Source organism: Chryseobacterium aahli (assembly GCF_022699665.1).
GTDB lineage: Bacteria > Bacteroidota > Bacteroidia > Flavobacteriales > Weeksellaceae > Chryseobacterium > Chryseobacterium aahli.
Genome location: NZ_JALDNB010000002.1, coordinates 633,419 through 748,761, shown reverse-complemented (window position 1 = coordinate 748,761; position 115,343 = coordinate 633,419). Strand labels below are relative to the sequence as shown.

100 protein-coding genes (2 of these 100 running past the window's edge) are annotated in these 115,343 nt (G+C 34.7%); 53 read left to right on the top strand and 47 right to left on the bottom strand.

Translation table 11 applies throughout. The annotated features are described in order from the left end of the window. From MQX03_RS05555 to MQX03_RS05535, 5 genes are all read right to left on the bottom strand, one after another. Positions 1–142, bottom strand: partial view of a hypothetical protein gene (locus MQX03_RS05555; protein WP_242802010.1) — the start only. Its footprint begins 218 nt before the window's first position; only the first 142 of its 360 coding nucleotides appear in the window; the start codon lies at positions 140–142; the stop codon falls past the left edge of the window. Beyond that, positions 135–539: a very short patch repair endonuclease gene (locus MQX03_RS05550; protein ID WP_242802009.1), complete on the bottom strand. Its 405-nt coding sequence runs from the start codon at positions 537–539 to the stop codon at positions 135–137. Before MQX03_RS05550 ends, MQX03_RS05555 begins: the two co-directional genes overlap by 8 nt. 28 nt (positions 540–567) lie before the next feature. Beyond that, positions 568–2,022 (bottom strand): sigma 54-interacting transcriptional regulator, encoded by a 1,455-nt coding sequence (locus MQX03_RS05545; RefSeq protein ID WP_242802008.1) that lies wholly within the window; start codon positions 2,020–2,022, stop codon positions 568–570. 150 nt (positions 2,023–2,172) lie between these two features. Next, positions 2,173–3,315 (bottom strand): vWA domain-containing protein, encoded by a 1,143-nt coding sequence (locus MQX03_RS05540; RefSeq protein WP_242802007.1) that lies wholly within the window; start codon positions 3,313–3,315, stop codon positions 2,173–2,175. 104 nt (positions 3,316–3,419) lie between these two features. Next, positions 3,420–4,181 (bottom strand): hypothetical protein, encoded by a 762-nt coding sequence (locus MQX03_RS05535; RefSeq protein WP_242802006.1) that lies wholly within the window; start codon positions 4,179–4,181, stop codon positions 3,420–3,422. 161 nt (positions 4,182–4,342) lie between these two features. On the opposite strand from MQX03_RS05535, the gene MQX03_RS05530 reads away from it, so the two are divergent. Further along, positions 4,343–5,047: a class I SAM-dependent methyltransferase gene (locus MQX03_RS05530; RefSeq protein WP_242802005.1), complete on the top strand. Its 705-nt coding sequence runs from the start codon at positions 4,343–4,345 to the stop codon at positions 5,045–5,047. Positions 5,048–5,275: 228 nt separating this feature from the next. Here the strand turns inward: MQX03_RS05530 and metG are convergent, their stop codons facing one another. Further along, complete coding sequence (metG, locus tag MQX03_RS05525) at positions 5,276–7,309, bottom strand: methionine--tRNA ligase (protein ID WP_242802004.1); 2,034 nt, start codon at positions 7,307–7,309, stop codon at positions 5,276–5,278. 538 nt (positions 7,310–7,847) lie between these two features. On the opposite strand from metG, the gene MQX03_RS05520 reads away from it, so the two are divergent. The 17 genes from MQX03_RS05520 to MQX03_RS05440 all read left to right on the top strand — a co-directional run bounded on the left by MQX03_RS05520 (position 7,848) and on the right by MQX03_RS05440 (position 27,672). Next, a complete protein-coding gene (locus MQX03_RS05520; RefSeq protein WP_242802003.1) occupies positions 7,848–10,001 on the top strand; it encodes a glycoside hydrolase family 97 protein in 2,154 nt (717 codons plus the stop codon). Between the two features lie 7 nt (positions 10,002–10,008). Continuing rightward, entirely contained in the window at positions 10,009–10,542 is a 534-nt protein-coding gene (locus MQX03_RS05515) for a nuclear transport factor 2 family protein (RefSeq protein WP_242802002.1), read from the top strand. Between the two features lie 225 nt (positions 10,543–10,767). Then, entirely contained in the window at positions 10,768–11,496 is a 729-nt protein-coding gene (locus MQX03_RS05510; protein WP_242802001.1) for a pirin family protein, read from the top strand. A gap of 243 nt (positions 11,497–11,739) precedes the next feature. Then, positions 11,740–12,291: an NADPH-dependent FMN reductase gene (locus MQX03_RS05505; RefSeq protein ID WP_242802000.1), complete on the top strand. Its 552-nt coding sequence runs from the start codon at positions 11,740–11,742 to the stop codon at positions 12,289–12,291. Positions 12,292–12,549: 258 nt separating this feature from the next. Beyond that, positions 12,550–13,542: a phosphoribosylformylglycinamidine cyclo-ligase gene (purM, locus tag MQX03_RS05500; protein WP_242801999.1), complete on the top strand. Its 993-nt coding sequence runs from the start codon at positions 12,550–12,552 to the stop codon at positions 13,540–13,542. Between the two features lie 135 nt (positions 13,543–13,677). Then, complete coding sequence (purN, locus tag MQX03_RS05495) at positions 13,678–14,244, top strand: phosphoribosylglycinamide formyltransferase (protein WP_242801998.1); 567 nt, start codon at positions 13,678–13,680, stop codon at positions 14,242–14,244. Between the two features lie 331 nt (positions 14,245–14,575). Further along, complete coding sequence (purH, locus tag MQX03_RS05490) at positions 14,576–16,090, top strand: bifunctional phosphoribosylaminoimidazolecarboxamide formyltransferase/IMP cyclohydrolase (RefSeq protein ID WP_242802119.1); 1,515 nt, start codon at positions 14,576–14,578, stop codon at positions 16,088–16,090. 84 nt (positions 16,091–16,174) lie between these two features. Continuing rightward, positions 16,175–17,413: a phosphoribosylamine--glycine ligase gene (gene purD / locus MQX03_RS05485; RefSeq protein ID WP_242801997.1), complete on the top strand. Its 1,239-nt coding sequence runs from the start codon at positions 16,175–16,177 to the stop codon at positions 17,411–17,413. Positions 17,414–17,672: 259 nt separating this feature from the next. Next, positions 17,673–19,202 (top strand): glutamine-hydrolyzing GMP synthase, encoded by a 1,530-nt coding sequence (guaA, locus tag MQX03_RS05480; protein ID WP_242801996.1) that lies wholly within the window; start codon positions 17,673–17,675, stop codon positions 19,200–19,202. Between the two features lie 232 nt (positions 19,203–19,434). Then, positions 19,435–20,400 (top strand): retropepsin-like domain-containing protein, encoded by a 966-nt coding sequence (locus MQX03_RS05475; RefSeq protein ID WP_242801995.1) that lies wholly within the window; start codon positions 19,435–19,437, stop codon positions 20,398–20,400. A gap of 99 nt (positions 20,401–20,499) precedes the next feature. Beyond that, positions 20,500–21,018 carry a hypothetical protein gene (locus tag MQX03_RS05470; RefSeq protein ID WP_242801994.1) on the top strand — a complete coding sequence of 173 codons (519 nt, stop codon included), beginning with the start codon at positions 20,500–20,502 and terminating at the stop codon, positions 21,016–21,018. 195 nt (positions 21,019–21,213) lie between these two features. Continuing rightward, on the top strand, positions 21,214–22,074 hold the full coding sequence (locus MQX03_RS05465; RefSeq protein ID WP_242801993.1) for a hypothetical protein: 861 nt from the start codon (positions 21,214–21,216) through the stop codon (positions 22,072–22,074). Further along, the gene (locus MQX03_RS05460; RefSeq protein ID WP_242801992.1) at positions 22,061–22,696 is read left to right on the top strand and encodes an ABC transporter ATP-binding protein; all 636 of its coding nucleotides are present in this window, start codon (positions 22,061–22,063) and stop codon (positions 22,694–22,696) included. The genes MQX03_RS05465 and MQX03_RS05460 overlap by 14 nt, the downstream gene beginning before the upstream one ends. A 70-nt stretch (positions 22,697–22,766) precedes the next feature. Next, positions 22,767–23,603 carry a prephenate dehydratase gene (gene pheA / locus MQX03_RS05455; protein ID WP_242801991.1) on the top strand — a complete coding sequence of 279 codons (837 nt, stop codon included), beginning with the start codon at positions 22,767–22,769 and terminating at the stop codon, positions 23,601–23,603. Between the two features lie 65 nt (positions 23,604–23,668). After that, a complete protein-coding gene (locus tag MQX03_RS05450) occupies positions 23,669–24,370 on the top strand; it encodes a hypothetical protein (RefSeq protein WP_242801990.1) in 702 nt (233 codons plus the stop codon). A gap of 81 nt (positions 24,371–24,451) precedes the next feature. Beyond that, complete coding sequence (locus tag MQX03_RS05445) at positions 24,452–26,095, top strand: ABC1 kinase family protein (RefSeq protein ID WP_242801989.1); 1,644 nt, start codon at positions 24,452–24,454, stop codon at positions 26,093–26,095. A gap of 224 nt (positions 26,096–26,319) precedes the next feature. Next, positions 26,320–27,672, top strand: coding sequence for a DEAD/DEAH box helicase (locus MQX03_RS05440; RefSeq protein ID WP_242801988.1), 1,353 nt, complete (start codon positions 26,320–26,322; stop codon positions 27,670–27,672). A gap of 77 nt (positions 27,673–27,749) precedes the next feature. Here MQX03_RS05440 and MQX03_RS05435 read toward each other — a convergent pair whose 3' ends face one another. The 5 genes from MQX03_RS05435 to MQX03_RS05415 all read right to left on the bottom strand — a co-directional run bounded on the left by MQX03_RS05435 (position 27,750) and on the right by MQX03_RS05415 (position 31,369). Then, entirely contained in the window at positions 27,750–28,406 is a 657-nt protein-coding gene (locus tag MQX03_RS05435; RefSeq protein WP_242801987.1) for a GDSL-type esterase/lipase family protein, read from the bottom strand. Between the two features lie 67 nt (positions 28,407–28,473). Then, positions 28,474–28,932: a lipocalin-like domain-containing protein gene (locus tag MQX03_RS05430; RefSeq protein ID WP_242801986.1), complete on the bottom strand. Its 459-nt coding sequence runs from the start codon at positions 28,930–28,932 to the stop codon at positions 28,474–28,476. A gap of 201 nt (positions 28,933–29,133) precedes the next feature. Further along, entirely contained in the window at positions 29,134–30,297 is a 1,164-nt protein-coding gene (locus tag MQX03_RS05425) for an iron-containing alcohol dehydrogenase (protein ID WP_242801985.1), read from the bottom strand. A gap of 189 nt (positions 30,298–30,486) precedes the next feature. After that, positions 30,487–30,951, bottom strand: coding sequence for a hypothetical protein (locus MQX03_RS05420; protein ID WP_242801984.1), 465 nt, complete (start codon positions 30,949–30,951; stop codon positions 30,487–30,489). A gap of 160 nt (positions 30,952–31,111) precedes the next feature. Further along, positions 31,112–31,369, bottom strand: a complete 258-nt coding sequence (locus tag MQX03_RS05415; RefSeq protein ID WP_242801983.1) for a hypothetical protein — start codon at positions 31,367–31,369, stop codon at positions 31,112–31,114. Positions 31,370–31,964: 595 nt separating this feature from the next. On the opposite strand from MQX03_RS05415, the gene MQX03_RS05410 reads away from it, so the two are divergent. Beyond that, positions 31,965–34,499, top strand: a complete 2,535-nt coding sequence (locus tag MQX03_RS05410; RefSeq protein ID WP_242801982.1) for a phosphoenolpyruvate carboxylase — start codon at positions 31,965–31,967, stop codon at positions 34,497–34,499. A gap of 53 nt (positions 34,500–34,552) precedes the next feature. Here MQX03_RS05410 and MQX03_RS05405 read toward each other — a convergent pair whose 3' ends face one another. Together MQX03_RS05405 and MQX03_RS05400 are read right to left on the bottom strand one after the other, a co-directional pair. Then, entirely contained in the window at positions 34,553–35,452 is a 900-nt protein-coding gene (locus tag MQX03_RS05405; RefSeq protein WP_242801981.1) for a pentapeptide repeat-containing protein, read from the bottom strand. Between the two features lie 209 nt (positions 35,453–35,661). Then, on the bottom strand, positions 35,662–37,266 hold the full coding sequence (locus MQX03_RS05400; protein WP_242801980.1) for a S8/S53 family peptidase: 1,605 nt from the start codon (positions 37,264–37,266) through the stop codon (positions 35,662–35,664). Between the two features lie 168 nt (positions 37,267–37,434). On the opposite strand from MQX03_RS05400, the gene MQX03_RS05395 reads away from it, so the two are divergent. From MQX03_RS05395 to MQX03_RS05380, 4 genes are all read left to right on the top strand, one after another. Beyond that, positions 37,435–38,559 (top strand): DegT/DnrJ/EryC1/StrS family aminotransferase, encoded by a 1,125-nt coding sequence (locus tag MQX03_RS05395; protein ID WP_242801979.1) that lies wholly within the window; start codon positions 37,435–37,437, stop codon positions 38,557–38,559. Between the two features lie 69 nt (positions 38,560–38,628). Then, positions 38,629–39,009 carry a hypothetical protein gene (locus MQX03_RS05390; protein ID WP_242801978.1) on the top strand — a complete coding sequence of 127 codons (381 nt, stop codon included), beginning with the start codon at positions 38,629–38,631 and terminating at the stop codon, positions 39,007–39,009. A 38-nt stretch (positions 39,010–39,047) separates the two neighbouring features. Continuing rightward, positions 39,048–40,070, top strand: coding sequence for a UDP-glucose 4-epimerase GalE (gene galE, locus MQX03_RS05385; RefSeq protein WP_242801977.1), 1,023 nt, complete (start codon positions 39,048–39,050; stop codon positions 40,068–40,070). Positions 40,071–40,101: 31 nt separating this feature from the next. Beyond that, complete coding sequence (locus MQX03_RS05380; RefSeq protein ID WP_242801976.1) at positions 40,102–40,539, top strand: adenylyltransferase/cytidyltransferase family protein; 438 nt, start codon at positions 40,102–40,104, stop codon at positions 40,537–40,539. Between the two features lie 52 nt (positions 40,540–40,591). On the opposite strand, the gene MQX03_RS05375 is transcribed toward MQX03_RS05380, so the two are convergent. From MQX03_RS05375 to pnuC, 5 genes are all read right to left on the bottom strand, one after another. Continuing rightward, complete coding sequence (locus MQX03_RS05375) at positions 40,592–43,153, bottom strand: TonB-dependent receptor domain-containing protein (protein WP_242802118.1); 2,562 nt, start codon at positions 43,151–43,153, stop codon at positions 40,592–40,594. Positions 43,154–43,320: 167 nt separating this feature from the next. Beyond that, complete coding sequence (gene mltG / locus MQX03_RS05370; RefSeq protein WP_242801975.1) at positions 43,321–44,346, bottom strand: endolytic transglycosylase MltG; 1,026 nt, start codon at positions 44,344–44,346, stop codon at positions 43,321–43,323. A 32-nt stretch (positions 44,347–44,378) separates the two neighbouring features. Continuing rightward, positions 44,379–45,149: a diaminopimelate epimerase gene (gene dapF, locus MQX03_RS05365; RefSeq protein ID WP_242801974.1), complete on the bottom strand. Its 771-nt coding sequence runs from the start codon at positions 45,147–45,149 to the stop codon at positions 44,379–44,381. Positions 45,150–45,241: 92 nt separating this feature from the next. Continuing rightward, positions 45,242–45,832 (bottom strand): hypothetical protein, encoded by a 591-nt coding sequence (locus MQX03_RS05360; RefSeq protein WP_242801973.1) that lies wholly within the window; start codon positions 45,830–45,832, stop codon positions 45,242–45,244. A gap of 5 nt (positions 45,833–45,837) precedes the next feature. Then, on the bottom strand, positions 45,838–46,506 hold the full coding sequence (gene pnuC / locus MQX03_RS05355; RefSeq protein WP_242801972.1) for a nicotinamide riboside transporter PnuC: 669 nt from the start codon (positions 46,504–46,506) through the stop codon (positions 45,838–45,840). A 163-nt stretch (positions 46,507–46,669) separates the two neighbouring features. Here pnuC and MQX03_RS05350 point away from each other — a divergent pair, with 163 nt between their 5' ends. The 4 genes from MQX03_RS05350 to MQX03_RS05335 all read left to right on the top strand — a co-directional run bounded on the left by MQX03_RS05350 (position 46,670) and on the right by MQX03_RS05335 (position 52,393). After that, positions 46,670–48,313 carry an APC family permease gene (locus MQX03_RS05350; RefSeq protein WP_129534043.1) on the top strand — a complete coding sequence of 548 codons (1,644 nt, stop codon included), beginning with the start codon at positions 46,670–46,672 and terminating at the stop codon, positions 48,311–48,313. Between the two features lie 50 nt (positions 48,314–48,363). Next, positions 48,364–49,377 carry a beta propeller repeat protein gene (locus MQX03_RS05345; protein WP_242801971.1) on the top strand — a complete coding sequence of 338 codons (1,014 nt, stop codon included), beginning with the start codon at positions 48,364–48,366 and terminating at the stop codon, positions 49,375–49,377. A gap of 210 nt (positions 49,378–49,587) precedes the next feature. Continuing rightward, positions 49,588–49,878 (top strand): hypothetical protein, encoded by a 291-nt coding sequence (locus MQX03_RS05340; RefSeq protein ID WP_242801970.1) that lies wholly within the window; start codon positions 49,588–49,590, stop codon positions 49,876–49,878. 1 nt (position 49,879) lies between these two features. Further along, positions 49,880–52,393, top strand: coding sequence for an Hsp70 family protein (locus tag MQX03_RS05335; protein ID WP_242801969.1), 2,514 nt, complete (start codon positions 49,880–49,882; stop codon positions 52,391–52,393). Between the two features lie 69 nt (positions 52,394–52,462). Here MQX03_RS05335 and MQX03_RS05330 read toward each other — a convergent pair whose 3' ends face one another. Both MQX03_RS05330 and MQX03_RS05325 read right to left on the bottom strand, forming a co-directional pair. After that, entirely contained in the window at positions 52,463–53,644 is a 1,182-nt protein-coding gene (locus tag MQX03_RS05330; protein WP_242801968.1) for a hypothetical protein, read from the bottom strand. Between the two features lie 2 nt (positions 53,645–53,646). Beyond that, complete coding sequence (locus MQX03_RS05325) at positions 53,647–54,828, bottom strand: hypothetical protein (protein WP_242801967.1); 1,182 nt, start codon at positions 54,826–54,828, stop codon at positions 53,647–53,649. A gap of 330 nt (positions 54,829–55,158) precedes the next feature. On the opposite strand from MQX03_RS05325, the gene MQX03_RS05320 reads away from it, so the two are divergent. Continuing rightward, positions 55,159–56,055: a sialate O-acetylesterase gene (locus MQX03_RS05320; protein WP_242801966.1), complete on the top strand. Its 897-nt coding sequence runs from the start codon at positions 55,159–55,161 to the stop codon at positions 56,053–56,055. Between the two features lie 96 nt (positions 56,056–56,151). Continuing rightward, positions 56,152–57,510, top strand: a complete 1,359-nt coding sequence (gene hemN, locus MQX03_RS05315) for an oxygen-independent coproporphyrinogen III oxidase (RefSeq protein WP_242801965.1) — start codon at positions 56,152–56,154, stop codon at positions 57,508–57,510. Positions 57,511–57,617: 107 nt separating this feature from the next. Here the strand turns inward: hemN and MQX03_RS05310 are convergent, their stop codons facing one another. Beyond that, complete coding sequence (locus tag MQX03_RS05310; RefSeq protein ID WP_242801964.1) at positions 57,618–58,988, bottom strand: PQQ-dependent sugar dehydrogenase; 1,371 nt, start codon at positions 58,986–58,988, stop codon at positions 57,618–57,620. Positions 58,989–59,203: 215 nt separating this feature from the next. Between MQX03_RS05310 and secD the strand changes: the two genes are divergently transcribed. The 7 genes from secD (at position 59,204) to MQX03_RS05275 (ending at position 66,909) form a co-directional block, all read left to right on the top strand. Further along, positions 59,204–62,116: a protein translocase subunit SecD gene (gene secD / locus MQX03_RS05305; protein WP_242801963.1), complete on the top strand. Its 2,913-nt coding sequence runs from the start codon at positions 59,204–59,206 to the stop codon at positions 62,114–62,116. Positions 62,117–62,445: 329 nt separating this feature from the next. After that, entirely contained in the window at positions 62,446–63,663 is a 1,218-nt protein-coding gene (locus MQX03_RS05300) for a TCR/Tet family MFS transporter (RefSeq protein WP_242801962.1), read from the top strand. A 61-nt stretch (positions 63,664–63,724) separates the two neighbouring features. Continuing rightward, entirely contained in the window at positions 63,725–64,057 is a 333-nt protein-coding gene (locus tag MQX03_RS05295; protein ID WP_242801961.1) for a Sec-independent protein translocase subunit TatA/TatB, read from the top strand. A 2-nt stretch (positions 64,058–64,059) separates the two neighbouring features. After that, positions 64,060–64,620: a phosphatase PAP2 family protein gene (locus MQX03_RS05290; RefSeq protein ID WP_242801960.1), complete on the top strand. Its 561-nt coding sequence runs from the start codon at positions 64,060–64,062 to the stop codon at positions 64,618–64,620. A gap of 1 nt (position 64,621) precedes the next feature. Continuing rightward, complete coding sequence (locus MQX03_RS05285; RefSeq protein WP_242801959.1) at positions 64,622–65,437, top strand: tetratricopeptide repeat protein; 816 nt, start codon at positions 64,622–64,624, stop codon at positions 65,435–65,437. A gap of 16 nt (positions 65,438–65,453) precedes the next feature. Further along, positions 65,454–66,440, top strand: coding sequence for a hypothetical protein (locus MQX03_RS05280; protein ID WP_242801958.1), 987 nt, complete (start codon positions 65,454–65,456; stop codon positions 66,438–66,440). Positions 66,441–66,450: 10 nt separating this feature from the next. After that, positions 66,451–66,909 carry a tRNA (cytidine(34)-2'-O)-methyltransferase gene (locus MQX03_RS05275; RefSeq protein ID WP_242801957.1) on the top strand — a complete coding sequence of 153 codons (459 nt, stop codon included), beginning with the start codon at positions 66,451–66,453 and terminating at the stop codon, positions 66,907–66,909. A 12-nt stretch (positions 66,910–66,921) separates the two neighbouring features. Here the strand turns inward: MQX03_RS05275 and MQX03_RS05270 are convergent, their stop codons facing one another. Further along, entirely contained in the window at positions 66,922–67,395 is a 474-nt protein-coding gene (locus MQX03_RS05270; protein ID WP_242801956.1) for a 23S rRNA (pseudouridine(1915)-N(3))-methyltransferase RlmH, read from the bottom strand. Positions 67,396–67,446: 51 nt separating this feature from the next. Between MQX03_RS05270 and MQX03_RS05265 the strand changes: the two genes are divergently transcribed. Genes MQX03_RS05265 through MQX03_RS05255 form a run of 3 tightly spaced genes read left to right on the top strand, consistent with a single transcriptional unit; the run spans position 67,447 to position 69,928 of the window. Then, positions 67,447–68,529: a DUF4421 family protein gene (locus MQX03_RS05265; RefSeq protein ID WP_242801955.1), complete on the top strand. Its 1,083-nt coding sequence runs from the start codon at positions 67,447–67,449 to the stop codon at positions 68,527–68,529. A 3-nt stretch (positions 68,530–68,532) separates the two neighbouring features. Further along, positions 68,533–69,570, top strand: a complete 1,038-nt coding sequence (locus tag MQX03_RS05260) for a YihY/virulence factor BrkB family protein (protein ID WP_242801954.1) — start codon at positions 68,533–68,535, stop codon at positions 69,568–69,570. Beyond that, complete coding sequence (locus MQX03_RS05255; RefSeq protein ID WP_242801953.1) at positions 69,551–69,928, top strand: hypothetical protein; 378 nt, start codon at positions 69,551–69,553, stop codon at positions 69,926–69,928. The genes MQX03_RS05260 and MQX03_RS05255 overlap by 20 nt, the downstream gene beginning before the upstream one ends. On the opposite strand, the gene nhaA is transcribed toward MQX03_RS05255, so the two are convergent. The 15 genes from nhaA to MQX03_RS05185 form a co-directional block, all read right to left on the bottom strand. Beyond that, positions 69,925–71,103, bottom strand: a complete 1,179-nt coding sequence (gene nhaA, locus MQX03_RS05250; protein WP_242801952.1) for a Na+/H+ antiporter NhaA — start codon at positions 71,101–71,103, stop codon at positions 69,925–69,927. The two genes, MQX03_RS05255 and nhaA, sit on opposite strands and share 4 nt — an antisense overlap. A 2-nt stretch (positions 71,104–71,105) precedes the next feature. Next, positions 71,106–73,310, bottom strand: coding sequence for a RelA/SpoT family protein (locus MQX03_RS05245; protein WP_242801951.1), 2,205 nt, complete (start codon positions 73,308–73,310; stop codon positions 71,106–71,108). 119 nt (positions 73,311–73,429) lie between these two features. Further along, positions 73,430–73,795, bottom strand: a complete 366-nt coding sequence (locus MQX03_RS05240; protein ID WP_242801950.1) for a hypothetical protein — start codon at positions 73,793–73,795, stop codon at positions 73,430–73,432. Between the two features lie 140 nt (positions 73,796–73,935). Next, positions 73,936–74,061 (bottom strand): hypothetical protein, encoded by a 126-nt coding sequence (locus tag MQX03_RS20615; protein ID WP_449508577.1) that lies wholly within the window; start codon positions 74,059–74,061, stop codon positions 73,936–73,938. A 53-nt stretch (positions 74,062–74,114) separates the two neighbouring features. Then, the gene (locus MQX03_RS05235) at positions 74,115–74,861 is read right to left on the bottom strand and encodes a hypothetical protein (protein ID WP_242801949.1); all 747 of its coding nucleotides are present in this window, start codon (positions 74,859–74,861) and stop codon (positions 74,115–74,117) included. Between the two features lie 68 nt (positions 74,862–74,929). After that, complete coding sequence (gene acs, locus MQX03_RS05230; protein WP_242801948.1) at positions 74,930–76,837, bottom strand: acetate--CoA ligase; 1,908 nt, start codon at positions 76,835–76,837, stop codon at positions 74,930–74,932. Positions 76,838–77,028: 191 nt separating this feature from the next. Further along, positions 77,029–77,481: a GNAT family N-acetyltransferase gene (locus MQX03_RS05225; protein ID WP_242801947.1), complete on the bottom strand. Its 453-nt coding sequence runs from the start codon at positions 77,479–77,481 to the stop codon at positions 77,029–77,031. Between the two features lie 10 nt (positions 77,482–77,491). After that, positions 77,492–79,381: an AMP-binding protein gene (locus MQX03_RS05220; RefSeq protein ID WP_242801946.1), complete on the bottom strand. Its 1,890-nt coding sequence runs from the start codon at positions 79,379–79,381 to the stop codon at positions 77,492–77,494. A 103-nt stretch (positions 79,382–79,484) separates the two neighbouring features. Beyond that, entirely contained in the window at positions 79,485–79,850 is a 366-nt protein-coding gene (locus MQX03_RS05215; protein ID WP_242801945.1) for a response regulator transcription factor, read from the bottom strand. Positions 79,851–79,862: 12 nt separating this feature from the next. Beyond that, positions 79,863–82,556 carry an ATP-binding protein gene (locus MQX03_RS05210; protein ID WP_242802117.1) on the bottom strand — a complete coding sequence of 898 codons (2,694 nt, stop codon included), beginning with the start codon at positions 82,554–82,556 and terminating at the stop codon, positions 79,863–79,865. Then, positions 82,549–82,743, bottom strand: a complete 195-nt coding sequence (locus MQX03_RS05205; protein WP_242801944.1) for a hypothetical protein — start codon at positions 82,741–82,743, stop codon at positions 82,549–82,551. Before MQX03_RS05205 ends, MQX03_RS05210 begins: the two co-directional genes overlap by 8 nt. A gap of 73 nt (positions 82,744–82,816) precedes the next feature. Then, positions 82,817–83,041 (bottom strand): DUF6814 family protein, encoded by a 225-nt coding sequence (locus tag MQX03_RS05200; protein WP_129534017.1) that lies wholly within the window; start codon positions 83,039–83,041, stop codon positions 82,817–82,819. Between the two features lie 43 nt (positions 83,042–83,084). Continuing rightward, positions 83,085–84,665: an MFS transporter gene (locus MQX03_RS05195; protein WP_242801943.1), complete on the bottom strand. Its 1,581-nt coding sequence runs from the start codon at positions 84,663–84,665 to the stop codon at positions 83,085–83,087. A 47-nt stretch (positions 84,666–84,712) separates the two neighbouring features. Next, positions 84,713–86,092 (bottom strand): porin, encoded by a 1,380-nt coding sequence (locus MQX03_RS05190; RefSeq protein ID WP_242801942.1) that lies wholly within the window; start codon positions 86,090–86,092, stop codon positions 84,713–84,715. A 248-nt stretch (positions 86,093–86,340) separates the two neighbouring features. Beyond that, positions 86,341–86,757 carry a transposase-like zinc-binding domain-containing protein gene (locus tag MQX03_RS05185; RefSeq protein ID WP_242801941.1) on the bottom strand — a complete coding sequence of 139 codons (417 nt, stop codon included), beginning with the start codon at positions 86,755–86,757 and terminating at the stop codon, positions 86,341–86,343. A 158-nt stretch (positions 86,758–86,915) separates the two neighbouring features. Between MQX03_RS05185 and MQX03_RS05180 the strand changes: the two genes are divergently transcribed. The 8 genes from MQX03_RS05180 to argH all read left to right on the top strand — a co-directional run bounded on the left by MQX03_RS05180 (position 86,916) and on the right by argH (position 95,676). Then, positions 86,916–87,515, top strand: coding sequence for a GNAT family N-acetyltransferase (locus MQX03_RS05180; RefSeq protein ID WP_242801940.1), 600 nt, complete (start codon positions 86,916–86,918; stop codon positions 87,513–87,515). Further along, positions 87,487–88,674, top strand: a complete 1,188-nt coding sequence (gene argG / locus MQX03_RS05175) for an argininosuccinate synthase (protein WP_242801939.1) — start codon at positions 87,487–87,489, stop codon at positions 88,672–88,674. Before MQX03_RS05180 ends, argG begins: the two co-directional genes overlap by 29 nt. A gap of 165 nt (positions 88,675–88,839) precedes the next feature. Next, positions 88,840–89,805 (top strand): N-acetyl-gamma-glutamyl-phosphate reductase, encoded by a 966-nt coding sequence (gene argC / locus MQX03_RS05170; protein ID WP_242801938.1) that lies wholly within the window; start codon positions 88,840–88,842, stop codon positions 89,803–89,805. Between the two features lie 271 nt (positions 89,806–90,076). Then, complete coding sequence (locus MQX03_RS05165; RefSeq protein ID WP_242801937.1) at positions 90,077–91,216, top strand: aspartate aminotransferase family protein; 1,140 nt, start codon at positions 90,077–90,079, stop codon at positions 91,214–91,216. Positions 91,217–91,450: 234 nt separating this feature from the next. After that, a complete protein-coding gene (locus MQX03_RS05160) occupies positions 91,451–92,428 on the top strand; it encodes an N-acetylornithine carbamoyltransferase (RefSeq protein WP_242801936.1) in 978 nt (325 codons plus the stop codon). A gap of 7 nt (positions 92,429–92,435) precedes the next feature. Then, positions 92,436–93,230, top strand: coding sequence for an acetylglutamate kinase (gene argB / locus MQX03_RS05155; RefSeq protein ID WP_242801935.1), 795 nt, complete (start codon positions 92,436–92,438; stop codon positions 93,228–93,230). Further along, a complete protein-coding gene (locus MQX03_RS05150) occupies positions 93,205–94,287 on the top strand; it encodes a M20 family metallo-hydrolase (protein WP_242801934.1) in 1,083 nt (360 codons plus the stop codon). The genes argB and MQX03_RS05150 overlap by 26 nt, the downstream gene beginning before the upstream one ends. Before the next feature lie 84 nt (positions 94,288–94,371). Continuing rightward, positions 94,372–95,676, top strand: a complete 1,305-nt coding sequence (argH, locus tag MQX03_RS05145) for an argininosuccinate lyase (protein ID WP_242801933.1) — start codon at positions 94,372–94,374, stop codon at positions 95,674–95,676. An 11-nt stretch (positions 95,677–95,687) separates the two neighbouring features. Here the strand turns inward: argH and MQX03_RS05140 are convergent, their stop codons facing one another. After that, a complete protein-coding gene (locus MQX03_RS05140) occupies positions 95,688–97,133 on the bottom strand; it encodes a hypothetical protein (protein ID WP_242801932.1) in 1,446 nt (481 codons plus the stop codon). Positions 97,134–97,143: 10 nt separating this feature from the next. Then, entirely contained in the window at positions 97,144–97,605 is a 462-nt protein-coding gene (locus tag MQX03_RS05135) for an Lrp/AsnC family transcriptional regulator (protein WP_242801931.1), read from the bottom strand. A 242-nt stretch (positions 97,606–97,847) separates the two neighbouring features. Here MQX03_RS05135 and MQX03_RS05130 point away from each other — a divergent pair, with 242 nt between their 5' ends. From MQX03_RS05130 to MQX03_RS05105, 6 genes are all read left to right on the top strand, one after another. After that, on the top strand, positions 97,848–98,738 hold the full coding sequence (locus MQX03_RS05130; RefSeq protein WP_242801930.1) for an aspartate carbamoyltransferase catalytic subunit: 891 nt from the start codon (positions 97,848–97,850) through the stop codon (positions 98,736–98,738). Positions 98,739–98,893: 155 nt separating this feature from the next. Next, positions 98,894–99,967 carry a carbamoyl phosphate synthase small subunit gene (locus tag MQX03_RS05125; protein ID WP_242801929.1) on the top strand — a complete coding sequence of 358 codons (1,074 nt, stop codon included), beginning with the start codon at positions 98,894–98,896 and terminating at the stop codon, positions 99,965–99,967. Between the two features lie 41 nt (positions 99,968–100,008). Further along, positions 100,009–100,362: a four helix bundle protein gene (locus tag MQX03_RS05120; RefSeq protein WP_242801928.1), complete on the top strand. Its 354-nt coding sequence runs from the start codon at positions 100,009–100,011 to the stop codon at positions 100,360–100,362. A gap of 51 nt (positions 100,363–100,413) precedes the next feature. Next, positions 100,414–103,596, top strand: coding sequence for a carbamoyl-phosphate synthase large subunit (gene carB / locus MQX03_RS05115; protein WP_242801927.1), 3,183 nt, complete (start codon positions 100,414–100,416; stop codon positions 103,594–103,596). A gap of 339 nt (positions 103,597–103,935) precedes the next feature. After that, complete coding sequence (locus MQX03_RS05110) at positions 103,936–106,683, top strand: S8 family serine peptidase (RefSeq protein ID WP_242801926.1); 2,748 nt, start codon at positions 103,936–103,938, stop codon at positions 106,681–106,683. 15 nt (positions 106,684–106,698) lie between these two features. Continuing rightward, on the top strand, positions 106,699–108,345 hold the full coding sequence (locus MQX03_RS05105; RefSeq protein WP_242801925.1) for an amidohydrolase family protein: 1,647 nt from the start codon (positions 106,699–106,701) through the stop codon (positions 108,343–108,345). A 242-nt stretch (positions 108,346–108,587) separates the two neighbouring features. Here the strand turns inward: MQX03_RS05105 and MQX03_RS05100 are convergent, their stop codons facing one another. From MQX03_RS05100 to fucP, 8 genes are all read right to left on the bottom strand, one after another. Continuing rightward, complete coding sequence (locus MQX03_RS05100) at positions 108,588–109,052, bottom strand: hypothetical protein (RefSeq protein WP_242801924.1); 465 nt, start codon at positions 109,050–109,052, stop codon at positions 108,588–108,590. Positions 109,053–109,184: 132 nt separating this feature from the next. After that, on the bottom strand, positions 109,185–109,967 hold the full coding sequence (locus MQX03_RS05095; protein ID WP_242801923.1) for an L-fucose dehydrogenase: 783 nt from the start codon (positions 109,965–109,967) through the stop codon (positions 109,185–109,187). 203 nt (positions 109,968–110,170) lie between these two features. Further along, positions 110,171–110,995 carry an amidohydrolase family protein gene (locus tag MQX03_RS05090; protein ID WP_242801922.1) on the bottom strand — a complete coding sequence of 275 codons (825 nt, stop codon included), beginning with the start codon at positions 110,993–110,995 and terminating at the stop codon, positions 110,171–110,173. Positions 110,996–111,023: 28 nt separating this feature from the next. Further along, positions 111,024–111,353, bottom strand: coding sequence for an L-rhamnose mutarotase (locus MQX03_RS05085; protein ID WP_242801921.1), 330 nt, complete (start codon positions 111,351–111,353; stop codon positions 111,024–111,026). Beyond that, entirely contained in the window at positions 111,350–112,201 is an 852-nt protein-coding gene (locus MQX03_RS05080) for a fumarylacetoacetate hydrolase family protein (protein ID WP_242801920.1), read from the bottom strand. The genes MQX03_RS05085 and MQX03_RS05080 overlap by 4 nt, the downstream gene beginning before the upstream one ends. A 207-nt stretch (positions 112,202–112,408) precedes the next feature. After that, positions 112,409–113,173 carry an SDR family NAD(P)-dependent oxidoreductase gene (locus MQX03_RS05075; RefSeq protein WP_242801919.1) on the bottom strand — a complete coding sequence of 255 codons (765 nt, stop codon included), beginning with the start codon at positions 113,171–113,173 and terminating at the stop codon, positions 112,409–112,411. Between the two features lie 253 nt (positions 113,174–113,426). Next, positions 113,427–115,067 (bottom strand): UxaA family hydrolase, encoded by a 1,641-nt coding sequence (locus MQX03_RS05070; protein WP_242801918.1) that lies wholly within the window; start codon positions 115,065–115,067, stop codon positions 113,427–113,429. A gap of 18 nt (positions 115,068–115,085) precedes the next feature. Further along, positions 115,086–115,343 carry the final stretch of an L-fucose:H+ symporter permease gene (gene fucP, locus MQX03_RS05065; RefSeq protein ID WP_242801917.1) on the bottom strand. Its footprint extends 1,020 nt past the window's final position, so 258 of the gene's 1,278 nt are visible here — the last part of the coding sequence; the start codon falls outside the window, past its right edge — the gene reads right to left on this strand; it ends in the stop codon at positions 115,086–115,088.

Sequence of the window (115,343 nt, the reverse complement as noted above, 5' to 3'; positions counted from 1 at the left end):
CCTTTTCATCAGATTGATAATGTTTTAAAAATTGAACTAAAAAATTCTCTAAATCTCCTTTAGGATTTGGTAGTTCAATTACATCAGTATTTCTTAGAAAATCGCCAGGATGCTCATTAAATTTAAAATAGATTTTAGTCATGTTGAAGAATTTGAGTGAAGCAATTTAGCAAATCTTTCTCGATTTCTTTCCCCCAAAATCTCAAAATTGTCCATCCTTGTTTTGTGAGTTCTTCATTTACTTCTTTGTCACGTTCAATATTTCTTTCTATCTTTTTACTCCAGAATTCGATATTGGTTTTATGATCTTTCTTTCGTACATCCCAGTCTTTTCCGTACCAAAATTCTCCATCTACAAATATCGCAAGTTTTATTTTTTTGAAAGTTAGATCAGGTTTTCCGAAAACTGTTTTATTGTTTTTCCTGTAACGATGACCTCTCGAAAAAAGCATTTTAGTCAACAAAAGCTCAGGCTTAGTACCCGAGGATTTGTTGGCTTGCATATTTTTTATTCTTTGCTCTTTGGTCAACTTGTCCACATGCAAAATTTTATAGTAAGAAATTTATCTAATTTCTCAAATACTGCCCGATATCTGCAGAATCAAAAGTATAGGCATTAGAATTTTCAGATTTGTCTAGTTTTTTACTAATCGTCAATGCCCATAAAACCAATTCTTTGCAGAAGTTTTTGTCTTCTGTACTTAATTCAGAAACGTTTTCTTCTATAACAGTTGTCAATGGAGCAATGCTGTTGAGCTTGCTGTAGAATTCTTCGTCGGTGTCGGTATAATTAAGCTCTAAATGATTTTTATTAAACCATTTAATTAAATCTGTGTAAGGTGTTTTGATGCCTTCTTTTTCCAGTTTTGAAATGCGTGGGAAAATACTTTCAAACTGTACCATCACCGCTTTGTCAATTAGTATTTTCGCCACATAATCTGCGCCTTCCTGTTCGCCTTCATACACCAATTCAATTTTCCCAGTTATTGACGGAATAATCGACATGAAATCTAACAAACGAACGGTGGTTTTTGAAGCATCAGTTTCTATCAGACGTAATTTTGCGGCAGCTACTAAGTTTTCCATTGCGCTAATGGTTAGTCTTGCACTTACGCCACTTTTTGCATCTACATATTCACTGTCACGGGCTGCAAAAGCTACTTCTTCCAATAGGTTTTTTGCCAAATCAGGAATTTGAATTTGGGCTCTATCTTCCGCTGAAACTTGTGCCTCCTGTTCGGTAATATGTTTTGCCAATTCGATTGTTTTCGGATAATGCGTGAAAATCTGTGACCCGATTCTATCTTTCAGAGGAGTCACGATGCTACCACGGTTGGTATAATCTTCCGGGTTTGCGGTAAACACAAACTGAATATCCAAAGGCATTCTCAACTGAAATCCACGAATCTGAATATCACCTTCCTGTAAAATATTAAACAGAGAAACCTGAATTCTCGCCTGCAAATCGGGCAATTCATTCAATACAAAAATCGAACGGTTCGCTCTCGGAATCATTCCATAATGCAAAACGCGCTCGTCAGAGTAGGGAAGTTTCAAAGTGGCTGCTTTTATCGGGTCGATGTCGCCAATTAAATCGGCAACATTTACATCAGGAGTCGCCAGTTTTTCAAAGAAGCGGTTCGAACGGTGAACCCAAGAAATTGGAGTTTCGTCGCCCAATTCTGCAATCAGATCTCTCGCAAATTTCGAAATCGGCTGAAACGGACTGTCATTGATTTCCGAACCTTTTACAATCGGCATGAATTCATCCAAAAGATTGACCATACTTCTTGCGATTCTGGTTTTTGCCTGTCCGCGCAAACCTAATAAATTGATATGATGCCCCGCTAAAATCGCCTTTTTCAATTGCGGAACCACAGAATCTTCATAACCCCAAAGTCCTTCAAATACAGGTTCTTTCGCTTTAATTTTCGCAATTAAATTTGCCTGAATCTCCTGATTGATGGTTTTATCGGTATATCCTGATTTTTTTAATTCTTTAAATGTTGTATCGTTTTTCATTTTAAATTTTTATTATTTAATTGGCTGGGTGATGGATGTCTGAAGCTTGAAGTTAATGTGTTCAAAAAAATCAAACGATGACATCATTAGAAAGTTATGAAAGGCAATGATTTGCTGACATATCGATCATCCATCTTCCATCATCCAACTTTATATTCTCTTAATCCTATTCTTCTCGTAATCCTCAAAGATCATCTGTCCCAAACCTGAAAGTCCAGTCAGAAAAGCTTTTCCTTTATTTTGTGCAGTAAAAGCATTCACAAACTGACGAAGATAAGGATCCTGGGCAATCATAAAAGTGGTAATCGGAATTTTCAGTTTTCTTGCCTGTGCAGCTTTATTTAAACATTCAGTTACAATTCTCTGATCAAGTCCGACACTGTTCATGTAATACTCGCCATTGGGTAGCTTCAAACAGCTTGGTTTTCCGTCGGTGATCATGAAAATCTGCTTGTTGGTATTTCTTTTTCTGCGGAGAATATCCATTGCCAATTCCAGTCCTGCAACGGTATTTGTGTGATACGGACCGACCTGCAAATAGGGAAGGTCTTTGATTTTAATTGGCCACGCTTCGTTTCCGAAAACGATGATATCAATGGAATCTTTTGGATATTTTCTTTTGATAAGTTCCACCAAAGCCATGGCTACTTTTTTGGCAGGAGTAATTCTATCTTCGCCGTACAAAATCATTGAGTGGCTGATGTCGATCATCAACACCGTGCTCATCTGAGCTTTGTGCTTGGTTTCTTCTACGATGAGGTCGTCTTCGGTCATTCGAAGATCTGCAATTCCGTTGTTGATTTGAGCGTTTTTTAGACTTTCGGTCATATTTACTGTCGATAAATCATCGCCGTATTGGAAGTCTCTGTTTTCGCCATCACGCTCGTCGCCGACTCCGGATTTATTGGTTCGGTGATTTCCGATGCCGCTTTTTTTAAGTTTACCGAAAATCTGGTCTAAAGCATATTCACGCAAAGCTGCTTCCAGTTTGGCGGTCAGAATATTTTTGCCTTTTCCGCTTCCTGTATTTCCGTCTTCGGAATCGTCTTCTTTTTTGATGTAGCCTCGCTTTTTGAGGTCTTCTTCAAAATCTGCAAGCGTATATTCGTCGGTGAAAATATCATATTCTTTATCGAGCATATCGAGCCACTCAAAAGCTTCCTCAATATCGCCGGAAGTGTGGGTCAGCAAATCTTTGAACACATCAAAAACCCGATCAAAATGCGATATTTCTTCCGGAACGTGTTTGCTGAATGTAAAACCCTGTTGAAAATTAAATTGTTTATCTGTCATGAGAAGAATCTCGTTTTTAGAAAAGACAAGTTAGGGAAATTTCGTAGGAATGGCGTGGGTTTAAAAATAGAAAATGTGGATGATAGTTATTTATAATTATTGATTTATGATTTTTTAAAAGGAGAAAATACTTTTGTTTTAATATTATAGATATTATAAGCAACTAAAGCTTTGTTTCTTGTTCTTTTATCATTTGATATAAATGCTTCACAAAAACTTGCGAAATACGCGTGATTTGAATCCCATAAACGAGCGTAATTAGATTTCTCATTAAATTTGTCTTTCCAATAACCAATCATATCTAATAATTCAAAAACACCACCAAACCTATTATGCATTCCAAATGATTTTCCATCAGGATGTAATTCTACACTTTTTTCAATAATTTCTAAAAATGAAAAACCTTGTAATACGTCTAATTTTTTGTTTATATGTTGTATGACATCACTTGGTTGATAATTATTAATTTCCATTAAATTAATTCCAATGTACTCTCTAAAGATTTCTTTTTGATTTTCACTTACGGTATTTATCATTGATTTCATTGAATCTCTCGCAAAAGGAATTTGATTAATTGTTTCATATACAACTTTAGGAGATTCTAACTGTTCATAAACTATGTTGCTTGGAAGTTCATGAAATAAATATTTATTTTTCGTTATTTCCTCAATTGTTTGAAATCTTTTTGTTAGACGATTTGTTAATTCTTCTTTATTATCGGCCGTAATTTCATTAAGTTCATGGATATGAGCAGCAGAATAATAAATATCAGTAATTTCTTCTCCTAAATTTTGACTTAATTCATAAATGTCAATTTTTTCCTGTTCAATATCGATTATTACGTTATTGTCTAAATAAACTTTCATATGTTATATTTTTTTCAAAGCTAAATAACTTTTCAGTATTTGCATATAAAATTATATAGTGATTATGTTTCATAAGCTCCTTTTTAATACTGGTAATTAGACATTTCAAATAATAAATTATACTTTCTAAACCCTTATCTTTGCCCTCAATAAAATTCAGCATGAAAGACTTAATGGGACGCGCAATCTGGGATTATTTTCACAAAGAAAATCCTGAAGATCTGCAGACTGAAACTTCAATTTCCGAACTCGATGAACTTCCGGTAGACTATCTTTTCAGAGATTTTGAAGAGATGAACAAGATCGAACAAAAAGCTTTGAAATTAGCTCAAGGAAAAGTTCTCGATATCGGGGCAGGAGCGGGTTCGCATTCACTCTATCTTCAGAATGAAAGGAACTTAGATATTACCGCTTTAGATATTTCGCCAAAGGCAATTGAAGTTTGCCAGTTGAGAGGAATTCAGAAAGCAGTTGCTCAGAATATGCTTGAATTTTCTGGAGAAACCTTCGATACGATTCTTCTTTTAATGAACGGAACAGGGATTTTCCAAAGTCTGAATGTGATTGATATTTACCTTCAAAAACTTCATTCTTTATTAAACAAAAACGGACAAATTCTTATTGACAGCACCGATATTTTGTATATGTTCGACACCGATGAAGATGGCGGAGTTTTGATTCCCGCAAATGGATATTATGGTGAATTAGATTATGTGGTTCACTATAAAAACGAGTCTGAAGACCCTATCAAATGGTTGTATCTTGATTTTAATACTTTGCAAAATGCGGCGGCAAATAATGGTTTCAAAATTGAAATGATTTTACAGGATGAGGATTCTTATCTGGCAAAACTGACTAAAAAATAAAACCCTTGCCATTGTAAGCATAGCGAACAAACTCATCTCAAATATTTTACATTTAGTTTGTCATTCCGTAGGAATCTAAATAAGGATTATACATTCCAATTTCTACAAAATAAGTCTAGATTCTTACAGAATGACAAGCTTGGTGGAAATGAAAATTTCAAAAAATAGAATAGAAAGCAAAAAAGACGCATAAGTTATGCGTCTTTTTTTATCTAAAATAATGAAATTTTATCCTATTTCAATACCATTTTCTACCGTTTCATCAGGCGTCACAAAGGATAATTTTCCATCAGCTTTTGTTGTCAATAACAACATTCCCTGAGATTCAATTCCTCTGATTTTTCTTGGAGCAAGATTCAATAAAATCATTACTTGCTTTCCAATTACTTCTTCGGCCGTAAAGCTTTCTGCAATCCCTGAAACAACGGTTCTTACATCAACGCCTGTGTCAACAGTCAGCTTTAATAATTTATCTGCTTTTTCCACTTTTTCAGCTTCAAGAATAGTTGCTGTTCTCAAGTCGATTTTCGTGAAATCATCAAACTGTATTTCGTCTTTCATTGGGGTGGCGTTAGGGTTTGTTTTTTTATTGCTTTGTTTTGTATTTTCTAATTTCTGGATTTGAAAATCAATCACATCATCTTCAATTTTTGAGAAAAGAAGAGACGATTCGTTGATCTGATGTCTAGTTTTAATTAAGATTTTTTCATTTTTAATGTCGCTCCAATTTAATTGTGAAACATTAAACATCTTCTGTAATTTTTCTGCACTGAAAGGTAAAAACGGTTCACAAATTTGTGCTAAACCAACTGCAATTTGTGCAGCGATGAAAAGTGAATTTGCCGCCTTCTCAGGATTGTCTTTAATGGTTTTCCAAGGTTCTTCAATTTGTAAATATTGATTTCCGAATCTTGCCAAATTCATCATTGAAGTCAAAGCATTTCTGAATTCGTAGTTTTCTAAAAAGGTTTCAACTTCTGTTGCTGCCTTTGTAATTTCGTTGAGTTCATCAGCATTTTCATTTCCTGCAGGAATAATTCCATCATAATATTTATGAATTAAAACCGCAACTCTGTTGATAAAGTTTCCGAAAATTCCAACCAATTCAGAATTGTTTTTCGTTTGGAAATCTTTCCATGTAAAGTTATTATCCTTTGTTTCCGGAGCTGAAGAAAGCAATGCGTAACGCAAAACATCCTGCTGTCCCGGAAATTCTTCTACATATTCGTGTGCCCAAACTGCCCAGTTTCTTGAAGTTGAAATTTTATCGTTTTCAAGATTCAAAAATTCAAAAGCGGGAACATTTTTCGGCATTTTGAAATCTCCGTGAGCCTTCATCATTGCAGGGAAAATAATACAGTGGAATACAATATTGTCTTTTCCGATAAAATGAACCAAATCAGATTCTTCGCTTTGCCAGTAATCTTTCCAGTCTTTTCCGTTTTTCTCAGCCCATTCTTTGGTGAAAGAAATATATCCAATTGGTGCATCAAACCAAACATACAACACCTTTCCTTCAGCATTTGGAAGAGGAACAGGAACGCCCCAATTCAGATCTCTGGTCATGGCACGAGGTTTCAATCCATCGGTTAACCACGATTTCACTTGTCCGTAAACGTTGGGTTTCCAGTCGTCTTTGTGACCTTCAATAATCCATTCATTTAAGAAATCTTCATATTCATTTAAAGGTAAATACCAGTTTTTTGTATCTTTTTTAATAGGAACATTTCCGCTTAGCATTGATTTTGGATTAATCAATTCTGATGGTGAAAGGGTAGAACCACATCTTTCACACTGATCTCCATAAGCGTTTTCGTTGCCACAGTTCGGGCAGGTTCCAACGATATAACGGTCGGCTAAAAATTCATTTGCCTGTTCGTCAAAATACTGTTCAGACATTTCTTCTGTGAACTTTCCTTTTTCGTAAAGCACTTTAAAGAAATCCTGACTTGTTTCTCGGTGATTAGCCGATGTCGTTCTCGAATATTCATCAAATGAAATTCCTAAATCTGAAAAAGATTTTTTGATGATTTCGTGATATTTGTTGACGATATCCTGTGGGGTAACTCCTTCTTTTTTAGCTCTTATGGTAATAGGAATTCCGTGCTCATCCGATCCACAGATAAAAGCAACATCTTTTCCCGATCTTCTCTGAAATCTAGCGTAAACATCTGCAGGAATATAAACTCCCGCCAAATGCCCAATATGAACCGGTCCGTTTGCGTAAGGCAAAGCCGCCGTAATCATCTTTCTGTTTGACATTTATAGTATAGTTTTAAGTCTGCAAAGATAAAGATAATCTGCCAAAATTCCTGAATTAGCTTAGTATAATGTATGTAATATATTTTCGCAAAGCTTTATTAGTAACTATTGTATTTCTTCATTAAACGAAGTGGCTTTGTTTAGCATAAAAAAAAAATAATTATTTTTAGAAAAAGACTTTGTCTAACCTTGCGATAATTTTAAAAACAAGGCAAAACAAAGAGAAATAAATGCAGTGAAAAATTTGGGATAAACAAAGCCGTTTCACTTATTTTCGGAATACTCGTTGTACATTTTAAAGTACTTTCGTCACTTCGAGTAGATTTTTGAAAAAAAATAGTATCGAGAAGTTTGTAATTTTGAAGATAAAACTATTCTCGATACATTTTTTCTCCACTTTGTTACGAAAAAACACTCGAATTGACGAATCCAATATTGCAATTTTTCAAAATGCACAACGGTTAGGAATCTTTATTTGATTTATTACTAATTGTTGATGCTAATTTTTTTATTTTTAAACTTTATAAAATTCAATAAGATGAAAATTACAATTGGAGCAATTTTACTTACCATGATGTTTGCGGGTGCAAATGCGCAGTCGTTGAAATCTCCCGATGGAAAATTTGAAATGAATTTCCAGCTGAAAAACGGAGTTCCTTTTTACAATTTAAAATATAATGGAGCTGCTGTTGTTGAAGATTCCAAGTTAGGATTAAGACTTTTTAAAGATACTTCGGTGACATTTGCTTCTGAAATTGCTAAAACTGAAGATGCGAAATTTGATTTGAATAATGATTTCGTTAAAACTTCTGAGAAAAGAGATTCAAAAAATGAAACATGGCAACCGGTTTTAGGCGAAAAGAAAAATTATATCAACCATTATAATGAATTGGCGGTTACGCTGAATCAAAATTCGACTGACAGAAGTATTGTGGTGAAATTTCGTTTGTTTAATGATGGTTTAGGCTTCAGATATGAATTTCCGCAACAGAAAAACCTGAATTATTTTGTGATCAGAGAAGAAGATACAGAGTTTGATTTTCCGACGGATATGAAAGCCTGGTGGATGGTCGCTGACTACGATTCTCAGGAATACAAATATCAGGAAACCAATATCTCTGAAATTCCACAAAAATGGGATAAAGCTTTTGATTCTAATGCTTCTCAGAAATTAATTAAAAATGCGGTTCAGTCTCCGTTAATGTTAAAAAAGAACGGAAAAGAACCTTTGTACATCAATATTGCAGAAGCGGCGGTTCTTAATTATGCAGCTTCACATCTTGAAGTTGATGCTCAGAATTTTAAATTTAAAACCCATCTTACGGCAGATCGACAAGGCGCAAAAGGGTATATTCAGACTCCTTCTGTGACGCCTTGGAGAACGATTATTGTTTCACCAAAAGCAGAAGAATTGATGGATTCTAAAATGCTTTTCAATCTAAATGAACCTACTAAATATACCGACACGTCTTACATAAAACCCACAAAATACATGGGGGTCTGGTGGGAAATGATCATCGGGAAATCGCAGTGGGCGTATTCTACAGCGGATAATGTGCATCTTGGAACAACCGATTTTTCTAAATTAACACCCAACGGAAAACATGGAGCCAATAATACAAAAGTTAAAGAATATATTGATTTTGCCGCTGAAAATGGTTTCCAAGGACTTTTAATTGAAGGCTGGAATGTCGGCTGGGAAGATTGGTTCGGCCATTCCAAAGAATTTGTTTTTGATTTTCTGACGCCATATCCAGATTTTGATATTAAAATGTTGAATGAATATGCTCAATCTAAAGGTTTGAAATTAATCATGCATCATGAAACTTCAGGTTCGGCAACGAATTATGAAAGATGGGCAGATCAGGCTTTTCAGTTGATGAATAAATATGGCTACACGTCTGTAAAAACAGGTTATGTAGGTGATATTATTCCGAGAGGAGAGCATCATTATTCGCAGTGGACGATCAATCATTATTACAGAATTGTAGAAAAAGCCAATGACTATAAAATCATGGTCAATTCCCACGAATCGGTTCGTCCGGGAGGAGAAAGTAGAACTTATCCGAATTATATTTCAGCAGAAGCAGCAAGAGGAACAGAATACGAAGCATTTGCTGGAAATAATCCAGACCATCAAACGATTCTTCCGTTTACACGATGGATGGGCGGTTCGATGGATTATACTCCTGGGATTTTCCAGACCAAATTAGATTATTATTTTCCGGGAGATCAACGTTTTGTGAAAACCACTTTGGCAAAACAATTGGCGTTGTATGTGACGATGTATATGCCTTTGCAGATGGCTGCAGATTTACCTGAAAACTACAAAAAACACATGGATGCTTTCCAGTTCATCAAAGATGTGGCTGCAGATTGGGATGATACCAAAATTTTATCGGCAGAACCCGGAGATTACGTGATTACGGCAAGAAAAGCGAAAGGAACCGAAAACTGGTTCGTAGGTGGAATTACCGATGAAAACAAAAGGGAATACATCATAGATTTTTCATTTTTAGATAAAGAGAAAAAATATGAAGCAACCATTTATGAAGATGGAAAAGATGCAGATTATATTGACAATCCTCAGAGTTATAACATTTATAAAAAACAGATTACAAGCAAATCCAAAATCAATTTTAAAATGGCTCGAAGCGGAGGTTTTGCTATCTCAATTAAACCTGTGAAATAATTTAAATATGAAAAAAACTACAATAATTTTTACAGTAATACTTTATGTATTCGGTTTTGCCGCATTATCAGCTCAGGCAAAATTTGAAAAAGAAAAAATAGAAATTTCAAAAATGCTTAATGATTTTAATGTGGCAGCAGCAAATGCTGAATTCGAAAAATATTTCGACTTCTACACTGATGAATCAACATTTATTGGAACTGATGCAACCGAAATTTGGAACAAACAGGAATTTAAAGTTTGGGCAAAACCTCATTTCGATAAGAAAAAAACATGGAATTTTACGTCCTTGAAAAGAAATATCTATTTCAGCAAAGACGGAAAGCTGGCTTGGTTTGACGAATTATTAGATACTCAAATGAAAATCTGCCGTGGCTCAGGAGTTTTAGAAAAAATAAACGGAAGATGGAAAGTGAAACAATATGTTCTCTCAATGACGGTTCCAAATGATGTTGTAGATAAAGTGGTTTCAGAAAAATCTGCTTTAGAAGATGTTTTGTTGCAGGAATTAAAGTCTTCTAAAAAAATAAAACAGCATTAAAAAAATAGTAAAATCATCAATAGAAGCGGGCATTAGTCCGCTTTTTTATTTTAAAGAGATTAACGGCTTTAGCCAAAACCTAAATATAAGATCTAAAAATTCACTTCGAAGAAAATTGAGCATTCCCAATTCACCTTTAAATCACTTCTTACCTTACATCAACATTTTCTGACAAAGCTCGCTGTACATTTGTACTATAAATAATCAAAAAAAAATATCTACAATATGAAAACAGTATATCACAAAGCAGATTCTAGAGGTCACGCAGATCACGGTTGGTTAAATTCATACCACACCTTCAGTTTTGCAGGCTATCAAAACAGAGAAAGATCAAACTTCGGAGTGTTGAGAGTTTTGAATGACGACACCGTTTCACAAGGAATGGGTTTTGGAACACACCCGCACAAAAATATGGAAATCATATCAATTCCGTTGGAAGGAAATTTAGAACATAAAGATTCTATGGGAACGACTGCGGTTATCAGAAAAGGAGAAATTCAGGTAATGAGCGCCGGAACCGGTGTAATGCACAGCGAATACAACCAAAATAAAGATGAAGCTGTAAAATTCTTACAAATCTGGGTTTTCCCGAGAGAAGAAAATGTAGAACCAAGATATGACCAGAAAAGCATTAAAGAAGGAGAAAAAATCAACGGATTCCAGCAGATTTTATCTCCAAATAAAAACGATGACGGAGTTTGGATTCATCAGGATGCATGGTTTAATTTAGCCAATTTTACCAAAGGAAATGGTAAAAACTACACCATCAACAAAAAAGGAAACGGAGTTTATGCATTTGTCTTAAAAGGCAGTGCAAAAGTGGGAGACAGAATTTTAAACGAAAAAGATGGTTTAGGAATCTGGGACACCCAAAGTTTCAATATTGAAGCGGTAGAAGACACCGAAATCCTATTGATGGAAGTTCCTATGGATTTACCATCATATTTAAAATAAAAAATAATATTTTCGCACCACAAAAATTCCCTCCTCAATTCCCCTCCTTTGGAGGGGTGGCGAAAATTCAGAATGAATTTTTGACGGGGTGGTTAAAAAAAGACAACAACAACAACAACAACAACAACAACAACAACAACAACAACAACAACAACAACAACAACAACAACAAGCCCCAAAGGGGCGACATAACAAAGCATGAGGCAAAGCCCTATGAAATAAAAAAAAGACAACAATTATACAATGAAAATCCTAGCCATAGCAGGAAGCAATTCCGACACATCAATCAATAGACAACTCGTAACTTACGCCACAACATTATTCGAAAATGCAGAAATAGAAATCGTAGACATGAACGATTTTGAAATGCCCATCTTCAAACACCAAAGAGAAGTAGAAAACGGAGTTCCTCAACAGGCAATTGATTTCGCTTCAAAAATTGACGGCGCAGACGTTCTTTTGGTTTCTTTATCAGAGCACAACGGAACATACTCAACAGCATTCAAAAACGTTTTCGATTGGACATCAAGAATCAAACAAAGAGCAGTCTGGAACGAAAGACCAATGTTACTAATGGCGACCGCACCAGGTGGAAGAGGAGGTTTAGGCGTTTTAGAAGCTGCCGAAAAGCGTTTTCCTTTGCATGGCGGAAATATTGTAGACACTTTCACGCTTCCTTTCTTTAATGATAACTTTGATAGAGAAAATCAAAAGATTTCTAATACAGAGAAAGACAGTGAGTTAAAAGAAAAAATAGCAAAGATTTCTGCTGTTGAAATAATCTTAGAAAAATAGCATTTGAATATTAACTTAAAATTAATATCTTTGCAAAAAGAAAAAAGAATGAAGATTCAGTCCACTTTCAAAGAATGTTTTTCAATTAATGGAAAAACTGTGGACTCTGAAACTCTCAGATAAAACATCAGCCGATAATCTACCAAGATTGTCGGCTTTTTTATTTAGATAATTAAAAATAAATTGTACCAATTTACCATCATTACAAGTGAAAACATTGTTAGATTGCTAAACTGATACATTGTTACATTACATACTATGAGCAATACTTACAAATCTGCAGGTGTAGACAAAGAAGAAGGTTACAAAACCGTTGATAAAATCAAAAAAGCGGTGGGCGAAACGCACAACTCCAATGTATTGAATCATTTGGGAAGCTTCGGTGCTTTTTACGAAATCGGTGGTTACAAAAACCCGGTTTTGGTTTCAGGAACTGACGGAGTAGGAACGAAACTGAAAGTTGCTTTAGACTCTAAGAGATACGATTCTATCGGTGTAGATTGTTTCGCAATGTGTGCCAATGACATTCTTTGTCATGGTGCAAAGCCTTTATTTTTCCTTGATTATTTAGCTTGCGGAAAACTGGATTCTGAAATCGCTGCAGAAATCGTTTTAGGAATGGTAAAAGCTTGTAAAGACAACAACTGCGCATTGATTGGTGGTGAAACTGCCGAAATGCCGGGAATGTATCAGCCTGGAGATTACGATGTTGCAGGATTCTGTGTAGGAATTGTTGAAAAAGACCAGATTATTGACGGTTCTAAAATCAAAACTGGAGATAAAATCATCGCTTTACCAAGTTCAGGATTCCACTCAAACGGATTTTCTTTGGTAAGAAAAATATTCCCGAATTTCGAAGAAGAATTTGAAGGAAAACCTTTGTACGAGACACTTTTGGTTCCTACAAGATTATATTTTAAAGATATTCACAGCGTAATCGAAGAAGTAGAAGTTTCAGGAATTGCCCACATTACAGGTGGTGGTTTATACGAAAATATCCCAAGAATTATTGGTGACGGATTGTGTGCTTCAATCGATGCCTCAAAAATCCAGATTCCTAGCGTAATGTTGGAGTTGGAAAAAAGAGGAAACATCGCTCGTGAAGAAATGTTCGGAACTTTCAATATGGGTGTAGGGATGATCGTAGTTGTTGATCCTGAGCACGCTGAAAAAGTGCTTCACCTTTTAGACGACGCTTACGAAATCGGAGAAATCACTGAAGGAGCTGAAAAGATCGATTTAAAATTTTAGGAGCTTAATCCCGCTTTCCGCTATATCTTTTGTTCCGCTTCGCTACACAAAAGGATGCCGCTTCAATCGGGGCTAGTTAATAACAGTCAAAGCCTTGTCAAGGTTTTAAACCTTGACAAGGCTCACAAAATAAAAATGAAAAACTTAGTTATACTCGTTTCAGGTTCAGGAACCAATCTTCAGAGAATTATTGATACCATTGACAGCGGAGAAATCCAGAATGCAAAAGTATCTTTAGTTGTTGCTGACAGAGAATGTTACGGACTCGAAAGAGCGAAAAATCACAACATAGAAACTGTGTTGATTCCGAGAGGGAAAAACTTCAGCAGTGACTTGGGTAAAATCATTCCCGAAAATACAGATTTAATCGTATTGGCAGGATTTTTATCCATCCTCAAACCTGAGTTCGTGGAAAGTTGGGAAAACAAAATTATCAACATTCACCCAGCCTTACTTCCAAAATACGGCGGAAAAGGAATGTGGGGACATCATGTACACAATGCCGTAATTGAAGCTAAAGAAAAAGAAAGCGGAGCAACAGTACATTTTGTAACCGTAGGAATCGACGAAGGAGAAGCAATTCTTCAAAAATCATTCGAAGTCACAGAAAATGACACTCCGGAAACGTTAGCAGAAAAAGTTCACAAAATTGAATATGAAATTTTTCCAATAGCTATTAATAAAGTATTAGGAAATAATTAGAAACTAATTATTAGAGATATAAAAATTCCCCTCCCTTGGAGGGGTGGCAAAAATTCAAAGAATTTTTGACGGGGTGGTTTAGACATCCAAAATTTAAAAACAAAAGGCGAAACTTAACTCAGCCTGAAAGAAAAAAGACACACTTAGATAAAAAAAGAATATTTCGAAAAAGTAAAAAATCTAAGTAAAAGTAAGATCGGAGGTGAAAGAACCGGTCTACAGTTTGAAATAACTGTAAAAAGTAAAAGTTGAAAAAGTCCTGAAAGGGACAAAAGTAAAAATGAGTGAAAATCGCAATCCTGCGATTTTCGCTTCAAAAAATGAAAAATCTATGAGCAAGAGAGTTTTGATCAGTGTTTCTGACAAAAGCGGATTAACAGAATTCGCACAGTTTTTAGAATCTCAAAATTATGAATTGATCTCTACAGGAGGTACATTCAAACATTTGAAAGACGCTGGTTTAAATCCGATTCAGATCGATGAGGTGACCGATTTTCCTGAAATGCTAGACGGAAGAGTAAAAACTTTACACCCGAAAGTTCACGGTGGTTTGTTGGCTGTTCGTTCAAATGAAGAGCATATGAAAACCGTTCAGGAGCACAATATCGGTTTGATCGACATGGTGATTGTGAATTTATATCCGTTTTTTGAAAATGTTAACAAAAACATTTCATTACACGAAAAAGTAGAATTCATCGACATCGGAGGTCCTTCAATGCTTCGTTCGGCTGCAAAAAATTTCGATTCTGTAACGGTAATTACTGACGTTGAAGATTACGAAAAAGTAAAAATCGAAATGGAGCAAAACGGTGATACCTTCATCGAAACTCGTAAAAGGTTAGCCGGAAAAGTATTTAACTTGACTTCAGCTTATGATGCGGCGATCTCAAGAATGCTTTTAGAAGAAGATTATCCGACTTATTTGAGTGCTTCTTACAAGAAAGTTTCAGACTTAAGATACGGAGAAAACCCACACCAGACTGCAGCGTACTACGTTTCAACTTTTGAAAACGGTGCGATGAAAGATTTCGAACAATTAGGAGGTAAAGAATTATCATTCAACAACCTTCGTGATATGGATCTTTGCTGGAAAGTGGTTACTGAATTTAAAGACGAAATGGCTTGTTGTGCCGTAAAACATTCTACACCTTGTGGAGTGGCGATCGGAACTTCAGCTTTAGAAACATACAAAAAGACTTTCGAATGTGATCCTGTTTCTATTTTTGGTGGAATTGTAGCCGCAAACTTCAAAATTGACGCTGCAACGGCTGAAGAATTAAACAAAACTTTCCTTGAAATCGTAATGGCTCCTGATTTTGATGAGGATGCTTTGGAAGTTTTAAGAAAAAAGAAAAATTTAAGAATTATAAAAATCGTTAATCCGGTTTCAGACAAGCAAACTTGGGTAAAAGTTGATGGTGGAATCTTGGTTCAGGATAACGACAGTATTTTCTCTGATGATATTAAAGTAGTGACTGAAACTCAACCAACAGAAGAGCAGAAAAAAGCACTATTGTTCTCTCAGAGAGTGGTAAAATACGTGAAATCAAACGCAATCGTTGTTTCAAACGGTATTCAGGCTTTCGGAATCGGAGGTGGTCAGGTAAACAGAATCTGGGCGACTCAACAAGCTATCGAAAGAGCAAAAGAAAAATTCACAGGAGAATTAGTTTTAGCTTCTGATGCATTTTTCCCTTTCCGTGATGTGGTTGATTTCTGCGCTCAGGAAGGTATTACAGCAATTATCCAACCTGGAGGAAGCGTGAAAGATCAGGAAAGTATTGACGCTGCCAACGAACACAAAATCCCAATGATGTTCACAGGTGTAAGACATTTCTTTCATTAAAATTGAATTAAAATAGTAATTTGAGATTGTATTTATAGCATTCAAAATTATATATTTGTAAACTAGATTAGAAATAAATAAAGTATGAGAATATTAATCATAGGTGAAGGTGGAAGAGAGTCTGCACTGGCAGCCAAACTTCAAAAGGACAGCAGAGTTACTAAAATGTTTTTTGCCAACGGAAATGCGTCTACAGATGCAATCGGGCAAAATGTTCATATGTCAGACATCAAAGAATTGAGAGATTTTGCGATAAAAGAAAAAGTAGATCTTACGATTGTAGGTCCTGAAGCTCCTTTGGTAGCTGGTTTGAAGGATGAATTTAAGAAACATGATCTTAAAGTTTTCGGTCCAAACCAGAAAGTGGCAAGCCTTGAAGGAAGTAAGGCTTTCTCTAAGAAATTTATGCAGACCTATGATATCAAAACAGCAAAAGCTGTGGTATTTGATTCATATAACGAAGCTAAAGAATACGTACAGACTCAGGAATATCCTTTAGTTATCAAGGCGAGTGGTTTAGCTGGTGGAAAAGGTGTTGTTATTTGCGACACACTTGAAGAAGCTGAAGCAACGATTCACGATTTCATGATCAGAAGAATCTATGGTGATGCGGGTATCCGTTTGGTTATCGAAGAATATTTACAAGGTTTTGAGGCATCAATTATTGCATTCTCAAATGGTGAAAAAATATTCCCTTGCATCGCTGCAAAAGATTATAAAAAAGCTGGAAACGGCGATAAAGGTCCGAACACAGGTGGTATGGGTTCTGTAGCGCCAAGTCCGGAATTTACGGCAGAACATACTGCAGATTTTGAAAAAAATATTTTAGAGCCAACTTTGAAAGGTCTAAAAGCGGAAGGTTTCAGTTTCAAAGGAATCATTTTCTTCGGATTGATGGTGACTAAAAACGGAACATACTTGCTAGAATACAACATGAGATTTGGAGATCCTGAAACTCAGGTGTTGATGGCGTTGATGGAAAACAATTTGTTAGACGTAATCAACGACTGTATGAACGGAAAAGATTTAGATCTTAAATTCAAAGACGAAAAAGCAGTTTGCTTAGTAATGTGTTCAGGTGGTTACCCTGGAAACATCGAAACTGGTTTTGAAATCACAGGAATAGAAAAAGCAAAACACAGCCAGGTATTGTGTGCAGGAGCTGTTAAGAAAGGTGATAAAATAGTTTCTAATGGTGGTAGAGTGATGAACGTAGTTGCTACGGGAGCTACTTACGACGAAGCCAGAAAGAAAGTATATGAAGACGCACTTCACGTTCACTTCGATTACAGTTTCTACAGAGAAGACATCGGTAAATTTTAATATAATGCCCTGATTTTTTCGGGGCTTTTTTTATTAGAAGCCGGGAACCTGCTGGAAGTTTATCCTGAGCGTAGCCGAAGGGCTGTATCTTTTTTGTCATTGCGAACAACTTGAATTAATTTGTTGAACTATTTCTCAATCGCAATAACAAAAAAGGATGCCGCTTCCATCAGGGCTAGGGTTTTCGTCTTTTTAAAAAATTAGGTAAATCAACATCATTTGTTTTATCATTTATAAATTATCAATCATCAATTATACAATGAACAACGGTATTATCATATTAGATTTCGGATCTCAGTACAACCAGCTTATCGGAAGAAGAATCCGTGAGATGGGTGTGTATTCTGAAATTTTACCATTCAATACACCATTAGCAACAATTTTAGAAAAACAGCCAAAAGGAATCATCCTTTCTGGTGGGCCGAGTTCGGTAAATGCAGAAAATGCTCATTTGGTTGAAAAAGAATTGTACGAACAGGGAATTCCCGTTTTAGGAATTTGCTACGGAATGCAGCTTACCGCACATCTTTTAGGAGGAACAGTACACAAAGGTGTAAAAGGCGAGTACGGTAAAGCACATTTGGATATTGTAAAAGAATCTTCTTTATTGAAAGGGGTTACTCAGAATTCAGTAGTCTGGATGAGCCACTTTGACGAGGTTGGAATGTTGCCTGCAGGATTTGAATTAAATGCAAAATCGGGTGTAATCGCTTCGATTGCTAACGAAGAAAAGAAAATCTACTGCGTACAGTTTCACCCAGAAGTTTCTCATACTGAAGAAGGCGGTAAAATGTTAGAAAACTTCGTTTTTGCAATCTGTAATTCAGAGAAAAACTGGAAACTGACGAACTATATTGACAAAACAGTTGAAGAAATCAAAGAAAGAGTAGGAGATAACAAAGTGATCCTTGGTCTTTCAGGAGGTGTAGATTCTTCTGTGGCCGCCGTTTTGATTCACAAAGCAATTGGCGATCAGCTTCATTGTATATTTGTAGACACCGGACTTCTGCGTAAAGACGAAGACGTAAAAGTGATGAAAAATTACGGCGAGAGTTTTAATATGAACATCAAATTGGTTGACGCTTCAGAAAGATTCTTATCAAAATTAGCAGGAATTGATGATCCGGAACAGAAAAGAAAAATCATTGGAAACGAATTTATTCATGTTTTCGACGAAGAATCTCATAAAATTGAAGGAGCGAAATTCTTAGCTCAGGGAACAATTTACCCAGACGTGATTGAAAGTCAGTCGGTAAATGGACCTTCAGCAGTAATCAAATCTCACCACAATGTGGGTGGACTTCCCGAAGAAATGGAGTTTGAATTGCTGGAGCCTTTAAGAGAATTGTTTAAAGACGAAGTAAGAAAAGTGGGTGAAGAATTAGGAATTCCTCATCATTTGGTACATAGACATCCTTTCCCAGGTCCAGGTTTGGGAATCAGAATTTTGGGTGCTGTAGATGCTGAAAAAGTGAAAATTTTACAAGAAGCTGATGATATTTTCATCGAAGAATTATACAAAAATGATTTGTATGAGAAAGTTTCTCAGGCATTCGTAGTTCTTCTTCCTGTAAAATCAGTGGGAGTTATGGGTGACGAAAGAACGTATGAATACACCGCAGTAGTTCGTTCGGCAAACACCATCGACTTTATGACAGCAACGTGGAGCAGACTTCCTTATGAGTTTTTAGATACCGTGTCAAGCAGAATCATCAACGAAGTAAGAGGAATCAACAGAGTTGCCTACGATATTTCAAGCAAACCGCCTGCAACGATTGAGTGGGAGTAATCCTATACGAACTATTTAAATAAAAAAAAGCCTGGTTATATCTTTATAGCAGGCTTTTTTGTTATTATCAAAAAGCTTTTTTATGTCTCAATTAAAGATATTTTCGTTACTCTGAGACCTTTATTTTTTATTTTTAAATAGAAAAATAAATTGACCCTTGTTTTGTAGAATTATTATACATTTAGCACCAGCAATTCTTTACAATTCAACTCTCAGGCTAATAATCCGAAAAATGAAAATAAAACATCTGATTACAATAATCGTACTTGGCTCAATACTGACCAGTTGTATGGCTTCCGGTAAAAATAATTCACCTTCTGAAAACTATCCATGGTTTCCGTTTTCATGGTATGCCGCAAAGATTTCAGGAAAGAATTTTGATAAAGTAGCCATGCTTGTTCCTGTTAAAGTTAATGATTTAAATGCAAATTTCACCCTTCAGTTCGATTTGGGTAGCGATGCAACACTTGTCTACGGAAATACAATAAACAGTTACTATAAAGAAAGTGAAGTGAAAAACTTCCTCATAGAAAGCTCTAAGTCTACGGATAATGGAGGGAAAACAGTGTATAAGACAAAAGGGCTGGTCTATCATTTAGGAAAACTGTCTAAAGATAATTTGGTGTATAAAGAAAACTACGGAGATAAAATTCCTACAGATTCATTATTTAACAAAAAACCTAAGCACATCGGAACTTTAGGTGCAGATATGTTTAATAATAAAATACTTATCATTGATTATCCTAATAAAAGAATGTGTGTCCTTGATTCATTAGACAGCCATTTAAAGAAAATGACGACATTTGTAGATGCAAAATCCAATAATGGCAGACTGAATATTCCTCTTACTATTGCAGGCAAAACCCATTGGTTTATGTTTGATACAGGTGCTAGCTTATTTCCCATTAATACCGATAAAGAACTGTGGACTTCATTGGTAGACCAAACTGCCAAAACAGATACGATAATTGCGAATTCATGGGGTGAAAAAGTTAAATTTTATGGACGACCAATTAAAGAAAAAGTATATCTGGGAAAAAGAAAGCTAGAAAATGATTATGCCTGGTATAATGATAACAAAAGACTTCAGGAATTCAATAAAACCGAGAACATTGACGGTCTGACAGGAAATGCGTTTTTTGTTAATAACATTATTGTACTGGATTTTAAAAATAATAAATTCGGGGTAGTAAACTAAATCCAAAAACGCATAGTGCAATTGAATAAAATAATCCTGCCTTTTTTCTGGTGGGATTTTTATATTATTTTTGAAATCTCTTTCTTAAAAATTAAGTGTATGAAAAATATTTTAATCGCAAGCATTTTAATAATTTTACTCGGATGTAATAGAAACCCAGAAATTACTGAGGTTATTAACAATCAAAAAATAATTTCTGAAATTGATAAATTTATTACATATTCTAATAATAAGAAGAAAGTGAAATTTATTGTTGTTTCGGGAATTGATGATAGTAATAAGAATGTCACTGAGCTATTATTTGCCAATCAAAAACCTACAATCATTAATGAAAATTCTAAGAGAATTAATGATGAAGTAAAAAATGAAAAATATGGATATTTTAAATATAAGGATTATGAGTTTTTAATTTCAGAAAGGCTGGATAAAACTTTTAAATTAAAATATGAGAATTTTGATAAAATGAAAGACCATTTTATTATAAAAGACCATTATCCTGAAAAGGTAGAAGTAGCAAAAGAGAAATGGAGAACCATGTATTTAAAATACAATAAAGAAAAAGATTCAGTTGAATTCAGTAACATTTCTGAAATACCAATGTCAGATTACGCACATTAACAAATACCAGCTTTTCGAGGCTGGTTTTTTTATTTAAGATAATAAAATCACTATTACGTGACTCAAGTCTTCAACTCATCTGAAATTTTCCATATATTTGAAAGTTCAGAAAAATCAATCGTAAAAAACCTTTAAAATCAGGTGTTGAGAAAGTTTTATACCCATTTCAAATTCAGAATCAATCAAAGTTTGCGGATGTTTAATTTAAATCCGAAAATCAGTCTTCCTGCATTTTTAATTTTTGGGTGTCTGATGGTGGTGAAATTTCCTCTAGCAATTTTATATCCTTCACTATTTTTTCTATTGACATTTGTTTTTCACATCAACAGAAAAGATATTCCGTTTCTGCAAAAAGTCTTCGTAAGAGAATGGAGGTTAGTGGTTTTTCTTGAATCGGTAATTATTTACAGCATATTTCTGCTAGCAAACATCAATTATAAAATTGATCAATATGCACTTCTGTTTTTTGCTGCTGTGATTTCCTTCGCTTTTTTCTATCCCAAAAAACAAATTCGCTTCGGGCTTCAATGGAATTTTATTCCGACTTTTCTTTTTGAATGGAAAAGTTATTTTAGGAAAAATACGATTTTGGTGATTTTGGTTTATCTAATTCTAGTGATGTCGTCTTATTATCCGGCAAGTTTTATTTTATGCGGAATTTTCACATTTGATTTTATAGGCGCTATTTTTGAGCCCAATGAAAGTAAAGAAATGTTGGAAATGTATTTTAAAAAGTATGACTTTACATTTAAACTGCGAAATAATCTCGCTTTTTTCAACCTTGTTTTGCTGCCAACTTATATTGGTTTCTTGGTTTTTAATTACGCTGAAGGCTTTTATCTTCTGTATTATATGGTATTTATGAATCTGTATTTCCTTTTGATACTCACCAGAAAATACAAAATGTACAACTTTAAAGAAAGAGGAAATTACTACGGAATGATTGTCTTTTTAGAATTTTTTGTCTGCAGTATATTGATTATTCCTGCAATTTTCGTGATCAAACAAAATATCAAAGAGGCAAAACAAAACATCAGAATTTATGTTGGAAATTAAAGATTTATCGGTCAGTTTTAAAGATAAAAATGTCTTAAAAGGCTTGAATCTAAATTTAGAAGAAGGTTCTATCATTGGTTTGCTTGGAAAAAATGGAGCAGGAAAAACTACACTATTTGAATCTCTGTATCAGAATCAAAAATATGCTGGCGAAATTCTTTGGAATAACGAAAAACTCAAAAGAAAGAGCATTTCTTATCTCGAAACTGAAAACTATTTCTACCCATACATCACCGGAAAAGAGTATTTAGAATATTTCTCAGAAAACGAGCAGCAATCTGTAAGCGAACTTACCGGAAAATTTAAGTTGCCACTCAATAAATTTGTTCAAGATTATTCCAGCGGAATGAAAAAGAAAATTGCGTTGATGGGAATGCTGATGCTCGATAAACCCATCAACATTCTTGACGAACCTTTTAATGGAGTAGACTTTGAAGGCGTTCATATTTTATACGAAATCATCCGTGAACTGAAAGATAAAAACAAAATTGTGGTGATTAGCTCGCATATTATTGAGACTCTATTTCATACCTGTGACAAAATTGCAATTTTGGAAGAAGGAGTTATTAAAGATATATTTGACCGCTCAGATTTTGATCAACTGAGTAATTTTAAATTTTAAAAATAAATTGGTTCATCGTTTTACAGCTTCATCCGAACATTTTTTATGATTAATTTTTTACATTTGTTCAATGAAGATAGCATACCTTGGTCCACAGGCGAGTTTTACGCAGTTGGCAGCCACACAGATTTTTCCGAATGAAGAATTGGTTCCACAGTCGAGCATTTTAGACTGTTTCAATGCCGTTAAAAATAATGAAGTTGATAAAGCGGTCGTTCCTTTAGAAAATTCTATTGAAGGTACGGTTTCAATGACATTGGATTATCTCTATGATTTCGAAGTATTTATTGAAACTGAATTGGTGATGCCGATCGCGCATCATCTGATGATTCATCCTGATAACGAGACTTTTGATAAAATCATTTCGCATCCTCAAGCCTTGGCGCAGACTTTTCACTTTAGACATGATTATTATAAAGATATTCAGTCGCAGGATTATAGTTCAACAGCCGCAGCCGCAAAATTGGTTTCTGAAAATCAAAACGAGAAATGGGCAGCAGTTGCCAATCGATATTCCGCAAAACTGTATGGTTTAAAAATTATACATGAAAATATTCAGGATTTTGAACAGAATCATACCAAGTTTATCGTAATCTCAAAAAAGAAAGAAAGTTTAAAATTGGATTTACCGCAAACTTCTGAGAAAACATCACTTATCATCACACTTCCCGAAGATCACGCGGGAGGTCTTCATCAGGTACTTTCCGCTTTTGCATGGCGAAAAATGAACCTTTCAAAAATTGAAAGCCGAACTTTGAAAACGGGTTTGGGAAATTACTTTTTCTTCATCAATGTTGCCAGTGAATGGCACAATGTTTTGTCTCAAAACGTCATCGATGAGATTATTTCTTTAGGTTCTAATGTGAAATTTTTAGGACATTACAATGAATATGTTTTTACAGAATAATTTCAGTTAAATATTGTTTTCATGTGTTCAATTCTTCGTATTTTTAAGATGTAAAATTCACACACATGATGATTAAAGAAAAACAGAAGGGTTTCATTAACGAAGATTTCAAATATTTTGCAAAGCTTTTTGGAAGGTCAACTCTGAGCTTTTTGAAAATAAATTTGATAGGTCAATTCTCCATTGCAATTCTCTGCATTACGACAATAATGATAATCATCCGACAAACATATTCAAATGGCGGCGGTCCAGTTCATACAAATGGTGATGCTGCCATTGTTGTGCTTTTTATGCAACGGCCTATTGCGTTTGGTTTGACGTTGCTAAGTATGATAGGCAGTCCGTTTTTATTATTCTCAATGGGAAATAAATATGTTATGTTCAAAACAATCAACCGACTGATTGCTGATAAAGGCGAAAAATTATTGTTCCCGATTATAGATAAAATTCTTTTAAAAGTAAAAGAACATCAACCAGAATTATTCAAGCAAGGCGTTGACAAAACTAAGTTGCAGCTGAGAATTTTACAGGAAATCAGAGATTCAAAACAAAACAAATGGCTAAAGAAAATTATCACGTTTGGTTTTAAAAAAGTAAACTTGAATGAAATTGATTTCAAAGACGAGAATGTAAGTTTCTCAGAAATTATTAAAGTGAAAATCATCGATCAGCTAAAAAGTATTTCCGAACCAAGTAGACTTTTCTTTTGGGTGATTTTGGGGATTAATCTTTTAATATTGATTTTGACGGGATTTAAAGTGATTTAAAATTATCTTGATAATTCTCAGTTAATTTCCAATCGGAATAATTTTTGAAGTTACTTTGCAATTCAATTCATCCTCAAAATTATGTTTGACAAACAACAGCGAAAGCTGAAAAGATCCGCACGCTTAATTTCCGTTTTAAGTAAATACGGCTTCAAAGATATGATTGCCAGAATGGGCAAAAGACCGGAAGAGAGTTCTGCGTCGTCTGACGAAATTATTTCCAAAGGAACCGTTTACGAAAGAATACGATTGGTTTTAGAAGAATTGGGTCCTACTTTTGTGAAGCTCGGACAGACATTTAGCAACCGTGAAGATTTGCTTCCACCAGAATTGATTCAGGAATTGCAGAAACTTCAGGATCGGGTAGAAGTAGTTGAAATGAATGTCGAAGAAATTCTGGAAAATGAATTTAATATCGTTGTCAATGAGCATTTCTCAGAAATTATCACAAAACCTTTAGCAACAGCTTCTATAGCTCAGGTTTACAGAGCGACTCTAATGACTGGAGAAGAAGTCATTTTAAAAATCAAAAAACCTGATGTTCTCAGTGTCATTGAAGATGATTTACTGCTTATTAAAGATTTAGTTAAGCTTATTTCGACTTATTCTGAGATTGGTTCCAAGCTTAATTTGAAACAAGCCATTGCAACCTTTGAAAAGTCTTTATTGGAAGAAGTTTCTCTCGTTAATGAAAGGAATAATATCAAACAGTTTGCTTTAAATTTTAAAAACAATAAAGAAACATACGTTCCGATTGTCTATGATGAATTTTCAAACAATAATGTCCTTTGTATGGAATTTATTGACGGAATTAAAGTAACAGACAAAGAAGAATTAGTAAAACATCAAATTGATCCCGTTGTCATTTCTGAAGTTGGTTTGAGACTTTTTGTTTCGCAGATTTTAGATTACGGCTTTTTTCATGCTGATCCGCACGCCGGAAATATTTTGGTAAAAAGAGATGGAAAAGTTGTGTTCATTGATTTTGGAGCAGTAGGAAAAATTCAACCGAATGATAAAGAAATTCTCGAAAGTCTGATTGTCGCTTTTGTGGCTAAAAATTCTAACAAAATTGTTCGTTATCTCAAAAAAATGGCGGTCAGCTATGAAATTCCGGATGAAAGAAGATTTGAAAATGATGTAGAGGAAGTTTTGAATTTCGTTCACAGCACTTCACTAAAAGATATTGATCCGCATATTATCATCAACAAAATGAAAGATGTTTTGAAGGATAATCAGTTATATATGCCAGATTACTTCTATCTTTTATTCAAGGGAATTGGGTTGATAGAAGGTGTCGGAAGAACCATTAATCCTGATCTGGATATTGTAAAAAGTCTTCATCCGTACACCAAAAAAATACTGACAAGAAAGATCAGTCCCAAAAAGCTTTTCAAATCCGGAATGGATAAAATGATGAATTTCACCGATAATGTAGATGAAATTCCAAAAGAGTTGCGTTCTGTTCTGCAGAAATTGGATGATAATAAATTCACCATTTCTAGTGAGATTAAAAATATAGAAAAGACCAATCAGCTGATAAAATCAAGCATTATCAATTTAATTTTAGCGATGGTTTTGGGAGCGAATATTATTGCCACAGCCATTGTTTTTGTTTCAGAATCAGGACCAAGAATTGGGGAGATGTCTTTGGTTGCTGTTTTAGGATTTATATTTTCGGTCTTATTGGTTGTGATTCTGTTGCTGAGAATTACGAGAAAGTAGAATATAAGATAAGTGAATTTACAGTTAGAAAATCAACGGTTAGTTTGTCATTCCGGAGGAATCCCAACACAGAAAAGTTTTTAGTTGCTTAGATTCCTACGGAATGACAAACGTTATGCTAAGTTTTCAAACAAAAATTAGACATTAAACTTACCATAATTCATCTTGTATCCTACAAATTTTTACAATAATACACAACCAAATTAATTGCCTATCTTTGCAAAATGGAAAAACTCACTTTTGCAGACTTTGACCTTCCGGTTAGAGTTCTTGATGTTTTAGCAGATTTAAATTTATTTGAGCCTACTCCAATTCAGGAGAAGAGTATCGGACCGATCCTTTCTGGAAGAGATGTGATGGGAATTGCACAGACGGGAACAGGGAAAACTTTGGCTTATCTTCTTCCGGTTTTGAAGACCTGGAAATACAATAAAACGGGAAATCCTACAGTTGTTATTTTAGTTCCTACAAGAGAATTAGTCGTTCAGGTATCAGAAATCGTTGAAAAACTGACAGAGAATATTACTGCAAGAGTAATCGGAATTTACGGTGGAAAAAACATCAATACGCAAAAGCTTTTATTCAACGACGGTTGCGATATTTTAGTCGGAACACCCGGTCGAATTATGGATTTGGCGATTGATAATGCAATTTCATTAAGAGAAGTGCAAAAACTGATTATTGATGAATTTGATGAAATGTTGAATTTAGGTTTCAGACCGCAGTTGACACATATTTTCGAAATGATGAGAGAAAAAAGACAGAATATTCTTTTCTCTGCAACCATGACAGAAGCTGTTGACGAAATGCTTGAACAGTATTTTGCAGGCCCTATTGAAATTTCATTGGCAAAATCAGGAACTCCGCTTGAGAAAATTGAGCAGACCGCTTATAAAGTTGAAAACTTCAATACAAAAATCAATTTGCTTGAGCATTTGTTGAAGAACAATGAAGATATGTCTAAAGTCTTGATTTTCGCTAATAACAAAAAACACGCAGACTTATTATTTGTAAAAATAAATGAGCTTTTCCCGGAAGAATTTGATGTGATTCACTCAAATAAATCACAGAACTACAGATTGAAAGCGATGAAAAGCTTTGAAAAAGAGGAAATCAGAGGTTTGATTACGACGGATGTTATGGCGAGAGGTCTGGATATTTCAAATATTACCCACGTTATCAATTTCGAAACTCCGGAAGTTCAGGAGCAGTATATTCACAGAATTGGTAGAACTGGTAGAGCTGATAAAGACGGTAAAGCCATCACTTTTGTGACTAAAAAAGAAGAAACTTTAGTACTTGACATCGAATTATTGATGGATAAAGAATTAAGGTATATCGACTTCCCATCTGAAGTGAAAATAAATCCTAAAAAGATTGCTTCAGAAGAAGATGTTATCTTGATGAAAAATCCTGCGCAAGGGAAATTGTATGAAGGTGGCGGGGCTTTCCATGAGAAGAAAGATAAAAATAAGAAGGAAAACTGGGGCGGACCATCAAAAAGGAAAGAGCCTAAGAAATTCGGAGCCAACCGAGCACAACAGAAAGCAATCTCAAAATCGAAGAGAAAGAAATAAACATAAAAAAACGATTCCAATTTTTGGAATCGTTTTTTGTTTAGATGAATTAAATATTCAATGCTATTACTAAGAATTTACTTCATATAAGGTTTCATCACTTTAGTCCAAAGCTGATAACCTTCTGGGGTCATGTGAAGCATATCTTCCACAAAAAGGTCTTTTCTGATATTTCCATTAGCATCATTCATAACCTTTGTAATGTCTATGAAATCTGCATTTTTTTCTTTCTTCATGAATTTAGCAATCTTCTTATTGGCTTCTTTCATTTGAGGCCAAAGATGCTCCCGGCTTGGAGAATATTTAATTGAAATATAATCGACCTGAATGTTTGGAAATTTTTCACGAATTTTTCTGTAAAAAGTTTTGTATCTATCGACTACTACTTTTGATTTTAACTTGGCATCATCTGCAAAATCATTTTCACCACAGTAGATGATAATTTGCTTGGGCTGATAAGAGTTTAATAAATCTTCAGAATAATAATTGAGATCTGTCAACCTTGAACCTCCAAAACCTCTATTAATAATCACTTTTTCGGGAAAATAATCTGAAACATCCTGCCATTTGGTAAAAGATGAACTCCCAATTAAAAGAATAGCGTCTTTGGGTGGAGCAGATTCTGAGTCTGTTTTTTTGAAATTTTGAATGTCCTGCCAGTACATTGGCTGTTTGTCCTGCGAAAAAATAAGGGCAAAGGTCAGCAATAGAAATGCTGCGAAAATCTTCTTCATTGTTTTCTAATTTTGTAGGAAATAAATATAATAAAAAACTCCCGAAAATATCGGGAGTTTAGTTATTTTATCTCACATAGCTGATCTGTGTGAAGTCGATGACTTTATCGCCATTTTGGTCAATATTGCCGACCATCGTCATTAATTTCATTTCCGTACTGCTTAGAATCAGTACTTTATAAACGCTTGGAAGGTCATTATCATATTGGATGGTAAGTAGTTTCTCTTCTGCATCATAAGAATATTTACCTTCTGTTTTACTGCTTGTACATGTTGCTCCAACTCCGGTTACTGCTGTGTACGCTGCATAATAATCAATTCTGAATTCTGCTGTACTTTTTGCACTACATCCGGTAGGTGTATCGGTTGAAATTACAGTTTTAAGATCTTTTCCAGAAACAACTTCTGATTTTGTTGCCTTCCATTCACCTTTTAGCATATCCAATTCATAGTTTTGAATATCATCATCTTCACAAGAACTAAGCGCTAAGGCTGAAAAGGCAAATAAAAGTAAGTATTTTTTCATTTTCACAAATTTAAGAATATGCTAAAATATAAATAAATTTGAAATATTTATAATGAAATTCAGGTTTTTTAAACTAATGTTTGTAAAAAATGTAATATTTGTTCTCAGAGAGTAGAGTCAGAAGATTGAAATTTAAAAATATTGAATTTTATAATTACAATCCGCAAGATTTTAACCACGATCTTCTGACTTCCCGACTTCCTAATAACTCATTTCTACAATTTTATAAGCATCTTGTGGTGTCAGATTTTTATTTTCTCCCAGACCAAGCCAGTTTCTTTCTGTAAAAGCTTTTTCTACACGCTCTGCCGTGTTATGATAATCTTCGGTGTAATCTGAAAGTTGGGTTTGAATGTCGAGACTGTGGAAAAACGCTTCCATTTTTTTGATGGCTGCTTCGGCTTTTTCTTCTACACTTCCTTCAGTTATTTTCCATACTCTTTCTGCGTATTGAGCTAATTTTTCTTTTTTGGTTTCAAAATTATATCGGTAGTGAGAAGGCGCGATTACAGCGAGTGTTCTTGCGTGGTCAATACCATAATAAGCGGTAAGCTCATGTCCCATTGCATGAACTGCCCAATCGGTAATTACTCCCTTTTGAATAAGTCCATTTAAAGCCATTGTACAACACCACATAAAGTTACCTGCCGCATCGTAATCAAAATCTTCCGCCATCACTTTTGGTGCAGTTTCTTGTAAAGAGATTAGAATACTTTCGGCAATTCTTTCCTGAAGATCAGCCGAAGATGGTGACGTCATATATTGTTCTAAAACATGTGTATAAGCATCGGCAATACCGTTGGCAATTTGTTTTTTTGGAATAGATTTGATTACTTCAGGATCTAAAACTGAAAATTGAGGAAATAATCCTGGCCCGCCGGATGATAGCTTTTCATTGGTTTCTCTTCTTGAAATGACATATCCGGAATTCATTTCAGAACCTGTCGCGGGTAACGTTAGGATAGTACCAAAGGGCATTCCTTCGCCTTCGAAGGTTCTCACTGGTTTTTTCAAGATTTCCCAAGGTTCGCCGTCATAGTTTGCTGCTGCTGAAAGAAATTTTACACCGTCAATTACAGATCCGCCTCCTACAGCGAGTAAATAAGTGATATTATTTTCTTTGATGAACTGTAAAGCTTTTACTAAAACTTCATACTCAGGATTCGCAGGAACACCACCAAACTCCTGAACGTCATGGTTCTTCAAAGCATCTTTTACCTGATCGTAAACACCATTGCTTTTGATGCTTCCGCCACCGTAAATCATTAAGACTTTGGCATCTTGTGGAATTTCTTTTGAAATTTTAGCGATTTCTCCCTTCCCGAAAAGTATTTTTGTTGGATTTTTTAACTCGAAATTAAGCATTGTTCTAAATTTATTTTAGATCAAATTTACGCATTGAGTAGCGAAATTTCAGTTAATAAAAGTGTAAAGTTTGTATGATTGAATTTTATTAAAACTATGGAAATTTACACGATTTTGTAATTAAAGATGTTGCAATTTTAATTTCTCGTCATTAAATCTTGTCCGGAAAATTTTAAGATATTGGTTTAATTAATAGTCAGTAATATCTAGTTCATCAATTGCTATCTCAATTCTTTCATTTTTATAATAAAATAATAAATAATTGACTTTACTGCTATTGTCATGTTTTGATTCTTTGACAGTATAAAATCTTGAGATGATTTTTTCATTTTCTATATCATACCAATTCATGAATGGCTTTTTCACTATTTGTATTCCTTTCCTATTTATTGTAATGATGGTAGAATTCATTTTTTTTATTTCCTTATAAATCATGATTACAGAGAATATCATAACAGAAATTGGCATTATTGCAACAAGGCTAAAAAAAATATCTATTCCCTTTTTTAAGACAAGATATAGAAAGAATGTACTCATTATTATAAATATTGAATACGTTAAAATAATAATGGCATTAATGGATTTAGAAGTTTTTATGTGTATTTCATTTACATTAGAATGGATTTTTGAGTTCTCCTTAAGTAATGTTTCCATTTTATTTTCTCTGAATGCAAAGAATATGTTTGCAATTGTTGACAAAAAGAAAATAAAAGAAAGTAATGGAATGTTTTTAAGAAACAAAATCCCAAAGATACATGTGATTATTGCAATTATAATATGAAAATATATGCGGGCTTGATGCATAACAATAATGCTACTTAATATACTTAGATTCTCTCGATTTTATTTCAGTATTAATGTGTTTCAAACCGATGACGCTAGGAAGTAGAGTGATAAAACATCCTATAGGTATAGGTAAAAGCGCATAGTTTTTATTAACAATTGCAAGATAAAAGAGAAATGAACAGGCAATAATCATAACGATTCCCAATCCTATCAATGCACCTTTAAGTGTTTTCTTTTTTGCTTCTAACTGTTCCGTGGTAAGGTCTGCTAATTTATTATTTTTCATAACAACTGTATTTTATTACTCTAAAACTGTGATGATAGAAAATGATAAATTTTTTTCTTAAACATCCATATTTCTTTTTGAATTTGGCAGAGCGAAAATACAAAAAAATATACTTAGAAAACTTAATAAATTCCCTTGTTGTTGAAAAATAATTACTTGATTAACCTCTTAAATGCAATATTCTGGACTTGATTTCTTCTCTGATTTTTTTCAATCTAAAATGAGAAGATATAATAGAATAACTGAAGAATATTGGGAAGAAAGTGTAAAAGCCGAATCCTTTTTCAGAGGTTACAAAAATTGAAATTGCTATGATGAAAAGGAAAAGAATGATATTATAAATGAAGCTTTTTTTTGCCTTGTTTTCGTTCTGATAAAGCTCGTCAATTGTTTGGTGAGATAATGGTTTTTCAGTCATAATAAATGATTGTAAACAAATTTGAATATAAATATAGGGTTAATTTTTCTAAACAATTGCTGATTCTTGTCTTTTATTATTCTTTTAACCTATCTGAAAATTAAAAATAAATTAAATTTCACACTTTTTTAAACTCAATCGCTCGCAATTAAATGTAAAATCTACTACATTTGTTGTATGAGACATGACCAGCGCGCAGAAAAATTCAGGCAGATTGTAGAAAATAAATTCCAAATCTACAATTCATTATTTATGAGCCTGCCTTATGATAAAATGACCAACATCGGGATGCTTCTCCCTTTTCTTTATGAAGAAAGCAAAGAAGGTTACCAGTCCGGAAAAACTCCTGAGCAGATTGTAGAAGAATTCTTTGCTAATCATACCGATTTACAGACAGAGGAACAAAAACTCGAATTGTTGTTTAAAATCATTCAGTATATTGAGAGACAAGTTGTTTTGTTTGATAGTATTGAAGATGCAGCGTTCCCAAATTTACATTCTGAAAGTGATAGCGGAACGGTAACCAATCTTTTTGAGCGCTCATTACAAGATCATAAATTGGAGAAAGTGCGTGAAAAGTTGCGAGATTTTACGGTGAAAGTAGTTTTTACAGCTCACCCGACTCAGTTTTACCCTAGCTCTGTACAGAGAATTTTGCATGATTTAAGAAAATCGATCACAGACGATTCTATTACCAATATTGACATGCTTTTGCAGCAATTAGGGAAAACTCCATTCGTGAATAAAGAAAAGCCAACTCCGATTGATGAGGCTTTGAGCATCATTCATTATCTGAGGTATGTTTATTACGATACGATTGGCGAATTATTTACCAAAATCAAAACGACTTTTGGCAATGGGCATTTTCATTTGCATGAAGATCTCATTCAGCTTGGTTTCTGGCCAGGTGGTGACAGAGACGGAAATCCTTTTGTGACAGCAGATGTTACGAAAAGAGTTTCTGAAGAACTGCGTTCAGCCATTTTAAAATCATATTATGGAAATTTAAAAGATGTAAGAAGAAGATTAAGCTTCAGAGGAGTTTCAGAAGTTCTTGGACAACTGAGTGCTGAATTGTACACTGCGATTTTCAGAAATGAAAGAATCACGGCAGAAGATATTCTTAAAAGATTAAATGAAGCCGAAAAAATATTGGTAGAACAACATAATTCTCTTTTCATCGATCAGCTTGAAAATTTCAAAGACCGTGTGAAGATCTTCGGAACTCACTTTGCAACTTTGGATATCAGACAAGACAGCAGAATCCACCAACAGGTGATTGATGATGTTTATAAAGCTAAATTTGGTGAATCTGAGGTTAGCAACGATGAGAAATTTAATCAGTTAATTCAGGTTTCAGAGAAAATAGATGCTGATGGTTTCGAAGATATTGTAAAAGATACTTTGATTAATGTCGCTCAGGTAAAAGATATTCAGTTTGCCAACGGAAACCGTGGAATGAACCGATACATTATTTCTAACTCTGATGCGGTGAAAGATGTGATGAATGTATATGCATTTTTCAAGATTACTGGTTACAAAGACGAAGAAATCAATATGGATATTGTTCCGCTTTTTGAAACGATGGAAGGTCTAGATAATGCCGAAAGTGTAATGACTGAATTATATCAAAATCCGATTTATCAGAAGCATTTGGCAAGAAGAGGGAATCAGCAGACGATTATGCTTGGGTTCTCAGACGGAACTAAAGATGGTGGTTATCTGAAAGCCAACTGGGAAATTTATAAAGCGAAAGAAGTTTTGACTAAACTGTCAGAAGAGAATGGTATTAAAGTAGTCTTTTTCGACGGTAGAGGTGGCCCACCGGCAAGAGGTGGCGGAAAAACACACGATTTTTATGCTTCTCAGGGAAAAACAATTGCGAATAATAAAATTGAATTAACGATTCAGGGACAAACCATCACAAGTATTTTCGGAAATAAAGAACAGGCGAAATATAATTTTGAACAGCTGCTAACTGCGGGAGTAGAAAATGATGTGTTTAAAAACTCTAAAAAGGATTTAACTGAAAAAGAAAGAGCGCTAATTCTTGAATTGGCGAATATCAGTTATAAAAAATATTCAGATTTAAAGGCGCATCCGATGTTTGTCCCTTATCTTCAGGAGATGAGTACGCTTGAATATTACGGAAAAACCAATATCGGAAGTCGACCATCAAAACGAGGTGGTGGAAACGAGTTGAAATTTGAAGATTTAAGAGCGATTCCTTTTGTAGGATCATGGTCGCAATTGAAACAAAATGTTCCCGGATTCTTCGGTTTCGGTTTTGCAATGCAGCAGTTGAAAGAAGAGGGAAGGTTTGATGAAGTAAGGGAATTGTATAAAGGTTCGGACTTCTTTAAAACTTTAGTGTTAAACTCGATGATGAGTATGAACAAATCTTATTTCCCATTGACGTACTATATTAAAGATAATCCTAAATTCGGTGAATTCTGGAATGTGCTTTTCAGTGAATACAATCTTTCAAAAGATATTATGCTGGAATTGACTGGGTTTAAAATGCTTCAGGAAGAAGATCCATTGTCAAGAAAGTCGGTGAAAATTCGTGAGAAAATTGTGCTTCCGTTGTTAAGCATTCAGCAATACGCTTTAATGAAAATTCAGAAAGGTGAAGGGAATAAAGAAGCATATGAAAAGCTGGTGACGAGATCGTTGTTCGGGAATATTAATGCGAGTAGGAATTCGGCTTAAATAAAAAAATAGACTGTTCAAAAACGAAACAGTCTATTTTTTTTAATATTATTTTATTGAGTTAATAAAGTGATGCCGCTAATATCTGCTCTCCCACTTTTTAGGAATTCATAAGTTATTCTATCTGCCTGACAATCGATGAACTGTACTCTTTTTAGATTATTGTTTTTAAAAAAAATGTTATTGAGTACCGAATGTTGAAATGTCACTTTGGTAAATTTACAATTTTCAAAATAGCAATCATCCAACTTACCTTCAAAAACAACGTCAGCAATATGTGTATTAATGAAAGAAGTGCGGTTCCAGATAGATTCGGCAATGATATTTTTCTCGAAACCGCCATCTTTTAAAATTACTCCTGTAAAATCGGTGTCCGTGAAATCGCAGCCTGAGATGTAGCTTTTAGAAAATTCCGTTTCATTCAGGGAACCATTCTTAAATGTATTGTTAGATAAATTAGAATTCTGAATGCGGCTGTTGCGAATCTCAGATTTTGAAAAATCACAAAGATCAACATTATTATTTTTTAGAATAAGATGGGAAAGATCTGAACCAACAAATTTACAACGTTGCATATTTGAGGAGCCAAACTTTTCATCAAGATTTTTCAATCCGGAAAAGTCGGCATCAATCCAATTTCCGAGTGACATATTCCATTTAGGCTTTTGTTCCTGCTTTTCGGATGGGAGTTCAATAGTTTGCTTTTCCGGAAGCTCATCAGATGTTGTTTCGCTTGTTGGAGACTGAAAGTTTTCTGAAAAATAATTAAGATCAACCCCTAAAATTTCCGCAAGACGATTGAATGTGATAAGATCAGGAATTGATTCTCCGCGTTCCCATTTTCCTATTGCCTGAGGACTGATAAATAAGAGTTCTGCAAGTTGTGCCTGAGACATATTGGTCTCTTTTCGTGCCTTGACAATTTTATTGCCAATGATTTTAGTGTTTAACATAGTGTAATTTTTTCTTTGTTTTAATAAAGCAAAGATATTTACATCAGTACCAAAAGCTGTGAAGAAAACAGAATCGAATAGTTGTAATTACTCTACTTTTAGTTGTTATATCACAACTGTAAGTTGTTTTCTGTTTAAAATTCAAAATAACAAATTTTTTTAGCTGAAAACGTTTTATTAAACCTTTTTTATATTGTAAAACTAAGACATTATTCTTTTATAAATTTCTCATAATAAACCTTATCCTTAACCTGAATTTTCAAGTAATAAGTTCCTTTCGCAAAATCCTGCACATTGATAGATTTTTGATTTGTTGATTTAAAAATAAACCTACTAAGATTATCATACACTTCAAGAGACGAAACATCGCCCTCAGTTGCAATATTTAAAATAGACTTTACCGGATTTGGGAAGATGACCAATTTTTCTTTCTTCACCAATTCGGAAGTGTTTAAAACAGAATTATATAAACTTCCAAAATTTAAAATTCCATATCCCATTTGATCAGTATGGCTCGGAAACAGTGATGCAGTTTGTCTTAATTGAGCTCTCATCGTATTTCTGTTCATTGCAGGAAATGCTTGTATCAGACATGCAACTCCGCCTGCTGCAATAGGTGTTGCAATAGAAGTTCCTGTAACAGAGATTGTAGAATTATTATTCACCGTTGTAGCTGCTGATCCTCTCGCACTTGCATCAGGTTTTACAGCTCCAGTAGAATTCGGTCCGTATGAAGAAAAAGCAGAAGATAATCCCGCAGAATCTACAGAACCGATACTGAAAACTTGTGCATTATCCGCAGGTGTCATGATATAATGCCAAGGCTGTTCTCCCGAATTTCCGGCTGCAATTAAAACAAAAATTCCTTTATTCACCGCAATTTGGCTTGCTCTGGCTATGAAAGAAGTAGTTCCGTTCATTTGAGCATAAGTATAACTGTATTTTGGGTCGTCAAAAACATTGTAACCTAAAGAAGTCGTTATAACGTCAACACCTTTTCTATCGGCTTCTTCAGCAGCTTCAATCCAATATAATTCTTCTTCGGGAACTTCGACTGTAGCATTTTCGCTTCGATATAAATAAAAATCTGCATCTGGAGCAGAACCCACAAAACTATCCTGAATATATCCACCGATAGCTCCTAAAACCACCGTTCCATGGTTATTTAATGTGCCTTCGTAGATATTTGTAGTTTTTGTGACAAAATCGTAGCCGCCTTTAATCTTATTATTTGTCCATAATCTTGAGAAGGCAGTACCGGTATTGACTGTAGGAAAACCTGTGTCAATCACCGCAATTGTAACTCCTGTTCCTGTATATCCGGCAAGATGTAATGGTCGCAGATTGATTTGGTCAATCTGAGCAGAACCGGATCCGTAATCAAAAGTTGTTAAAGTTTTTTGATTTTGTTCAAAACTTTCCCATTTATTAAAGTGTTGAGCCTTTAAAATCAAAGAAGAGTTTTTAGCAAAACTTTCTACCGATTGTACAAAAGACTGTGCTTTAATCAAATTAACCTGAGCTTGGTTTACAGTTACAGCAACTCCGTTCAGCCATTTAGAATAATCTGTGATGGTAAATCCTAAATTCTGAAGATTTTGAATGTATGATTGTTCGATAGGTGCATCCTGATCATTGAGAGCAATTCCCAAAGCAGTTCTTCTATTCAATGCTTTTTGAGTGAGCTCTGACAAAGGATTCGCATAAAATGCTGCCTTATTTGGTTTGTCATTAAAATAAACAAAAACAAGTTCGGTTTGTGCATTACTCAATCCATAACCCGTTAGAAAACAAAATAATAAAAGTTTTTTCATCTCTTTATTTTGTATAAAGATAAAACAAATTCAATAAAATTTTTGATAGGATTTTAAATTCCTTATTTTTACGAAAATATTTGTTTGTGAAATCGCTGCGCAAGATTTGTGTAAAAAAATAATAATAGTAAAGCGGTTACATTTAACTTAGAAAAAATAAATTTACGTATGAAAAAAATACAGATGGTTGACTTGCAAAGTCAGTATTACAAAATAAAAAATGATGTAGATAATGCGGTTCTTAATGTGATGGATTCTGCTGCGTTCATCAACGGTCCTGAAGTAAAATCTTTCCAAAACGAATTGGAGACTTATCTTGATGTAAAGCACGTAATTCCTTGTGCAAATGGAACTGATGCATTACAAATTGCTTTAATGGCACTCGATTTACAAGAAGGCGATGAAATAATTACAGCTGATTTTACTTTTGCAGCAACCGTAGAGGTGATTCATTTGCTTAAATTAAAATCTGTTTTGGTAGATGTAGATTATGATACTTTTACGATTTCTACAGAACAAATCAGAAAAGCAATTACCCCAAAAACTAAAGCGATTATTCCTGTTCATATTTTCGGACAATGTGCGAATATGGAGGAAATTTTGAAAATTGCTGAAGAACATAATTTATTTGTTGTCGAAGATAATGCGCAGGCAATCGGCTCTCAGTTTACATTTTCAGACGGAACTGTAAGAGATGCAGGAACGATGTCTACTGTAGGAACGACTTCTTTTTTTCCATCTAAAAACTTAGGTTGTTATGGTGATGGTGGTGCGATTTTTACCAATAATGATGAATTGGCGCACCGTTTAAGAGGCATCGTTAACCACGGAATGTACGAAAGATATTATCATGATGAGGTGGGTGTCAATTCTAGATTAGATAGCCTCCAGGCAGCAATTTTAAGAAAAAAACTTCCCAATCTTGATTCTTACAACGATGCAAGAAGAAAAGCCGCGGATTATTACGACGAAGCCTTTGCTGGTAACGAAAATATTTTAACTCCGAAAAGAGCCGAATATTCAACACACGTATTTCATCAATATACTTTAAGAATTTTAAATGGAAAACGTAACGAATTGCAGAAATTTTTAACTGAAAAAGAAGTTCCTGCAATGATTTATTATCCGGTAGCTTTAAGAAAGCAAAAAGCTTATTTTCAGGAAAGTAATGATGCGGATTTTGTGAATACAGACAAACTTTTGGATCAGGTAATTTCTCTTCCGATGCATACAGAATTAGACGAAGAGCAGTTGAAGTATATTACGGATGCTGTGTTGGAGTTTATGAGATAAAAGATGAAAAGGAAAGTTTTTAAGTATAAATGGGTGTATTGGGTTGCTATAATGGTAAATCTAATAGTCATGATTTTATACTGGAATTATTCTTATTCTATATTTCTAAATTCAACATTCGAAACCAAAGATTTATTTTCTATCAGCTTAATATTTTTAACAGCATTATATTCAGTTTTGACAATATTTTTTTTAATCATCAAGCATAGAATAGCGGTATTATTATATTCAATCTTTTTGATTCTAATTTTTATAATGTTTTTAAAAACGATAATCGAAGCGCTAGATGATGAGAAAAACTTAACTAAAGGAGTTGAACCGATGGATTACATAATTTCCTCTATTGTGTATTCATTATTCTTTGGGGTAGTTTTTTTTATAGTTCAAAAACATAAGTTCAAAAATATTTCTAATGATTTAGAAATCGACGAAATAGGAAAACCAAATTAACATTATTCATTACCAATCACACATTACTTATAAAAACAATGGCAATACTTGTAACAGGCGGACTTGGATACATCGGTTCCCACACCGTGGTAGAACTGATCAATAATAACTTTGAAGTGGTTATTGTTGATGATTTATCCAATTCGGAAAAATTTATTTTAAATAATATTGAGGAAATTACAGGTAAACGACCTTTATTTTATCCTTTCGATTTGAAGAGAAAAGAACTTTTGCATCAGGTTTTTGACGCACACAATATCGAAGGTTGTATCAACTTTGCAGCTTTCAAAGCAGTAGGAGAGAGCCAGCAAAAGCCCATTGATTATTATGAAAATAATTTGTTTTCTTTAATCAATGTTCTTCAGGAATTTAAAGAAAGAAAAATCTCAAACTTTATTTTCAGTTCATCTTGTACAGTTTACGGACAGGCTGATGAAATGCCAATCGACGAAAATACTCCGTTGAAAATGCCTGAAAGCGTTTATGGAAAAACAAAACAGATGGGCGAAGAAATCTTAAAAGATTTTGCTACGGCTTATAAAAGTAAAATTTCTTTGTTGAGATATTTTAATCCAATAGGAGCGCATCCTTCATCATTGTTGGGCGAATTACCAATTGGTGTTCCGAATAATCTTGTGCCTTACGTGATGCAGACTGCTGCAGGAATTCGTGAGAAACTAAGCGTCTGGGGAAATGATTATCCTACAGAAGATGGAACGGCAGTTCGTGATTATATTTATGTTGTAGATTTGGCGAAAGCGCACGTTGCAGCTTTGAAAAGTTTAATGAATAATAATTCAGAAGAAACTGTAATTGATATCTATAATCTGGGAACAGGGAAAGGTTCTTCAGTTTTGGAAGTCGTACAGGCTTTTGAATCTGCAAATGAAGTTTCTGTACCTTATCAGATTTGCGATAGGAGAGAAGGTGACATCACTATTGCTTATGCTAATGCTGATAAAGCCGAAAAAGAACTCAACTGGAAATCTGAAACTTCTTTGGAAGAAGCGTTAAAAACGGTATGGGATTGGCAGAAGTATTTAGAGTCTAGAAAAAATTAATTTATAACAAAATAATACACCAAGAATTTATATGAAGACCGAAAGAATAGGAATTACATTTTCCTCATTTGATTTATTACACGCAGGGCACATCAAAATGTTGGAGGAGGCAAAAACAGTTTGTGATTATCTGATTGTAGGACTGCAGATTGATCCTTCTCACGACAGACCAACAAAAAATAAGCCCACTCAGACGATTGTTGAAAGATATATTCAGTTAAAAGCTGTCAATGCTGTGGACGAAATAATTCCTTACTATACAGAAGAAGATTTGGAAGATATTTTGAAGTCTTTTGTAATCGACGTGAGAATTATTGGAGATGATTATATGGACAGAGATTTCACCGGAAAAAAATACTGCGAAGAAAAAGGTATTGAGATTTTTTATAATAAAAGAGATCACCGCTTTTCATCAAGCGATTTAAGAAAAAGAATCTACGAAGCCGAAATGTCAAAACTATCAAAATAAAAAAAGTCCCGAAATTTAAATTTCGGGACTTTTTATGTTCATTAAACCCTGATTACATCGGACCTTGTTGTTCGTCTCCTGTAGCATTAGAATTCACATCTTTCTTTCTTTTCGGCTGCTCTATTTTTTCACCTTGTTTGAATCTGTACGTCAGTGAAAGCGCAAACTGTCTTGGCTGCCATTGCATGTAAGATTCTCTCGTAAAGTTCTCACCATAAGTGGTAGATCTCATTGCTCTAGTATTGAAAATATCTTGCACATTGAATGATAATGTTCCGTTACCATTCCAAATCGTTTTTGAAGCTCCTAAACTCAACGCATACATATCTTTTCTATCCTGGTAAGCAGTTTTCTGTGCTCCTCTGTAAAAACCTTGTAATTGGAAGCTGAATGTTTTGTCAATTTTAAATGTTGAAGTCAATCTCGCTCTTGTAGAAAAACCGTTACCATTAAAGTCTGCCGTTGCTACAATTGGGTTTCCTTTGCTATCTAATGTGTTGTAAAGTACGCTGCCTTTTGTTTTGTACCCAAATAAATCAACGTTACCTAAAAACTTCAACCAGCTTGTTGCGTCCCAGTTAAAGTTTAAATCTAAACCAAAACGATCATCAGATCCTAAGTTAATAGGTTGCGTATGGAAAACAATTCTGTCTTCCGGCTGACCAAGACTATTGATAAATGTTTCCTTTTCGTTATATACCAACATTTTTGTATCGTCAGTCTGATGTCTGTAGTAAAGCGTTGGGTTAATAGTAAATTTCTTTTTAGAAATACTATAACCAAATTCGTATGAATCAACATAAGAAGGATTTAGATCAATATTTCCGTCGAAGATATTTTGGTTATCGTTGTAGTTAGGATTAGGTATCAAAAAGAAAGATCTTGGTCTATCTATTCTTCTTGTATAGTTTAATAAAAACTGGCTGTCTTTAGCTAATTCATAGCTAAGATAAACACTTGGGAAAAGATTATTATAACTTTTTCTGCTTCTGATGTCTTCATCTGCCGGATTCAAGTTGGTATAATCGATATCTACATTAGAATATTCATTTCTTACCCCCAACTGATAACTTAACTTGCCGACTTTACTTTTGAATTGTAAGTATCCTGCATTAAACATCTCTTTGTATCTAGCTTCGTAAGTGTATGTTCCTAAGAAATTCAATGCTGGTGCATTTGCAGTGCTTTCTCTTACATCATTATCATAATCATTTTGATTAATGTCAATTCTGTATCCTGCTTCAATCTTAGAATTTTCTCCAATTGGAAGCTCATAATCTACCTTACCAATTAATGTTTTGTTCTTTGTGGTTTGATTAATGATGTTTTGCAATTCAAAATTGCCATTATTCGTTTCATCAATATTGGTATCATTATAAGATCTGTTGCTCTGTAAACTCAGTGATAGAGCAATGTTCTGACCCTTATCATCAAACTTGTGATCTAACCCTATATCACCCTGAAATGCAAGGTTGTTATTAAAACTGTTAGTTTTTCTATTTCTAAAAGTATTGGCAGCGTTAAATAGTTGGTTGTTGTACGTTACGTTACCTGTATTTTCGCTGTCAAATGTTCTTACAGTTCCTGATAAGTTGATTGAAGTTTTATCAGACACATCGTAAACAATTCCTGTGGAGGCATTATAATTGTTATTTTGGCTGTCGCTGATGTTCTCCTGATTACTTTGTAAAGTACCACCGATGTTGGTTACATTAGTAAAATAGTTATCAGTTTTATTCGTGTTCTTAGATTCACGATAACCACCGCCGCCATTCAAAAACCACGTAAGGCTTCCTTTTCTCCAGCTTAAATTGGTATTTAAATTCGTTTGAGGCAAATAACCTAAAGTTCCGATCACACTCCCATTAAAACCAGTTTTCTTAGATTTTTTTAATATAATATTTAAAATACCAGCCGTTCCGCTTGCTTCAAATTTTGAAGAAGGGTTGGTGATTACCTCAATTCTCTCAATCTGATCTGCAGGAATACTTTGCAAAGCATTGGCACCATCGTCAATTCCAAGAAGAGCTGAAGGTTTTCCGTTGATTAAGAATCTTACGTTTGAACTTCCTCTCATCGATACCGTTCCGTCTGTATCCACAGAAACTGAAGGTACATTCGATAAAACATCCTGAAGGTTACCTCCTTTACTTACGATATCCTGAGATGGGTCGTATGTTCTTTTATCTAATTCTACTTTATAAGGCTTTGTAGCAACAGTGATTGTTACGCCTTGAATGTCCTGAGTTTTAAGATTGGTAGCAGATCCTTCAGCTTCAATTGATAAAGCACCGATGTTTCCGGCTGCTGCAATCTGCTTATTGATAACACTTTTCTTGAAATCGATTGCCTCAACAGAAATATCATAATTTCCGGGAGTTAATTCAAGTTTGTATTGACCTTTTTCGTCAGTCAGTGTAGCATCACTGAAAAGTTTATTCGCTTTATTGCTAAATGTAACTGATGCATAAGGCACCGGCTGATTGCTTTTGTCTACAATAGTCCCCGTTACACCTACTTTTTCCTGTCCGAAGGCAAAAGCCGCTGCAGATAATACAAAAGTCAACCCCAAGGTTTTCTTCGTAATCATGCTGATTATTTCCGTCTGATTCATAAGAGATTCTTTAAGTGAAATCATGAAAAACACATTTAATATTATGAAATTATTAAATAATTAATTTTTCAGTTTCTCACAATTCGTTTATTGTTCTTAATAGATAGGTCGCCTTTTATTGCGATTTGTTAATTGCTAAATTGTTAAAATTTAGTTAAATATGTTTACTATTTGATATTTTTTGAATTGAGCCAATCCTGATACGCTTTAGCATTGATGACATGCTCTTCTGCACTGGCTGTAAATTTGTGGTAACCCATTCTCGCCGGGTCTGCACACATAAAAATATAAGAGTTGTTTTCTGCATCCAAAACGGCATCCACAGAATTTTTATCAACAACACAAATCGGTCCCGGAGGAATTCCTGCATTAGCATACGTATTGTATGGCGATGGAGTCGTTAAATGTTTATATAAAACTCTTTTGATAGGCTCTTTAAAATTGGTTTGCTTATTGATGGCATAAATTACCGTAGGATCAGACTGTAGTTTCATCCCTTTTCTGAAACGGTTTAAATATAATCCTGCAATTGTTTTCATTTCGTCAGGTTTCCCACCAGATTCTTTATAAACAATAGATGCCAACGAATAAATCTGTTCTCTGGATAAACCTGATTTCTGTTCTTTAGCTTTTCGATCGGCAGTCCAGAATTCATTGTACTGATCTTCAAATTTTTTGAAAAACTCTTGTGGTGTTACCGTCCAGAAGAAATTATAAGTGTCAATGAAAAAATATTTTTTAAGATCTTCAGCATTATTGTATTCTTTTTCAGAAGCAATTTTATTTAAATCATTGACGAATCTTAATGAATCAAGCTCTGTTTTTTTAGAAACTTTACCAACCATCTGATAAATATCTCCGAAATCTCCAATTCTGAAAGAATTTGCAGTCTGATTTCCTGCTTTAATCATATTGACAAGAACCGTATTGCTGGCTCCTTTTTGGAAATGATAACGTCCAGGTTTGAAATACTGATCCATTGATTTATCTTTCGCGACATCAATGAATGCTTCTTTATTATCAATATAAGGAGTGATTGAATCTAAGATCTGCTTAAATTCTGCCCCATGCGGAATCAAAACGTACCCATCTTTCTGTACGTTGCTTCCGTAATATTTTTTGTAAAATTTAAAACCAAAAAATCCTGCCACAGCAAGAATAAGGAGTACGATAATGAGAATAGCTTTTTTCATTATAGATAATTGATTAAAAGTTTTTGTTTTATTTAAATAAGATCAACCTTACCACTGAAAACCTGTTTTGCCGGACCTTCTAGCCAAATTTCCTGGAAAGAACTTCCATTTTTTTCAGCATACACTTTAAGATCACCGCCCAACGTTTTAACTTTTATGGAGGTTAGATTGCTTTTTTGAAGAAAAGTTAAAGCAGAAGCAGTAACTCCGGTTCCACAACTGTAAGTTTCATCCTCAACACCTCGTTCATAGGTTCTTACGAAAATTTCATCATCAGAAATATTTTCAACAAAATTCACATTGATGCCTTTTTCCTGATAATTTGCAGAATTTCTGATGCTATTTCCTTCAGCAAAAACATTGAAATTCGAAATGTCTTCTACATATTTTACATAATGCGGTGAACCTGTATCTAAAACTGAATCATCACCATCAGAATTGATGGTCTCAACGTCACCCATTTTCAGTTTTACAATATCTTCATTGATTTCAGCTTCGTGAAGTCCGTCAATTGCTGTAAATACTGTTTTGTTATTTTTAAAAATAGAAAGGAAATGGGCAAAGGCAACCGAACAACGAGCTCCGTTACCGCAGAAACTTTTTGAACCGTCAGAATTGTAATAATCAACCTCAAAATCTACACCTTCTGCTTCATTTATTTTGATCAATCCATCTGCTCCAATTCCAAAACGGCGGTCACACAATTTTTGGATATGCTTAATAGAAAGATTATCCCACTTTCCGGAACGGTTGTCTAACATTACAAAGTCGTTTCCTGTTCCCTGATATTTATAAAATTCCATATTTTATTTTGTCTAAAAACTAACGTGCAAAATTACTATAATTAAAACGAAAAACGAACAGCGATGGCTGTCCGTTTACTTATTTAGAATGATTATCTTCTGAATCCTCCGCCGGATCTTGGTGAGTTGTTTTGCGGTGTAGCTGGTGTGGTATTTTGTGTGTTCGGGGTACTGTTTGTACTGTTTCTGAAACCACTGTTGCTGTTTGATCTCGGGGTACTTTGTTGCTGAGGCCTTTGTCCGTTATTGTTGGTATTTCCCTGATTTCTAAATCCGCTGTTCCCTCTTGGGTTGTTTGTATTTCCTCTTGGATTGGTTGTATTCCCGTTATTATTGTTTCTCGGATTGGTATAATTGCCATTATTGTTATTATTTGGCGTATTGCTGAATCCGTTTGCAGGTCTTTGAGAGGTACTTCTTTTCTCTACATAAACTTTCGTTCTGTTATTACCATAGTAATAAGGAACACCGTTGTCATATTTGTACTGCATATTATTTCTGTAATAATATCCATCATTACCATAATATCCTCCTGTGTTATAATAACCTTGGGGAGCATAATAATATCCATCATTATAATAAGGATCTCCGTATGTGTCAGCGTATGCATTATTGTAAGACATACATGAAGACAAGCTTAATGTAATGCATATTGCGAATGCTATTTTTATTAAATTTTTCATCTTTATTAAATATTGTTTTGTTTAAAATGTTTCTTCCATTGAATATAGCCAATGGTAGCCATCACAGTAAAAACCAAATACTGTACCGAAGTAATTCCGTAGCCTTTATAAATGTACATTGGGATGGAAATAAGATCACCTAAAATCCAGAAAATCCAGTTCTCAATGCGTCTTTTTGCCATCAGCCACATTCCCACTAAGAATACTGATGTCGTGAAAATATCCATCCAGTTGGCCCAATCCAGATGATGAAAACCATACTGCACCTTTTCTGAAATAAAGTTGTTATCAAGCAAAGGTTTGTAATAATAAATAACCATTACCAAGAAAACACTCAGAACAAAAAGCACTGCTGAAATCACCCATTCTTTTTTGGTAGCCCAGGAAACTTCCACATGAATATTGTCTTCAGAATTTCTTTGCCACAAAATCCAGCCATAAATACTCATGATGGTATAGTACACATTGATCATACAATCTCCCAACAATCCTGCAATAAAAAGGAGGTAAACATAAATAATGGTAGAAATAATTCCGGTAGGATAAACCCAGATATTTTTTTTGATAGAAAAGAAAACACTCAAAATTCCGAACAGAGTTCCTGCAGCTTCCAGAAAAATTTGCAAATTAGTATAGGTTTCATACGGTTTTACAAAGAGATCATATACATTCATGAGGTCAAAAATAAGCAAAAATACAATCACTTTAAAATATGTAAAACAAGTGGAAATCAGTTTTTTATATTTTTAAATGTAAATTAAATCATGAATTTTTATTAATAAATGTTAATATCGTTAAAATTTTTATATTTTCGTAAATCTTTAATAAATAAAAAATATGTCAAAAATTTGGGCTAAAAAGCCAATGAGTGCTTATGAAGCCGATATACAGAAAAGCGAACTAAAACGTGTTTTAGGAAAATGGAGCCTTACTGCTATCGGAATTGGAGCTATTATCGGAGGAGGAATTTTTGTACTTACAGGTACTGGTGCCTATTACAACGCAGGGCCTGCATTGGCACTTTCTTTTGTAGTAGCGGGTATTGCCTGTGTATTTGCAGCTTTGTGTTATGCTGAGTTTGCGTCAATACTTCCCGTAGAAGGTTCTGCTTATGCGTATGCATACGGAACGGTAGGTGAAATTTTTGCCTGGATTATCGGTTGGGGTTTGATATTAGAATATGCGATGGGTTCGATGACGGTCGCCGTTTCATGGTCAGGTTATTTTGGTAAACTTCTCAAAATGTTTGGTCTGCATTTGCCTTATTGGATGACCACAGATCCCGGAACTGCTCATAAAGCATTCGGGGAAGCTACAAAACAGATTGCGGAAGGAAAGCTTCCTGCAGATAAATTATTAGGTTTTCAGGAAACGATTAATAATTTCAATGCAGCTCCTGAATTATTAGATTTTAAACTATTTTTGAATTTTCCGGCATTGGTAATCGTTCTATTTGTAATCTGGATCTTATTGAGAGGTACAAAAGGTGCTGCTAAAGCCAACAACTTTATTGTAATCTTAAAAGTTTCTGCGATTATATTTGTAATTATTGCAGGTTTATTCTTCATAGATACTGCCAACTGGACACCTTTTATCCCTGATGCAACGACCATTACAGAAAACGGAGTCTCCCATAAAGCGTACGGCTATGGCGGAATTATTGCCGGAGCTTCTGCTATCTTCTTTGCTTATGTAGGTTTCGATGCGGTTTCTACACAAGCCGGTGAAGCGATTAATCCTAAAAAAGATGTTCCCTTTGCGATCATCACTTCGTTAGTAATTTGTACAATTTTATATATTTTGGTATCACTTGTTCTTACAGGGATGATGCATTATACAGATTTTAATCCTTTAGGTAAATATCCTGATGCAATTAAGGCTCCTGTTGCTTATGCATTTGATATTGCAGGTCAGGCTTGGGCTGGTTACATCATTACAATTGCTGCAACTGTAGGTTTGATTTCTGTATTGATGGTAATGATCATGGGACAGTCTAGAATTTTCTTAGGAATGTCTAAAGATGGTCTTATTCCTGCAACTTTCTCAAAAGTAAATCCTACTTCTGGAGTTCCTAGAAAAAACTTAATGATTTTGGGAACAGTTATTGCGATAGTGGCATCATTGACACCAATTAACGAATTGGCACACATGACAAGTTTTGGAACTTTATTTGCCTTTACAATGGTTTGTGTTGCGGTTTGGGTTTTAAGAGTAAAAGAGCCAAATTTGGTAAGAAGTTTCAGAGTTCCTGCATTGCCTGTAATTGCTTGTTTAGGAATTGCAATCAATGTATACTTGATTTTCAACCTTAGTAAAGAAGCACAGATGTACTCTTTTGGTTGGTTGATTATTGGATTTATCATTTACTTCCTTTACAGTAAGAGAAATTCAAAACTGCAGAATGGCGGTTACGGAGAAACCTTCAAGGCCGAACAAAAACCTTTAGAAGACGTCAACATCAATATTGACAATAAAGAATAAATTTAAATTCCGCTTTATGCGGAATTTTTTTTTGATTAAATTTGACTGTTATGAAAAAAATATTCCCCACACTATTTCTATTCTTCGGAACTTTTCTCTTCGCCCAAAATGTAAGTTTTGAAACTTTATTAAATGATAAAATCAGCATCAGAGCTCTAGAAATCTGGGACGGCAAAGTCTGGTACAGCGGAACCGATTCAAAATTCGGATATGTAGATTTGAAAAATCCTCAAAAGCAAAAGCAGATAAAATTATCTGAGAAGAAATTGCAGTTCAGAACTTTGGCGCAGGATAAAAAATCGTTTTATGCAATAAATATTGAAAGCCCGGCTTACTTTTTTAAAATTGATAAGAAAGATCTCACGCATAAAATTGTATTCACTGATACTGTGAAAACTGCTTTTTATGATGCTCTATATTTTAATAAAAATAAATTTTATGCTTTTTCAGATCCTTCAACAGATTTAAAGCTAAAACTATTGCAATTCAATTTAAATAAAGAAAAATTCGAGATTAAAAACTATTCACATTTAAAATTGAATGTTGGTGAGGCAGCGTTTGCAGCAAGTAATAGCAATATTTCCGTAGGACAAAATTATCTTTGGATTGGAACTGGAGGAAATTCTTCAAGAATTTTGAGATTAAATCTTAAAAATGACAAATTGGAAGCTTTCAATACTCCTTTTGTTCAAGGAATTTCATCACAGGGAATTTATTCAATTGATTTTTTAGATGACAAATTCGGGATCGCAGTCGGCGGTGATTATACTAAACAAGACGCCAATATCAACAACATTGCAACCACAAATAATGGTGGCGAAAGCTGGCAGATTCAGGCATCAGGGCAAAATGCAGGATACATGACCTGCGTAAAGATAAAACCGGAGTCAAAAGGAAAAGACATTATTGCAGTCGGCGATCAGCACATCAGCTATTCTTCGGATTTCGGAAAAACATGGAAGAAAATTTCTGATGAAAAAGGACTTTTCGTTTGTCAATGGATTGATAAAAATACTGTAGTTTTTGCGGGTAAAGACCGAATCGTAAAAATGAAATTCAATTGATTTGTTTAAAATTAATAACAATTCAAATAAAAGCTCTGTTATCTTAGCTTAGCAGAGCGCCTTTGTGAACGAAAAATATGCAGAACAATATTAAAAGAAAATCTTTGCGTTCTTTGCGTTAAAATTAAATTGTATTATGCAAAATGATTATTCACTATTATTTTCAACAAAAAATAATTAAATTGTGCTTTTAAAAACATCAAATAATTCATGCTGAATATCATTAATCAAATCTTTGAAATAGAAAAAAAATCAAAAGATCAGGATATTTCAATCTTTGAAAGGAATTTCGAGAGAATACACCATGAGCTCGAAGAATTGGGCTATTCTGTCAACAATCCTATCGGCAAGCTATACGATTCACGAGATACTTCTTTAGAAGCAAATTTAGTCGGGAATTCTTCAAAACCAATCATTACCAAAGTGTTGAAACCTGCCATTTTTCAGAATGACGGTTCAGGAAATATATTGTTGCAGAAGGGAATTGTAATTGCAGAATAATATGGGAAATATAAATTTTGGGATAGACCTAGGAACCACCAATTCGGGGATTTCAAAGTTTGCAGACGGAAAAGTTCAGATTTATAAAAATCCGGTAGGTTTCAGTGATACATTGCCTTCAATTGTTGCCTACAAAAAAGGTAGAATTCTCATTGGTGATAAGGCCAGAGAACTTTTGAAATCAGCGCATCTGGATGTTTTTTCTTCTTTTAAAAGAAAGATGGGTACAGAATATTTGTATGATGTTGCCGATACCGAGGAACAAAAAACCCCGGTAGAACTTTCAGCGATGATTTTAAAAGAACTGCAGAGTTTCATTCAGGACGAAAAACCTCAATCTATTGTCATTACAATTCCAGCGTCTTTTGATACCGTACAGTCGAATGCGACGAAGAAAGCAGGTCTTTTAGCAGGTTTTCAGCAGGTTGTTCTTTTGCAGGAACCTATTGCAGCGTGTCTGGCATATGCTAATTTTCAGACTCAAGATCAGTCTGAAGAAAAAAACTGGTTGGTGTACGATTTCGGCGGCGGAACTTTCGATGTTGCTTTGGTGAAAATCAATGAACGTGAACTGAAAATTACAGACCACGAAGGAAACAATTTTTTGGGTGGCGTTGACATTGATCACACGGTGATTGAGTATTTGTTTGTTCCAAAAATTGAATCGGTTTTAAATGAAGAATCACTTTTCAAAAAACTGATGTCTAAAGAGAATAGTTTTTACGCAAAACTATACTACGAACTGCTTTACAAAGCCGAAGAAATCAAAAAAGAATTATCGGTAAAAGATACCATCAACACCGAACTTGAATTGAATGACGGGGATCATTATATCGATTTTGAAATTTCAAGAAACGATTTCAACAGAGTCATTGCTCCAAAAGTTGATGAAACCATTACCCTCATCAAGAAACTTTTAGAAGAAAATCAAAAATCGGCGAGTGATATTGAACGAATTATTTTGGTGGGCGGAACGACATACATTCCGTACATCAGAGAGCATCTGAAAGAGGTTTTCGGAATTACAGTTGATTATTCAATCGATCCGTCGACAGCAGTGATGGTGGGCGCAGCCTATTTTGCAGGAACTAAAGAAGAAGATATTCAAATAATTAAAACTGAAACTCATTTAAGTTCAGACCAGAAAGAAATTCAAAATTCTAATAAGATCGATTTGAAATTGATCTACGAAGTCAATACGCAGGATGATGAAGAGCTTCTGGTGGGAAGCGTTAAAGAAGACTTTGATGGATATTACAGAATTACCCGAAAAGACGGAGGTTTTGATACGGGTTTGATGAGCTTTAAAAATAAGTTTTCCGAGTTTGTAAAGATTCTTCCGAAGCAGATCAACCAGTTTAGTCTGACGGTATCAGATCAAAATCAAAATGTGGTTTTTGAGCAGAATGATATTTCGATTAATCACGGAATTTATAATATTTCCGGACAGCCGTTGCCGAATGACATTTGTCTGGAAGTGGATGATAATTTTGGAAGCACTTATCTGGAAAGGATTTTTAAGAAAAATGATATTCTTCCTCTCAAAAAGACGATTTATAAAACGACCTCAAAAAACTTCAATAAAGAAGCCGATGATAAACTGATTATCAATATTCTGGAAGGTAAAAATGCCACGCTTCCTGCGAGCAATATGAGCATTGGGTATATCGAAATCAATTCAAAAGATTTACCGATTAATCTATTGAAAGGAATGGATATCGAGCTGAAATTCAGCATGAGCGAGTCCCGCGATCTATCGGTTTCGGTGTATATTAGTTCGGTAGATTTTGAGAAAAATGAAGTGTTCAATCCTCATACAAAACATATTAATAAAGATAAATTTCAGGAAGACATCGACAAAGTAATTGATGAAATAGAAACTGAGCTAAGTTATGTTCAAAATGTAGATGAAGCAGATCCTGAAGATATTGCTGTTTTGGTGAAATTTAAAAACATTAAAGACGAGCTTTTCAGAATTAAATTTGACCTGATTGAAGTGCAGGAAGATGAACAGACCGAAAGGATTTTTCAGCTTGATGAGAGAAAAAGACGCGCTTTGCAGGAATACGATAAGATTGTCCGTTTTCGTGATGTCATTTACGAAATAGAGGAGTATAAAACATCAAAAACCGATTTGGAAAGTCAGCTTGAAGAAGCGACTCAAAGGCAGAAAGAACAGTTTCAAAAAATAATTAAAGACGAAAAGATATTTCTGGAATCTAACGAGAAGTCACTCATCAAAAGAAAAACGAAAGAATTAGATAAGTTGCATTCGGAAATTTACTATCAAAAAGATGAATCGTATGCATCGTTGTATTATTACTATAAATACCGTGATATAGACGAGTATAAAGATCAGAAGAAAGCCATTAAGCTTTTTGATTCCGGTGACAAAGCCATGGAAAACAATAATTTTAAAGAAGTAAAATATGTCATCCAAGGACTATACGATTTGCTGAAAGTAAAACCAAAAAATCCGTTTGAAGACACCGACGGAAATCTGGGATTGAAATAATTGAAAAAGCCATCTGATTGTTCGGATGGCTTTTGCTTTTTAGTAAAAATTTTTAGATTAAATTTACTTTCATCTTTTCATAATCCTCCGAATAATCCAAATTGCAAAAACGATTCCCACAGCACCTATACCACTAGAAGCAAAGATTAAAGCGATTAATCCTAAACCAATTACAACAGAAATTGCGATAATTATTAAATAGATCTGAAGTATAAAAAATTTCACAACCAATTTTTTAATCTTTCTGCGGGTTGAAAGATTTCCATTTGAAGGTGGATTTTCTTGATAATGACCATTTAATCTTTTATTTAAAAGTAAAAAGAAAGCAATTTCGAAGACAGGGAAAGTCCAAAAATATTCATCTAATTTTATGTATAGAAAAAAAGAAATTAATATCAGGAGAGATAGATAAATTACGAGCAAGGTGATTTCTTCGTATTTTCCGTATTCTTTTTCGATGTATTTTCGAGTAGATTTCTTTTCTACAGTGATGATTTCTGAAGTAGGATTTATCCATTTGGCTCCAATCCTTGAATTTTTTATTAATAATCCTCTCAGTTCTTCGGTATAAGCATCAAAGCTTGCCAGCGCCACAAAGATTTTACCTAAAAATACTTTATTGTGCTGGGTCGTGTGCTGATGTTCCGCCAAATCATTATTGATATCCAGTATTTCCTCATTAAAATAAGCCGAATCAATATCCGATTGCAGAGCGTAAAAATCAGGATCTACCGAATGTCTGTATTGATTTAGAAGCAAATGATACTGATCAGTGTACGGAATTGTTCCTCTTACCAGATTGTTTTTTGTTGTAATGCTGTCAATCAGCAAATCCTTATTTTCATAACTGATAATCGGGAAATAGTTTTTATAGAAAATTCTGAGATTATTCCAGTTGTTATTTTTAATGTTCAGTTGAATATAGTTTTGAATGTTTTCCTCATAATCATTTCCAAAATCTTCACACAGAGAAAGGGGTTGTGAGAAAATATTGTTTTGTGAAGAATTTATTTTGAAGTCCTTATTTTTTAGAATCTTTTGAAGGTTTCGATCCAGAAGAATCGATTCGTATTTGTTACCATTATCTTTATAAAATTCGATGAAATTCTTAATATCATTGAGCTGCAGATCAGGATTTGTTTTCTGGTGAATCTTTAAAATCTTTTCGGCTTTTATCAAATCAGAAGGGTTGCCGGCATCAAAATGGGGCAATGTTTCTTTAATGATATCCAATAATTGAAGCTGCGACATAATTATTTTCTGTTTCTGTACATATAGATTTTCACTCCGATGATGATTACCGGTAAAATGATTTGTGTAGGGAATTTACGATCTGCTACAGAGTCGAAAACGTAAAGCGAACCCATACCCACCACAACCATCAGAGGAAAAGAAATTACCATCGTAATCAGAATAGTAGCCGATATTTTCCCTAAAGCATCCACTTTGTCATGTAAGTTGATTTGGCTGAAATAATATTTAAAATTTCTAAAAGCCAGATAGATGGCTACTGCGTTCGTCAGCAGGTAAAACATCAATGCTTTGATACCAAAACTAAAAACATAGATGAAACTGAAAAGATATCCTAAAATAATAACTGTTGACAGAAATATAATTAATGCAGGGCTTTTATTCTTTAGAAAGAAACCCGCAATATGATAAGCAATCATATTGAGAAACCCGCTTTTCTCATCTTTCCATTCCTGAGCAACTCTTTGGTTGTTGCGGATGATATTTTTCGTCACCTCATTTTCAGAATTAAAACCATAAATGGCCGTCAGAATTTCACCGAGAATGACTTTATTGTTAATGTTCGTTCGTTGCATTTCGGCAACTACATTGTTAATGGAAAGTACATCGTCATCAAATTCAAATTCGTCAATGAGACCTTGCAGATAATAGAATTTACGTTCTGTAGCAAATGGATAATTTTTTTTGAAAGTGACCAGATCTTTGTTTTTCAGTATACCTTCAATGATTAAATGATTCCGATCGTGCAGTAAATTCTTATAAAAATCTAAAGATTCTACACTGAAAAAGGAAGCATAATATTGCTGAAAATAAATCAGACTCTGCCATTGGTTTTTCCGTACAGCCTCAGAAAGAAATGCTTTCAGGTTTGAAGTAAATAACTCGCTAAAATCTTCCAGCTCATCTTTGGAAATTTTTCTTAAATCAGGCTTAAAGGAAAGATTTTGGGGATAAATGTCTGTGTAAATACATTTGATGACGGGCAATTTCAGAATTTCATCAAAATTCTGTTTCTGATTTTTAATGAAATCTAAAAATGCTTCAATTTCATTAATGCTGAAAGTTTGGTTTAATTTGCTCTCGGCTTTTAACAGTTTTTCAGCTTTAATCAAATCCTGAGGGTTTTTAGGATTAAAATTCTGAATGTTCTGTTCTACAAATTCTTTCAATCTGAAATTTTGCATGGATATCAAATGGTTTGTGCAAAATAAAAGAATTTATTGATAATTCTTACGCTCTGTTGTATTAATTTAAAAATTTAGAAAGCTTATTGCTCTCAAGGTCATTTCTTAAAACTTGTTTGATTTAATTAAAATAAAAAGTCAATCCTATCAATTGCCTTAGAGAAGCTCCGTAGGAGCGATATGTTTGTAGAAAATAATCCTAGACATTACAATGAGCTCCGTAGGAGCGGCACGTTCAGCACCTTGTTTTCGAAATAACCAATCTCACCCATAGAACTTTTCTTTTTTACAATCAATATTTTCAAATTACCTTTGAATAAAATTTCCCCAATGAAAAATCTGAAAATATTTCTCCTTCTGTTCTTGCCCGCATTATTTTACACTCAGAAAATCAGGATTTTCATTCTTGCAGGGCAGTCAAATATGAATGGATTTGGATATAATAAAGATTTACCGAATGATTTAAAAACATTTAAAGATGTTTATATATTTCAGGGAAATTCAGTTCCGGATGGCAATCTGAATGGCGGAATAGGGAAGTGGGACGTTTTAAAGCCAGGAAACGGAACAGGATTTAAAACGGATGGGAAAACCAATCAGCTTTCAGACAGATTCGGTCCGGAGCTATCTTTTGCCAAAAGGCTCAAAGAACTTTTTCCGAATGATAAAATCGCTTTAATTAAATATGCAAGAGAAGGCACGTCTATCGACAGCGTTGCTAGAGGCGGATTCGGATGTTGGGATTCCGATTTTCAGGGTAAAAACGGAATTAATCAATATGACAACTTTCTTAAAACTGTAAAGAATGCTTTGATAGAAAATGATATTGACGGAAACGGCAAGAAAGATGAAATCATCCCATCCGGAATTCTGTGGATGCAGGGTGAAGGTGACGCAAGCCACGATGAAGCCATTGCCAACCGATATTACGGACATTTGAAAGTTCTGATGAATCAGATGCGGGCTGCTATGCTTACGGATGATCTTCCGGTGATTATCGGGAAAATTTCAGACTCAGGGAAGAATGAAAAAGGGAAAGTGTGGCCAATGGGAGAATTAGTGCAATACGCTCAGGAGAAATTCGTAAACGATGATAAAAATGCAGCTATTGTTCGGTCAACAGCTAAATATAATTACGGAAATGATCCCTGGCACTATGACAGCGCAGGATATATTGATCTCGGGAAAAACTTTGCCGACGAAGTATTTAGACTGATTATAAAATAAGACCTAATATAATTCATAATCAAAAAGTCATCTGTAATGGTTATTTTTGCAGTACGAAAATCCTTCAAGGATTTAATTTTATTTTAAATTTTCTGAATGAACTCTTTAATCGATAAATATAATATTCCCGGACCTCGTTACACGTCTTATCCTACCGTTCCTTACTGGGACGAAAGCACTTTCTCACCCGAAAAATGGAAAGAAACGGTCATCAGGTCTTTTAATGAAACCAATGCTGAAGAAGGAATTTCTATTTATATTCATTTGCCTTTCTGCGAAGCTTTGTGTACGTTTTGTGCATGTCATAAACGGATTACGAAGCAACACAGTGTGGAAATTCCATATCTTGAAAGTGTTTTAAAAGAATGGCAACTGTATCTTCAATTGTTTAATGAAAAACCAAAACTGAAAGAACTTCACTTAGGTGGTGGAACTCCTACATTTTTCTCTCCCGAAAATCTAAGAACTTTATTGGAAGGGATTTTTTCAACTGTTGAAATTGCCGAGCATCAGGAGTTTTCTTTTGAAGGACATCCGAATAATACGACAAGAGAGCATTTGCAGACTTTGTATGATTTAGGTTTCAGAAGAGCAAGTTTTGGCGTTCAGGATTATGATTTGAAAGTGCAGAAAGCAATCAATAGAATTCAGCCTTTTGAAAAAGTAAAAGAGGTTACCGAAATAGCCCGCGAAATTGGATATACAGGGATCAGTCATGATTTGGTATTTGGTCTTCCGCATCAAAGCTGGGAAGCGATGGAACATACCATCCGCAAAACAATGGAATTGAAACCGGATCGTTTGGCATTTTATTCTTACGCACACGTTCCTTGGGTAAAAGGTGTGGGGCAGCGTGGTTTTGACGAAAACGATTTGCCAAGTGGAGAAGAAAAACGCCGTTTGTATGAAGACGGAAAAAGATTGTTAGAAAATTTAGGATATATTGAAGTGGGGATGGATCATTTTTCTTTAGAGCATGATGATCTGTACCAATCTTTAATTCAGAAAAAACTACACCGAAATTTCATGGGATATACTTCAAGCAAAACCCAATTAATGGTAGGTTTGGGTATGTCTGCCATTTCAGATTCCTGGTATGCTTTTGCACAGAATGTGAAAACAGTTGAGGAATACCAAAAAATAGTTGAAGAAGGAGTGATTCCTGTGGTAAAAGGACATATTTTAAGTGATGAAGATTTAACAATTCGTAGACATATTTTAAATTTAATGTGTCAGCTGGAAACTTCTTTTGATCTTCAAAACTCTTTTCCTGAGCTTGAAAATGCTTTCGAAATGCTGCAAGAAATGGAAAGAGATGAGTTGGTTGAAATTCATGATAATCAAATAAAAATCACAGAAAAGGGTAGAGCTTTCACGAGAAACGTTGCCATGGTATTTGATCTCAGAATGATGAGAAACAAACCTGAAACCCGAATATTCTCGATGACGATATAAAAAAACAAGCGATTCAATTTTGAATCGCTTGTTTTGTTTAAATAAATGTTGGTTAATTAGATTTCACCCAGTTTTTTAAATTTAATTTTAGTCAGAGAGAAAATTACTTATTTAATGATTAACTTCTGACTATATTCTTTCAAATCTCCTGATTTTATATTGATGTAATAAACTCCTGGTGCAATTCCCGTAACATCAAAACTGTTTTCACTGTCTAGTTTTACACTGTCGATTGCTTTACGACCTTCGGTACTTATCAATTCAATCTTAGCATTTGCCGTCTGTAATCCTTCTACAAAAACCCTTTCATCCGCTGGATTTGGATAAATTTTAACACCCTTGAATATATTTTCCTGAACACCTAATGTTGATGTTGTGATTTTGTAAACGATTCCGTTGTTGACTGCGGCCACATATAATTCTTTCTGATTGTCTTCTCCAAACGTTGAAAAATTGTTTCCGGTAAATGGCGTAGTCCAAGTAATGACATTGCTGCTGTCTAAAGTTCCGATCTGTGTAGAGCAGTAATCTGCGAAGAAATATTTTCCCTGAAGACTGGGTGAAGCTGTTCCGCGGTAAACATATCCCCCTGTGATTGAGCATTTTCCCCCAGTATGATCATACACGGCAATAGGAAAAGTCATTGTTGAAGAAACAGCGCAACCTGCTGTGTTGTAAGTGTTATTTCCTTCATAACATCTCCAGCCATAGTTTACACCTGCTGTTGTCACCGGAACTCTGTTGATTTCTTCAATCACACCTTGTCCTACATCTGCAATCATCGCATTTCCTGTGGTTTGGTCAAATGAAAACTTCCAGGCATTTCTCAATCCGTAAGACCAAATTTCATCAGAACCGTCTACACCCGCCCCTGCAAAGGGGTTGTCAGCCGGAATATTGTAAGGTCCTGTAGGATTATTAATATCAATTCTCAACATCTTACCCAAAAGTGAATTTTTATTCTGACCATTATTGTTCAGATCACCGCCACCGCCGCCATCACCTGTTACAATCCATAAATTACCATCTGGTGCAAAGTGCATACTTCCGCCATTATGATTATCAAAAGGTTTAGGGATATTCAAAATAATCTTTTCTGTAGTATCGTCAGCCACATTTGTGTTGCCAGAGCTAACCGTGTATCTTGCGACTATAATATTTCCTGCTGCATTGTTATAATAAACGAAGAAATATCCGTTGGTTGCATATTGTGGGTGAAAAGCTAGACCTAAGAGTCCTCGCTCACCGCCATAATTGACTTTCGTGCTAATGTTCAGAAAGTCAGCCGCATTCACGGTTCCGTTGGGTTGTACTATCTTTATAATTCCGTTTTGTTGAACAACAAATAATCGGGTGTCGTTGGCGTGGGTAATCTCAACAGGGCTTGTGAATCCCGTTGCAAATTGCGTCAATGCAAAGCTTTGTGCACTGAAAGGTAAGGCAGATAACAAGATTGCCGAAAGTAATAATTTTCTCATAATATTTTGATATTTAGTGTATTATGTTTAATGAAAATTTCATACCAAAAGAGAATTGAAAACTTTATTAAAAAATATTAGATAAATTGCTGAATCTTTAATTGAAAGCAGAATGCCGATATATCTGAAAATAAACCATTTCTGTTCTTAAAAATTCATAAAATATCAAGAAAATCATTATATTTGCCGACTTAATTTAACGTAGTTATAACAAAATGCAAGGAAAAGGACTTATTACAATTGTTGCTATTGTACTAGGGTTAATTTGCTTAAATGAGCTATTACCAACATGGTACGCCAGCAAGATTGAAAAGCAGGCAACTGCTATTGCAGGAGACAATCCGGAAAAGTATCAGAAAGAAATCGCAAGACTTTCTAAGGATACACTTAATCTAGGTTTCACAGAACTTTATTACACCAAAGCGAAAGACAAGGAAATGAAACTTGGTCTTGACCTTAAAGGAGGGATCAACGTTCTTTTGGAGATCAACCAAAGAGACTTGGTGAATGATTTAACCAATTATTCTACCAATCCTATTTTGATTGAAGCTTTAAACAGAACTGACGAAGCTCAGAAAAACTCTACAAGACCTTACATCGACAATTTTTTTGTTGAGTTTAATGCTGTAAACAAAGCAAAAGGAGCCAATCTAAAACTTGCAGATCCTGAAATCTTCGGAAACACCAACCTTTCTGAGATTAAATTTAATACTACTGACGAGCAGGTGCAGAGTATTGTAAAAAGAAGAATCGACCTTTCGGTGGGTACTGCTTTTGAAGTAATCAGAACCAGAATTGATAAAATGGGAGCTGTTCAGCCTAATGTTCAAAGAGTTCCGGGTACAGCAAGAATTTCTGTTGAAATGCCTGGTATGAAAGACATTGACAAGGTGAAAAAAATGCTTCAGACTTCTGCGAAACTTCAGTTTTGGGAAGTACAGCAGTTTGGTGAGGTAGCGCCTTATTTCCAGAATTTAACCAATGCGGTTTCTGCTAAAGGTGATTCCATCGGTGTCGCTAAAAATGTGAATCTGATGGCCTTAATGCAAGGTGGTAAATCTGGAAGCCAAAGTTCAGTAGGAAGCGTAAAGTTATCTGATACTGCTATTGTTAATAAGGTTTTAAACAGTAAAGTTGCTAAGTCATTAAGACCTGCAAATTTAAAATATACCCAATTCTTGTGGGGTTACAAGCCAGAATCTACGGATACTAATAGCTTGGTTCTTTACGCAATCAAAGGTAGCATCAATCAAAAAGCTCCGGTAGATGGTGCAGTAGAAACTGCTAGTATCGGATATGATGATTTGAGCAGAGTGGTTGTTGACATGCAAATGGATTCTAAAGGTGCTAAAGAATGGAAAACTCTGACAGAGAAAAATGTTGGAAGACCTGTAGCAGTAACTTTAGATAACAGAGTATATACCGCACCAAATGTTGTTGGTGCTATTCCAAACGGTAGAACTCAAATCTCAGGTAACTTCTCTCAGGAAGAAGCTAAAGAATTGGTTGACGTTTTAGGAGCTGGTAAATTACCTGCAGGTGCAAAAGTAGTTCAGGCTACACAAGTAGGACCTTCATTAGGTGAAGAATCAATCAATGCGGGGGTAATCTCTTTTGCTATTGCATTTTTAATTATCATTGTATACATCGTATTCTATTATGGTGGAGCAGGTGTTTATGCGGTAATTGCAATGATCATCAACTTGTTTTATATTTTCGGAATTATGGATTCCGGAGACTTTACATTAACGCTTCCCGGTATTGCTGGTATTGTACTGACAATGGCGATGGCGGTTGATACAAACGTAATTATTTACGAAAGGACCAAAGAAGAACTTTTTGCAGGAAAAAATATTCTTGAAGCTTACAGAGATGGATTTAAACATGCTCTAAATGCAATTATCGATGGTCACCTTACCACGTTATTAACAGCAGTAGTATTATTCTTCTTCGGAACGGGTCCTATTAAAGGATTTGCTTTAACGCTGATGATTGGTATTGTAATGACACTTTTCACTTCGGTAGCACTTTCTAGAGTAATGATTTTCTCAAGATTAGAAAAAGGTAAAGGTCTATCTGTTTGGACTCCTCCTACAAAAAATCTTTTCAGAAATACTTGGATCGACTTTATCGGAAAAAGAAAAATCGCTTATACTGTATCAGCTATATTAACAGTTATATGTTTGGTTTCAATCTTCACAAACGGTTTCAAATACGGAATTGATTTTACGGGAGGTAGAAATTATGTAGTTAGATTCGATAAGGATGTGAAAGCGGAAGATATTGAGCAAAAACTAGTAAAAGTATTCGCAACCTCAGATGGAAAAAATTCTTCTGTAGAAGCTAAAACCTTTGGTAATGACAGACAATTGAAGATCTCAACAGATTATTTAATTGATGATGAATCTTTGAAAGCTGACCAAACAGTTGAACAAAAATTATTTGAAGGTTTGAAATCAAATCTACCAACTAATACAACGATACAAGATTTTAAATCAGCAGATAATGCTAGTGTAGGTATTGTATCTTCTGAAAAAGTAGGTCCTACGGTTGCTGATGATATTAAAACGCATGGTATTCTAGCTGTAATAGCTGCATTGGGTGGTATTTTTATTTACATCCTTGTGAGATTTAGAAAATGGCAATTCTCCTTGGGAGCAGTAGCTGCTTTATTCCACGATGCGGTGATTATTTTAGGTGCTTATTCACTCCTACACAGAATCATGCCATTCAATATGGAAATCAATCAGGATTTTGTAGCTGCAATTCTTACAGTATTGGGTTACTCCATCAATGATACCGTAATTATCTTCGATAGAATTAGAGAGTATTTAAGAGAAAAGAAATCAATAACATTGGCAGGATTATTTGATGATTCTATTTCTAGTACTTTAGGTAGAACTTTCAATACTACGTTTACCGTTTTACTTGTAATTCTTGCAATCTTTATTTTCGGGGGAGATAATCTTAGAGGATTTATGTTTGCATTACTTATCGGAATAGGCTTTGGTGCATACTCATCAATATTTATCGCATCTGCGATTGCCTATGACTTCTTGAAATCTGGAAAAGAAGAAGAAGTACATGGTAAAACAACCACAAACAAAGAAGTTCTTGCTTCAAAATAAATTCAACTACATTAAATACGAAAAGAGCCTTTCATCTGAAGGGCTCTTTTTTTGCCTTAATCTCTAATACATTTTCCTCTTTTTATAGATTGGAAATAAATCTCTTATTTTAAAAAGAATTTAAAAAACTCTGATTTTCACTGAAATTTTATTTTAAATTTAAAAAATCTGTGCAAATCTGCGTGATCTGTGGAAATTAGTTTCTCACACCAATTTGGGGTTTTATAATTAACAATAGAATTAAATTTAAAAACTAAAGATTAAGAGCAATATTAAACTTTACACCCAAAATATCCCTTTTCCCAATATTTCCTTACTTTTGCACCATTATGGAAAAATCGAAAAAGAAAGCCGCCATGAGCTTTATTTTCATCACCTTACTGATTGATATTACAGGGTGGGGAATTATCATTCCGGTGGTTCCGGCATTGATCAAAGAATTGATTCATGCGGACATCAGCGAAGCTGCCAAATATGGTGGATGGCTTGGTTTTGCGTATGCATTTACCCAATTTATTTTTTCGCCTATTGTTGGAAACCTGAGTGACAAATTCGGACGAAGACCCATAATTTTGATTTCACTTTTCGGTTTTGCGGTAGATTATATTCTTTTAGCATTATCACCGACAATAATCTGGCTTTTTGCAGGTAGAATTATTGCGGGAATTACCGGAGCAAGTGTAACTACAGCAAGTGCCTATATTGCAGATATTTCAACCGACGAAGACAGAGCTAAAAACTTTGGTTTAATCGGAGCTGCGTTTGGTCTTGGATTTATCATCGGTCCCGTAATTGGTGGGATTTTGGGACATTATGGAGCAAGAGTTCCATTTTATGCTGCGGCAGTTTTGTGTTTATTAAATTTCTTGTATGGCTATTTCATTCTTCCTGAGAGTTTAGATAAAGATAAAAGACGAGAATACAGCTGGAAGCGTGCAAATCCGGTTGGTTCATTTAAATTTTTAGGCAAACATCCTGAAATTTCGGGTTTGATTGTTGCATTAATTTTAATCTACATCGCAGGTCATGCCGTTCAAAGCAATTGGAGTTTCTTTACCATGTATGAATTTGACTGGACGGAAAGAATGGTCGGGATTTCTCTTGGCGTTGTGGGGCTATTAGTAGGTTTGGTACAAGGAGTTTTAATTCGATGGACGACACCAAAATTAGGCGAGCAAAAAAGTATTTATTACGGTTTAGCCTTATATGCATTGGGAATGTTACTGTTTTCATTTGCCACAGAAGGCTGGATGATGTTTGTGTTTTTAATTCCCTATTGTTTAGGTGGAATTTGCGGACCAGCTTTGCAGTCTGTGATTACCAAAAGTGTTCCCAGCAATGAACAAGGGGAACTTCAGGGAGCTTTAACGAGTTTAATGAGTGCAACTTCTATTATCGGTCCGCCAATGATGACGCAGCTATTTTTCTATTTTACACATAAAGATGCACCGTTTAAATTTTCTGGGGCTCCGTTCTTTTTGGCGTTTATTTTGATGACTATTAGTGTAGCGGTCACTTATTATGCTTTTCAAAAAAAGAAATCTTAAAATTTGTTTAAAATTAGGCCACAAAACATCATTTATATATAATCTTTTGTAATTTAGCATCATGGAATTAAGCATTGGAGAAATGGCATTAATCGCCATTGCGATTGTAGTTTTATTCGGTCCAGATAAACTGCCTCAGATTGCCCGTGATCTAGGATCCGGAGTAAGAAAAATGCGTGGCGCAGTGGAAGATATCAAAACCGAAATCATGAAAGAAACAGATAATCCTGTCTCTGAGATTAAACGTGAAATCGAAAAGGTAAAAGATGCTGCCAAAGATTTTGATCCTACAAAAAATCTTCAGAAAGATTTGATGGTTGAACCTTCTGTATCTGAAACACCAAAGATCAAACCTTCGGATGATGATACCTATGAAGGGCCTGTAAGCAGATAATAATGGAAGAAATCATTCTTGAAGATAAAAAGGCTTTTTTGTACCTTAATAATTTAGGAGATACGCCATTCGATCAGTTTTGGCTCATGGTTTCCGGAACATGGATCTGGGTGCCGCTTTACATTATTTTCTGTTATTTTCTTTATAAAAATTTTAAGCTTAAATCCTTACTTTATATTCTTCTTTTCGTTGCTATCGGGGTTACGATTTCCGATCAGGTATCAGGGATTTTCAAATATGGAGTTGCGAGATTAAGACCTTGTCATGACCCAAGTTTACAGTCTTATATGAGAATTGTAAAATGTGGCGGACAATTCGGTTTTTATTCTGCACATGCCTCAAATACATTCTTTTTAGCAACTTATTTAAGTTTTCTGTTAAAAGATAAGCTTAAGTGGTTTCCTTATGTTATATTTGTTTGGGCTGCGGTAGTATCATACAGTCGCATTTATTTAGGAGTGCATTTCCCGATAGATATTTTGGTGGGGGCGTTTGTTGGAATTTTATTGGGAGCGATATTTTCTGTGCTCGCAAAAAAAGTCATCAACAAACAAACTATATAAAATGAAAAAACATCTATTCATTATTACTTTAGCGGTTTCATCGCTACAATTTTTCTCAGCTCAAGACAAAAAGATCGCAGAAGAATGCATGCAAAAGGCCGATTACAAATGTGCCGAAGAGCAGTATGCAAAACTGGCTGACAAAGAAATGATTCAGCAGTATCAATCTGAATATTTCAATAATTTAGGTACAGCGCAAAGACGATTAGGAAAAACGGCGGCGGCTTTTAAATCTTATGAATCTGCTTTGAAGTCAAATCCTAAATCGGCTGCTGTGTACGCTAATTTGGGCTCATTGCATAATCAAAAAGGAAGTAAAACCAAAGCATTAGATTACCTGAATAAAGGTTTACTCATCGATGAAGAGAATGCTGAAATGTATCTTACTCGGGCTAAGGTTTATGAAAATCTAAACAAGAAAGATTTAGCCGAAAAAGATTTAAACCAAATTCTAACATTTGCTCCCGACAATATTTTTGCCCGTACAGGTTTAGCCAATCTGAAAAAGAGAAATGGTGACCTTGAAGGTTCTTTGAGTGATTATAATAAGCTGCTTTCAGAAAAGCCAGAATCTCTTTTATACAATGGTAGAGCCGATGTTTATTTAAAACTAAAAAAGTATAAAGAGGCTTTAGCAGACGTCAATAAAGCAATCTCAATCGATCCTAAATTTTCGCAATCATACGTAACGAAAGCACTAATTTTATTTGATTCTGCAAAAGATAAAGAAGCTTGTGCAAGTCTGGATAAAGCTGTTGCTACGGGATACGAAAAAGCGGCATTAACTGAGCAATATGCTAAATGTGTCAAAAAATAATTTAATGTTTTGACTTATGGAAAGTCCTTATAAAGAACAAATTCAAAAAGAAAATACAGATACATTAGTTTATCAGGTACATGTCGCAAGTTTCAGTTATCAAAATGAATATATTGCCGCCTCAATAGATGAATTGAAAGAGAGAAATTATGATTTTTCAAGACTGACTCAAAACTTATACATTGAGTATGTGATTAGAGATTTTCCAATCGGATGGAGAAAAACATTGAGGAAAATGTTTGATGATCTATTAGAGAATGGATGGAATAACGACGTACCACTCAAATATAAATATACCTGGGGCGAATTTATGGTTAATGGTTTTCGAACTGAGGCGAACAACAAATGTGTGGATATTTATAAAAAATATAAAGAAATATTTCATTTGACTTGTAATGATTGTGGTAGTGTAAAAAAAGTTGAACATTCTGGGGATGAATATTTGTGTAAAAAATGTATAGTCTCAAGTCTGCAAAAGAAGAGAGTTACAAAAATCAATACGGTAGGATTCAAATATTATGAATCATCTTTGAGAAAGTTTATGACTGTAAATTGGAGCGAAATTAAAAAAATAGAAATACAAGGCGGAGAAGGAGAATATTGGTTAAATTTATCTAAAATAAATGATGAAGAAATTTTTATTGACGGATATGTTTATAATCCCACTCAGTATTTACCATTTAATTCGTCTAGCACAGTAAACTTTTTCAAGTTGCTGAAAAAAATTCCGTTCCAATATCTGTCCAGCGAACAGATTGACCTAAGAAAAAGAATTTTGAACTTACAAAAATGCTTAGTTTGTGCACGAAAATCAGTTTTAGATGACAAATGCATAATTTGTAGGAGTAGCAATTCAAGAATTCTTCATCCTAGTAATTCCCAACTAAAAAGATATAAAACGATCGACGAAATAATCAGAAATGAAAAAGAGAGGTTCAGATATCGTTTAAATTCTGTCGCGGAAACTAGATACAGATATAAAACGGATTCATCATTTAAATAAAATATTATTCATGTTAAACATTGTTCTTGTAGAACCGGAAATACCCAATAACACAGGCAATATCGGAAGATTATGCGTAGGAACCGAAAGCCGATTACATCTCATTCATCCTCTTGGATTTTTAATTGATGACAAAAACCTCAAACGTTCAGGTTTAGATTATTGGGTACATCTTGATGTTTCAGAATATGCCAATGTTGAAGAATGGATGAAGATAATTCCTGATATGTCAAGAGTTTTCCTGATGAGTTCTCATGCTGAAAAATCTTATCTTGAAATAGATTTTCAGGATGGTGACTGGCTGGTTTTCGGGAAAGAAAGTGTGGGTTTGAGCAAGGAAGTTTTAAATTTATTTGAAAACCATTTAACGATTCCGATGTCGAAACTGATCAGAAGTTTTAATATTGCAAATTCTGTGGCGTTTGTAGTGGGAGAGGCAAAAAGACAGATTAATCTAAAAAAAATATAGTTTCAGATTTGATTAATCATTGTGATAAGGTTTTCCCTGCAAAATCTGATCCGCACGATATAATTGTTCAACGATAAATAACCGGATCATCTGGTGGGTAAATGTCATTTTAGAAAGTGACATTTTTTCGTTTGCTCTAGTATAAATTTCGTCTGAAAAACCATAAGCCCCGCCGATCAAAATGTGAATTTTTTTGACAGAAGAATTCATCCAACTGTCAATTTTCTGGGAAAATTCTCTGCTGGTGAACTGTTTTCCTTTTTCGTCTAAAATAGTAACCCAGTCATTTTTTTCAATATAATTCTGAAATAATTTTGCTTCCTCTTTTTTTAAAAGATCAGGCGAAAGATTTTTTGCGTTTTTAATGTCGGGAATCTCTACAATTTCAAAATTCCAGTGTTTGGGAAGTCGGGTGAGATAATAACTTATGAGAGAATTGATTTCCTTATCGTCAGTTTTCCCGATGCAAAGTAGATTAATGCGCATTTTTTAGCTTTAAATAGAAAGAACAAATATACTTATATTTAAAAAAGATTAATGATTATTATTAAAATCTGTATTTTTACATTAATCAGCAAAGACAATATGAAATCCTCGGTATTTTTTTCATTATTTTTAAGCTTTTCGGCAATTGCATACGGTCAGGAAATCAGTGATTCTGATGAGAAAAAATATCTTGAAGACGACCGTCATAAGATCTCGCTTGTAGGTGGAATAAGCTATATCAACAATTCTTTCGGATTGTTTTATGAAGGTGAAACTTTTAGACTGAAACCCAATGATTCTTTTTACACAGAATTTTTCTTTCGATACCGATGGGTGGACGCAAGTATATCTTTTGCACCGAAGTTTGTGAGGATAAATAATGACGACGATACCAAAGGAAAAACCAAATATTTCAATCTCGGATTTGCTTTTTTTATCAGCCCAAAACTCAGACAATATGTCAACTTTAATCAGGTAAAAGGTCTTTATTTAGAAGATACTAAAAGGTTTTTTGAAACCGCTTTAAATGACGAATTTACACAGGAATTAAGTAATGATTTAATGCAATTTCCAGATGCTAAATATCAATCTTTTACAGGCGACACGAGTTATTTGTGGTTCGGCAAAAAGGAAAATTACAGAACGTATACCGATATGACGTATAAACCTCTGAAGAATGATTTTGTTTTGCTTACGGGTTTGGTTTATCAATACAACCTGATGAAAGATACGAATCGTGCAAGGTATCAAGGTTTAGAAATAAATGATACCGAAAATGAAAATTCTGTCACCAAAGATGTAAGACTGACCTTGAGAACAGGTGGCGGAATGCAAAAAATAATAGGGAAAAACTGGTATGCAATTGTAGAGATTTACCCGCAAATACACTACGGTTACTTGATTGACGAAAATTATAATGAATTTAATATTGGTCTCAATTCTTACTCAAGAATAGGATTTGATAATGGAAAATGGTTTTTCGGTGGCGGTGCACAACTGAATTGGATCAATAGCAATAATGATAATTTTTATTCAACTACCAATTGGTTATTTCGTTTCGGATTGGGTTTTAGAATAAAATCCCCTAAATTTGTAGACAAACAGTTTGACAAAATTGATCAAATTTTAAAATAAAAAATGGGTATTAAGGTTCCGGGTTTTCTTTTGAAGGTTCAAGATTTTCTAGATGATATACATATTCCGCTTCTGGGAATATCACTTTGGCAGTTGTTTCAAATCTATTTTGCAGGTGTTTTCAAAGGTAAAATAGGGAAGAAGGCCGCCGCAATCTCCTGGAGTTTTACGTTGAGTCTTTTTCCTTTTATTCTGTTTTTGCTTTCTGTTTTACCATATATGCCGCATTATGATAAGCTTCAGTTTTATATTTTTGAAGTGTTGATGCACAATATTTTCCCATCCAACATCGAAGGAGATGTGAGAGGTTATATTGAAAATAATATTATCCCCAACATGAAGGGAATCAGTAATTTAACGATTCTTATTGCCCTCGTTTTTGCAACTAACGGAACATTTTCTATTATTAATGGTTTTAACGAAAATTCTAAAGAGAAACTTCCTGATGTTAAAGAATTTATTCTGTCATTTTTTATCACAATTGGCTTTGTTACCATCGTGTTTTTAGCGCTTTTTGGCGTTTACTATTCTGAGGTTGTTCTTAAGCTTTTTACACCAAAATATAATATTTCCTGGCTCGTCAATAACCTTTCGAAAATCATTGGTTTTGTATCATTCCCGGTATTCTTTTTCCTTTTACTGACCATGTTTTATTGGTTGGGAACGGTGAAAATAATCAGATTCAGACAGGCAATTCCCGGAGCGATTCTCACAACGGTTTTATTTATTCTTACAACGTATCTTTTTACGCTTTATGTGAAAAATATTGCACGATATAACGTATTATACGGATCGATTGGAAGTATGATTTTATTGATGGTTTGGGTAAATGTCAACGTTTATCTCCTTCTTTTCGGGAATGAATTGAATATGGCCTTGCGAAAATTGAGAGTTGAAAAACTTTTGGCTGACGAACTCAAAAAAGAAGCATCCCATTATCAATCAAAAAGTGAAGAACCTAATCTCGACAGTGATGAAGAGCATATCCGCAGTATTATACAAGAAATTAAAAAAGAAGAAGATGAAAAATCTAACGGTTAAAGTATTGATTACGTGTGCACTTTTAAGTATGCAATCTTGTGAGCATATTCTTGATCAAGCTGAAGAGAAAAGAGCTCAGGAAAATTTCACTTCAGAATTTATGGGAAATTATTCCGGAAGTTATACGGGAGATATGAGTGGACCACTAACCGTGAATGTACGGAAAGATGCGAGCGTACAGGTTATTCGTGGTACAGCGGGTAATCCAGACTCATATGATACCCATTTGATTATGTCATCTTTTAATACAACTGCAAAATCTCCACAAGGTTTTATACTCATCGGCAATATGCAAACCAAAAAAGGAACTTGGGAAATGGGAAATTTAAAAGGAACCTGGAGTCTGACTAAAAATTAATCCTCTTCAGTTTCTATGGTTTCAGATGAGCTCATATTTAGAATAATATATCCTGCAATTGCAGCAATAAAAGAAGCAATCAGAATGGCAAATTTAGCTTCATCCTGAATTTGAATTTCTCCTTTAAATGAAAGTAAAGCGATGAAAATTGACATCGTAAAGCCAATTCCGGCCAAAAGTCCGACTCCTAACATCTGCGTCCATGATGAGTTTTGAGGAAGCGAACTGATTTTAAATTTGATGGCAATCCATGAAAAAAGATTGATTCCTATCAGTTTTCCTAAAACTAATCCGCAGATAATTCCCAAACCTAAACCACTGAAAAGCCCGTCAACCATTCCATTATTAAAAGTAATATTGGTATTGGTTAAAGCGAAAAGCGGCATGATGAAAAAACTTACCGGAAAATGAAGCTGATGTTCTAGTTTTTCTAAAGGTGAAATTTCTGTTGTAGAAATATTTGTTGGAATTGAAAATGCCAAAACTACACCCGCAATTGTCGCATGGATTCCCGAATGATGAAGGAAATACCAAAGAAAAATTCCAGGAATCAGATACAAAATGATTTTGGCTACTTTAAAATAATTCAGAAGAAACAACAAAACTGAAGTTCCTAAAGAAAGAAAAATGTAAATCCAATGAATTTGCTCAGTGTAAAAAATAGCAATCACTAAAATAGCACCCAAATCATCTACAATTGCCAAAGCTGCAAGAAATATTTTAATCGAATTAGGAACTTTTTTCCCAAGCATCGAAATGATTGCCAAAGAAAAAGCAATATCTGTCGCCATCGGGATTCCCCAACCGTTGCTATGATCGGTTCCGTAGTTAAAAGCGGTATAAATAATTGCAGGAACAATCATTCCACCAATTGCGGCAAATATTGGCAAAGAAGCATTTTTAAAAGATGAAAGCTCACCTTCGATGACTTCTCGTTTGATTTCTAGACCCACCAAAAGAAAGAAAATAGCCATCAAACCATCGTTAATCCAAATACTGACAGGATATTTCAGATGAAATAGATTAACACCAATTTCTTGATCTAAAAAGTTCTGAAAGTTTTCGGCCAAAGAAGAATTGGCGATTCCTAATGCCAAAGCGACACAAAGTATCAATAAAACTCCTGATGATTGGCTGCTCTCGAAGAATTTTTTAAAGTATATGCTTAATTTCATGCTTAAATTCTGATGACTTTAGAAACACCGTCGATATCTTTTAGTTTTTTAAAAGTTTCATCGAGCTGGCTTCTATTTTTTACTTCAAGATTGATGTTTCCGGTGAAAACGCCGTTATTCGATTCAATAGACATACTCTTCATATCCATGCCCATAGCACCGCTGATTACTGCGGTAATGTCATTGATCATTCCCATTCTGTCGAGTCCCTCGATCTCAATTTTAATACGGTTTTTGAAGCTTTCTTCATTCACCCATTTAGCAGGAATTACACGGTAATCGTACTGAGCTCTCAGGTTGATCGCGTTCGGACAATTGTCGCTGTGCACTTTTATACCTTCTGAAATGGTGATAAATCCAAAAATTTTGTCTCCTGGGATTACAGTACAACATTTTGCATAACTGTAATTCAGTTTTTCTTCATCTTTCCCGAAAACAATCATATCCAGATTGATCTCTTTCGGCTCTACATAATGTTGGTTTTTTGTAGGTGATTTTCTGAATCTTGAAAGTAGGTTGTTGAATACGTTTTTACTTTCAATATATTTTCTTAAACTACTCGCATCCAGCTCATTCGTCTGGAATTTTAAAAACAGTTCTTGAGAGGTTTTCAGATTGAAAAACTTCTGAAGTTTATTGATTTCTTCATCATTAAAATTGATCTTTGCGTGTCTCAATTTTCTACGAAGAATTTCTTTCCCTTCATCAACCAAAGAGTTTTTCTCAGAATTTAAATACCCTTTTATTTTTGATTTCGCCTTAGAAGTCACCACAAAATCGAGCCAGTCAAACTTTGGTTTCTGGTTTTGAGACGAAAGAATATCTACCTGATCGCCATTTTGCAAAACATAAGAAATAGGGACTAATTTTCCATTAATCTTTGCTCCCAAACACTTCATTCCTAAATCTGAATGTACAGAAAATGCAAAATCTAAAGCGGTTGCATTGGTTGGAAGAATTTTAATCTCACCTTTTGGCGTAAAGACAAAAACTTCTTTAGAATATAAATTGAGTTTAATATTATCTAAAAGCTCAGAAGTCGAAAGATTCTGCTGTTGCTCAAGTACATCACGTATTTCGGTAACCCATTTCTCGAAATTTCGGTCGTCATTGGTTTGTTTATAGCCTTCTTTATATTTGTAATGTGCCGCAACACCTTTTTCGGCAATATCATCCATTCTGTCTGAACGGATTTGCACTTCAATCCATTTTTTGTCAGGACCAAGAACCGTTAAATGTAAACTTTCATAGCCTGTGGAACGGGGTTGCGTAATCCAGTCACGCATTCTCGATGGATTGCTGTGATAAACATCTGTTACAATCGAATAAATTTTCCAAGCCAAAAATTTCTCATTTTTAGCATCTGATTTATAAATTATTCTGATGGCGTAATTGTCAAAAACTTCCTCAAAAGTAACACCCTGCTTGAGCATTTTTCTGTAAATCGACGAAATCGCTTTTGCACGGCCTTTGATGGTGACATTCAGCCCTTCGTCTTTTAAACGTACAGAAACCTCTTTCTTAAACTCTTCGATGTACCGCTCTCGGTTTTCCTTGGCAAGTTCTAATTTTTGCGTTATTTCATTATAAACATCCGGACTGTTATACTTCAAAGATAAGTCCTCTAGTTCAGATTTGATATTGTATAAACCTAAACGGTGTGCGAGTGGAGCATAAATGTAAACAGTTTCTGAAGCAATTTTTTTCTGCTTGTCCGGCGCCATGCTTTCCAACGTTCTCATATTGTGAAGTCGGTCTGCAATTTTGATCAAGATCACACGAAAATCTTCTGAAAGCGTGAGGAGTAGTTTTCTGTAATTTTCAGACTGCACAGAGATGTTCTGATGGTTCATGATTGAGATCTTGGTCAATCCGTTGACAATTTCCGCAATTTTATCACCAAAAATCTTCTTCAGGTCTTCGTAGGTGTAATCTGAATCTTCAATAACATCATGCAATAATGCGCAAGCGATTGATGTTGCTCCCAAACCGATTTCTGTTGCGACAATTTTAGCTACAGAAATAGGATGGTAAATGTATGGTTCACCAGATTTCCTTCTTTGGTCTTTGTGCGCATCTAATGCAATATCAAAAGCCTTTCGGATGAGTTTGTTGTTCTCTTCATCCAAAGTTCTGTATGTGTTAGAAATCAGGTCTTTATACCTCGTTAAGATTTCTTTATTCTCTTGTTCTAGGTCATAACTCATTTGTGTAAAAGGCTTTGTTTAAACGAAAATACGAAAAATATAGCTATTTGTCAATTCTATAAACTAAAAATCCGTAGAAAAAATTCTACGGATCCGGTTATGAGTTTTTAGTTTTTAATTTAAGATTTCACTTCAGAATTTATTCCGTCATGCTGTACTTTGATTCTTACATCAGGGCTGCTGTGAATTTCAGCTTTACACCTTGCATCAATGTATTTTTTTATGTTGCTGTAGGATGCTTGTTCGATGCTCATGTTTTCAAATAAATACGTTTTGACAACAGAATTTTGATGAAATATATTCTGCGCTGCTGTTAACTGTTCGTTATCTCTAATCTGTACACTCGCCATATATTGTGAATGCGGATGATCTTCTAGGAGATAAACTATATAATCAGAGTTTTCAAACCCCGAAGTTTCAACTTCGTTTTCTAACCGCTTATAATCACTGTGACGTTCAAATATTCCTGTTAAAATGCTTGACATAGTAATTTTGTTTTGGTACTTAAAGATAGAACTATTTTTTAAATAATTGATAGAAATTTAATAAAATTTGATATATTTTATTTTATCTATAAAAAATTAATAATAATTAAGATAATGTCTATTTTGATTGAGTTTTCATTTTAATCTATTTTCTTCCATTTTTCATCTCTTATAATATAGTCAATCTTTTCATAAAATTTTACTAGTCCTAAAGTTCCCTTTTCACCATAGTCGTAAATTTTTTTTCTTTTACCATTGTCAAAAATAATTTCTGTTACTTTTGATGGACAGTCTGAACATTCAATGGAGTATTTGTCTTCTAATTTTCAAAACCTATTTGATTAAGTTCTTCGGCAATATTCTTAAAACTGGAAATATTATTTCCACTGTATCTTCCTTCAAGATTTTTATAAAAGTTTGATTGAAGAATAATCGAATCTTTGTTTAGAGTTAATTGATATTCTATTCCTGGCGCATACCCTCCAATTTGAGTGAAAATTATCTTTTCAATATGATGCTTATTTATTGATGATATAAATTCTGTCAACTGATTATTCTTGATCATTAATGTATCATATTGAATCAAATCATTCTTGTTATCACTATGTCTTTTAAAATTAACCAGCTTGATGAGATGTTGATTTCTATGAAAGATTATTTTGGCAGAAAATATGTCGTAAACTTTCTGCTTTCCTGGATTTAATAATTGATAACCAGCATCACTACTCAACAATAAAGCAGTGTGGTAATAATCTTCATTAATTAATATTTTAACAATAATATTATCCTTGGTCTCTGGATAACTCAAATTTACCAAATAATCTTTCTTACCATCATTATTTAAATCTGCTTCAAAAATTGGTTTGAAATTTTCCTTTTTTATTGTTTCTCTGAAAGTTTTTATAGAATCAATAAAATCTGCACCGTAAGAAAAATCCTTTTTCAGTTCTGAATTTTCATAGCCTTTGTGTGAATGTATCATTTCCAGAATCTCATTTTCATTGAGCTCTGTTTTCTCACAGGAGTGCAGAAGAAAAATTCCAATTAAAATATAAATTAATTTCATTACGAATGTTTTAAGGATAAAAAAGCCTGTCTAAAAAATTAAACAGGCTCTAAATTATTTAAATAAAATTAAATTCTTTCATTTTTAATCTCTTCAACAATTTCAGGATTCAATAGAGTAGAAGTATCTCCGAAATTAGAGAAGTCACCTTCCGCAATCTTTCTCAAAATTCTACGCATGATTTTTCCTGAACGCGTTTTCGGAAGACCTGATACGAACTGAATTTTATCCAGTTTAGCAATCGGACCAATCTGATCTGAAATCAATTGATTAATTTCCTTAACTAAATTTTCATGCTTTCTGTCTGATCCTGAATCCTTTAAAATCACAAAACCATACAAAGCACTTCCTTTGATGTCGTGTGGGAAACCTACAATCGCAGATTCTGCCACCGCCGGATGTTCGTTGATGCTGTCCTCAATCGGTGCGGTGCCTAAATTGTGTCCTGAAACAATCACCACATCATCTACACGACCTGTAATTCTGTAATAACCCACTTCGTCTCTCAGAGCACCGTCACCAGTGAAATATTTTCCCGGAAATGCTGAAAAATAAGTCTCTTTATATCTTTGGTGATCTCCCCAAATCGTTCTCGCAATTCCCGGCCACGGAAAACGGATGCAGAGATTTCCTGTGACCTGATTTCCTGTAATTTCATTGCGTTTGTCATCCATTAAGACAGGCTGAATTCCCGGTAATGGAAGAGTTGCATACGTTGGCTTCGTAGGCGTTACAAAAGGAATAGGAGAGATCATAATTCCTCCGGTCTCAGTTTGCCACCAAGTATCTACAATTGGACATTTTTTTCTTCCGACGTGATCATTAAACCAATGCCACGCTTCCTCATTGATTGGTTCTCCAACAGATCCGATTACTCTTAATGAGGTTAAATCATGTTTATCAACCCATTCAGCACTTTCTTTTGCTAAAGAACGGATGGCAGTTGGCGCAGTATAAAATTGAGTAACTTTATGTTTTTCAATCACTTCCCAGAATCTGTCCGGCTCAGGATACGTTGGGATTCCTTCAAAAATAACGGTCGTTGCGCCATTTAAAAGCGGTCCGTAAAGAATATACGAATGTCCAGTAATCCAGCCAATATCTGCAGTACACCAATAGATGTCGTTTTCCTGATAATTAAATACATTTTTAAAAGTATACGCCGAATAAACCATGTACCCAGCGGAAGTGTGAAGCATTCCTTTTGGTTTTCCTGTAGAACCTGAAGTGTACAGAATAAACAAAGGATCTTCTGCATCCATAATAATGGTTACGAAATCAGCAGAAGCTTTTTCGTACAGATCAGCTATCCAAAAGTCTCTGCCTTCCTTCATTTTTACTTCGTTGTTGGTACGTTTTACAACCAAAACTTTTTCTACGGTAGGACATTTTTCTACTGCTTCGTCTATAATCGATTTTAAATCTAAAACTTTACTTCCTCTGTAACTTCCGTCTGAAGTGATCAGCATTTTTGCGCCACAGTCATTAACTCTGGAAACCACAGCAGAAGCCGAAAATCCTGCAAAAATTACCGAATGAACGGCTCCTATTTTAGCGCAAGCCAGCATCGTAATCGCCAGTTCAGGAATCATCGGAAGATAGATGCAAACTCTGTCGCCTTTTTGGATTCCCATGTCTTTCAAAACATTTGCTGTCTTGTTGACTCTTTCGTAGAGTTCGTTGTAAGAAATGTGCTGTGCTTCTTCCTTTGGGTCGTTGGGTTCCCAGATGATGGCTGTTTTTTCTCCTCGCACAGATAAATGTCTGTCTAGGCAGTTTTTTGTGATATTTAATTTAGCATCTTTAAACCATGTGATCTTTGCCTCATTCATATCATATTTTACCACTTTGCTCCACCTTTGGTACCATACAAAATTTTGGTCAGCCACTTTATCCCAGAATTTTTTCGGGTTTTTGATTGATTTTTTGTACTCTTCAAAGTAGTGCGGTAAATCTTCTATCACGTAATTTCTCATACTTTTTCTTTTTAGAATTATTTATTGTTTAAATTTTTTATTTGTTTAAGTTGTGCGTTTTCGATTTTCAAATTGAACACGAAGCGCACGAAGTTTTTTTTTATCTGACTTTTTTTAAGTCTCACAAAGCCGTTTCACTTAGAAAAGTTTACAGAGGTTTTTAGTTCATGACAGATTGAGAGCAATTTTCATTATAGTTTGTGTTCCATAATTGGAAGAAATCTATCTTTAACTGATGTTTCACTTTCTCCAATTTTTATAAATCCGAAACTTTCATAAAATTTTTGTGCATTAGGGTCGGCGTCCAGAATTATTCTGATTTTTCCGCTCTGTTTTATTTTTAAAATAAAATCATTCATTAATAATTTTCCATAACCTTTACCGATATTTTCAGGTGAAACAAAAAGATTGTCAAGTCTCACACTATTGTTTTCAATTTCAAAATAAGAATAGTAAGCAATAATCGATTGGTTGACAATTAATTTATACACTTGATTCTTGTCGATGTATTCTGAGGTAATGGTTAGTAAATCTGACCACCTGCTCATTTGTTCTTCAGAATATCCCCAGTAGGCCTTTGATCTTTTTGTGATCTCAGTTAAAATCTTGTCGTCATCGGTATTTGCTTTTATAATTTCTGTCATCACCTTTACTTTACGAATTTCTGTATTGCCGAATCTTCTCTTTCAACTCACCAATAATCATTTCATCATCAATCGTCGAAGGAATCTGAAATTCTTTACCATCAATAATCGTTCGGATCAATTTTCTTAAAATCTTTCCTGAGCGTGTTTTGGGAAGTCTTTTGACAACCATCACGGATTTTAGAAATGCAACTGCACCAATTTTTTCTCTGACTTTCAGAATGATTTCTTTTTCTATCTCTTCTTCAGAAATTTCCGAACCATTTTTCAAAACTACGGTTGCAAAAGGAACTTGCCCACGTAAATCATCATCAATTCCGACGACAGCACACTCGGCAACATCGGAATGAGAGGAAACGATTTCTTCCATTTCCGAAGTTGAAAGTCGGTGTCCCGCAACGTTGATGACATCATCTACACGACCTGTGATAAAAATATAGCCGTCTTCATCTTTTATGGCTCCGTCTCCTGAAAAATAATAGCCTTTGTATTGTGATAAATAACTTTTTTCAAAACGTTCGTAATCATTCCAGATTCCCAGCATTGCGCCTGGAGGAAGTGGTAGTTTGATAACTAGATATCCTTCTTTATGTTCGTCAAGTTCAAATCCGTTTTCGTCAAAAATTTTAATATCGTACCCCGGAATCGGTTTTCCTGCTGAAGCCCTTTTAAGTTTATAATCATCATCAAAAGTCATCAGTCCTAACATCGGCGATCCAGATTCTGTCTGCCACCAATGGTCAATAGCGGGAACTCCGATGTGCTTTTCAAACCAATCTAAAGTTGCGACATCACATCTTTCACCTGCCAAAAACTGTTTTTTGAAATGGCTTAAATCATATTTTTTAACCAGTTCTCCATTTGGGTCTTCTTTTTTAATAGCTCTGATGGCTGTCGGAGCGGTAAACATCGCTGAAACTTTATGTTCAGATATAATTCTCCAAAAAGTTCCTGCATCGGGAGTCATAATAGGTTTTCCTTCAAAAATAATGGTGGTATTTCTGTTAATTAATGGTCCGTAAACGCTGTAGCTGTGACCAACCGCCCAACCAAAATCTGAAGCTGCCCAGAATGTTTCGCCTTGATCAATTCCATAAATATATTTCATTGAGAATTTCAAAGCGATAGCGTAACCTCCTGTATCTCTTGTAATTCCTTTTGGTTTACCAGTCGTTCCGGAAGTATAAAGTAAGTATAACGGATGATTTGATTCTACTGAAACACAATCTGCAGGTTTGGACTTTTCAACTAACTCTTCATAATCGATGATGCCTTCAAACATTTCATGTTGATTATTAACTAATTTTCTGTTGAAAACAATGATATTGTCTACTTTATCCTGCGCCAGTTCAATCGCTTTTTCAACCAATGGTAGATAAGGAATTCTCTTCGCAATTTCAATTCCTGCCGTTGCCGTAATCAAAGCTTTTGGTTTGCAGTCATCAATTCTTACGACCAATTCATGAGGTGCAAACCCTCCAAAAACAACATTGTGGATCACCCCAATTCTTGCACAAGCCAGCATTGCAAAAAGCGTCTGCGGAATCATTGGCATGTAAATCACAGCAGTATCTCCTTTTTTTAAACCTAAAGAGGCAAGTCCGCCTGCTAATTTTGAAATTTCTTCTTTGGCCTGATTATAAGTGTATCTTATTTTTTGATTGGTAACCGGAGAATCATAGATAATCACAGTTTCTTCTCCAAAGCCATCTTCAATATGTTTGTCGATACAGAGATAAGACATGTTGAGCTTTCCGTCTGCAAACCATTGGGTGTAACTGTTTTCGTCTTTTGAAATAATCGTTTCGGGAAATTCAAACCACGAAATTTCCTGAGCCTGCTCTTTCCAGAACTGCTCTTTGTTTTCTATGCTTTGTTTAAATAAATTGTCTGCGTTCATAATTTTTGCGTTTGGTTTTTTAAACACTAATTACACGAATTTCTTTCACGAATAACACTATGCCAGTTGTGTCATTCGTGCAATTCGTTTGTGTCATTCGTGTTTAAGAATTAAGCAACTCCTCAATCTGAGAAATCAATTTTTTAATAGAATACGGCTTTGTTACATATGCGTCCGCTCCGATCTCCAGTCCTTTTTCAATATCTTTCGGGTTGTTTTTGGCACTGAGAAAGAGAACTTTTGTATTGTTTAAGGATTCATTTTTTTTAATTTCTTCCAATGTGCTGTATCCGTCAAGATTGGGCATCATGATATCCAATAAAATGACATCGGGAACAAGTGTTTTTAAAAATTCTAAAACTTCAGTTCCATCTCTGGCGATGAACACTTCGTAACCTATTTTCCGGAAACTGTATTCGAGTGACATTAATATTTTGTGTTCGTCATCTGCAATTAATATCTTTTTCATTCTTGTACTTCGTTAGGGTTCAACTTCATGGTTTTCTATATTTTTCTTCGGCAGGGTGATGGTAAACGTAACACCCAATCCACTGTTTTCTGCTTTAATGTTTCCGTTGTGGGCTTCGACGATTCTCTTTGAAATCGCTAGTCCGAGACCACTTCCGGTAGGTTTTCTTATGTTTTGATTTTTAGCCTGATAAAATTTATCAAAAATCATTTCCAAATCTTCTTCGGGAATATGCTTTCCGGTGTTGAATATTTTTATAATTAAAAAATTATCTTTTGCTGAAAATTTAGTTTGAATTGTACCTTGATCTTCAGTAAATTTCAAGGCATTTCCTAAAATATTTTGAAACAGCTGAATAAATCTAGCTTCATCATATTCAAACAAATAATGATTGAGCAAATCAACTTCGCTCACATGAATGAATTTCTGCTGAATTAAATGTAATATTGGGTTTAAAGCCTTTTTATACGTTTCAATAATGTTATTTTCATGAATATTTAATGCGATTTCTCCGTGTTGAAGTTTATCCAAATATAAAATATCATTGATGATTTCGCTCAAACGGTCAGATTCGGTGATGATGTTATTTAAAAATTCTCTTTTTATATCTAAAGGAATATCGTCGTCATCGGCTAAGATTTCTCCAGCCGAACGAATTGCGGTAATCGGTGTTCGCAATTCATGAGCAACAGAATCCAGAAAATCATCTTTCTGGCGGTCTTTCACGATAAGATTTTCATTTGCGGCACTGAGGTCGTTGGAAAGCTGTTTCAGCTCCTCAGATTTCTCGGTAAGTTTTTTATTTAATGTGATATTTTCTTTTGATTCTTCCAAAATATTTAAAACTTCTTTCAAAGATATTTTATCTTCTTTCGTTACTCCTTCAATGAGAATTTTTGCAGAAGCCGTCCCGATTCTCCCCGCCAAAAGGTTCTCAGAGAATTTAATAAATCTTGAATCGGCCGTTTCGGTTTGCGAATCGATATTGTATTTAATATTAAAAATCCGCATGGCCTGTTCGGTTTTCTTTTTGCCTAAAAAACGTTCCAAGATGTTTTTAATATCAGAAACATAAGCCGTTCCTCTCCAAATGAATGCGTTTTCGTGATTTTGAATGTATTTATCGATGTCAACATACAATTCTGCGAAATTTCTCTCACGATAATTTCCTTTCATGCTTACAGAAAGTATGGTAAACAAAGCAGTATTCACCAAAATCGACCAAAAGAAAATCTCCGGAATTCTGGTTAAAAAATAAATGTCGAAAAACTGAAAAGTATCATATAAATCTCTTAAAAAACCTTTTAATTCAGAGTTATAAGAAAAATAATACTGAGGAATAATTAATCCGAAATAGCAAATAATTAATCCCGCTAAAAGCCCTATTACTGCGCCTTTGTAACTTCCTCTTCTCCAAAATATCGCTCCGAAAAATGCAGGAGCCAATTGTGCAATGATGACAAATGAGATCAATCCGACAGAATCTAGAGAACTTCTTAAAATAAAATATTTGTAAAAGGCAAAAGCGAGAATAATCAATCCGAATATCGAAAATTTACGGATGTTGGTAATATTTCTGGTGTTTTGAACTTCATTTTCTGCTTTAAATTTTCCTAACAAGCCGTAAGGAATAATTAAATTATTCGAAAGCATAATTGAAAGCGTGATAGCTGAAATGATAATCATCGAAATTGATGAACTCAAACCTCCCAAAAAGACCAAAACCGTAATCAAAGTATTATCAAAATGTTGCGGAATCAGAATAGAGTAGAACTCAGGGTTTACGTTTTGTCCTTGGAAAATCAATCTTCCGCCCCAGGCAATCGGGAAGATGAAAATGGTGAATATCAAAAGATATAAAGGGAAAAACCAGATTGCTGTTTTGATGTGTTTTTCCTGTCTGTTTTCAACAATTGCGGTGTGAAACTGTCTTGGTAAAATGCAAATTGCAGTTCCGGAAATCATGCAGAGAACCATCCAGTTCATGGCGCCTTCAATTCCGTTAAAGGTGTTTTTAGCTTTAAAATCCGGGAATTTACTTGCCTTCTGATACAAGTCCGAAAATCCGTCAAAAGCATAATAGATCACAAATAATCCCAAAATAATAATGAAGAATAATTTAAGAAAACTTTCTAAAGCAATCGCAGAGATAATTCCTAAACGTTTTTCGGATGCATCAACATATTTTGTTCCGTAATAGGATGAAAAAACAGCAATTAAAATAACAACAAAAGTTCCGCTGTCTGTTAAAATATTTTGAGAAATTTTTGTTTCTGTAACCAAGTGGAAAGTCTCAGAAATCGCCTTAATCTGCAATCCGATGTAAGGAATAATCGCAAAGAGACAAACTAATGTGATTATAGCACTAAAACTTCTGCTGTTTCCATATCGTAATGAAATAAAATCAGCTAAACTACTGATCTTGTTAACCCTTGAGATGCGGACAATCCGAGTATTAATATAAATCCAGGCAGGAATCACCATGATCGGGCCAATGTAAATCGGTAAATAATTGAGTCCGCTGGTCGCTGCCACGCCGATACTTCCATAATACGTCCATGCGGTGCAGTACACGGCAAGCGACAATGCGTAGATGTATGGGTTATTGATCCAAATCTTACTCTTTTTCTTCTCTGCCAAATGGGCAACTAAAAACAAAAGTGCGAGGTAAATAAGGACAACGATAAATAATGCGAAACTACTCATCATATTTTTTTACGATTACAAAAGAAATAATGATGGAAATCATCCAGACGGCGAAGAAATAAACAAGAATCATTGGGTAGCCAAAAACCTCTCTCTCACTGTTGAAAAGCAATGAAATCGGAATGCTGAACGCAATCAGTAAACCTGCGCTCAGAATAATCAGTTTTTGCTCGTGTCTTTTTTTCATAATTAATGATTGATATAATAAACGATAATTGATGAACAAAATCATTCATCAATTATCATCTATCATTAATAATTTATTTGTCGTCAGAATATTCTCCAATCAAGGAATAATATCCGAAAATTGCCAATCCGCCTGTGACAATCGGAACCAATACAAAAAGTATAATGATGCCAAATACCAGATCTTCCTGTTTGCCTGATGTGATTTTAGGAATGCCCATCACCGTTATTCCGAAGTAGGCAACGATCAAGGCAGCTAAAATCCATACAATGCCTAATATTTTTTTTAATCCGTTCATTTTAGTAGATTTAAAATTAATAATTTTTAAGTGATTATCCCTATTAATCGTGGATATTATTGTTTTTGGTTTTAAGATAAATCAATCCGATGACTAAACAGACTGTGGCAACTCCAATCGGATACCAAAGCCCTTCAAGATACCACGTCGCATGCCCTGCATCTTTTCCGGAAGTTACGAGATAAGTGGCAACCGCAGGAAGTAATCCTCCAAAAACTCCATTACCAATATGATATGGTAACGACATCGATGTGTAACGGATTCTTACGGGGAACATCTCAACTAAAAATGCTGCAATCGGACCATAAACCATCGTCACAAAAATTACCTGAACAAATACAAGGAAGACCAAATACCATCTTGTGTCGTCGTTTAAAGTAATTGCTGTCGAAACTTTTGGCTCTTCAGCTTTTCCGTCTTTCATTATTGGGCCGGCGGCTGACCAATGAACGATACTGTCTTTTTTAATTAAAGTTCCATCTGTATAAGCTGTTTCTTTATGAAATGTAACTAAACTGTCTGATGCAATAGTTTTGTGCACTGCCGCAACTCTTGTTTCTTTAATTCCATTGTCTGCTACAGTTTTCGCTTCGATATTCACGCTTTTATACATTGCATCGTAAATCGGTCTGTAGGCTAAGATGGCGACCAGCATTCCGGTCATCATAATTGCTTTTCGACCAATTTTATCTGAAAGCCAGCCGAAAAACACAAAGAAAGGTGTTCCCATTAATAATGCAGTTGCCATCAGATAATCGACCTGCATTGAGTTGATATTCATTACTTTTTGCAGAAAACTCATTGCGTAAAACTGTCCTGTGTACCAGATTACCCCTTGCCCCATTGCAGCACCGAATAATGCCAATAAGACAAATTTAAAGTTGAATTTATTTCCGAAACTTTCTTTTAAAGGATTTTTTGAAGTTTTCCCTTCACTTTTAGCCTTTGCAAAAAGTGGCGACTCCTTCATGTTTTTTCTGATGAAATAAGAAACCCCAACCATTAAAATAGAAATCCAGAAAGGAACTCTCCATCCCCAAGAGTCAAATTCTTCTGCGGATAAAGTATTTTTAGTAATTAAAATAACAATTAATGAAATGAAAAGTCCTGCGGTAGCGGTAGTCTGAATCCAAGAAGTCCAGTAACCTCTTCTGTGCGGCTGAGAATATTCTGCTACGTAAGTTGCTGCGCCACCGTATTCTCCTCCTAAAGCTAAACCTTGTAAAAGTCTTAAAATTAAAACTAAAACCGGCGCCATAAATCCGATCGTTTCATAACCCGGAATACATCCAATCAAGAAAGTGGAGAATCCCATGATGAGTAAAGTTACTAAAAACGTGTATTTTCTTCCGATGATGTCTCCCAATCTTCCAAAAAATAAAGCTCCGAAAGGTCTCACTACAAATCCTGCCGCAAAAGTTGCTAATGTAGATAAAAATGCCGCAGTCGGATTGTCTGACGGGAAGAATTTGGTCGCCAAAACGACTGCCAGACTTCCGAAAATATAGAAATCATACCATTCTATCAAAGTTCCGAGGGACGATGCGGTGATGACGCTCCAGATGGTGCGGTTTTTCTGCTTATCTGTCATATTCTCGTAAACATCGTGGTGTTGTTCGCTCATATTAGTAGATTTTTTTTGTTAGTGATTAATTTTTATAGGATTAGTTTTTACAAATAAATTTGGAGTTGTACAATAAATTCTCCTTTTGATTTTGGGTTTTCTGTCGGACTTGTATAAACAGGTCTTGTAGAATATTGTGTTGTAATTTTTGCGTGATGACCGTCTAAAAACCAGTTGGCCCCCACATCAAACTGAGAAGAAGGTTTATCAAACGCTTCAAAATCTTTGTAAGTGTAAGCCGCAAAAGGCTGGATTCTGATTTTCGGTTTTTCTGATTGATTTGGAAGTAACAAACCTGCCTGAGCGTAAACCACATTTCCGGTTCCAATCATGGGTTGAAGATTTCCGGGGCCTGCCAAAGCTCTTTGTCCGACAAAATTAGGGTCGTTGGCCGCGATGTTCATCGTTCCTAAATTTCTTACGTAATTCGGGCCGAAATTATAGTTAAAATATCCTGCATAAGCCGAAACGGCCATTTTATTTTTTGCTTCACCTAAAGGAATATCGGCAAAAGCATCTACAGAAAGTAGGGTAATATCGTGTTTTTCGATGTTTGAATTCACTGAAGTTCTTGTTCCTTCGGCTTGATGATAAAAACCTGCACCGAGGTTGAAAACTTTTTTGGTTCCCAGATAAGAACCCACTTTGAAAGGAAGGAGATTAGATTCTGTATCTAAGAATTGATACTCAAAATAACCTGCTTTTGACCAGTTCGGATTTCCATTGTTATCAACCGCAACTTCATTTCCTGGAATTAAAGTGTTGGCTGGAGCTAAATCTGTTGCGAAAGGTTTATTTAGACTCATTCGGTACTCAAATTTACCATACTTTCCTTTTGCAAAAACGCCCATTTGTCTCGCAAACTGATCAGAATTGTCAATCAGAGGCCAGCTGAAAACCGGAGAATCTAAAGTCAGGAAATTCAGTGTGGAAGCCATTGTCATACGGGAAAGTCCCATGTAGTAATGCAATCCGCCTCCTAAAGTTAAGCTGAATTTTCCTGCTTCACCGGGCATTACAACGGCATATTCATTCCATGCATCATGAAAAAAAAGCTGAGGTTTTTTCCCGTTTCCGTAGCCGCCAGTTCCTGTAGTTCCTGTAGCGCCACCGTTAATGAAAGTTTGATTGTTGATTCCGAAATGTGTGAGAATCATGTAACGCTTGGTAATTTGAGCGTAGGCTAAAATACGTGCTCGTCGGTTTCCTAAGTTCCAGGTATTGTCGGTTGGTTCGCCGCCAACCATACTTCCGGGGTTCATTTCTGTGTTCCTGATCCAAAACTGATCCCAGAGAATAAATCTAACATACTTATCTCCTTCAGGATTTAAATTAATTTTTAAACCATTTCCATAATCAGGAGAACCTTGACTGTAGACAGAACTGCTAATTAAAGCTAATCCAATAAAACTTAATATTTTCTTCATAAATTATTAATTTTTTGGCTGTTATTTTGTGAAAGCCAAATTGGAATTAATAATTTAGTTGTGAAAGTTTAATATATGTTTTCGGTAATAGTATAGTTATAAATTTTTAATTATGAATGATGAGTTAGAAAATGTTCTTATTTTAGAATTGGTATTTTAATTAAATATTTGATTATTAGTTATATAAATTATAATTTTTTTGCTGAAGAACTCAAAACTCATCATTAATAACTCATAACTTCTAAAACTTATTTTTTAAATCTTTCCCATTTAATCAACATATACTTGTCTGCAAATTGTGTAATAATTAATCCGGAATCTTTAATGTTTTCTTCTTTCGAAATATAATCGATTAGTTCGTTTTGCTTTAAAACTTTATAAACAGGATGGAAATCGGAATGGGGTGGTCTTGTAATATTATATTTCTTAATCCATGAACTTATTGTTACATGAGAAACGCCGATAATCCTTTCTATTTCACGGAAACTTAAACCTTCAAGGTATAACTGAAGTGCCTTAGTAACGTAGTAATCATCAATTTTTTTACCCAATTTTTTTACGGTAAAATAGTAATTACAATCCTTACAATGGAATCTTTGTTTCTCATTAATGATTCCGCTTTTAACGATTTTCTCACTCTTACATTTTGGGCAAATATTTTCCATATATAGTATTTTAGCAAATATATAATAATTTAGCAATATTAAATTTCAACAATAAGATAATTATACCTGTTAATATTAATTAAGCAATAAAATTATCTTTTTAATTTGGTTTTTAGAGATAATATGCTTTAAATTTGCCAAAAAATTCAGATAAATAAATGGAAATACAAATTTCCTCATGCGAACATTTAATGTATGTGAGTGAAATACAGCAGGAAATGTATGATTCTGCACAGCGAAGAGGAACGGGAATCGCAAAACGTTCTATAGAATATTTAAGTAAAAAGATTTCAGATGGCAATGCTGTTGTTGCGACTGAAAACGGCGAATGGGTGGGTTTCTGTTATATTGAAACCTGGTCACATGGTCAGTTTGTAGCCAATTCAGGGTTGATTGTTTCTCCAAAATTCAGGGAAAGAGGAGCTGCAACTTTAATTAAGGATAAAGTTTTTCAATTATCCAGAGACAAATACCCGACTGCAAAAATTTTCGGATTGACGACAGGTTTGGCTGTCATGAAGATCAACAGCGATTTAGGGTACAAGCCAGTTATTTATTCTGAACTGACACAGGATGAGGAATTCTGGAACGGATGCAAAAGCTGTGTGAATTATGAAATTTTAATAAAAAAAGAACGAAAAAACTGTCTTTGTACAGCAATGCTTTTCGTTCCTGAAAATAATAAAGTAAATGGCGTTGAGAATAATCAACTCGAAAATCAATATAAAAATGAGCAAGAAAGTAATCTTAGCGTTTAGCGGAGGTCTGGATACCTCTTACTGTGCCAAATATTTGAGTGAAACACTTGGATACGAGGTGTATGCAGTAACTGTAAATACCGGAGGTTTTTCTAAAGAAGAGGAAAAAGAATTGGAGAAAAAAGCCTTTAATCTTGGTGTAAAAGAATACAGGTGCGTTGATGCTCAGGAAGATTATTACAATTCTTGCGTAAAATATTTGATCTTTGGAAATGTCTTGAAAAACAATACGTATCCATTGTCTGTAAGTGCTGAACGTACGATCCAAGCGCAGGAAATTGCGAAATATGCCATTGAAATCGGTGCTGATGCCATTGCTCACGGAAGTACAGGTGCTGGAAATGACCAGGTTCGTTTCGACTTGATTTTTCAGGTAATGTGCCCGAATGTAGAAATTATTACGCCGATTCGTGATCTATCTTTATCCCGTGAAGAAGAAATTGAATTTTTGAAAAGCCATGGTTATGAAATGGAATTCCAAAAAGCACAATATTCTGTGAATAAAGGGCTTTGGGGAACTTCAGTGGGTGGAAAGGAAACCTTGACTTCAAGAAGTTATCTTCCCGAAGAAGCTTTTCCTTCGCAAATTAAAGAAACTCAGCCTTCAGAACTGGAAATTGAATTCAAAAATGGTGAAGTTGTAGCGGTAAACGGTGAAAATTTTGAACATTCAGTTTATGCGATTCAAAAAATTGAAGAATTAGCTTCTGCTTACGGAATCGGTCGTGATATGCATGTTGGAGACACCATTGTTGGAATCAAAGGAAGAGTTGGTTTCGAGGCGGCAGCGGCGTCTGTTATTATTAAAGCGCACCATTTATTGGAAAAACATACGCTTTCAAAATATCAGCAGATGATGAAATCTCAATTGTCTGATTGGTACGGAAACTGGCTCCACGAAGCACTTTTCTTAGATCCTGTGATGAGAAATATCGAGTCTTTTTTAGTCGATTCTCAAAAAACGGTAAGCGGAAAAGTTTTTGTGACCCTTCATCCATACAGATTTATCTTAAATGGAATTGAGTCTAAACATGATCTAATGTCCGATAAATTCGGAAGCTATGGCGAAGCAAACAGAGCCTGGACAGGAGAAGATGTGAAAGGCTACACGAAAATCGTAAGCAATTCTTTAAATATCTATCATCAGATAAATAAATAAGATTTGGGCAGCTTTGTCCGCCTTCCGCTCCCAATCTTTTGCTCGTCGTTCCTCCTCACAAAAGGATTTCCGCTCAAGTCGGGCTGCGTGCAATTCAATGTTTAAAAATGAATTAGACGGGTTCAATAATAATAGCCTCAGGTGTAACCTGTGGAAAAAAGAAAAATGAAAAAAAATATCGGAATAATCGGTGCCAACGGCTACACAGGAAGCGAATTAGTTCGTCTGTTGGCTTTTCATCCCAATGTGACTTTGAGTTTTTTATATAGTCGTTCAAATTCGGGGACAAAGATTTCAGATTTGTACCCGGATTTAACGACGGTTTGTGAAATGGTTTTAACGGATCAGCCTGAAGATGTAGATATTTTATTTTTGTGTCTTCCTCACAAAGAAAGTCAGAATTGGCTGACTCAAAATGACATAAAAGATGATACGCTAGTAATCGATTTAGGAAATGATTTTCGTTTAGATGGTAATTTAGGAAACAGAAATTTTATCTATGGTTTACCCGAAATTAACAAAAAACAACTTTTAGGAGCAAAAAGCATTGCAAATCCGGGATGTTTTGCGACAGCGATTCAACTGGCCTTGCTTCCATTAGCTCAAAAAGGATTGTTGAATGAGGTTTACACAACGGGAATTACAGGTTCAACAGGTGCCGGTCAGTCTTTGCAGCCGACGACGCATTTTACCTGGAGAAACGATAATATTTCAGCATATAAAACTTTGACACATCAGCATGTGGATGAGATTTTACAGCAGTTAGTTTCTTTTAATACGAATGAAATCAGTCTGAATTTTGTTCCATGGAGAGGAGATTTTGCGAGAGGAATTTTTACGAGTTCCACGGTGAAAACAGATTTAGAACCTTCAGATATCAATCAATTGTATCAGGATTTTTATGCAAATGAGCCTTTTGTAAAGGTAAGTGAGAAAGCAATTGACTTAAAACAGGTTGTCAATACCAATCGCTGTGTGATTTATATAGAAAAGAGTGGAAATGTTGCTGTTATTCACTCAGCGATTGACAATTTGTTGAAAGGAGCTTCCGGACAGGCAGTTCAAAACATGAATATTGCAATGGGCTGGGAAGAAAATTCAGGATTGAATTTAAAACCAATTGCGTTTTAATGTGAATGGTCAATAAGTTAATAGTAAATTGAAAAAACTCGAATCAAATCCGACTTAGGAAAATGGAGCGTTAAGAAAAATAGTTTTGTGAACGTTAAGAAAATTCTACTGTTCGAAGCGCGAGACAAATATCGAATCAAAGAAGAAATATCGATTTCGAGCAAGTTTTAGAATTTTTAGAGAACAAAAATGTTTTTTAGCGGAAGTTTCCAGTCTTGAACTTTTGTTTCTTTTGTTTTAAGACAAAAGAAAAATAAAAAAAAACAAAAAAATGAATTTATTCAACGTATATCCATTATTCAACATAAATCCGATAAAAGCCCAAGGATCATTTCTTTGGGATGATAAAGGAGAAAAATATCTTGATTTTTACGGAGGTCATGCGGTAATTTCTATCGGACACAATCATCGGCATTATCAAAATCAATTAAAAAACCAATTAGATAAAATATCTTTTTATTCAAACTCGGTTCAGAATGAATTACAAACAGAATTAGCTGAAAAATTAGGAAAACTTTCAGGCTTAGAAGATTACAATCTGTTTTTATGTAATTCAGGTGCTGAAGCAAATGAAAATGCTTTAAAACTAGCATCTTTTCACAACGGAAAAAGTAAAGTATTGTATTTCTCAGGTTCGTTTCACGGCAGAACTTCGGCGGCAGTTTCCGTGACCGACAATCCAAAAATAGTAGCTCCAGTAAATTATGACGAAAGATTCATAAAATCTGAATGGAATAATATCGAACAGCTTGAAGCAATTTTTGAAAAACAAGGAAGTGAAATTTCATCGGTAATTATCGAAGGAATTCAGGGAGTTGGTGGAATTATGATTCCAACGGTTGAATTTTTAACTAAAATTAAAGAATTATGTCAAAAGCACAATGCTGTCTTGATTTTAGATGAAGTTCAGTCAGGCTACGGAAGAAGCGGATATTTTTTTGCTCATCAGGAATTTGGAATTGAAGCTGATATCATCACAACAGCCAAAGGAATGGGGAATGGCTTCCCAATCGGCGGTGTTTTAATTCACCCAAAATTTCAGGCAAGCAACGGTTTGCTGGGGACAACTTTTGGCGGAAATCACTTAGCTTGTGTCGCTGCGATTGCGGTTTTGGACGTAATGAAAGATGAGAATCTCATCGAAAATACTCAGGAAATGGGCGCTTATATTGAAAACGAAATTAAAGATTTTCCACATATCAAAGTAATCCGAAGGAAAGGTTTGATGATTGGGATTGAACTCGACAGGGATTGCTCGGAAGTAAGGAACAACCTGTTGTACAATCATCATATTTTCACGGGAAACTCCAATGATAAGGCTGTGTTGAGGATTCTTCCGGCGCTTAACATTAAAAAAGAAGAAACCGATCTATTCATCGGTGCTTTGAAAACTGTTTTAGAAAATCTATAATTTTAATTAACTACAAAAATTTTAAACACTTTAGTTTAATTAAGTTAAAATATAAAGTTGAAGAAGTTCACTTAAGGTTCTGAAAATCTTTGATTTTCAACTAATGTGTTCTAAATATTTTCAATATTATAAAACTTCTAAAGTGTACTAATGTGTTAAAAACTTTTTTGGTTTAAAATCAATTCAAAATGAAATGGATATTCCATTTGTCCATTAAAAAGTAAAAATTACCAAATGAAAAAATTCACCTCTGTAAGCGATGTTGAAAACTTACAGGAAATCATAAAAAAAGCGTTACAAATTAAAGAAAATCCTCTTTCGGAAACCGAGAAAGGAAAAGGAAAAACGATCGGACTGGTATTTTTAAATTCAAGTTTGAGAACGCGTTTAAGCAGTCAGATTGCAGCACAAAATTTAGGTTTAAATGTATTAACTTTAAATGCAGCTCAAGAAGCCTGGAATCTGGAATTCGCAGACGGAGCCGTAATGAACGGCGATACTGTGGAACATATCAAAGATGCCATTGAAGTATTAAATCAATATTGTGACATCATTGCAGTTCGTTGTTTTGCAGGAATGAAAAGCAAGGAAGATGATGTTAACGAAAGTATATTAAGTCAGTTTGAACAACATGCAAAAGTTCCGGTAATTTCTTTGGAATCGGCGACACGTCACCCTTTGCAAAGTTTGGCAGACTGTATCACGATTACAGAAAACTTGGAACACTTCGACAAGCTCAGTGTAAACCGTAAACCAAAAGTAGTTTTGACTTGGGCTCCTCACATCAAACCAATTGCTCATGCGGTAGGAAATTCTTTCGCAGAATGGATGCAGGAAATGGATGTTGAACTGGTGATCGCTAATCCTGAAGGGTATGATTTAGATAAAAACTTCACGAAAGATGTAAAAGTGATTCATAATCAGGATGAGGCGTTGAAAGATGCTGATTTTATTTATGTGAAAAACTGGTCGTCTTTTGATGATTACGCAGCAATGCCTGAAGTAAAAGAAAACTGGATGCTGACGAATGAAAAGTTAGCCAATACAAATCAGGGAAAAGTGATGCACTGTCTTCCGGTTCGTCGTAATGTAGAATTGAGTGACGAGGTAATGGATGGTAAAAATTCTATCATTTACCAACAGGCAAAAAACCGAATTTTCTCTGCGCAGGCTGTTTTCTCTGAAATTTTAGATGAAATGAATTCAAAATAATTAAATCATGCAAGAAAAGCTTTTTGTTGTAAAAATCGGCGGTGCTTTAATTGATGATGAAGAATTATTGAACGAATTTCTGGAGCAGTTTTCTGAAATTAAAGAAAAGAAAATCTTGGTTCACGGAGGAGGAAAATTAGCAACTATTTTGGCTGATAAATTAGGCGTTGAACAAAAAATGATTGACGGACGAAGAATCACAGATAAAGATACATTGGATATTGTGGCGATGGTGTATGCGGGAGGGATCAACAAGAATATTGTGGCAAAGCTTCAGCATAAAAAATGCAAAGCAATAGGTTTTTCGGGAGCTGATGCGAATTTAATTAAAGCTACAAAGAGAGAACATGCAGGAATAGATTTCGGATTTGTGGGAGATATTGAGAAGAAAAGCGTCAACAAGAAATTGATTTCAAAATTGATTAAACTTAAACTAGTTCCTGTATTTTCAGCAATCACTCACGACAAAAAAGGAAATCTTTTCAATACGAATGCAGACACAATTGCTTCGGTCATTGCTCAGGCTTTATCTTCAAAATATGATGTTGAGTTGTTGTATTGCTTTGATAAATCAGGTGTTTTGGAAGATGTCGAAAATCCTGAATCTGTTATAAAAAATATTTCTGAAGAAGAATTTTCAACCTTAAAAAATGAAGGAAAACTTCACAAAGGAATTCTTCCCAAGTTGGAAAATGCTCTTGGGGCTATTAAAAATAATGTAAATAGGGTATTCTTAATAAAAGAAACCGAACTGAAAAACCATATCGAAAACCACCATGCAGGAACTGAAATCTGTTTATAATAAAGAAGAATTACTGAATAACGCAGTGGATTTGTTGAAAAAACTGATTGAAATTCCGTCATTCAGCAAAGATGAATATAATACGTCTGTGGAAATTGAAAACTTTTTTAAAAAGAACAATATTCCTACAAAACGGTTTAAAAATAACATCTGGGCGGTGAACAAAAATTTTGATGTTTTCAAACCGTCAATTTTGCTGAATACACATCACGACACGGTAAAACCTAATAAAGCTTACACTTTAGATCCGTTTTTAGCGATTGAAAAAGATGGAAAACTGTTTGGATTGGGAAGTAATGATGCAGGAGCTTCTCTGGTTTCGATGGCGCAGGTTTTTTTTCATTTTTATGATAAAGAAGATTTAAAATATAATTTAGTGATTGCTTTGACGGCTGAGGAAGAGATTTCAGGATTTGACGGAATTGAAGCTTTATTTCCCCAGCTACCAAATATCGAACTCGCCATTGTAGGAGAACCCACGCAGATGAATCTGGCGATTGCAGAAAAAGGATTGTTGGTCATTGACGGAGAAATGAAAGGCACTCCTTCTCACGCGGCTCATCCGAATCACGATAACTCGATTATAAAATGTATGGAAGATTTGCAGCAAATTTTAAGCTTTAAATTTCCAAAAGTTTCGGATTATTTGGGTGAAGTTAAAGTGACTTTGTCGGGAATTCATGCCGGAGTTCAGCATAACGTAGTTCCGGAATCTTGTACTTTTACTTTAGATGTGAGAGTTACCGATGAATATTCTAATGAAGAAGCGTTTGAAATTATTCAATCACAGATGAAATCAACCTTAACGGCAAGATCTTTCAGATTAAATTCTTCAAAAATAGAAATGGATCATCCGTTTGTAAAAGCAGGTTTGGAAATTGGCAGGATAACTTACGGTTCGCCCACATCATCCGATCAGGCAATTATTCCGTGTACATCAGTGAAGATAGGTCCTGGTGACAGCAGGCGCTCGCACACTGCGGATGAATACATATATATAAAGGAAATAGAAGAGGGGATTGATGTTTACATTAAGATACTTGAAAAAGTTTTATAAAATTGAGATTTTCAGACATTACATTTCAGATTTAAAAGTCTAATATCTGATATCTAATGTCTACAATCTACAAAAAGAAAAATTATGAAAAAGATATGGCAAAAAGACAACAACGCCACTAATATATTAGTCAACAAATTTACAGTCGGAAAAGATCTTGACTTTGATGAGCGTTTGGCAAAATACGACGTGAAAGGTTCGATGGCGCATTGTAAAATGTTGGCAGAAGTTGGAATCATTTCCAATGAAGAATCGAAGCAGATGCTGTCTGTTTTGGAAGAAATTTTAATTGATATTGAAAATGGAACTTTTAAAATTGATAAAAATGCGGAAGATATCCATTCACAAGTTGAATCTATTTTAATTGAAAAATTAGGCGATACAGGAAAGAAAATTCACACGGCTCGTTCAAGAAACGATCAGGTTTTATTGGATATTAAGCTGTATTTATTGGATGAAATCCGTGAAATTACAACTTTGACGGATGAATTCTTTCAAATATTAATCAAACTGGCAGATCAGCATAAAAATGTACTTCTTCCTGGATATACGCATTTGCAAATTGCTATGCCTTCATCTTTCGGATTATGGTTTGGAGCCTATGCAGAAGCTTTGTTGGATGATGTTGAAATGCTTTTTTCGGTTAAAAATATCATTAATAAAAACCCGTTGGGTTCTGCAGCGGGATATGGTTCGTCTTTCCCGATTGACCGTGAGAGTACGACCTTTAATTTAGGTTTTCAATCCATGAATTATAACTCAGTGTATGCTCAAATGACACGCGGGAAATCAGAAAAAATATTGTCGATGGCAATGGCGACTTTGGCGGGAACGTTGGGGAAGTTTGCTTATGATGTTTGCTTATATTTAAGTCAGAACTTTGATTTTATAAGTTTTCCTAAAGAGTTTACAACGGGTAGCAGCATTATGCCACACAAGAAAAATCCGGATATTTTTGAGTTGGTAAGAGCTCGATGTAATCGAATTCAGTCATTGCCGAATGAGTTTATCTTGTTGACGAACAACCTCCCTTCAGGTTATCACAGAGATATGCAGTTGACGAAGGAAATTCTTTTCCCGGCAATTGATTCTTTGAAAGAATGTCTTGAAATCTTGAGCTACACATTACCAAATATTCAGGTGAAAGATGGAATTTTGGGAGACGAAAAGTATAAATATCTTTTCAGCGTAGAAAAAATTAATGAAGAGGTGAAAAACGGAAGTTCATTCCGTGATGCGTATGTGAAAGTCGGACAGGAAATTGAAAATAATGACTTTGATTTTGAAATTAAAAATTTGAATCATACTCATCAGGGAAGCATTGGAAATTTATGTTTAGATAAGATTGAATATCAGTTTAATAAATTGAAAGGTAAGTTGTTGGGATAAATTAAATCATCTTATATTATTTTATAAAGAGGATTGGAAATTTCATCTTTTGTATTGTACTCAATTATTGCAGGGTAATTAGTTGTGTGACCTTTGTACCCAATGTATTTTAGCATTAAGCAATTTATCATAAATTTTAAATTTGCAATAATAACAAGTATTTCATGTCTTTTTAACTGTAGTTCTTCCTCTTCAAAAGGAGAAGTTCCGTGAAGAAATTTGTTCCTATGATTTAATATATCAAGCTCTTCTTTTGATAATTTTATGTTGTAATATTGAAATGGAAAGGATAACTTTTTTGAATTTGTGGGTTTATTTAGTTCATTTATTTTTGAAGTGAAAATCTTGACTGCTTCTTCAGGTATTTCTTCTTCAAAATTATTTAATGTGTTTAATAATTCAAGTCTTAATTTTTTTGCTATTAATCTATCTTGAATTGGATTAATTTTTTCTTTATTATCCTCATAAATCAAACCACTTATGGTTTCTAAAGCTATTGATAAAATTCCTGCTTTAAGAAGATTATGCTTTGTTTGATTTGCTTCAATAATTAATTGGCAACACCTATGAAAAATGCTATTTTTAAAGACAGTGGTACAAATATTATCAAAATAAATATTAGCCATTGGTTTTGCCCATATTTTATATTTTTCTTCTTGATTTATTTGTCTTAAATAATTAACAAATTTCGTATGGTCAATTACTCTATCGTTAGAATATATGCTGTCCTCTTTTTTTTCAAAAAAAATATTTTCTATTTTGTTGAATGAGATATCTTCCGACGTTTGAAAATAAGATTCACTAGTAATTAGATTTCCTGTTAAAAAACCTAAAGAAATAATTATTGATTCCGTTGCTTTTTTGAAATCAGAAAAACATTCTCTCTCAACACTATCAATAATTAAAAAGTATTTTTTAGGATCATTTTTTATGTAAGTGAAAACATGATAATTTTTATTATTAACATTTACTTCAATTATTCCACTGAAAACAATTTTTTCGTCATATTTAACTGATTTTGTTGTGATATTGTATAAATCTAAATCCTTTTTAATTGGCAACAATAACCTTTGAAATTTATTATCATAATTATCTAAAGATCCAGTGAATATTTTTTTCAGATTTAAACTAAATGTTTGTGGTATTTTAAATTGAAAATTTATAGTTGAAATTGAATTGTAATCTATGAAATAACTTTCTCCAAATGCATACATTCTCAGCGTTTCATCATCTTCTAAAATTTGATTTTTTAAATCTTTTATTCCAAATATTGGTGCTTCTAAGAAAATTTTAAGCTTAAATAATTTTTTTTCATGATCTTTTTCAAGAGTTGAAAAATAATCAAATTTCTTTGACTCGTTGATTACTTTTAAAGCTTTTTCAGACTCAAATGTTTTTATTTTACTGATTGATAAATCAACAAATTTCTCAAAATCAAAATTAGAAAATTCTTCCATTAATCTTTTTTCAATCCAAATTAATCTTAAACTTAGTAGATTTTTTCACCTCATGAAGCACGATAGAGCTATGGTATTGCCCGATATTAGGAATGTTTGAGATAACATTCACCGTAAAATCATTATAAGAATTAATATCTTTTGCAATAATTTTCAGCATATAATCATATTCGCCGGAGAGACTTATGATCTCCTGAACTTCATCGTGTTGCATGATGTTTTTCTCGAAAGTTTCCAAAACTTTTTTGGATTGTTCTTTGAGGCGGACGTTGCAGTAAACCACAATATTTAAACCGAGTTTTTCACGGTTCAGAAGACCGACATATTTCTCAATAATCCCCTGTTTCTCCAACTGTTTGATGCGTTCATAGGTTGGAGTAAAGGTTAAACCTATTTTCTCTGAAATTTCTTTCACCGAGAAAGTAGAATCTTCCTGAATTATGCTGAGAATCATCCTGTCTTTTGCGTCCATAAACTGTATTTGAATTCTAACAAAAATATTAAGAATAAATGAGAATAACCAGCTATTGAAGTTTTTTAATTTTTTTACAATTTCACTTTGCCATGTTACCCAAATGTTATATCTTTGCACCTAATGAATAACACAGTATTTATATCATTAGAATTACCGGGCGTAGACGCCCTTTACGATATTTATTTATTTTAAGCGAAGATATTTTCTTCGCTTTTTTTATGTTCAAAAATTAAGATATTATGTTTACGATTACCGAACTAAGTACAGAGAAAATCAATAAGATACTGACGGAAGCTTTAGCTTTTGCCAACGGAAAAACTGCCAAAATTGAGGGTGAAGTTTTCTGCTCAAATCTGTTTTTTGAAGACAGCACAAGAACCAAAACAAGCTTCGATGTTGCCGAAAGAAAACTCGGTTTGCAGGTCGTTCCGTTTGATGCATCCAACAGTTCTGTCAACAAAGGTGAAAGTTTATATGATACGGTAAAAACAATTGAAAGTATAGGTGTAAATCTGGTCGTAATCAGAGATAAGAAAGAACGGTATTTTGATGAATTAAAAAATATCAACATTCCGGTAATCAACGGCGGTGACGGAACGGGAAATCATCCTTCACAATGTATGCTCGATTTACTGACAATTTATCAGGAATTCGGAACCTTTGAAGGTTTAAAAATCGGAATCGTCGGAGATGTGAAACACAGCCGAGTTGCCAATTCAAATGCAGAAGCATTAAGAAGATTAGGAGCGAAAGTATACTTCTCAGGACCTGAACAATGGTTTGACGAAGGAGCTTTAATTAACGGTACATATCTTTCTGTAGATGAGATGATTCACGATGTAGATGTTTTGATGTTATTGAGAATTCAGCACGAAAGACACGATTCAAAAATGAGTTTCTCAGCTTCTGAATATCATAAGAAATATGGTTTGACAAAAACCAGAGAAAAAACAATGAAAAAAGAAGCCATCATTATGCATCCCGCACCAATCAACAGAGGTGTAGAGATCGATACTGATCTGGTAGAGTGTGAACGCTCAAGAATCTTCAAGCAAATGCAGAACGGTGTATTCGCAAGAATGGCGATTCTGAAAAATGCTTTAGAGGAAAAAGGATTTTCTTTTAATTAAAAAGTTTAAAGTTTAAAAAGCCAAGTGAAAGTTCAAAAATAAATTGCTCTAAAAATTCCCCTCCTCTGGAGGGGTGGCGAAAATTCAAAGAATTTTTGACGGGGTGGTTTAAAGAGAAAGATTTAGATAAATAGAAATAAAGATAAAAAGTTAAAATGAAGAAAAAATTAATACTGGAGTCCGGTGAAGTATTTCATGGAGAAGGTTTCGGAGCAGATTTGGAAACAGCAGGAGAGGTGGTTTTCAATACCGGAATGACAGGATATCAGGAATTGATTTCTGACCCGTCTTATTGTGGTCAGATTGTTTGCATGACGTATCCGCTGATCGGAAATTACGGCATCAACCGTGATGACTACGAAAGCATCGAGCCTGCAATCAAAGGTCTTATTGTAAAAGAAATTTGCGATTTGCCTTCCAATTTCAGAACACAGATTACTTTACAGGAATTGTTTAAAAAGAAAAATCTTTCAGGAATTTCAGGTATTGACACCAGAAGACTGACGAGGATTCTTCGTAATTCAGGTGTGGTGAAAGGAAAAATCGTCAATGCAGATGCAGACGAAAACACAACCGTTGAAGAATTAAAATCAACGACTTTCCCAACCAATCAGGTGGAGCAGGTTTCTACAAAAACTTCTTACGCCAATCCAGGAAGAGGACTTAAAGTAGTGCTTGTGGATTTTGGGTCTAAATTAGGGATAATCAGAGAATTATCTCAAAGAAACTGCGACATCATTGTTGTTTCTCATGATACTACAGCTGAAGAAATTCTGTTAATGGATCCGGATGGAATCATGTTATCCAACGGTCCCGGAGATCCTGAAGACAACCAAAAAGCTTTAGAAATGATCCGCGGATTGCTTGGTAAAGTTCCAATTTTTGGGATTTGCCTTGGACATCAGCTAATTGGATTAGCTTGCGGAGCAAAAACTTTCAAATTGAAATTCGGACACAGAGGAGGAAATCATCCGGTTTTAGATTTAGAAAAAAATAAAGTAGCAATTACTTCACAAAATCACGGTTACGCAGTTGATCAGGAAAGCCTTAAAGGAACAGATTTAATAGAAACTCATATCGCATTGAATGACAGAACAAATGAAGGTTTGAAACACAAGATTCATCCATGCTTCTCAGTTCAGTATCACCCGGAAGCGAGCCCCGGTCCAGAGGATGCAAATTATTTGTTTGATGATTTCATCACGTTGATGGAGGATTTTAAAAAGTAATTTAGATTTCAGATATTAGACATAAGATAACAGAGTTTACAATGCATAATTTTGAGAAATTATTATTTTGGCAGAAATCAATAGAACTTGCAAAAGAAGTTTATATAATTTGTGCTGAGTTACCGAAAGATGAAAAATTTGGTCTGATTTCTCAAATTAAAAGATCGGTAGTTTCAATTCCATCAAATATTGCGGAAGGGGCAGGAAGAAATAATGACAGAGAATTTTATCATTTTCTCGGAATTGCAAATGCTTCCTCTTTTGAATTACAAACTCAATTAATCTTGACAAGAGAATTGGGTTTACTTAATACCGAAAAAGTCAACAGTTTAATATCAAATCTTAATGAAATTCAACGAATGATTTATTCATTTAAATTTAACCTAAAAAAGTAAACACAATATTGGAAGTCTAAAATCTGACATCTAATATCTAAAAACAAAAAAATGGCAAAACGTACAGATATAAAAACAATTTTAGTAATCGGTTCCGGACCCATCATCATCGGTCAGGCAGCGGAATTTGATTACGCAGGAACGCAGGCTTGTCTTTCCTTGAGAGAAGAAGGTTACAAGGTGATTTTGATCAATTCAAACCCTGCAACGATTATGACGGATGTTGAAATCGCTGATAAGGTTTACATCGAACCGATTTCACTTCAGTTTGTGAGTCACATCATTAGAAAAGAGCGTCCAGATGCACTTTTACCGACTCTTGGTGGACAAACAGGTCTGAATATGGCAGTAGAATTGGAAAATTCGGGGATTCTTGAAGAATGTAAAGTGGAAGTTTTAGGAACTACACTTTCAGCCATCAACAGAGCGGAAGACAGAGATTTGTTCCGTGAATTGATGCGAGAATTGAACGAGCCCGTTCCTGAATCAGATATCGTAACAACGGTTGAAGGAGCATTGAGCTTTGCTGAAGAAATCGGTTATCCGGTAATCGTTCGTCCTGCCTTCACAATGGGAGGAACAGGTGGTGGAATTGCTGCCAACGAAGCTGAATTAAAAGAAATTGCTGAATTAGGTCTGAAATACAGTCCGGTTACGCAATGTCTGATCGAAAGATCAATCGCAGGTTTCAAAGAAATTGAATACGAAGTAATGCGTGATGCAAACGACAACGCAATTGTGGTTTGTAACATGGAAAATATAGATCCGGTTGGAGTTCACACAGGTGACTCAATCGTTGTCGCTCCTTCTCAGACACTTTCTGACAGAGAATATCAGATGTTGAGAAATGCTTCACTTAAGATCATCAGAGCTTTAGGAATCGAAGGTGGATGTAACGTACAGTTGGCTTTAGACCCGCATTCATTTGAATATTATATCATCGAGGTTAACCCGAGAGTATCGCGTTCATCAGCTTTGGCTTCAAAAGCAACTGGTTATCCAATTGCTAAAATTGCTGCAAAAATCGCGGTTGGATTGACTTTAGATGAGATTATGAATCCTGTTACAGGAAAGACTTACGCTTGTTTCGAGCCGGCTTTGGATTATGTAGTAACTAAATTCCCAAGATTCCCTTTTGATAAGTTTGAAACTGCTGACAGAAGATTGTCAACTCAAATGAAAGCGACAGGAGAAGTAATGGCAATCGGAAGAAATTTCGAAGAGTCTTTACAGAAAGCGGTTCGTTCTCTTGAAACAGGCTTGAGACATTTAGGTTTAAAAACAAAACAAGCTGCAGCTTTAACAGACGAAGATATCGAAAGAAGAATCAGAGTTTGTGATGACGAAAGATTGTTCATCATCTGTGATGCTTTAAGAAGAGGTTACGACTGGGAACAAATCGTAGAATGGAGTAAAATCGACAAATTCTTTATCTGGAAATTAAAGAAATTAGTTGATTTCGAAAAGACAATTGCAGCTAACAGATTTGATAAAGAAATTTTAATTCAGTCTAAAAAATTAGGTTTCTCAGATCAGAATATCGCTCATTTGTGGGAATCTACTCAAAGAGAAGTTTACAATTTCAGAAAAGAAAACGGAATTATTCCGGTTTACAAAATGGTAGACACTTGTGCTGCTGAATTTGAATCTGAAACTCCATATTTCTACGGAACTTACGAGGAGGAAAACGAATCTGTAGTAACCGATAAAGAAAAAATCATCGTTCTTGGTTCTGGTCCGATCAGAATCGGGCAGGGAGTTGAGTTTGATTACGCAACGGTACACTCGGTTTGGGCAATTAAAGAAATGGGTTACGAAGCGATTATCATCAACAATAATCCTGAAACTGTTTCTACAGACTTCTCGATTTCAGATAAATTATATTTCGAACCTTTGACGGAAGAAGATGTAATGAGCATCATCGACCTTGAAAAACCAAAAGGTGTTGTAGTACAGTTCGGTGGACAAACAGCGATCAATTTAGCAGATAAACTAGCAGCTTACGGAGTTAAGATTTTAGGAACTTCTTTAGAAGATCTTGACAGAGCTGAAAACAGAGATAAGTTTGAAAAAGCCCTTCAGGAAATGGGAATTCCTCAGCCTTTAGGAAAAACTTCAACTTCAAAAGAAGAAGCGATTGTGATTGCCAACGAGATTGGTTATCCGGTTTTGGTTCGTCCAAGCTATGTTTTAGGAGGTAGAGCCATGGAAATTGTGTACAATGAAGCAGAATTGGCACATTACATGGAATTTGCGGTAGATGCAAGTCCGGATCAGCCGGTTTTGGTGGATCGTTACATTACAGGAAGAGAAGTGGAAGTCGATGCGATCTGCGATGGCGAAACGGTGATCATTCCTGGAATTATGGAACACATCGAAAGAGCAGGTGTTCACTCTGGTGACTCAATTGCAGTATATCCGCCACAGAATGTTTCTCAGGCAGAAATCGATACTTTGGTAGACTACACAGAAAGGTTAGCTAAAGGATTGAATGTGATAGGTTTAATGAATATTCAGTACGTTCTTTTTGAAGGAAATGTATATGTGATTGAAGTAAATCCACGTTCGTCAAGAACAGTTCCTTTCTTGTCTAAAATTACCGATGTTCCGATGGCAAACTTGGCTACAAAGGCAATTCTAGGTCAGAAACTTAAAGATTTAGGCTACAAAAACGGATTGGTTCCCAACAAAGAAGGTGTTTTCGTAAAAGTTCCTGTCTTCTCATTCTCAAAACTTACGAAAGTTGATATCTCTTTAGGACCAGAAATGAAGTCTACAGGAGAAGTGATGGGGAAAGACACGACTTTGGAAAAAGCACTTTACAAAGGATTGGTTGCAGCAGGAAGAAAAGTTCCAATGCACGGTTCAATCTTGTTCACTGTAGCTGATAAACACAAGCAGGAAGCAGCTGATTTGGCATCAAGATTCCATGAAGTTGGTTTTAGAATCTGGGCAACAGAAGGAACGGCGAAATTCTTCGAAGAAAAAGGTATTCCTTGCAAAATCGGATACAAAATAGGAGAGGAAAGTGTCAACCTAATCGACTTGATTCAGAAAGGAAAAGTTCAGTATGTTGTCAACACCATGACGAAAGGAAAACAGTCTGAAAGAGACGGTTTCCAGATCAGAAGAATGAGCGTTGAAAACGGTGTACCTTGTTTAACATCCATGGATACGGTTGAAGCAATCTTGAAAGTGATTGAGAGTATGAGCTTTAAGATGGAAACGATGTAATTTCGAAATTAAAATATAAATTTCATCCCCGTAAGTTTTCTTGCGGGGATTTTTCTATCATAAAACTTGTCTTGAATATAATTTCAGATTTGATATTTAATTCATAAAAATATCACCCAAATGGGTTACTTTTTTTGTTCTGTTTTGCCTTAACTTTGAGTAAAAGATAATATAAATTCATAGATTGATTTTGAATTTATATTGATATTCTTTTTTTAAAGCTAACCATGAAAAACTTCTCTCCTGAAAAATCAATTACTGTGGTTGCAGTTTAATCTTTTCTTATGAAAGATTTTGTTTTCAGGTTTATGTATATGATTTAACCAAAAACTTTATACCATGTTTAATCTTTTTAGTGCTGCAGAATCAAAAGCGATCATTGTTGATAAACTAATCAATGAATATGATCAAATTATTAAAGATCAAAATAAATTGGAAGAGGTACGCGCAAGTCACCAGCCACTTTCAGATTTGGAAGACAATCAGGAGCGTATGGAAACCAGAGTTGCTCGTGAAAATATCAATTTTGAATTGGGAATTGAGCGTGTTTTGAAAGAAAATGATCTTGTAGATATTTCCAGTCTTGTCAAAATCATACAGATTTCAAAATCTGTTTGTAGAATTCTTATCAATAGCAAACCTATTGGAACAGGATTTTTAATCAATCAAAATATTTTGGTGACTAATAATCACGTCATTCCTGATATTGATACATGCTTAAATATAAAGGCTGAGTTTTTTTATGAAATAGATGAAGAAGGCAGAATTTTAAATCCCATGCAGTTTAGATTAGAACCGGAAATATTCTTTTTTACGTCTAGTATGAAAAAAAGTATTGATGATGAGTTTTCAGGATTAGACTTTACAATGGTGGCATTAGAAGCAGCCAATCAAAAAGATCAGAACTTACAAGATATACCTTCTTTGAAGCTGGACGGGAACATCGGAAAAATTATTAAAGGTGAATCATGCATCATTATTCAACATCCTAATGGTCTTCCAAAGAAAACAACACTCAACAATAATTCCTTTTTTTCAGAAAATGAAGATCAGATTATTTATGAAACCGATACTTTGCCAGGAACTTCGGGATCTGCCGTAATAGCATTAGGTACTTGTGAAGTTATTGCTTTACATCAGACAGGTGTTCCAAAAATGGATAAAAATGGCAACCCGCTTACCAAATCTGGTACAATTGCCACATCACAAACACCAGATGAAGATATAGAATGGTTAGGCAATGCAGGTATTAGAATAAGCAGAATTTTGGAAATCCTTCAGAAAAAAACTTTCACAGATGAGGCACAAAATGCTAAGAAAAATGAAATTCTTTCAAGAACTAATAAAAACAAAAAAGAACTGAAAGAAACCGTAGCAAATCAACCTGAATTTTTTTTAACCCCAAAAAAATCCAAAGAACCAGAAACAACAGAAACCAATTCTGAAACTGTTACGAAAACGTCAGAAACTACTTTAAATAACGAAAAATTACCATTCATAATATTAGCAAAAAATACTCCTGGAAATTTCGAAAGAATAGAATCGGAACTTGTGCTTAATTATGGAAGAAACTTTGAGTTGTATTTAGCGACACCGGTTTCTGCCAAAGAAAATGAAGAGGAACTGTATGTTTTAAATATTTCACCAAAAAACAAAAATCCAAACGAATTTGCAAGAGAGTTATTGGCAATAGGAGGCATTATGCATGCAGAATACGACAGTGAAATTTATCTGAATATGGAAGTCACCAATGAAAATCAGTTTAAAAGCTTTGAAAGTTCTGATTCTTCAAAAGATTTTAATAATGAAAAATATTTTCTTGGACTTTATAATAATACAAGTAAATACGTGAAAGGAAAAACTGAAGCAGAATACAGACAATGGAATTGGAAGGCCGTCAACTATAGTGGAGGAATTAAAGATAATATAAATAATACCATAAAAATAGTTCAGTTTGATACAGGCTACTCTCATCATCCGAAAAATGACAACTGCTTTAATCTTATGGACGATTACGACTTTGTAAATAATGATGATAACTCCAGAGAAGATGAAAATAATAAATTAATTTCTCTGGCTGATTACGGTCATGGAGCAAGAACAGGAAGTATAATCATCGGAAACCAGTTTTCTGATGCAGAAGGCAATGGTAATTGGGGATTATTGCAGCAGAATGGTGTGAAACTGATCCCTTATCGTGTAGCGAAAGATGTTTTAATTATAGGAAGACAGTCTGAACTTGCGAAAGCTGTTGATGCCGCAATTGCTTCTGATGCAAAAGTAATTACTACAAGTATGGGATTGCCACCGACAATGACTACTTATAACCTTGCAAAAAAAGTATATGAAAAAGGAATTATTTGGTGTTGCGCTGCAGGAAACGAAGTAAAAGAAGTCGTTGCTCCAGCAGTTCATCCCGGAACAATCGCTGTAGCTGCATCTAATCCCGATGATATGGAATGGAAAGGATCATCTCGCGGGAAAACTGTAGATATTACTGCGCCGGGAATGCATGTTTATGTACCGAAATTTTTGAAAGAAAAATCAGGATTATTCCGATACGGGATGGGTTATGGTCACGGTACAAGTTATGCTACTCCTCATGTTTCATCTGCAGCAGTACTATGGCTGCACAAAAACAAACAAAAGCTATCAGCTTATCATGGCTATCAGGTTGTAGAGGCTTTCAGAACAAGCTTACGTAGTTCTGCGAGAACTAAACATAATCTTCCGAGTAATTTTGGAGCAGGTATTTTAGATATCGACCAGCTGTTAAAGACTCAAGTTCCGGATTTGAAAAACCTTGAAAATGCTTATAAAGATGAAGATATAAGTAAAGTTGCTATGGGATTCAGGACTGTTGGCGAAAGTCTAAAAATGCTATGGAATGGTATACTGCGCGGTATTCGTAAAACGATTACAAATGAGGAAAGTTTGCAGACAGAAACTCACGAAATGTCTGATCATGCAAAAAGAATGTTAGAGCAGAATACAACATTTGAGAGGTCATCTTTTGAAAGCATGATAGATGTAAATAAAGATCAATCCTTAGAAATTTTCAATCAGATGAGACAGCAGGTACTTTAATCTAAAAAAACAGCTATGAAAAATATATTTGACTTCCATTTTCATTTATTATTTAAGCATTTAATAAGTAAAAAAGATTCCAGCCGTCTCCCGCTTACCTCCGATTTTAAGACTAAAGGTATAATGAGCGTTATAGATGAATTCATGGGCAACGCATTTGACAGCCAGTCTTCACCAAGCATGGTGAAAAATAGTCCTTTAGGATACGGAGTTACTGCAATTATGGCTATGGAGTATGCTTTTGCAGAAAATATAAATGGCCTATTCAAAGGCTTTAGCTCATCAAATTTACCAATCAATTGGAGCTTTATTGACCGTGTGAAGAACAAACAGACTTCATATTTTGGTCTTTTTAAGGAAGAGATTGCTTACTATAATTCTAATTTCAAAACGTTAGAAAATGATTTTAAGATTAAATTTATAAGCAGAAAAAAACTATTATCTGAAGATATCTTCGCCGATCCGCAATTTACTTATCTTGCATTTTCGGTAGAGGGAGCGCATAATTTTTCTGATGTTACAATTCGTGATACTTCTGCAGTTACCGATCCTGGTAAATGTTACCGTGAAATTCAGGATGACAAGAATAATGTTGATCTTTTTAGTATTAATCTGGTTCATCTCAGCGAAATTCCCGAGCAGTTAATGTGTGGTTTTGCACAGGCGCTTAATGATACTGCACAAATTGCATTTCGAAGTAATGATTTTATACCAAAATCAGGGTATGGTATTTCAGAAAAAGGAAAAGACTTTATTCGGTCAGTCTTTCTGCATCCTTACCCCACATTGATCGATGTGAAGCATATGAGTGTATTTTCCAGACACAAATTCTATCAATTCCGCGAGGAGTTGGGAGAAGAACACCCGGAAACTCTTCGTTTACCCATCATCTCATCTCATACAGGATTTACTTTCTGTTCATTACAGAATTTTTTAGAGCAAAAAAATTACCGTTCAGCGATAAAATATGATCATGGTAAAACTATTCCCGAAATTCAGGCAAAAAACAGGATGATTGGTAAAACCGATTTTTTGCTGAATAACAAAATTTTTGCAAACCCTTGGACAATCAATCTTTTTGATGAAGAAATCATAGAAATTATGAAGAGTAACGGTCTGATCGGAATTTCGATGGATCAGCGAATTTTGGGCTCTGCAAAAGGAATGTTAGATGGTTCAAGACCGGAATATTTCAAAGATGCGGAGGCAATACCTCTTTATGAATGGGAAAAATGGTTTAAAAACGGAACTTATGATCTGGAAGAAGCATTTACTACCAAGCATAAAACAGATCGGCAGGTGCGACATATTTATTTACTCTGTGCTCATATTTTGTATGCAGTGCGTTTAGGATATTCCGAAATGAATTGGATTGGCGAGCGTAGTCCGTGGGATCATATCTGTATAGGATCAGATTATGATGGTCTTATCAATCCTATCAATCCTTACAATGATGTTACAAGTCTGGAAAAACTTAGAGATGATTTGTTGGTCTATTTACCGATTGTAGATAAAAGATTAGAAATTTTAAAAGATATCAGGGTTTTTAAAAACAAAAATTCTGAATCCATTGATGAAAATTATCTTATTATTTGTGTGGAAAAATTTTTAGTTGAAAATGGCAAAAGGTTTCTGAAAAGATATCTTAATAATTGGAAATAAGCGACTTGTATCTCTTTTGTTTTACGACATAGGAAAATGGAGCGTTAAGAAAATTGATAATTAATCCGTTAAAAAACTCTCACTGTCCGAAGCGCGACACGAATATTAAGTGGAAGAATCAACACTAAATTCGCGCAAGTTTTGGGAATTAATTTTAATCAAAAATTTACCGAAAGAAAATCTCGATGGTAAAAATGTAATTGTAACATATTCAGGATTAAATAATTGAAAAATTTAAAAAATTATTTGACAAGAGAATAGATTAAAATACCAATGCCGGCATAAGCAGCAACAGTAATAATATCAGCGATGGGTTGTGAAAAGCGTTTTTCAGCAATTTTCTCACTATTGATCTGATTCTTATGGAATTTCAGAATTTTTTTAGGATTATGAACCGCGTGTGCAACCAGACTGTCATTTTCCCATTTGTCAACTATTATTTTATAGGTCTTGCCATCAACGTCAATTCTAACATTTTTATTAGGTGCAAGTTTCTCCTGAATATTAACAGACATTTGTTGTTGACTCAGACTTTGGGATGCAGCTGTTGTATTTTTCGCTTGCATAGGAGTATTATCAGCAAGAGTTACACTCTTTTTGGAGTCTTGTTTATTGTCGGTTGTTGTATCCGCTTGTTTTTTAACCTGATAGGTGTAGCAACTCACAAGACAAAATGATATAATGATGAGATAAAGATTCTTTTGCATTGGTCAAATTTAAGAATTAAATGGAATATTCAGTATTTTCTTTTGAAAATTATGTGTTTAAAAATTTATTCCTGCTGGAAAAAAGCAATCGATATTGATTCTTAAAAATCTTAAACATTTAATTCTCGTGATTTACCCCAAACTTCTATCCAAATGCACATATCCACCATCTACATGAATCAATTGACCAGTTGTATGCGAAGATCTTTCTGATAAAAGGAACGCAGCCATATTAGCAATTTCCTCTGAGGTCGTCATGCGGTTTTCAAAAGGGATTTTTGAAGTAATACTTTTTAGTTTTTCCTCAGGGTTTTCAAAAGTAGAAATCCATGATTGGTAAAGCGGTGTCCAAGCTTCAGCAACGATAATAGCATTTACACGAATACTGTAAGGCAAAAGTTCTACCGCCCATTCTCTTGTCAAAGCATTTCTTGCACCATTTGCGGCGGCATAGCCTGACGTTCCGCCTTGTCCGGTTTCTGCGGTCTTGCTGCCGATATTTACAATGGAACCTTTGCTTTCTTTAAGATAGGGAAGTGCATGGTGCACCAAAAGATAATAATGCACCAAATTTTTGTGATATGATGCCATGAATCCTTCATACGAACCATTTTCCAGCCCAACACCATCATTTACACCAGCATTATTGACAATACCATCGATTTTTCCATATTTTTTTACAACTTCACTAATGGCTTTTTTGCATTCTTCGGGTTGGGAAAGTTCGGCGGTAACAAAGTCAGCTTTTCCTCCAAGATCCTGAATTTCCTGAATGGCTTTTTTGTTATCGTCTTCGTTTCTGCCAATGATTATCGGCAATGCATTTTCTTCGGCTAAAATTTTCGCAATAGCATTTCCGATGCCTTTTGCACCGCCGCTTACGATGATTATTTTATGGTCAAGATTTAGGTTCATAATTTTGGGTTATGTTTTCTTTAAACGCAAAGAGCGCAAAGATTTTTTTAATATTGTTCTGCATATTTTTCGTTCGCGAAGGCGTTTCACTCAGCAAAGAACACGAAATGTTTTTAAAACTTATGTACTCTTATTAGCGCTCTAATGATAAACTTAAAATAACTAATATGTTAATCTTTTGTCACTTTTGCGGTAATAAAAAATTATAAATTGTAAAATTTAACAGCATTTCCGGAGAAAAAAAGTTTCTGTTCTTCTTTTGAAAATTGTGTCAAATATTTTGAAATCAATTCCAGCCACAAAGCATAATTTCCTCCTAATAACATGACAGGCCAGTCACTTCCGAAAACGACACGCTTAATTCCAAATTGTGAAAAAATAAAATCCAAAATTTCAAAAATTGCTTTTTCATCAATATTGTCCCAATTTCCTTGTGTTAAAAGTCCCGAAACTTTACAATAAATGTTTGGATTTTTCGCAATTTCAGAAATGTTAGATTTCCAGTTTTTTAAGTCTTTTGTTTTAAGATCCGGTTTTCCGCAATGATCCAGAATAAATGGTTGATCGGGCAATTTTTCCGAAAGTTTTATAGCGTCAGAAAGCTGATCCTGTCTCAACAAAATATCGAAAGTATAATCATATTGATGAAGTGCAGCGATTCCGTTGAGTACATTTTTTTGGAGTAAAAAACCGATTTCTTCTCCTTCAGCGATATGTCTGAAACCTTTAATGAGTTTTTCAGATTTATAGCTTTGAAGTGACTGTTCAAGTTTATCAGAAGTTAAATCAATCCAACCAACAACCCCTTTAATAAAAGGATTTTCTTTAGCTAAATTTACCAAAAAAGCTGTCTCTTCATTACTTTGATCAGCTTGCACGGCAACGCAGCCTTCAATTCTGTTTTCATTTAAATATAAAGAAAAATCTTCCGGCAGAAAGTCTTTCTGGATGACTGTCATATCTTTCGTAATCCAAGCATCCCGAACTGGATCAAATTTCCAAAAATGTGCGTGAGAATCAATAATCATATTTAATTATTTTTTTCTGAAATGAAATTTATAATGAAAATATTTTGTCCATCAACTGCCACTTTTCATCATGCTTTGAATTGGGTAACTGTTTTTGAAATTTCCACATCAATTCTTCCCATTCCTGAACTTTTAAGTCATTTTTATCAGTCTCATTTTTAGCTTCAAAAGAAAAATTTTCATCTGCTTCCACAATCATAAATAATCGGTTTTGAACACGATAAATCTCCATATTTGTAATTCCTGAATCCAAAATACTTTGTTTCACTTCAGGCCAAACGTTTTGGTGATACTTTTCGTATTCCGCTATTAATTCAGAATCATCAATTAAATCGATAGCGAGACAGAATTTTTTCATTCTCCGTAAGCTTTTACTTTTTGTGTACTGCTTCCTAACCCGTCAATTCCCAATTCTACCACATCACCTGGTTTCAAATACCATGGCTCAGGTTTTTGTCCCAAACCAACACCGGCAGGCGTTCCCGTACTGATCACATCCCCCGGAAGCAAAGTCATAAACTGAGTGATATAACTTATGATAAAAGGAACATCAAAAATCAGATTGGAAGTATTTCCATCCTGCAGCATTTGTCCGTTGACCTTCAACCACAAACGTAAATTATGAACATCTTCAATTTCGTCAGGCGTCGCAATGAAAGGACCAATTGGTGCAAAAGTATCGCAGCTTTTTCCTTTTACCCACTGTCCGTTTCTTTCCAGCTGAAAGGCTCTTTCACTATAATCGTTGTGCAAAACGTAACCCGCAACGTGTTCAATAGCATTTTCTTCAGAAACATAGCTCGCTTTTTTTCCGATGACGATACCCAATTCAACTTCCCAGTCAGTTTTTGTACTCGTTTTAGGAATAATTAAATCATCATTAGGTCCTACGATTGCGGTGGTAGCTTTAAAAAACAAAATAGGTTCCTGTGGAATCTGAGCATTAGTTTCAGCGGCGTGATCTTTGTAATTCAGTCCGACACAGATGATTTTGGATGGTCTTGCCAGAGGTGTACCTAATCTTTCATCAAGAGAAATTTCGGGTAGATTCTGAGTATTTATTTCAGATTTTAAATTTTCTATGGCGTCACCGGAAAAGAAGTTTTCATCATAATCTTTTACCAGATGAGAAACATCATATCTTTTCTCGCCGATAATTACTCCCGGTTTTTCCTGTCCCAGTTTTCCAAATTTTATTAATTTCATTTTAATTTTTACTTATATTATTTTGTGAGGAGCTTTTGATTACATGGAAAAGCTATTTAATTTTTTATTTGAAGCTTTTTCCCGCTATCCACTATATCTTTTGGGTTACGGCTTCCGCTTTGCTCCAGCCGCAACCCAAAAGGATGCCGTTTCTATCGGGGCTAGGACTGCAGTCTAATATTTAAAAGTTGCGAAAATTCACAAAGTTTAATTATTCAAAGTAGTAAAACCACCATCAATAGGGTAATCTACTCCTGTTATGAATGATGCTTCATCACTGCATAAATATAATGCTAAAGAGGCAACTTCCTCAGGTTGAGCCATTCTTCCGATCGGTTGGGTTTTCGACAGTTTTTCAAACATTTCTTCGATATTGTCAGGATAATTATTCTTTAAAAATCCATCCACAAAAGGTGTATGTACTCTTGCTGGAGAAATGGAATTACAACGGATGTTTTCATTAATATAATCTTTGGCAACACTCATGGTCATTGCTTTTACAGCACCTTTTGCTGTACTGTAAGCAAAACGATCAGGAATTCCAACCAATGCAGCAATTGAAGCCATATTAATGATCACACCGCCTCCTGATTTTCTAATCTGCGGAATGGCTGCAAACAGACAATTGTAAACCCCTTTAATATTGACATTATAAATTCTGTCAAAATCTTCTTCTGAAGTCGTATCTGCTTTTCCAATGTGCGCAATTCCCGCATTATTGACAAGAATATTGATCGCTCCAATTTGTTCAAAAACTCCTAAAACATCTTTCTGTTTTGAAACATCGCAAGCATACACTGTAGCATTTCCTCCGGAAGATTGTATTTTTTCCAGAGTTTCCTGTCCGTTTTGCTCTGTTATTTCAAGAATGTGAACTTCTGCACCATTGGCTGCGAGCTGAACCGCAATGGCTTGCCCGATTCCGCTTCCTCCGCCTGTTACAACGGCTTTTTTATTTTTTAAAGAAAACATTTTATATTAAATTTTATTGGTAATTTATTTTAACGCAAAGGGCGCTAAGATTTTTTGACAACTAACTGTTTTTAAGTTCGCAAAGGCATTTCACTTAAATAAAATCACAGAGATATATTTGTTATCAATTGACATTCGAGTTATTTTCAAGCTTAAGCGACTTGTCGCACCTTTGCTCCTTAAATCTTCACATGTAATATTAAATCTTTGCGTTTAATTTTTTTTTTTTTAAGATTAATATTCCTTAAAATTTTTAAAGGCTCACTCCTCTTTTCCAAGGAATAAAATCATCCTGATTCAATGCTACAGCTTTAGGAATGATATTTCCGCTGGCAACGTCGATGCAGAAATCTAAAATATCTTCACCCATTCCCTGAATGGTTTTTTCGCCACGCACAACCGCCCCAGTATCAATATCAATAATATCCGACATCTTCGTAGCTAATACGGTATTTGTAGCTACTTTGATGACAGGGCAAACCGGATTTCCTGTAGGCGTTCCCAAACCAGTTGTAAACAGAATTAAGGTTGCTCCTGAAGCTGCTTTTCCTGTGGTTGCTTCCACATCATTTCCCGGTGTGCAAACTAAACTCAATCCTGGTTTGGTAGCAGGTTCTGTATAATCCAAAACATCTACAACAGGGGCAGAACCTCCTTTTTTTGCAGCTCCTGCAGATTTGATGGCATCTGTGATTAATCCGTCCTTAATATTTCCCGGCGATGGATTCATGTAAAATCCTGAACCTACGGCGTGAGCCAATTCATCATATTCCGTCATCAACCTGATAAATTTTTCTGCGGTTGGTTGATCAACGGCACGATCTATTAATTCCTGTTCGACACCGCACAATTCCGGGAATTCTGCCAGTAAAACTTTAGCTCCCAAAACCGAAAGTATATCGGCAAGATGTCCTACAGCCGGATTGGCTGAAATACCGCTGAAACCATCGCTTCCACCGCATTTTACACCAACACAAAGTTTGCTTATCGGTGCATCTTCACGTTCAATTTTATTAATTTCCAACAGTCCTTTCAAGGTTTCAAAAATGGCATTTTTGATCATTGTTTCTTCACTGACCGCTTTTTGTTGCTCAAAAACGAGTAAAGGTTTATCAAAATCAGGATTTCTATTGTACAAATCCTTTTTAAAATTATCAATCTGAAGATGCTGACAGCCCAAACTTAACAAAGTAACTCCTGCAACATTGGGATGGTCTGCGTAAGACGCCAAAAGTTTGCTGAGGGTATCCGCATCCTGTCTTGTTCCACCACAACCGCCAGTGTGATTAAGAAACTTGATACCATCTACATTTTTAAAAACTCTGTCTTTTGCAGCAATATTTGAGGGTGAAAAATTAATATCATCCAAATTTTCTCCTTTAGAAATGGCTTCTACCAATTGATGGGTATAGCTTTTGTATTTTGCATCAACCGCGTATCCCAATTCATTATACAATGATTCTTTAATAATATCAAGATTACGGTTTTCACAAAAAACGGTAGGAATAAAAAGCCAGTAATTGGCCGTACCTACATCGTCGTTTGAACGGTGATATCCTTTAAAAGTTTTATGTAAAAATCTTGACACATCAGGTTTTGTCCAGTGATAGTCAACATCTCGGTAGTAGTAAGGTTCGGCAGCGTGTTTTGTATTGTCTGTCGTCATTCGGGTTCCCGCTGCGAGATCGTACTGTACTTTACCTACTAAAACGCCATACATGAAGATTTCGTCACCCTGTTTCATGTCATTCATAAAGAATTTGTGTTTAGCAGGGATTGCTTCTAAAGTGGTGTAGGTGATTCCTTCGAAAATAATTTCGGTTTCTGCTGGAATATCCTGCAAAGCAACCAAAACATTATCTTTTTGATTTATTTTTAAAATTAAATTGCTCATTTTAGGCTTCTACATTTATTATGATGAGATTTTTTTATTTCTGAATCTTAATGAAAACAGAAAAACGATGATAAAACAGACTAAAGGAACAGCATAAGAAAAATGAATATTCCCTGAAATATCTGTAATTTTACTTGCAATCGGTGGTATGATGGCACCTCCAACAATAGACATGATTAATAAGCTGGAGGCAGATTTTGTTTCTGCACCGGCACCTTCAATTCCCAAAGCAAAAATAGTTGGGAACATGATTGACATAAAAAATGTAAGCGCAAC

What these genes read in the sequence shown, in the direction of transcription:
- MQX03_RS05270 (WP_242801956.1), bottom strand. Translation starts at nt 67,395, where the DNA reads ATGCGCATTAATCTACTTTGCATCGGGAAAACTGACGATAAGGAAATC.
- MQX03_RS05330 (WP_242801968.1), bottom strand. Translation starts at nt 53,644, where the DNA reads ATGTCGCAGCTTCAATTATTGGATATCATTAAAGAAACATTGCCCCAT.
- MQX03_RS05540 (WP_242802007.1), bottom strand. Translation starts at nt 3,315, where the DNA reads ATGACAGATAAACAATTTAATTTTCAACAGGGTTTTACATTCAGCAAA.
- MQX03_RS05405 (WP_242801981.1), bottom strand. Translation starts at nt 35,452, where the DNA reads ATGTTAAACACTAAAATCATTGGCAATAAAATTGTCAAGGCACGAAAA.
- argB (WP_242801935.1), top strand. Translation starts at nt 92,436, where the DNA reads ATGCAAGAAAAGCTTTTTGTTGTAAAAATCGGCGGTGCTTTAATTGAT.
- purH (WP_242802119.1), top strand. Translation starts at nt 14,576, where the DNA reads ATGAGCAAGAGAGTTTTGATCAGTGTTTCTGACAAAAGCGGATTAACA.
- MQX03_RS05460 (WP_242801992.1), top strand. Translation starts at nt 22,061, where the DNA reads ATGTTGGAAATTAAAGATTTATCGGTCAGTTTTAAAGATAAAAATGTC.
- MQX03_RS05085 (WP_242801921.1), bottom strand. Translation starts at nt 111,353, where the DNA reads ATGAAAAAATTCTGTCTCGCTATCGATTTAATTGATGATTCTGAATTA.
- MQX03_RS05465 (WP_242801993.1), top strand. Translation starts at nt 21,214, where the DNA reads ATGTTTAATTTAAATCCGAAAATCAGTCTTCCTGCATTTTTAATTTTT.
- MQX03_RS05400 (WP_242801980.1), bottom strand. Translation starts at nt 37,266, where the DNA reads ATGAAAAAACTTTTATTATTTTGTTTTCTAACGGGTTATGGATTGAGT.
- MQX03_RS05080 (WP_242801920.1), bottom strand. Translation starts at nt 112,201, where the DNA reads ATGAAATTAATAAAATTTGGAAAACTGGGACAGGAAAAACCGGGAGTA.
- carB (WP_242801927.1), top strand. Translation starts at nt 100,414, where the DNA reads ATGGCAAAACGTACAGATATAAAAACAATTTTAGTAATCGGTTCCGGA.
- MQX03_RS05475 (WP_242801995.1), top strand. Translation starts at nt 19,435, where the DNA reads ATGAAAATAAAACATCTGATTACAATAATCGTACTTGGCTCAATACTG.
- argH (WP_242801933.1), top strand. Translation starts at nt 94,372, where the DNA reads ATGAAAAAGATATGGCAAAAAGACAACAACGCCACTAATATATTAGTC.
- MQX03_RS05245 (WP_242801951.1), bottom strand. Translation starts at nt 73,310, where the DNA reads ATGAGTTATGACCTAGAACAAGAGAATAAAGAAATCTTAACGAGGTAT.
- MQX03_RS05390 (WP_242801978.1), top strand. Translation starts at nt 38,629, where the DNA reads ATGATTTTATACTGGAATTATTCTTATTCTATATTTCTAAATTCAACA.
- MQX03_RS05210 (WP_242802117.1), bottom strand. Translation starts at nt 82,556, where the DNA reads ATGAGTAGTTTCGCATTATTTATCGTTGTCCTTATTTACCTCGCACTT.
- MQX03_RS05260 (WP_242801954.1), top strand. Translation starts at nt 68,533, where the DNA reads ATGGGTATTAAGGTTCCGGGTTTTCTTTTGAAGGTTCAAGATTTTCTA.
- MQX03_RS05180 (WP_242801940.1), top strand. Translation starts at nt 86,916, where the DNA reads ATGGAAATACAAATTTCCTCATGCGAACATTTAATGTATGTGAGTGAA.
- MQX03_RS05075 (WP_242801919.1), bottom strand. Translation starts at nt 113,173, where the DNA reads ATGTTTTCTTTAAAAAATAAAAAAGCCGTTGTAACAGGCGGAGGAAGC.
- MQX03_RS05505 (WP_242802000.1), top strand. Translation starts at nt 11,740, where the DNA reads ATGAAAATCCTAGCCATAGCAGGAAGCAATTCCGACACATCAATCAAT.
- MQX03_RS05345 (WP_242801971.1), top strand. Translation starts at nt 48,364, where the DNA reads ATGAAAAAAATATTCCCCACACTATTTCTATTCTTCGGAACTTTTCTC.
- MQX03_RS05340 (WP_242801970.1), top strand. Translation starts at nt 49,588, where the DNA reads ATGCTGAATATCATTAATCAAATCTTTGAAATAGAAAAAAAATCAAAA.
- MQX03_RS05470 (WP_242801994.1), top strand. Translation starts at nt 20,500, where the DNA reads ATGAAAAATATTTTAATCGCAAGCATTTTAATAATTTTACTCGGATGT.
- MQX03_RS05415 (WP_242801983.1), bottom strand. Translation starts at nt 31,369, where the DNA reads ATGAAAAATAATAAATTAGCAGACCTTACCACGGAACAGTTAGAAGCA.
- MQX03_RS05280 (WP_242801958.1), top strand. Translation starts at nt 65,454, where the DNA reads ATGGAAAGTCCTTATAAAGAACAAATTCAAAAAGAAAATACAGATACA.
- argC (WP_242801938.1), top strand. Translation starts at nt 88,840, where the DNA reads ATGAAAAAAAATATCGGAATAATCGGTGCCAACGGCTACACAGGAAGC.
- MQX03_RS05375 (WP_242802118.1), bottom strand. Translation starts at nt 43,153, where the DNA reads ATGAATCAGACGGAAATAATCAGCATGATTACGAAGAAAACCTTGGGG.
- dapF (WP_242801974.1), bottom strand. Translation starts at nt 45,149, where the DNA reads ATGGAATTTTATAAATATCAGGGAACAGGAAACGACTTTGTAATGTTA.
- purM (WP_242801999.1), top strand. Translation starts at nt 12,550, where the DNA reads ATGAGCAATACTTACAAATCTGCAGGTGTAGACAAAGAAGAAGGTTAC.
- MQX03_RS05350 (WP_129534043.1), top strand. Translation starts at nt 46,670, where the DNA reads ATGTCAAAAATTTGGGCTAAAAAGCCAATGAGTGCTTATGAAGCCGAT.
- MQX03_RS05335 (WP_242801969.1), top strand. Translation starts at nt 49,880, where the DNA reads ATGGGAAATATAAATTTTGGGATAGACCTAGGAACCACCAATTCGGGG.
- hemN (WP_242801965.1), top strand. Translation starts at nt 56,152, where the DNA reads ATGAACTCTTTAATCGATAAATATAATATTCCCGGACCTCGTTACACG.
- MQX03_RS05420 (WP_242801984.1), bottom strand. Translation starts at nt 30,951, where the DNA reads ATGGAAACATTACTTAAGGAGAACTCAAAAATCCATTCTAATGTAAAT.
- MQX03_RS05510 (WP_242802001.1), top strand. Translation starts at nt 10,768, where the DNA reads ATGAAAACAGTATATCACAAAGCAGATTCTAGAGGTCACGCAGATCAC.
- MQX03_RS05185 (WP_242801941.1), bottom strand. Translation starts at nt 86,757, where the DNA reads ATGGAAAATATTTGCCCAAAATGTAAGAGTGAGAAAATCGTTAAAAGC.
- MQX03_RS05090 (WP_242801922.1), bottom strand. Translation starts at nt 110,995, where the DNA reads ATGATTATTGATTCTCACGCACATTTTTGGAAATTTGATCCAGTTCGG.
- MQX03_RS05130 (WP_242801930.1), top strand. Translation starts at nt 97,848, where the DNA reads ATGTTTACGATTACCGAACTAAGTACAGAGAAAATCAATAAGATACTG.
- pnuC (WP_242801972.1), bottom strand. Translation starts at nt 46,506, where the DNA reads ATGAATGTATATGATCTCTTTGTAAAACCGTATGAAACCTATACTAAT.
- MQX03_RS05200 (WP_129534017.1), bottom strand. Translation starts at nt 83,041, where the DNA reads ATGAACGGATTAAAAAAAATATTAGGCATTGTATGGATTTTAGCTGCC.
- MQX03_RS05205 (WP_242801944.1), bottom strand. Translation starts at nt 82,743, where the DNA reads ATGAAAAAAAGACACGAGCAAAAACTGATTATTCTGAGCGCAGGTTTA.
- MQX03_RS05295 (WP_242801961.1), top strand. Translation starts at nt 63,725, where the DNA reads ATGGAATTAAGCATTGGAGAAATGGCATTAATCGCCATTGCGATTGTA.
- MQX03_RS05240 (WP_242801950.1), bottom strand. Translation starts at nt 73,795, where the DNA reads ATGTCAAGCATTTTAACAGGAATATTTGAACGTCACAGTGATTATAAG.
- MQX03_RS05410 (WP_242801982.1), top strand. Translation starts at nt 31,965, where the DNA reads ATGAGACATGACCAGCGCGCAGAAAAATTCAGGCAGATTGTAGAAAAT.
- secD (WP_242801963.1), top strand. Translation starts at nt 59,204, where the DNA reads ATGCAAGGAAAAGGACTTATTACAATTGTTGCTATTGTACTAGGGTTA.
- MQX03_RS05520 (WP_242802003.1), top strand. Translation starts at nt 7,848, where the DNA reads ATGAAAATTACAATTGGAGCAATTTTACTTACCATGATGTTTGCGGGT.
- MQX03_RS05265 (WP_242801955.1), top strand. Translation starts at nt 67,447, where the DNA reads ATGATTATTATTAAAATCTGTATTTTTACATTAATCAGCAAAGACAAT.
- MQX03_RS05310 (WP_242801964.1), bottom strand. Translation starts at nt 58,988, where the DNA reads ATGAGAAAATTATTACTTTCGGCAATCTTGTTATCTGCCTTACCTTTC.
- mltG (WP_242801975.1), bottom strand. Translation starts at nt 44,346, where the DNA reads ATGAAAAAAGCTATTCTCATTATCGTACTCCTTATTCTTGCTGTGGCA.
- MQX03_RS05215 (WP_242801945.1), bottom strand. Translation starts at nt 79,850, where the DNA reads ATGAAAAAGATATTAATTGCAGATGACGAACACAAAATATTAATGTCA.
- MQX03_RS05165 (WP_242801937.1), top strand. Translation starts at nt 90,077, where the DNA reads ATGAATTTATTCAACGTATATCCATTATTCAACATAAATCCGATAAAA.
- MQX03_RS05105 (WP_242801925.1), top strand. Translation starts at nt 106,699, where the DNA reads ATGAAAAATATATTTGACTTCCATTTTCATTTATTATTTAAGCATTTA.
- MQX03_RS05220 (WP_242801946.1), bottom strand. Translation starts at nt 79,381, where the DNA reads ATGAACGCAGACAATTTATTTAAACAAAGCATAGAAAACAAAGAGCAG.
- MQX03_RS05140 (WP_242801932.1), bottom strand. Translation starts at nt 97,133, where the DNA reads ATGGAAGAATTTTCTAATTTTGATTTTGAGAAATTTGTTGATTTATCA.
- MQX03_RS05110 (WP_242801926.1), top strand. Translation starts at nt 103,936, where the DNA reads ATGTTTAATCTTTTTAGTGCTGCAGAATCAAAAGCGATCATTGTTGAT.
- MQX03_RS05095 (WP_242801923.1), bottom strand. Translation starts at nt 109,967, where the DNA reads ATGAACCTAAATCTTGACCATAAAATAATCATCGTAAGCGGCGGTGCA.
- purD (WP_242801997.1), top strand. Translation starts at nt 16,175, where the DNA reads ATGAGAATATTAATCATAGGTGAAGGTGGAAGAGAGTCTGCACTGGCA.
- guaA (WP_242801996.1), top strand. Translation starts at nt 17,673, where the DNA reads ATGAACAACGGTATTATCATATTAGATTTCGGATCTCAGTACAACCAG.
- nhaA (WP_242801952.1), bottom strand. Translation starts at nt 71,103, where the DNA reads ATGAAATTAAGCATATACTTTAAAAAATTCTTCGAGAGCAGCCAATCA.
- MQX03_RS05535 (WP_242802006.1), bottom strand. Translation starts at nt 4,181, where the DNA reads ATGAAAGTTTATTTAGACAATAACGTAATAATCGATATTGAACAGGAA.
- MQX03_RS05445 (WP_242801989.1), top strand. Translation starts at nt 24,452, where the DNA reads ATGTTTGACAAACAACAGCGAAAGCTGAAAAGATCCGCACGCTTAATT.
- purN (WP_242801998.1), top strand. Translation starts at nt 13,678, where the DNA reads ATGAAAAACTTAGTTATACTCGTTTCAGGTTCAGGAACCAATCTTCAG.
- MQX03_RS05150 (WP_242801934.1), top strand. Translation starts at nt 93,205, where the DNA reads ATGCAGGAACTGAAATCTGTTTATAATAAAGAAGAATTACTGAATAAC.
- metG (WP_242802004.1), bottom strand. Translation starts at nt 7,309, where the DNA reads ATGTCAAACAGAAAGATGATTACGGCGGCTTTGCCTTACGCAAACGGA.
- MQX03_RS05545 (WP_242802008.1), bottom strand. Translation starts at nt 2,022, where the DNA reads ATGAAAAACGATACAACATTTAAAGAATTAAAAAAATCAGGATATACC.
- MQX03_RS05440 (WP_242801988.1), top strand. Translation starts at nt 26,320, where the DNA reads ATGGAAAAACTCACTTTTGCAGACTTTGACCTTCCGGTTAGAGTTCTT.
- MQX03_RS05125 (WP_242801929.1), top strand. Translation starts at nt 98,894, where the DNA reads ATGAAGAAAAAATTAATACTGGAGTCCGGTGAAGTATTTCATGGAGAA.
- MQX03_RS05225 (WP_242801947.1), bottom strand. Translation starts at nt 77,481, where the DNA reads ATGACAGAAATTATAAAAGCAAATACCGATGACGACAAGATTTTAACT.
- acs (WP_242801948.1), bottom strand. Translation starts at nt 76,837, where the DNA reads ATGAGAAATTACGTGATAGAAGATTTACCGCACTACTTTGAAGAGTAC.
- MQX03_RS05395 (WP_242801979.1), top strand. Translation starts at nt 37,435, where the DNA reads ATGAAAAAAATACAGATGGTTGACTTGCAAAGTCAGTATTACAAAATA.
- pheA (WP_242801991.1), top strand. Translation starts at nt 22,767, where the DNA reads ATGAAGATAGCATACCTTGGTCCACAGGCGAGTTTTACGCAGTTGGCA.
- MQX03_RS05450 (WP_242801990.1), top strand. Translation starts at nt 23,669, where the DNA reads ATGATGATTAAAGAAAAACAGAAGGGTTTCATTAACGAAGATTTCAAA.
- MQX03_RS05290 (WP_242801960.1), top strand. Translation starts at nt 64,060, where the DNA reads ATGGAAGAAATCATTCTTGAAGATAAAAAGGCTTTTTTGTACCTTAAT.
- MQX03_RS05070 (WP_242801918.1), bottom strand. Translation starts at nt 115,067, where the DNA reads ATGAGCAATTTAATTTTAAAAATAAATCAAAAAGATAATGTTTTGGTT.
- MQX03_RS05120 (WP_242801928.1), top strand. Translation starts at nt 100,009, where the DNA reads ATGCATAATTTTGAGAAATTATTATTTTGGCAGAAATCAATAGAACTT.
- MQX03_RS05325 (WP_242801967.1), bottom strand. Translation starts at nt 54,828, where the DNA reads ATGCAAAATTTCAGATTGAAAGAATTTGTAGAACAGAACATTCAGAAT.
- galE (WP_242801977.1), top strand. Translation starts at nt 39,048, where the DNA reads ATGGCAATACTTGTAACAGGCGGACTTGGATACATCGGTTCCCACACC.
- MQX03_RS05435 (WP_242801987.1), bottom strand. Translation starts at nt 28,406, where the DNA reads ATGAAGAAGATTTTCGCAGCATTTCTATTGCTGACCTTTGCCCTTATT.
- MQX03_RS05135 (WP_242801931.1), bottom strand. Translation starts at nt 97,605, where the DNA reads ATGGACGCAAAAGACAGGATGATTCTCAGCATAATTCAGGAAGATTCT.
- MQX03_RS05300 (WP_242801962.1), top strand. Translation starts at nt 62,446, where the DNA reads ATGGAAAAATCGAAAAAGAAAGCCGCCATGAGCTTTATTTTCATCACC.
- MQX03_RS05530 (WP_242802005.1), top strand. Translation starts at nt 4,343, where the DNA reads ATGAAAGACTTAATGGGACGCGCAATCTGGGATTATTTTCACAAAGAA.
- MQX03_RS05255 (WP_242801953.1), top strand. Translation starts at nt 69,551, where the DNA reads ATGAAAAATCTAACGGTTAAAGTATTGATTACGTGTGCACTTTTAAGT.
- MQX03_RS05360 (WP_242801973.1), bottom strand. Translation starts at nt 45,832, where the DNA reads ATGAAAAATTTAATAAAAATAGCATTCGCAATATGCATTACATTAAGC.
- argG (WP_242801939.1), top strand. Translation starts at nt 87,487, where the DNA reads ATGAGCAAGAAAGTAATCTTAGCGTTTAGCGGAGGTCTGGATACCTCT.
- MQX03_RS05320 (WP_242801966.1), top strand. Translation starts at nt 55,159, where the DNA reads ATGAAAAATCTGAAAATATTTCTCCTTCTGTTCTTGCCCGCATTATTT.
- MQX03_RS05380 (WP_242801976.1), top strand. Translation starts at nt 40,102, where the DNA reads ATGAAGACCGAAAGAATAGGAATTACATTTTCCTCATTTGATTTATTA.
- MQX03_RS05160 (WP_242801936.1), top strand. Translation starts at nt 91,451, where the DNA reads ATGAAAAAATTCACCTCTGTAAGCGATGTTGAAAACTTACAGGAAATC.
- MQX03_RS05425 (WP_242801985.1), bottom strand. Translation starts at nt 30,297, where the DNA reads ATGCTTAATTTCGAGTTAAAAAATCCAACAAAAATACTTTTCGGGAAG.
- MQX03_RS05190 (WP_242801942.1), bottom strand. Translation starts at nt 86,092, where the DNA reads ATGAAGAAAATATTAAGTTTTATTGGATTAGCTTTAATTAGCAGTTCT.
- MQX03_RS05430 (WP_242801986.1), bottom strand. Translation starts at nt 28,932, where the DNA reads ATGAAAAAATACTTACTTTTATTTGCCTTTTCAGCCTTAGCGCTTAGT.
- MQX03_RS05235 (WP_242801949.1), bottom strand. Translation starts at nt 74,861, where the DNA reads ATGAAATTAATTTATATTTTAATTGGAATTTTTCTTCTGCACTCCTGT.
- MQX03_RS05195 (WP_242801943.1), bottom strand. Translation starts at nt 84,665, where the DNA reads ATGAGCGAACAACACCACGATGTTTACGAGAATATGACAGATAAGCAG.
- MQX03_RS05285 (WP_242801959.1), top strand. Translation starts at nt 64,622, where the DNA reads ATGAAAAAACATCTATTCATTATTACTTTAGCGGTTTCATCGCTACAA.
- MQX03_RS05275 (WP_242801957.1), top strand. Translation starts at nt 66,451, where the DNA reads ATGTTAAACATTGTTCTTGTAGAACCGGAAATACCCAATAACACAGGC.
- MQX03_RS05515 (WP_242802002.1), top strand. Translation starts at nt 10,009, where the DNA reads ATGAAAAAAACTACAATAATTTTTACAGTAATACTTTATGTATTCGGT.
- MQX03_RS05100 (WP_242801924.1), bottom strand. Translation starts at nt 109,052, where the DNA reads ATGCAAAAGAATCTTTATCTCATCATTATATCATTTTGTCTTGTGAGT.